The organism is Clostridium sp. CM038 (assembly GCF_055081105.1).
In genome coordinates, this window is sequence record NZ_CM143651.1 from 2655974 (window position 1) to 2771316 (window position 115343).

Below are 115343 nucleotides of genomic sequence, written 5' to 3' on the forward strand. Positions count from 1 at the left end.
GCACTATAATGACTCTATACATAATTAAGTTTTACATATTAGTTTCCGTGACTACTCAACCTTAGTTATATTATAGTATTCAACATAATTTTTTTTTCTCCTGCTACATATATTTATTGCTCAAAATTTTTATAATTCTTGCACTTCCTATCATTGCTTCTGATTCATACTAATTTACCGTACATCCTAAGGTAGCGATTGCAACTTTCATTACACCTTCCCTCCCAAGTCTCCCAGTTCATACATTATAAGGCTTAAACATGTAAAGCCTGCAGTCTCAGTTCTAAGTATTCTCGGTCCCAAAGTAACGATCCTTGCTCCTATTTCTTTAAGTTTTAATATTTCACTTTCTTCAAATCCACCCTCTGGCCCTATTACAATAGCAACTTTATTAATATGTATTTTCTCTATATTTTCTACTAATTTTTTTATACCATAACCTTCTTCATTTTCATAGGGAACCACTACTAAATCCATGTACTTTAGTTCTTGTAATAAGTTGTCAAACTTTATAGGAACATTTATTTGAGGCACCAGACTTCTCTTGCACTGCTTGCAGGCTTCTAGTGCTATCCTATTCCATCTATCCACCTTTTTAAACTCCTTAAGATCAGTTTTAACTACTACTCTCTCTGTAATTATAGGTGTTATTGCTTTAACCCCAAGTTCCGTATTTTTTTGAACTATTAAATCCATTTTTGTTGATTTAGGCATACCTTGAAATAAGTGTACTTCAATAGGACTTTCATTATTTATAGAATTTTCTTCTAATAAATTTACATTTACTGCCTTTTTATCTATAAAGGTTATTTCACCTACATATTCTTTACCTTCACAGTTATTAACACTTACCTTATCCCCGATTTGAAGCCTTAATACCTTATATATATGTTTTACATCCTCACCATCAATAACAGCATTGTTTCCATCTATACTATCTTTTGATACAAAAAATTTATGCATTATTTATTCTCCTTAAGCCTTGGTACATTCAAATAAATATACTGGTCTATTTTCATGCACCTTATTTTGCTATAACTTTGCAACTATGCAAGCCCATTCACCCTCTATATTTATCTCTTCAATTTTAAAGCCACACTCAGTTAACTTATTTATTACATCATCTTTTTTACTTAAAATTATCCCCGAAGATATAAAATATCCACCTTCTACTATAAACGCCTTAACTTGCTGCGTCAAAAATATAATTATATCAGCCATTATATTAGCTATAACTATATTCGCTTTTCCTTTAACAACTTCCATTAAGTCTCCGTATAATATTTCAATGTTACCTATATCATTGTAGCTAACATTTTGTTTTGCAGAGTCTACTGCTACTGGATCCAAATCAACTCCTATGACTTTCTTAGCCCCAAGCTTAGCTGCAGCAATAGCTAATATCCCAGAACCTGTTCCTATATCAAAAACTGTTGAATTAGCGTCCACGTGCCTCTCAAGTGCCTTTATACACATTCTAGTAGTCTCATGAGATCCAGTTCCAAAAGCCATACCTGGATCTAGTTCCACAATTATTTCATCAGTATTTTTATTGTATTCTTCCCATATAGGCTTTATAACTATCTTTTCCCCTACCTTTATTGGTTTATAATACTTTTTCCAGTTATTTTCCCAGTCTTCTTCATTTACTTTATCTGCCGTTACAGATCCAGCACCTTTGTCTAACCCACACTTTGGCAAATTATTTACCCCTGCTTTAATATCTTCTAAGTGCTTTTCAAATTTTTCATCCTTTTTATAGTATCCCTTAATTACAACCCCACTCTTTGTATCTATAATAGTTTCATCAAAATAGTCCCAATCTGTAGTATGATCCCGTCTAAAAATCAAATCTAAAGGATCTAAAATAGAGACCCCTTCGACTCCCGTATTGTATAGCATTGCAGATACAGCTTCAACAGCCTCACTACTTGTTATTATAGTTACTTCAATCCAATCTTTATTCATTATTAATCTCCTTATTTATAATAAAAAACTCCGTTTTACAAAACGGAGTTTTTATTATTATTTGCCAAATATTTTATCTACAATAGACTTTTTATTTTCTTCAAAAAAATCTACATTCTCGCCACTAGCCTCCATAAATAGTTTTAAAGCTTCCTTTTGCTTATCATTCATCGCTTTTGGAATATCAACAATAACCTTTACGTATTGATCTCCTCTTCCATGTCCGTTTACTCTAGGTATTCCCTTACCCTTAAGTCTAAATACAGTCCCAGATTGTGTTCCTCCTGGAACCTTGTATTTAACGTCTCCATCAACGGTTGGCACTTTAATCTCAGTTCCCATAGCTGCATACCCAAAGCTTATATGAGATTCTATATGAATATCAGTTCCATTCCTCTTAAAACTTTTATGAGGAGCTACTCTAATATTTATATACAAATCTCCTGATGGGCCACCTTTTTCACCCTGTTCCCCTTGACCTCTTAGAGGCATAACATTTCCAGTATCAACTCCACCTGGAACATCAATTTTAATTTTTTTGTTTTTTCTCTGTTTCCCAGAACCATGACAAGTTTTACATGGCTCAGAAATCATTTGACCCTTGCCACCACACTTATCACAAGTGCTCATGCTAGCAAAACTTCCAAAGGCAGTGTTTCTCTGTACTTTTATCTGCCCAGCTCCCCCACATTTATCACATGTTTTAGGCGAAGTACCGGCTTTAGCACCACTACCACTGCAATCCCCACATTTTTCATTTCTTGTAATGGATATCTCTTTTTCTACCCCAAAAACGGCCTCTTCAAAATGCAGGTTTAGATTATATTCTAAATCTGCACCTTTTTTAGGTCCATTCTGATTTCTTGAAGAGAATCCTCCACCTCCAAATATGTCGCCAAATATATCTCCAAAACCACCAAATCCTGAAAAATCAGAGCTACCTTCAAAGCCTGCTCCATTTGCATCAGCTGTACCATATTGATCATATCTTGATCTTTTCTCTGAATCAGATAAAACTTGGTACGCTTCATTCATTTCTTTGAATTTGTCTTCCGCCGCTTTATTATCTGGATTTCTATCTGGATGATACTTTAATGCACCCTTTTTAAAAGCTTTCTTAACTTCTTCCTCACTGGCACCTCTTTCTATGCCAAGAGTTTCATAATAATCTTTTTTTGACATCTAGCTTTTCACCACCTAAAATATATATACTTCTATATTATAAACTAATCTCTAATATAAAGTAATCCTTAAAATAATTTAACCATCACTATTATATAGTTTTTCTATGCATATTGCTAATATTTCTTTACATAACTCATCTCCTGCGGAGCTGTGTACATTAAATCATATCCTGCGGAGCTGCATATCAATGACTTCATAGGGATATTTTTACTCCCACTTAAGTTTTATTCTTGTTAAGGTATTTAACTCCCACTTATATAAGTGGGAGTCTTTCCTCCTGAAATGTCATTAAAATAAGGGAAGGGTAGTTACCCATCCCTTATTTTAAATTGATTTTACTAATTATTTATCTTCTTTTTTTTCATCTTCTTCTACTTTAAAGTCAGCATCCACTACATTGTCATCTTTATGAGCATTTCCATCTGCGTTAGTTTCGCCTGGGTTTGCTCCTTGCTCTTTTTCTGCTTCTGCTTGATATATTTTTGTAGTTACTGCATAGAAAGCCTCAGTTAATTCTTCAGTAGATTTCTTTATAGCTTCTATATCTTCTCCGTCTTTAACTTTTTTAAGAGCTTCTAATTTAGCATCAATATCTTTTTTATCATCTTCTGTTACTTTTTCTCCAAGCTCAGTCAAGCTTTTTTCAGTTTGGTATACTAACTGTTCTGCATTGTTCTTAACTTCAATTTCTTCTTTTCTAGTTTTGTCTTCTTCTGCAAATTTTTCTGCTTCTTTTACTGCTTTATCAATTTCATCATCACTTAAATTAGTTGATGCTGTAATTGTTATCTTAGCTTCTTTTCCTGTTCCTTTATCTTTAGCTGATACATTGACTATACCGTTAGCATCTATATCAAAAGTAACCTCTATTTGTGGAATTCCTCTTGGTGCTGCAGCAATTCCCGAAAGAGTAACTCTTCCTAAAGTCTTGTTACCTGCAGCCATTTGTCTCTCACCTTGAACAATGTTAATTTCAACTGATGTTTGACCATCTGCAGCTGTTGAGAATACTTGACTCTTTTTAGCTGGGATTGTAGTATTTCTTTCAATTAAAGGAGTAGCTATTCCACCTAGAGTTTCAATTCCTAGTGTTAATGGAGTTACGTCAAGAAGTAAAACATCTTTAACTTCCCCACTTAATACTCCTGCTTGAACTGCTGCACCGAGTGCTACACATTCATCTGGATTTACTCCCTTTGAAGGATCTTTTCCAGTAAAGTTTTTAACTGCTTCTTGAACTGCTGGTGTTCTTGTTGAACCACCTACAAGTACAATTTTATCTATTTCATTAAGTGATAACCCTGCATCTGCAAGTGCTTTTTTCATTGGTTCTATTGTAGCATTTACTAAATCGTGAGTTAACTCATTAAACTTAGCTCTTGTTAAATTTATATCTATATGCTTTGGACCTGTTGCATCTGCAGTAATAAATGGTAGATTAACATTTGTTTGCATTGATGATGATAATTCAATTTTAGCTTTTTCAGCAGCTTCTTTTAATCTTTGAAGTGCCATTTTATCATTTCTTAAATCTATTCCATTATCCGCTTTAAAAGTGTCGGCTATGTGATTCATAACCTTTTCGTCAAAGTCATCTCCACCAAGTTTAGTGTTACCATTAGTTGATTTTACTTCGAATAAACCATCACCAAGTTCTAATATAGATACATCAAATGTACCGCCACCTAAATCATATACTAATATTTTTTGGTTAACATCCATTTTATCTAAACCATAAGCTAGAGCTGCCGCTGTTGGCTCATTTATTATTCTTTTAACTTCAAGTCCAGCTATTTTTCCTGCGTCTTTTGTTGCTTGTCTTTGGCTATCATTGAAATAAGCAGGTACAGTTATTACAGCTTCTGTAACTGTTTCTCCTAAATAAGCCTCAGCATCAGCTTTTATTTTTTGTAAAATATACGCCGAAATTTCTTGTGGTGTATGGTATTTTCCATCAATATCTACTTTATGATTGGAACCCATTTCTCTTTTAATTGACATTATTGTTTTGTCTGGGTTTGTAATTGCTTGCCTCTTTGCTACTTGACCTACTAATCTTTCTCCATTAGCTTGGAATGAAACTACAGATGGTGTAGTTCTTGCACCCTCTGAATTAGAAATTACTACGGGTTCTCCACCCTCCATAACTGCTACACATGAGTTTGTTGTACCTAAATCTATTCCTATAATTTTTCCCATTATTATTTCCTCCTCATATTCCTTTTAGACCATAACAATTATAATTGTTATAATTCTTATATTTTATTATAATATTTTTTTATAATATTTTTTTTATAATACAAATCTTTAATTTGCAACTTTAACCATACTATGCCTTAATACCTTGTTATCTTTTTTATAACCTTTTTGGAATACTTCTACTATTTCATTAGTTCCATATTGTTCATCTTCAACATGCATTACTGCATTATGAAGATTTGGGTCAAATTCACCTTCTGAGACTAATTCTTCTACCCCTAATTTAGTAAAGGCATCATTAAATTGTCTTACCGTCATCTCCACACCGACTCTTAGATCTTCCCCAGTTCCTTCAACAGAAAGTGCTCTTTCTAAGTTATCAAGTACTGGCAAAACCTCTTTTAAAACATCGGCGCAAGCATCTGTGTATATACCATGTTTCTCTTTTACTGTTCTTTTTCTAAAGTTCTCATATTCAGCAGATGTCCTTAAATATTTGTCTTTAAAATCATCTAGCTCACTCTGTAATTTAATGTTTTCTTCTTCTAATTTTTTCTTATTTTTTTTCATATCTTTTTCACTTTCTAAAAGTTCTTCAACTTCTTCTACTATTTCAGCTTCTTCTGCAGTTTCCTCTATAGAACCCTCTGTCTCTTCCATAGTGCTTTGACTTTCGCCAGCTTCATCAACTGAGCTTGAAGCCCCATTATTAGGTATTGATGTGTTTTCTTCTTTTAAATCTTCTTTTAAAATTTCCTGATTATTTGTATTCACTAAATCATCCCTCCATTTCTGGCTCAAAGTAAATCTTTTAATTTTAAAATTTATCTATGATCATCATAAATTTGAGCTATATTATCATTTAATTCTTTAACTATCCCAGTTAGTACAGATATAACTTTTCCATAAGGTATTCTTGTTGGTCCTATAACGCCAATAGATCCGAGCGGTATTCCGGACGCGCTATAAACAGCTGTTATAATGCTGCATTCGCGAGCACATTCAACAAAATTTTCTCCACCAATTTTAATTGTAATATTACCTGTAATGTCCCCTACTCCTAGTAAACTATTTATACTCTCTTTATTGTCTACTAAAACTAAGAACTCACGAGCTTTAGTAATATTGTTATATTCTGGGTAGTTAAATATATTTGCAGCACCCTGAATATATACTTCTGAAGTCTCAACACCAGACAAACTATCATATAGAGCTGGAATAATTCCATCAAAAATTTCTTGATAAAATGCTAAATCTCTTTTTAAATTATTAATAACTTCTAAATTTATTTGCTCAATTGTAAGCTTTCTCAATCTAAAATTAAGCATATTGTTAAGTTTTGCAATGCTATCACTACCAATAGGTTTTCTAATCTTAATAACATTATTTTTGATGATACCACTGTCTGTAATAATTACAAACAAAATACTCTCAGCATCTAGATTCATTAGCTGAATATATTTTATACAGCTCTTTTGAACAGATGGTGCCTTAACTATAGATGTAAGATTTGTAAGAAGAGAAAGCATTTGTGTTGCTTGCTTAACGATTTTATCAACCTCATATAAAGCAGCATTAATAAGGTGATTTTTGATCATATATTCTTCCTCATTGGATAATTTTGTAAGTTCCATAAGTCTATCAACATATAATCTATAACCCTTATCTGATGGTTTTCTACCAGATGATGTATGCAACTGTTCTATATATCCCAGCTCTTCGAGGTCTGACATTTCATTTCTTATAGTAGCTGGACTAATACCTAAATCGTACTTTTTAGCTATGGTTCTGGATCCAACAGGCTCACCATTATTTATATAATCTGTAATTATAGCCTGAAGTATTTTAATTTTTCTTTCATCCATTTCCATAATATCACCTCTTTTATTAGCACTCACTACAGTTGAGTGCTAACGAGTATGTATTAAAAATATCATTTGCTAATGTATTTGTCAATAACCTTAATTTTTTAATTTAGCCACTATATGTTGATTATATCGATTTAAATTAAGTATACTACGCTTTCCTTTGATTTTCGTGGTGCTATAATATTAATATCTTTAGACAAAAATTTATGGCAATGCATTTATAGAAGAAATTCTGCCATAATCACATTCGATATTTCAATACCTTCATAAGTTAAAAAAATATTGTTATCATTTTCCTCCATGAATCCATTACTTACATATTTATTTATTACTTCCCTATAAACACTATCTATATCTTTGTCAAATCTTTTCCTAAATTCACTTTTGCTTATGCCTACATTCTTTCTAAGACCCATAAACATAAACTCTTCCATATCATCTTTAAATGAATTCTTTATTTTTTCCACTATTGCACAACAATCAACATTTATTTTCTTAATATATTTTTCTATATTTTCTTCATTTCTATACCTAAACCCATCCCTATATGAATGAGAGGAAGCGCCGCATCCTATATATTCGCCCATTTCCCAATATACTAAATTGTGTCTACATGACTTATTGATTTTTGCAAAATTTGAAATTTCATATTGTATATACCCTTTTCCTCTTAAATATTCTATTGTCTGTGCGTACATAGTTCGTTCTATTTCCTCATCCGGAAGCTTTAATGTGCCTTCTTCAAGCCCTTTATAAAAAGCCGTTCCCTCTTCCACTATTAGACTATAGCAAGATAAGTGTTCTGGATTAAGGTTAGTTACATTCTCTAAAGTCTCTATCCACTGCTTAAGCGTTTGAGACGGAAGTCCAAACATTAAATCTACATTGATATTATCAAAACCTAGATTTCTAGCCATTTGAAAGCTTTGTTTAAAATCTTCAATAGTATGGATTCTACCCAGCTTTTTAAGCAAAGAATCTTGAAAGGCTTGAAGTCCAATGCTGATCCTATTTACTCCTATTTTTTTTAAAAAGTTTAATATTTCCCCTGTAAATGTTCCGGGGTTTCCTTCCACTGTAAACTCTAAATCGTCACACATATCCAATCTATCAATACTTTTCCCTATCATTTCCCAGCCCGCTAAAGATAAATAGGTGGGAGTTCCCCCACCTATAAATATAGTTTTTATTTTTTTATCTCTTATACTATTTATTTCTTTTGCTAGAGCTGCGGCATAATCAAGCATACACTCCTCTTTACCAGCAAATGACGGAAAATCACAATATAAACACTTCTGCTTGCAAAAAGGAATATGTATATACAACGCAACATTCTTCATAGTTTAAGCCTCACTTTATTCCTAATCTACTTTAAGTATAGCCATAAATGCTTCTTGTGGAACTTCTACACTTCCCACTTGTCTCATTCTCTTTTTACCTTCTTTTTGTTTCGATAATAATTTTTTCTTTCTTGAGATATCTCCACCATAACATTTAGCTAAAACATCTTTTCTAAGTGCCTTTACAGTTTCTCTTGCTATTATCTTTGAGTTTATAGATGCTTGTATTGGTATCTCAAACATTTGTCTTGGTATAAGCTCTTTTAGTTTTTCAGCCATAATTCTTCCTCTATGGTAAGCTCTTTCCTCCGGAACAATCATAGACAGCGCATCTACTTTATCTCCTTTAAGTAAAATATCTAGTTTTACGAGCTGAGTCGTGGTATAACCCTTAAATTCATAATCAAAAGATGCATATCCTTTTGTTCTTGATTTTAAGGCATCGAAAAAGTCGTATACTATTTCATTAAGAGGCATGTCATAATTGAGCACTACTCTAGTGGTTTCTATATATTTCATATCAATATATACGCCTCTTTTTTCTTGACACAACTCCATAACTGATCCTAAATATTCTGATGGTGTTATGATAGACGCTTTAACTACTGGCTCTTCCATATAACTAATTTCCGTTGGTTCTGGAAGATTTGTAGGATTTGTTATTTCTATTAATTCTCCATTAGTTTTCATTACTTTATATATAACTGATGGGGCTGTCGTAATGATTTCTATATTAAATTCTCTTTCTATTCTTTCTTGTATTATCTCCATATGAAGAAGGCCTAAGAATCCACATCTAAATCCAAATCCTAAAGCGATAGATGTCTCGGGTTCAAATCCTAGCGCTGCATCATTTAACTGGAGCCTTTCTAGTGCCTCTTTTAATTCTCCATATCTAGCACCATCTACCGGATAAATACCACTAAACACCATAGGCACTGCTGGTTTATATCCCTTAAGCGGCTTAGACGCTGGTCTAGACGCTTCTGTTATTGTATCCCCAACTCGTGCATCCCTAACATTTTTTATAGATGCTGTTATATATCCAACATCCCCAGCACTTAGCTGCGGTACGGTCAGATAATTTGGAACAAATACTCCAACTTCTACTACATCGTATATTTTATTAGTATTCATCAGTTTAATCTTTGTTCCTGCTTTAACAATTCCATCTTTGATTCTTACATAACATACAACACCTTTATAACTATCATATGAAGAATCAAAAATTAAAGCTTTGAGTGGTGCTTCTTCATCTCCACTAGGAGGTGAAATCTTTTTTACTACAGCTTCTAGAACATCCTCTACATTAAGCCCAGTTTTCGCAGAGATTAGAGGAGCATCCTGAGCTTCAATACCTATTACGTCCTCAATTTCCTGAATTATCTCGCTTGGCCTTGCACTAGGAAGATCTATTTTGTTAATAACTGGTGCAATATCTAGGTTGTTGTCCAGAGCAAGATAGCAATTTGCTAAAGTCTGAGCTTGAATCCCTTGTGATGCATCTACTACAAGCACTGCACCTTCACAAGCAGCTAAGCTCCTTGAAACCTCATAGTTAAAATCTACATGTCCCGGAGTATCTATAAGATTGAATATGTATTCTTCTCCATTCTCCCTTTTGTAAACGAGCCTTGCTGGTTGAGATTTAATAGTAATACCTCTTTCTCTTTCGAGGTCCATATTATCAAGTACTTGTTCTTCCATTTCCCTTTTAGTTAAAGTGCCTGTCTTTTCTAATAATCTATCTGCAAGAGTAGACTTGCCGTGATCAATATGTGCAACTATCGAAAAGTTTCTTATGTATTTTTGTCTATTACTCGGCATTAATTTGTACCCCCGTTATTCTATATGAATCAAATCATTTGCTTTAGCTTAACATAAACATACTTATCCTAAAGCATATTAGTTTTATAAATTAAATTATATCATAAATATCTCTAGTTTTGTAAGCGTATTATGATTCTACATTATACTTTATTTCGCTTAATATATGTATTTTTATATTATTTTGAAAAAATACCATTGTATGTACTAATGCATTTTTTTTTCATGTTATCAAATATTTTATTATTCACATAAAAACCATAGTCCTTAGTCTCTATTCTAAAATCGACAGGTTTTAATTTAAAGCCTATTGTAAATTTCGACTTATTTCTCACAAGTTCTGTCTTATTAATATTAACTTTGATGAATCCATAAGTTAAAACAGAAAAAGAAATAAAAATCACAAGAAAATATTTAATTCTACCCTTTTTAAGCATAAAAAGTGCCTCCTTACAATTGCCCTAAATAGATAATAATTATTAATTATTATCTTCTCCTTAGTAAGGATGCACTTTTTAAAATAAATTATTCATTTTTTCCCATTTAATTGTTCTGCCATTATTCTTGATAAATACTTACCAGTATTTTTCACCTCTTGGACAGTATTACTCTCGGCACCTACTTCAATTAGCATAGCATTATCACTTCTATCTTGATTATAAAACCTAATTCCACGATGATAAGCATGAATTTCATTGCCTCTTATAAGATTTGGGTATAATTTATTTGATATTCCTATCATGGAATTTATTAATTTCTTTTGCTTTGCGTATCTAGGGTTTCCATCTGTCACTACAAACATATATTTAGCTACATTTTGCCCATTTATTTTAGTAGTTACTGCACCCTTATTCGGTACACTATCTCTATGTAAATCTATAATTAAATCGAATTTTTCATATTCCTTTAAATACCTGTCTAAAGTAACTCCAGATTTTTTGTAGGCACTATTATAATCTCCTTTATCATGCACAGTTTTATCATGTATAACTGCAATTCCATATTTTTTTTCTAGTTCATCTTTAATTACATCTCCTACAGTGCAAACATTTCTTGTTTGATCTAAACTACAATCAATTTTAGATCTATCATTATCTGATGTGCGATAAGCTTCACAGGTATGAGAATGGTATATAAGCACTCTAGGCTTTGCATTATTTAAAGCTTTTTTCAAATCAGGATTATCAAGGGGAGCTACCAGATTAGAATCTTTATCTTTAGCTTCTGCTTCTGCTTCTGCTTCCGCTTCCGCCTTACTTACCTGTTTATCTTCTAATTTAAAGGGATTAGGACTAAATTTTGAATTGCTTACATCAGCGCTAGCGTCATCGTTATCCAAAAATGCAACTTCTTTCACTATTATAGATATAGGATTTAAGATATCTACTCCTAACAATGATAATGCTGAAAGTTTCACGCTATTTTCACTGTTAGTATACTGCCGCTCTGTGTTTGAGGACTTAATTACTGCTAATGTATTATTAATAACATTAACATAAAAGTAATTTCTATATTTCCCTTCATTATCCGCCTTGGCACTTTTAGGTAAAATCAGGCTTAATAAAAAAATAATGAGTAATATGAAAACACAAAAAAATATTCTAACATTACTATTTTTTTTAATAGCATATTTTGAAAAATTCATTTTTTTACTTAGCATATTCTTATATTTACCTTTAATTTCTATACCTTTGTAACTCATCTTTATCCCCCCCGCTTATACAATATATATGAGGGAATATATGAAGTTATTACTAGTTCAAATACTTATTTATGTCCTCTAAGTCTAATGCTGGTTGTAGCGCTATATTAATACCATTTGCAATAATTTTAGAAACTGAATTTATAACCATATCAATTTCTTTTGGTGTAACTACAAGGTTACCAACATATGGATTTAATATTTCAGCAATCATCTTTTGTTTTTCTACCTTATCAATTGACTTAAGCATATTGTAAAATTCTTTGCCTTCATTTGCGGATTTAATCATTTCATCAAGTACTAAATCAATGGTATCATTCGCTAGTGTTGCCGCATCAACTACTGTTGGAATCCCAATAGCAATAACTGGCACGCCTAAGGTTTTTTCACTTATTTCCATCCTCCGATTCCCAATTCCAGCTCCTGGAGAAATTCCAGTAGTCCCTATTTGTATAGTTCTGTTGACCCTATCCATTTTTCTAGAAGCCAATGCATCAATGCAAATAACTAAATTAGGTTTGATTTTCTCCACTATGCCGCGGATTATTTCACCAGTTTCCATACCAGTTATTCCTAGTACTCCAGGGGATATGGCACATACTGGCCTTATACCTTCATCTATAGAGTCGGGTACTAATTGTTTTAAATGCCTAGTCACCATTATTTTTGAAATAACTTTTGGTCCTACAGCATCAGGAGTAACGTTCCAATTACCGAGTCCAACCACGAGCGCTGTCATACTATCCTCTAATTTTATTAGCGGAGCGAGCACCTCTCCCATTACAACGCTTACTCTGTCTATAGCATCACCATCATAGTGAACAAATTCAGGAATATCAATAGTTATATATGTACCTTTTGGTTTTCCCATCATTTCTTCGCCAATATCACTTACTATTTTTACATTAGTAATTTTAATATCACCCTTGTTATACTCTTCTACATCAACACCTGGCATCTCACCATTGTTTTCTGCCTTGTATATTTCTTTAGCTTCAACAGCTAAATCTGTTCTTACACTTATCATAATTTCACCTCAACTATATTTTTAATATTAGCTTTTCCTAATAGCCCTTTCCTATCCCTTCAAAAATATTTTTTTAGCCTTTTCACTTATTTAAAATGCGCCTTATATTAAAAATTATATATATAGATTAAATTTCACTTGAAGTGATTAAATTTTAATGCTATAATATCAGTTGAATAATTAAAAAGATTCGTACGCAGTTTTACCCAAGACTGCTGACATGTTATTAAATACGAGGGTGGTGAAATTAAATGGCAAATATTCAATCAGCAAAAAAAAGAATTAGAGTTACTGCAGTTAAAACACAAAGAAACACAATGATTAAATCTGCTTTAAAAACTAAGGTAAAGAAATTTGAGACAGCTGTCGTTACTGGCAATGTTGAAGAAGCTAAAGTTACATATGCAAGCGTGGTTAAAGCTTTAGATATGGCTGTAACAAAAGGAATACTTCACATAAACAAAGCGGCAAGAAGAAAATCTAGACTAGCAGCTAAGTTAAATGCTTTAAGTTTAACAGCATAATAAAAAACCGGTGATTTACACCGGTTTTTTGTTTTTTTTGTATAAGATATTTAAAAGAATAATAATTCAAAGGTAGACAGTCTTAGAAATGATATTAAATCGTCATATATGAAGCTGTAATGTTACATAACAGTTTTTATCATAAAAATTTCAATATTTAGCTTATCGTCAGTAGACGCACTTTTTAAGATTTTTTCTGTATCGACACATAGTTCAATATTTCTCTTTAGTGCCTTTATTGTAAACTTCATACACTGCGAGATCATTTTCTCACAAATATACGGATGAAGCTTTAATTCACTCGCCAAAATTTCTTTTGTTTTCCCGCTATCAATGCCTAATTTAAGATTAAATAAAAGATTGAATTGTCGTCCTAGCATAAATAAGATAAGTGGTATCTTCTCTCCTTTGTATATAAGTTCATTTAAAACGTCTAGAGCTTTCTTAATATTTTTCTGAGACAAATAATCAACTAAATTAAAAATATCACTTTCACTCTTTTGAGGCATCATCTCCAAAATATCTTCTTTAGTAATTTCTCTTCCCTGCGTAAATGAAACTAATTTCTCTATTTCATTTAATATTATATCCATGTTATTGTCTACCTGGCTACAGAATAAAGTAAGTTCTGATCTCCCAATTTTCGTTCCAGCGTTTTCAAATAAATTCTTGCACTTTTTTTGAAGCGATTCCCCCCTTAATTTATCAACTTTTATGACACATGATTTTTTATCTAGTTTTTTTATTTTATTGCTTGGTTTTTCTCTGTCACTTAAAAACACATAATATATGACTAAAATGCAATGTGGTGAAGGATTTTTCAAATATTCGCCTAGCATAGCGAAATTTTTGCTTTTTATATCTCCCGAATTTTTACTTCCACCACTATCATCTAAAAATGAAGCCCTGTATACAACCACAACCTTTTTATCACTCATAAACGGCATGGTTTCACAAGCATCTATAATTGTCTCAAAATCAATTTTGCTACCATCAAATTTCGAGTAATTCAAATCCATGAAATCCTTACTTAATACATTATCGGTTATAAAATCAACATGATTTTTTATTAGTTTTTCATCCGATCCGCAAAATATATAACAATTATCTAGTTCATGTTTCTTGATTTTTTTCTCAAGCTCTGTAAAGTTAATCAAAATATTTCCTCCAACCCCTGTGAAAATTTTAATGTTCTGTTTCCTATAATTACATATTTATTTATTATTGTACCTGGCAATGTGTATGTTTCATCCTTTTTTAGCTTTACAATACATTTAAATGGTATAATTTCTTCACCGATATTATTAGATAATGCACTATCATTAAATACCGCCCTATCGGGTTCTACATTTGTGTTTTTCACAAAACACACTTGTGCTTCTAATTTATTACCATTACTAATTAGCCTAATTGCATATCTCTGTGAAAGTCTGATAGTTGAATCTCCCGTGTAACCCTTAAAAACTTTATCTACCTTCACAGGCACTTTTAAATCCTTCACATTAATATTGCCTGTGGTCACCGCAATTGTAGTTTTTTTATATTGTAATAAAACTATATCATTCTTATTTATATTTATATAGCTAATCTCGGGAAAAACCTTATAATTTTGAAAAGCAAAAATAAAAACAATGCAAATTGGAACATACTTAAATTGCCCATAACCTTTTTTAATTCCAACATAGCACAGATACAGTCCAAATACAACTAAACTCTCTAAATAAGAGAAGTATATTATTTCTGGTAATAATATACCTAGCATTTTTTGAATAAATTCTATAATCATTAAAACAGTATATAGTCCGTAGTTTACTAAATTGAACAATTGATAAATTGGGCTAAGTACTAAACCCATATTCCCCAGCACCACAACTATCGTATAGAATGGCAATAACAATAAGTTACTAAAAAGGAATCCTAAACTAAAAGTTTTAAGGGCTCCAATTGCATAAGGCATAGAAAATATTTGGGAACTTAGACTTAAACTAAAAGATTCGTTTAAAGCAGATGGTAATTTGTATAGCACCTTTTTCATTTTCTTATTATATACTATAATTCCCAGAACACAAAGGAATGAGAGCATAAAGCCTATATCAAGAATATAAAAAGGTCTAATTATTAATAGTATAATTGCCGCTAGGCTAAGAGAAGATAAGCTATCATATTTTTTATAAACCATACTTGATATTTTCAATATAAAAATCATTATAAATGCTCTTATTGTAGAGGCTTGACCTCCCGTAAATATCATATATCCAAAAGAAAATAATAAAGCTATTTTATAACCCATAATAATTTCTAAAGCTTTATATACTATTGACATGTGTAGTCCTGATACACTTATAACATGACTGATACCTAATTTTTTAAAATCTTCTTTTTGCGTTTTTTCTATGTATCCACTGTCTCCAAAACATACTGCCATAACTAAAGCAGATTTTTCTTTTCCTAATACTTCTAAAAATTTTTCATATAAGCCTCTTCTAAAACTTTCAATTTTCGATATTAAATCTTCATTACAAATCTTATAATTTTTAACTGTATATGTTCCAACGATGCCTCTTTCATACACTGCCAATTTTCGAAAATTACCATTTATCCAAAAACTTCTTCCCTGCGTTAATTCAAAGATATCGCCTTCCAAAACAATTTTCTTATTATCATATTTCGCAGTGCAATAATATGTACTTTTTTCTGAAATCCTCACTTTTAACTTTTGCTTACTTGGCAGATTAGTATTAAAATAAGAATAATAATTTATAGTTCCAATAATAAAAAAGCAAACTACTATATAAAAAAACTTTTTATCTATAGTAAAAAACATTATAGCTAAAAAGGTTGCAGCTATAACTGCACCTAAAATAGGATTATTTATTAAAATCAAACAAGTAAGGCATCCCATCAATATTGTTATTGCATAATACACTAAAGGTCTAACCATAATAAACTATTCTACTTGAAAATTTATCTATTAAAAAGAACATATAAATTTGTTCCATATTTTTTTGTTTCCTTATAATTTAAGCATTATTAAAAATATACTTTCAAGCATTTTCACACCTCCACAACCTTTATTTTGTCCAATAAATATTCATACTAATCAGCTTGTTCTTATTTATTTGAATAGATTACTATAGTATAAATATACTTTTTAATAGTAAATAGAAGACTTTAGAATAAATATCTAAAGTCTCCTTAATTTTAAATGCTTAATTTAGTTTTTTTATACTAACATTCAAAACCCTTATAACAATTTTAGAAATCGCATCTATTACGGTTTCTTCTATGATGTCTCTTATTGCAATTTATTACAACAGTATTGCAACAACAATCATCTCTGTCACAATCATTCCTGCCACAATCATCAGCTAGTAATAATAATATTATCCACCAACAACACATATATATTCCCCCCCTCTCCGAAGGCAAATATTTTTGTTTAAAATCATTTTTCCTAAGTTTCTGCCATTAATGCTTCTTTTGTTGTTATATAATATTATGCTTACTACAAAAAGGTTCCACTTAAATCATCTTCGAAGCTGAAATGTCATTAACGATAAAAAAATAACAGAATTTTTCATCTGTTATTTCAACAATTACTTCACCTTATTAATTTGTTATTTTTAGACTCTCCAATTTGAATTTCTCCATCTGAATAAATATACATTCCTTGCCCTTCTCTTTCATCATTTTGCCACTGCCCTATATATTTTTCTCCCTGGGCCCAAGTATGAATTCCTTCTCCATGCCTAAGTCCATTCTTTAAGTCACCTACATATGTGTCTCCATCTGGCCATGTACAAATACCTTGACCACATTTTTCACCATTTTCCCAAAATCCTATGTATTTTTCACCATCAGGCCATGTATATATTCCATATCCATGTTTTTCATCATTACTCCACTCTCCTATATATTTTTCTCCACCTGAAAAAGCCAGTGTACCTTGGCCATGCATTTGATCATTTTTCCAAAGGCCTACATATTTACTTCCATCGCTATAACTAAAAGTGCCCTCGCCATGTTTCTTACCATCAACTCTTCCTCCTTCATAGGTTCCCCCATGAATATGTTGTGTTTTTGCAATTATAACATTATTTATTCTAATTTTATTTAAATTAGCTTTACTTAATTTTATGTTTTTCATATTCAAATCGCTCCTTTACTTATGTACTTATAATAATGCATATGCATTATCTTCTATATACTATACCATATTCTTTTTAAAATTATGCAATAATTTTCTACAAAACAAAACCTATAGGAATTAATTCCTATAGGTAATTTTTCTTAGATAATATTATCTTTGAAATCCTCTATTGTTTTGTTGTTTTTTAGCTCTTCTACAATCAGGACATCTTTGTGGTTCATTTTCGAATCCTTTTTCTTTATAAAATTCCTGTTCACCCTCAGTGAATACGAATTCTTGTGAACAATCTTTACATACTATAGTCTTATCAGCCATTTAAACATTTCTCCTTTTTAATTATATTAAGATTTAAGATCTGATTTACTTTATATGCCTAAAAAGGTAATGTTTTAATCATATCAAATATCTTGTTGTTGTTGATTTTGCAATCCCAACTCATTAAGAATAACATATATTTTGTTAATATGCAATGTTTTTTTAACACTTTTTAAAATACTAAATATTTATTGACTAGCATTTCGAGCTATTGTTAAATTAATTGTTCCCTTAACAAAATCGATAGCTTGCAGTTTACTATGACCCTTATGTTTTATTTCCTGCTCTTCTTTTATTGCTATTGCTTTATATGGATATTCTTTCTCATTGTTTTCTACAACTTCTATTACGTAACCCCTATATTCTTCCATACTCCACCTCTTATTATTTATTTAAAATTTTGTTCATAATTATATATTTCACATATATTATTTGAAACTAAACAGTAATTTTTTTAAAACTTCCTTAACATTAACATTTGTTCGTAAAATTTAAATCTAGTTATAATTTTTCTTTTTTATCCTCCTATTCTAATGTCATTATAACACATTTTGAATAATTTGAATATTCTTTTATTAATATTATTATTCAACTTCTAACGACATTCACCTTCGCAGAAGATTATCTAATCCTCCTTTCTATGTTTCTTTTTTACTACTTTAAGTCTAAAAAAGTCTTCTCTTTCTTTTTCTTCTAAAACTTCTGTAACAAATTTGACCATTTCCTTAAATTTAGGGATTTGTATATTTTGAAGTGCATTTGCTCTCTTTTGAGTTTTTTTTATTTCCATGGCTAATCTGTAGACAGCATTTTCTACTTCTGCCAGCTCATAGGTTAAATATTTCACGTTATTAAACTCTTTCATAGACTCATCAATAGCCGCACTGCTTCTATAAAATCCATACTTTGGTTCTATTTCTTTTCTTTCAAAAATAATTTTAGGAACTTCTACACCCATAACACTTTTAAATAAAATTTTATAGTCTTTAGCTTCGCCTATGGTCATAGCTACGTCTTCTATTTCTATTATTCCTGAATTTATATTTGCAGATTCTAGCGCTTTATATGCCTTTGAAAAAGTTATATTTACCTCATCTTGAAGTTCGCGCGCCTTAGATACATAAGACATCATTTCTCTTATAAGTACATTTCTCTTTTTATCTAATAGTTCAAAGCCTTTTTCAGAAAAGTCCAAGGAATTTTTAGCAGCCATTAATGTAGATTTAGTTGGTGCAAATGTTTCCATATTACTCCACCACTATTTTATAATATTTTTCTAAAATCTTAGGTGAAACCCTATCCAACTCATTACTCGGCAATATGCTAAGAACTTCCCAAGCTAAATCTAAAGTTTCTGTCATATCTCTATTTTCATCATACTCCTGTTTTAAAAACTTTTCTTCAAATGCTCTACCAAAATCCATATATATCTTATCTATTTCTGAAAGCTCATCTTCTCCTATAACTTGAGCTAGTGCTATTACATCCTGAACCCTAGAGTAGGCTGCAAATATTTGATTTGATACATCTCCATGATCTTCCCTTGTAAAGCCTTCGCCAATGCCATCTTTCATAAGTCTCGACAGGGAAGGAAGGATGTTTACTGGCGGATAAAAGCCTCTTTGCTCTATTCCGCGACTTAAAACAATTTGCCCTTCGGTTATGAACCCTGTAAGATCTGGTACTGGATGCGTTATGTCATCATTAGGCATAGTTAATATAGGTATTTGTGTTATACTACCCTTTCTCCCTTTCATCATTCCAGCCCTCTCATACAGTGACGCTAGATCCGAATATAAATATCCTGGATAACCTTTTCTACTTGGAACTTCTTCTTTTAAGGAAGAAAGTTCTCTTAACGCTTCACAATAATTAGTCATATCTGTAAGTATTACAAGTACATGCATGTCCTCTTCAAATGCTAAGTATTCTGCAGCAGTCAATGCACATCTTGGAGTTATTATTCTCTCAACAATAGGATCGTCTGCTAGATTTGTAAACATAACCACCTTTTCAAGCACACCAGCTTCTTCAAAACTTTTCTTAAAGAAGTTAGAATCATCATACTTAATGCCCATAGCTCCAAATACTATACAAAATTTTTCATCAACCTCATCAGAAATTTTTGCTTGCCTTACAATTTGTGCTGCCAGTTCATTATGCGCCATACCATTTCCAGAAAATATAGGAAGCTTTTGCCCTCTTATTAATGTAGCAAGACAGTCTATAGATGATATTCCTGTTTGTATATAGTTTCTAGGGTATTTTCTAGCTACAGGATTCATAGGCCTTCCATTTATATCGTATTTTTTTGAAGAATAAACTTCGCCACCATTATCTCTTGGATCGCCTATCCCGTTAAATTCTCTTCCCAATATATCCTTTGTAAGAGCTATTTTAAAAGATTCCCCTCTGAAATGAACTGATGTATTGTTGACAGACATACCAGTTGTGGTTTCAAAAACTTGTATTATAGCCTTGTCTTTATAAATTTGAACAACCTTCCCTTTTTTGTTATACTTTCCATCCACCACTATATCAACAATTTCATCATATGCTACATCTTCAACACTGGAAAGTATAATTAAAGGCCCTTGAATTTTATTTAACAATAAATATTCTTTTTTCATATTGGACCTCCCTGCTAGTCTCTATAATGTAGATAATAATCATTATCTATATTTTTCTATAATTCCATCAAAATAATTCACTAATTCACTTTCTAAATCATCTATTATCGAAAGCTCATCATTGGGTACATTGTATTTCATTTTATAAAGCTTTTCCATTAATTCTTTGTTTATTATAACAGAAATTGGTATTCCAAATTTCACAGCCCTGCTTGCATTATCATAAAACGATTCTATAACTTTAAGCATTTTATATTGTTTGTTTAAAGGTGCATAAGTATCTACAGCATTATAGGCATTTTGTTGCAAAAATGATATTTTAAGGCATTTCGAAACCTCTATAATCAACCTTTGCGCGTCCGGCAGCACATCTTCACCTACCAATTTAACTATCTCCAGAAGCTTATTTTCTTCATATAAAAGTTTAAGCATCTTTGCTCTTAAGTCCATTACGTCTCCCGCCACGTTTTCCTCATACCACTCCTTTAAAAGTGATAAATAGCCACTATAACTAGCTAACCAGTTTATTGCTGGATAGTGCCTTGCATAAGCTAATTTTTTATCAAGTCCTAAAAAAACAGAAACGAATCTTTTAGTATTTTGAGTAACAGGTTCTGAGAAATCTCCTCCCGCAGGCGACACTGCCCCAATTACAGTAACAGAACCCTCTGTATTATTTAAGTTTTCTACATAACCCGCTCTTTCATAAAACTCTGCAATTCTTGATGGGAGATAGGCTGGATAACCTTCCTCAGCAGGCATCTCTTCAAGTCTTCCAGAGATTTCACGTAAGGCTTCTGCCCATCTCGAAGTAGAATCCGCCATTATAGCAACGTGATATCCCATATCCCTAAAATATTCCGCTATAGTTATTCCTGTATAAATACTTGCTTCTCTTGCAGCTACGGGCATGTTTGATGTATTAGCTATAAGCACAGTCCTATTCATAAGTGGTAAATCCGTTCTAGGATCTATAAGTTTCGGGAACTCTTCTAGAACTTCTGTCATTTCATTTCCTCTTTCTCCGCAACCAATGTACACTATAATATCTGCATCAGACCACTTTGCAAGCTGATGTTGGGTTATAGTCTTTCCAGTACCGAACCCCCCAGGGATAGCGCAAGTTCCTCCTTTAGCCAAAGGGAAGAATATATCTATTATTCTTTGGCCCGTGATAAGTGGTTTAAAAATAGTTTTTTTATCTTTTACCGGTCTTGGCGTTCTGCAAGGCCAATATTGATAAAGTTTAAGTTCATAATTTTCCGCGCCTTGCTTTAATTTAGCTACTGTGGTTTCTATATTGTATTTTCCATTTTCGCATGCCCAGGTTACAGTTCCAAAAACCCCTGGAGGAACCATTATCTTATGCATAATGGATGCAGTTTCTTGAACGTTTGCGTATATTTGTCCTTCTTTTAATTCATCTCCAAGCTTTACGATAATGTCTACATCCCAAAGTTTTTCTTCATCAAGAGAAATGAGCCCTATACCCTCTGGTAAAAATCCATAAGACATTTCATTTATCTTTTCTAGTGGCCTCTCAATTCCATCAAATATATTTCCTAGTATTCCTGGCCCTAATTTAAGAGAAAGAGGACTCCCAGTAGAAATTACAGGTTCACCTATCTTAAGACCGCTAGTTTCTTCATAAACCTGAATAGTTGCAAAGTCTTCTTCTATTATTATTATTTCACCTATAAGCTTCCTCGCGCCTACCATAACCATTTCTCTCATTTTGAAGCCCTTCATGTGTTCAGCTTTTATAACTGGACCATTTACTCCGATTATGTTTCCTACCATGTTATTCCTCCCCTTTTTAGGCCAGCATTTCCATAACTCTAACACCAATTGTTTCTTTACTATCTTGTAATGCAGCATATATACTATTATTTATAATAAATGTTCCTTCAAAATCTTTTAGTATATGTCCACCTATAAAGTCTTCTTCTGAAATTTTCACTTCAAAATTATGATCACAATACTCCTTTAGTATAAGTCCAATTTCACTTTGAAATTTTTCGTAATCCCTTTTTAGTACTATAATATAGTAGTTTCCTTTATCCATCGCATTTAAAGTCTTTTTAAGGTTACTTATGAAATACGTTTTATATTCCTCACAACTAACAAATTGTACAAGCTTTACCCGAACATTTTCTAGAGCATCACTAATCAACTTATCCTTAAGGAACAACACTTCTCTTTGTTTATTAAGCCTTTCTTTTGCTACTATTCCATTTGCTTTAATATTAGTTTTTTTTGTAACTTCCCTTTGGATGCTCCGTCTAAGCTCTTCTATCTTTTCTTTTTCTATATTGATTTTTTTTTCAGCCTCAAAACTGAATGTTTCTAATTTTTCTTCTTTTTCTTTATTTACCTTGTCATATATTATCTTAGAAAATAAATTTATCTTATCTTCAATTGTGGTCATAACTAACCCTCCTGCGAATTCTTATGCTCCTATTATACTTGTATAATTATTATATCTTAATCCCTATAGCCTCTTTAACGTATCTTAATATAGAGTCACTACCACGATTCCAGCCGTGCCTATCTGGAATTTCCACCAAAAGGGGTCTTTCTCTTGATAATTTTATGACGCTTACCTCGTCTGGTATTAAAAGAGCAATTTTCTCTGTTATTATTATTATTCCTATTCCCTGATTTTTTTTTAATTCTTTTATTTTTTCTAATATTTTTTCTTTTTCATGAAGAACAATGCCTTCTATTCCTGCCATTTTCATCCCTACAAAAGTATCCACATTATCACTTATTAAATAACTTGTCATAATCCTCTCTCCTAAAAAATTATAATTTCGAAAGTATCATTATTGATATAATAAGTCCGTATATAGCAATACCTTCTCCAAGGCCAACAAAGATAAGCGTTTTTCCTAGTATCTTAGGATCTTCTGATACCGCACCTAATGCTGAAGAACCAACTGCCCCTACAGCATAGCCTGCGCCAATAGTTGCAAGTCCTGTGGAAAGCCCAGCTGCTAAATACCCAAGCCCAGCAGCCGGGTTCACTGCAACTGTTCCCGCTGCGCGTGCTACGCTTGGAATATTCACGATCAAAGCTCCCATCATAACTGGTATAAATACACCTAAATTTATTTTTAGTGCTTTTTTAACCTTTTTCCTCCCCAAAACATCTATTTTACTTTGAGAAACGACTCCATAAGTAATAGTAACTATAACAACACAAAATGTTAACATTAATAAAATAGTCATAATTGTTATTCCTCCTTCTAATATCTAGTGCACTAACTTTCACATTTATATCTTCCATTTTTTTACACAAAATGCATGTTTATATATATGTTACTTGATTTCAATCTGCACAGGTTCAAAAGCAATCCCTGCCCCTTCATAATACTTACTGAATAATTCATAATACTCAAGTCTTAACCCTTGTATAAATACAATCAACCCTTCAAGGCATATAATTATTACATTTCCAATTATTAGTATTAGCACTGAAGCAAATCCACTCTTAGTCATAGAAGCCATAGCAGAAAATGCAACAAACAAGCCCACATGATTTAATGCGAATGCACCTACTCTTATGAATGAAAGTGTATTAGAAAACATAGATAACAATGTTTCTATCACCTCAAAACCTGATTCTATAAAATAATCCTTAGTTCCAGATTCAAATAATATTTTTTTACCTTTAATAATATTCGCTAGCGGCTCCTTTAGTAATATCAGTAATAAAAAGAAAAGAAAATATATCATCCAAATAGCTTTCGGTAATAATGGCTTTTTATAGATTATAGATACTATTAGTATTAAAGCTCCAATATAGAACATAAAACCTGCTAGTCCTTCTTTTCCAAAAAGTCCACGTTCTATATCTTTCCTTCTTAAACTATTAGTAATCCCTAATATAAAGCCTAAAATTAAGAAACCACATCCAAATATTATAGCTCCAATTAACATATCGTTAATATCTTCCATCGGTCTAATTAGCAATGCATTAATTACTCTTTCAGAACCAAATACACTCCCATATAGAAATCCAAATATTATAGAACTTACCCCCAGGGTTTCAAAAATCCCGCCTATATTACTTCTACCTGACTTACTTTTCAGCATAACTCCTGCTAAAAGCAATACTAATCCTTGTCCTGCATCACCAAACATAGCACCAAACATTAGAGTATAAGTTATTGCCAAAAACCTAGTAGGATCGATTTCATCATAGCTAGGAACACCATACATGAAAAGCAAACTCTCAAATGGTTTAAACAATTTGTTGTTTATAAGCATTGTTGGTGGAGTTATAGCTTTATTAGTTCTCTCATTAGGCTCTTTTTTAATAATCAATATTCTATCATCAAAACTCAAAAGTAACTTATCAATGCTCTCCATAAAACTTTTAGGTATCCAACCAGAAAGATAAAAAAATTCATTTGTGCACGCCGCACTCTTTTTAATTTCTCCAGACTTTTGCTCCAATTCATAACTATTTTCTATATTTTTTATAGTTTTGTAATTTTCCTTTAGAAAATCACTAAGTTCCATTTTAATTTTCGTTGTAGATTCTTGCACTTGATATATTTCCGCACGAACAACCACCGCCACGTCCCTTGGAATGCCTATGTAATGATTAGGCACTAGAATTCTTTCGCAATTTGCCGATTTAAAAATTCTTTCCGTTTCTGTTAGCAAAAGCATTGGAGTAAATGCTATAAATGTAACAAAATCTTTTTCCTTATAGACAGTTTCTATTACTGATGGAATATTTTCATAATTGGCTTTTAGTTTAACCATGTTTTGCTCTGGCACTTTATATAAATCCATTTGGAAATTTTTCATAGCAGTAATCTCTTCCATAGGAATAGATACATCATTTAAAAATCCTAAGGCCTCATATGTGTTTTTAAGGTATTGCTCCTTTTGTTTTAAATCCTCAAATTCTTTGTTTAAAACCATATATTTATCATATACTTCCGCTAGCTTATTCTCTATGGTATCAAAATCAAAAATCATCTCTTTAATGTATTCGCAACTTATATCAACAGTATTTTGAGCCTTTGCAAGCTTTTCAACATGTTTTAAACTTATATTATATTCTTTATCATATAAGTAAGGTCTTATATAGTTTACATCCATTAAAGCCTCTATATTGCCTTCTGAAGTTTTTAATACAAAATCTGACGAGTTTATTTCTTGCAAAGCACTTACTGGCTGCATGCAGCCTTCTAGTGCTAATAATTTAGTTAATTTATCAAAATCGGACATTTCACCTACTAAATTAACCATATGCATTTTTTCTATAGACACAAAATCACCTCCTGCTTTTTTCTGGGGTAGATAAGCATTTATAATGTGACAGAAACATAATTTATACCTTCATTCATATCCATATCGTATCTTTTTTGTTCTACTATAGATATAATATCTTTTATTTCAATCCTATAAAACGCAAGATAACTCATAGCCATGCTAATATTTGTTTTATTTTCTCTAAGATTTTTTTTGAAATATTTTTTTTTAAATTCACGTTGTCGTTTTTCAATGGAATTAAAATCATCCTTTTCATATATCTTTGCATATGGTGTTTTTTCTATTATATTATAAAATTCTTCCATATTATTTATATAACAAAGCTTTCTAATATTTTCCTTTGAAAGCTTATACCCATTATATATGGTGTAGTTAAACAGCTCCTCAGAAGGTATATTGTAAAAAGTCTTTCCTCTATATATCCACCCTAAATTTAAAAGATCTGCTTCCAATCCTAATATACTGTGTACCACTTCTTTATTCTCATTGTCCAAATGCTTGAGTTCGCGTCGTACAGACATAAAATAAACAAAATCAAGTTCTGTTTCAATCCTAAACAAACCTTTTTCACTGATGCCCCTAGCTAAATTTTTTAGACTTTTATAATATATGCTCCCTTTTAGCCCATCTATTACCTCTTCTGTATTTTTTAAGGCTAATAAATAATCATAATTTATTGTATTTAAAGAACTTCTTGCAATTAGCTTGTTTTCTATTTCGTCGCAACGTAGGCCTAAATATTTGCCTCTAATAATTATTTTTAAATCTTCTATTTCCCATCTTACAAAAAAAACTTTTATAAGCTTCCTGTATTCACCATCAAAATAATTTATAAATTTGCTATAAATACTTGTATAGTATCTATTTAAAATAATCTCTAAATTACCCCTATGTATTTTCTCTAAGTTGTATTCTCCTAAAAGCTCCCCATAGCTCGTATCCTCTTTTAATACTTTAACAGTACTTTTAAAATCTTTACACTTTAGTAATTTCAAATATTGATCTCCGCTTATCATCTTTCCCATCATTGCCTTTACTTTAGAATTAATAGCACTAAACTTAACAACACTTCCCATATATCCCCACTCCTATGATAGCGTTAAATACTTCATCTACTATTTTTAATTTATTGTTTTGATATTTTTTATTAATATTTTTTAATACTTTTTCTTTTTCTTTTCTTATGATTTCAGCTTTAAACTCCGCCTCCATCATCTTTTCATTACTTATAGTATTCTTAATGTTTTTAGATTCTTCTTGAAAGCTAACCTTCATATCCTTTATTATATTTTCAAATTCATCTTGTTTTTCTTTTAACATTTCATCAATGCCCTTCCTATAGCTTTCAGCATCTTTGTCTATACTCATTATTTTATTAGTTATAAATTCCAAAACATCACCCCCAATATTTATAAATAATACTTATTTTTATATTTTCTCATAATTTGGAATGTTGACTATATTCTCATTATATTACCTTTAATGCATAATGTCGAAAGCGATTTTGGGCATAATATAAGCCTTCGATAAGGGATCTGAGCTTTATTACAATATATACCATACAAAGCTAACGCTACCTATGTTTATCTCTTGCCCCCTACATAAAAACCATGACAGTTTCTTAGATAATTTTTCTTTATATTACCTAATGTATGTAGTATACTTATATATTATGGCTAAATACGCTAATGAAGGAGGATATTTATGAAAGATAACATAAAAGAAATTGAAGATAGCATATTAAACTATCTGTATGAAAATAGAACCGCATCCCCACAAAGCATCGCAAAAATAAAACTTGCGCTTAATCTAGGTAATGGTAAAGGTGATATTAGGGTTTTGAAATCTTCTCTTGAATCTTTAATGAAAAAAAGGCTTATAACTAAACAAGCGGTTAGAGGAAATTATAAAATTGAACTTACCGGAATAGAATTTATTGAAGAGAATTTAAAAAAAGAGTTATAAACTCTTTTTTTTATGGAATACAATATAAAAAGCGGCTCAGATAGCATAAAACTATGTATCTAAGCCGCAATATGTCTATTTAATTGTGAAACATGTGTAAATTGAATTCATTCGTCGTATTAGCACTACAACATAGTTTTAACTCGGCAGGCACACTATCACCTACCCCCATGTATGTTATTAATTTTAGCATATTTCACCGATATATTCAATATCAATGTGCATAATCTTGTCGAATTGTTTAATCCTACACTCCATGCTTTAAATCTCCCTCGTTCATCTGTATATTGTATCCTTAGTTCATATAAATATACAAATATCCCATATAAACTTTATTAGTTTAACGACATTTCAGCGACCCAGGAGATGATTTAATTACTTTATGTCTATCTTATCTATAAATTTGCTTAAGGTCTTTTCTCCAATACCGCCCACTTTTGTTATCTCTTCTACAGACTTAAATCCTCCATTTTGCTGCCTATATTCGATTATAACATCAGCTTTAGCATCCCCTATTCCTGTAAGAGTCTTTAGTTCTTCTTTGCTAGCAGTGTTTATGTTAATAATAGCGCCCTTTTCAGTGCTACCCGAGTTTGAAGTCGCAGAATCGTTAGAATTGCTCTTTAGAGTAGTATTCAGGGGCGTTTGTGTTTTGTTTACCTCACCCTTTTTACAAATCACAATACAATCTTCATCATTTAGTTTTGCAGAAAGATTTGTCGCATCAAGGTCTGCATCACTAGTTCCCCCACCTGCTAGTTTTATAAGATCGGTAACTCTACTTCCTTTTTTTATATCATAAACACCAGGATCTTTTACAGCACCTTTTATATCCACTTTTATATTACTATCTTCTACTTTTGCATTACTACCTTCTACTTTTGCATTACTACCTTCTACTTTATTTGATCCAGCTGCAATAACGCCCTCTGCATCTTTTTTTTCTGAAGTTTTATCAGTTTCTACAAATATATCCTTATAATCCGAAGCATTAACATTTTCTTTTGGACTTGACAATTTGTAGCCAGCAATTATAAATGCAATACTTATGCATAAAATAACTATAGAACCAATTATTTTCTCTTTATTTTTCATAATATCTCCTCGTTAACCTCCTAGAGCACAGGACACTTGCTAATTATTTTGCCATCCTATATAAAATTATTGACAAGTTTACGTAAATACTATCGCTAAGAAAGATTTTTTTTGATATACTATAAATGTTGAAAAACTTGGAGGTAACCTATGAAAAAATTAATCACAATAGCACTTGCATCATTTTTTTTATTTTTTAATACGGCCCCAACAGTTAAAGCACTATTAAAACCGCCAGTGGTGTCTGCTGATAGTGTGGTTTTAATGGATGCCACTACTGGTAAACTACTTTATGAGAAAAATAAAGATTCTGCTTACCCACCAGCTTCTACCACAAAGATAATGACTATACTTCTCGTCTTAGAAAACTCTAATTTAAACGATGTGGTAACTGTAAGTAAAGACGCAGAGATGACTGATGGTTCAAAAATATATCTCCTTAAAGACGAAAAAGTTTCTGTAAAAGAATTGTTATACGGATTAATATTAGCCTCTGCTAATGACTGTGCCGTAGCTTTAGCAGAACATATAAGTGGTTCCACAGGAAAATTTGCAAAGCTTATGAATGAAAAGGCAGAATCTCTAGGTTGTAAAAACACTAATTTTGTCAATCCAAATGGGCTATATGACGTAAATCATAAAACTTCAGCCTATGATTTATCCCTAATTATGCAAGAGCTAACTAAGCATCCCGAGTACAATATGATTTCAACAACGCCTTCATATAAAATGGCAACAACAAATAAATCCAAGGAAAACCGTCCTCTTTGGAATGAGAATAGACTAATACAAAAGAATGACCCACACTACTATAAAGGCTGTGAAGGCGGAAAAACAGGATATACTATCCAATCACAGCATTCCTTTATTGCCGTAGCTAGTAGAAATGGTCAAAAGCTTATAGTATCTCTTGTACATGACTCTGAAAAGACATTTTTTCCAGACAGTAAAAAATTATTGGATTATGGCTTTGATAATTTTGAACTCTATAAACAATTTAATAAGAATGATAAAGTATCAAATTTAACTTTAGATGACGGTACGAATGTTCCGCTACTTGCTTCAACTGATCTTTATATTGTTAAATCTAAAAATCCAACTTTAACTCCAACTATTAAAACTGAGGAAAAAAAAATAGGCCTTTCGCCAATTAAGAAAGGTGTTCTAATAAGTAATGCTACAATTACTTATGGTAAAGATTCTTATTCTTTAGATTTGACTAGTGGAATAGATTATGCTAAAAAGCACGTTCAAACCCCTTCACTCTCAACAAACACAATAAATGCACTAAAATATCTTGCACTTGCTTTAGCACTATTGTTATTTGTTATAATATCAAAAAAAAGGAAAATAGGAAAAAGGAGAAACATAATAGAGTATATTCCCAGACACTTTAAATAGTAAAACATAACATATAAAAAAGCACCAAGTATAAACTAGATTAATAGTTTATACTTGGTGCTTTTTTATATGTCACTTTCAGTTTTAAGTTTACTTACCAAATTCGCTATATCATCTGGAAGTTTTGATTTAAGTATAAGCTTCTCACCAGTTCTTGGATGCGGAATAATTAATTTATAAGCGTGAAGTGCCTGCCTATCAATATAGTGGCTTTCGCACTCTCCATAAAGGCTATCTCCATAAAGTGGATGACCGATATGACTTAAATGAACACGAATTTGATGTGTTCTACCAGTTTCCAAAGTTACTTTTAACAAATCACCATTTTCAAAAGAATCAATAACTTCATAATGAGTTATACTTCTTTGTCCATCTGCCCAAACTTCTCTCCTTGCACTTTCTTCATCGGGGTTTCCAATAGGCAAATCAATAGTACCTGTCTTATTTTCCATATTGCCATGTACAACAGCCATATAACTCTTCTCGAAAGTTTTGCTATGCATGTCGCTTTCCTGCATATCTCTTACCTGCAAATCACTGCTATGCATATCTCTAGCTAATGCCATATGTGAAAATTGATTTTTTGCAATTATTATAAGACCTGAAGTATCCCTGTCTAATCTACTTACGAGTCTAACAATGCATTTTTCATCTCTTTCCTTAAAATAATACAAAACTCCATTGGCAAGAGTACCACTGGGATAACCCCGAGTTGGGTGAACTACTATTCCCGGGCTCTTATTTACAACAATAAGGTCTATATCATCATATACCACGTCTATATCCATCTTCTCAGGCTCAATATTTTGATGTTCGTCTTTTTTCATATCAATTTCTATTTTATCCTCTGAATTTATTCTAAGATTCAACTTAGCTACTTGATTGTTTACCCTTATTTTCCCACTAAGCCCTGAGCTTTTTATAAATCTGCCAGATAAATTTTCTGTGTACTTTAAATAATCTCTTATCTTTACGTCAACGATGTTTGCTCCAACTACATATGTTAATTTATCATTACTCAATGTCAATTACTTCCATTTCAACTATTGCATCCTTAAGAAACTTTCCTACCTGAACGCAATCTCTAGCCATTAACTTTGTGCTAATAATATATTTTCCCATTTTTTCTTCCCCTCATAATTAAATAGAGCTTTCACGGAAACTCCTTAGCTCCTGTGATTACTCATTTTTAGTATCATTAATTTTTGTTGATTCCCCCACTTTTTTTGCATAAAACACTTGACAAGCCTGTAAAATTTTGCGGTCCTCCTCTTAAAGACATGTTTTAATAGGAGGATTATTTTATGCTTAAAAATTGGAGCTCTCATGCTGATTATCAGCAATTTATTATTTTAAATCTCTCATGTTTCTACAAAGCTTTTCCTAAAAAAATTATAGAACTTGAACCTTCTATCTCTAAGTTGTATTGCTTAGACTTAGATATTCTTAGAGAGATATTAAAACCTTATTATTCTAATATTGGTAGACCTGCAACTCTTCAACCTGAGATATTTCGTTCATTTTCTTTAATGCTTTTTCAAAAGGAAACAAGCATTACCAACTGGGTTAAAAAGATTCATGCCTGTGAGTTACTTGCAACCTGTATAGGCTGCACTAAAAATAATGTCCCATCACTTGGTGCTCATTATGATTTTATCTCTAGATTATGGCTTTCAAATCTGTCTACCGACAGGGTAAACCTAAAAAAAATATATTCGTATAAGAAGAAACCCTCTAAAATTAAGGCACCCGGGAAAAATAAAAAGCTTCCTAATAAAAAAACTGGTGTTGTTAAGAGAATTTCAGATTTTTTTGAAGCTGGTCGCTCATTTTCCCTAAGAGCCGAAAGGCTGCTTCAAAAAATATTCTCATTAGTTGCTGTAGAACCCTCTTTTAATCTTAACTTAATAGAAAAAGATAACCTTACAGTTGGCGGCGATGGTACTTGTGTTCACTGTAAGTCTTCTTACTATGGTTCTAAAGTTTGTGACTGCCGTGAAAATGGAATTTACGATTGCAAATGCCCTCGTAGACTTTCTGACATAAATGCTAATTGGGGTTGGGACAGCCATGAAAATCGTTGGTTTTATGGCTACACTCTCTATGCTTTATCTGTCTATAATAAAAAATATAAGATAGATCTACCTATTTATCTACGATTTGTAGAGGCAAGCAGACACGACAGTGTCACTGGAATAGTAGCATTAGCTGAATTTAGAGAACTGTTACCGCAGTTCACTATATCAAATTATGTTCTTGACTCAGCTAATGATAACTACCCTACATATGAATTATGTTCTAAATGGAACATTAATCCCTTTATTGATCTGAACTCCAAAAACAAAGGAAATTCAAAATATCCAGTTACTCTAGATATTAATGAAAAAGGATTTCCTATCTGTATTGGTGGCCATGAAATGGTCTATAACGGTTATGAAAAAAGTCGTTCACGCCTTAAATGGCGTTGCCCTTTAGTTTTAAAAAAGGTTGCTAGTTGCTCTTGCTGTGAACAGTGCTCACCTTCACCTTATGGGCGAGTAATCTACACTAAACCATCATGGGATTTGCGGTTGTTTACTCCTGTGCCTCGCGGCTCAAAACAATGGAAAACTATTTATAAAACTAGAACCTGCTCAGAACGTATAAACAATCGTATTCTAAATGATTATAAAATTCATACTTTACGAATACATGGTAAAAAACGTTATTCATTTATGACTATGATTGCTGGAATTAATATTCATCTAGATGCAAGACTTAAAGTTTCAGGTTTTAGTATTTTAAATTTATTAGAGTAGCTGTTTGACAATTAAGTACTTTTTTCTGAAAATTCCTGCATCGTGTAGGCTTGTTTGCTATACCTATTTTTATTCCTAACTGCTCTCTGAACATAAAATTTATAGCACTATAATGACTCTATACATAATTAAGTTTTACATATTAGTTTCCGTGACTACTCTAAATAGTATTGGTAAGTTAAATCATCTCCTTGGTGGCTGAAATCTTCTTTGAAAATTATTAATGCATTAATTTATGATCTTTACCTAAGAAAACTATTATATCGAATTTTTCATCACTGGAGGATAAAAATTCAATATTGTCTATTTTAAAATCTTTTTCTAAATCATTTTTCATGTCTTTATTACCATTATATACTAAAATTTTAGTTTTACTAGTAGCTTTACCATTTCCTGTTACCGCTTTATTATAGCCGTTTTCTACAAGATATGTTGAAAAGTCACTAGCGAGTCCTGGTGTTTTAGTCCCATTAATCACCTTTATTTTAAGTTTTGACTTATCAATATTCTGTACCTGGCTGCCCTCTAATTTTGAAATAATCTCTTTATTTTGAGCTTTATTATATACTACATATGATACACCATGTACGCTCTTTAAATCGCCCTTAATGGTATCCATGGAGAGCTTATCACTACCAATGGTTGCAAATATGTATCCATATTTAAGTATATCATTAGCATCCATATTAGTTTCTACAGAACTTTTTATTGCTGATAAAATGCTTGGAATCTTAATTACTGTAATAGGACTTTTTACTTTCTTCATAACTTTAGAAATAAACATATGCTGATTTTCTATTCTTCCTAAGTCACCATTTTCAAAACCACTACCATCGGAATTTTTTCTCCACCTAAAAAATTCCTCAGCTTTTTTACCATCCAAATGAACATTCGTCCCCTTTTCAAAATGAATGCTTAAATCTTGATCAGGATCTTTATAATCCATTTTCCTTGTTATGTCAATATTTACTCCACCAATAGCATCAATTAGTTTATTAAATCCTTTATAGTCAATTTTGCCATAGTAGTCAATTTGAACACCTAATAACTTTTGTACAGCAGCAACTGCATAATCCACGCCACCAATAGCATGGGCAGCATTAATTTTTTGATTTTTACCATTTATCGTAACTAAAGTATCTCTGGGGATAGAAACCAAATTAACTTTTTTATCATTTGCATTATAATGTGCTAATATCATTGTGTCTGTCCTCTTTGGATCGTCAGCATTTGTAGCACCTGGAGTACCCACATCTACGCCCATAACCAGTATATTGCAAGATTTCCCATCTTTCTTAATCTTTTCTATATCATCCTTATTTAATTCCGATGCTAATCCTTTTTGGGTTAAATCTAATGCACTATTATTAAAGCTATTTAAGTAGAAATAAAGATAACCAAAAATTAACACAAGCACTGTCACCACTAAAGTACTGATAACAATTGCAAATCTTTTATAATTTACTATTTTTCTCTTTTTTTTATTATCACTCATACTCTCACCTACTATATTTACTTAATAAATAATTTCTTGCTTCTATTGTATCCGTATGCAATAATCCCTTTTGACCTATAACATATTTTATAGTATTGTCAAAAGATTTTATGACTGCTGCATCTAAATCAATATTACTTAAGCTTCTTAGTTCTTCTACCCCATCAAATTTTCTTAATGGCTCAATATAATCTGCAATATAAATTATTTTCTCTAAAAGGCTCATGCTTTTTCTACCAGTAGTGTGATAACGAATAGCATTTAAAATATCCTCGTCGTAAATCCCCATTACTTCTCTAGCTAGTATACTTCCAACTAATCCGTGCAAAATTGGTGGGTTCTTTAGGTATATTTCATCTAATTGTATTTCATGTTCTATAGCCAGTTTTATAAGCTCCTCATCAGTCTTATTCTTAACACAATCATGTATTAAGCCTGCAATTCGTGCTTTTTCTACATTTTCTCCATAAATAACTGCTAGCGTTACTGCAGTTTCACTAACGTTTAAACTATGTCTTAATCTACTTTCTTTTAAACTTAATTTCAAATAATGGAGCATTTCTTTCTCATTCCACATTTAGATCCCCCTATTTATATAACTGAAGATTATCAATTATTACCTCTACACCCTTAGGAAGAAGATAATCAACATTTCTACCTTTTTTTATACCACCTCTAATGTTCGTTGAAGATATGTCTATAATTGGCATATTAAGAAAAATCACTTTACCATTGAACTTTTGTTCTACATGATTTTTCTGCTTTAACAATTCTTCCACTGTAAATCCTGCTCTACCATAAACCACCAACTTACAACTTTTGAGTATTCTATCTACATTTTTCCAATTATTTAAATCCATTAGGCTGTCTCCACCAATTAAAAAATACCACTCTATATTAGTTTGCGATTCACTAAAAAGTTCAAGTGTTTCATAAGTATAGCTATTCTCTTTTTTATTAATTTCATAATCGCTTATTTCAAAGTGGCTTTCGTGCTCTATTGCCTTTTTAACTAAATCATATCTAATTTGAGCATCTGTTATTTTTTTATTAATTTTATTCGGTGGATTCCCTGCTGGCATAAATAAAATCTTGTCTAAATGTAAATTGTATAATGCTTCATAGGCAATATGAACATGCCCTATGTGAATTGGATCAAAGGTTCCTCCAAAAATAGCCTTTTTCACTGTAACACCTTCTTTATAGTATAATAAGGTACCTTCTGTAAAATAATAACACATTTTCTAATTTATATAAAGGAAAAAGCATGTAAAATTACATGCTTTTATGGTAATTCAATTTTAGGCTTTTTTAATGACCTTTTGTACAATACGCATTTACTACCAATACTTTGTATTCCTTCAGCATTTATAGCCGTGCAAATTATATCTGATGCTTCTCTAGCAGTTATTCCACTATTGTTTAAAATTTTAATTTTAACAAGCTCTCTAGATTCTAATATGTCTTCTATCTGTTTTAAAAAATTTTCTTCTATTCCAGCTTTTCCAACCTGAAATACAGGTTGTAATGGATTTGCAAGAGTTCTCAAATAACTTCTTTGTTTACTTGTAATCATAATATCCTCCTAGTTACATTCTTATAAGATAAGAATTATCGCTCATTATCTTTTATAATAAGAATTCAAATTCAAACTTTTGTAGTCTTACTAAATCACCGTCTTGAATTCCTTTTGCAACTAATGCGTCAAATACTCCCTTATTCTTTAACACTTTGTGGAAATATTTAAGAGAATCCGGTTCATTTATATTAACAGCACTTAACAATCTTTCAACAAAACTTCCTTCAACAACAAAAGTTCCTTCTTCATCAACCTCAACAGTGTAGGTGAATCTCTTTTCTTCTATTATGAATTTATCTTCATCATTTATTATTAGTTCCGTAACTGGGATAGTAGTTAACATTCTAGCCGCTTCTTTCATAAGTGCATCCACACCTTGATTTGTAGCTGCAGATATTTTAAATATCTTACTATCATCATATCCCAGTTCATTTAATTTCTTCTTAAAGTTTTCAAATACTTCATCATCAAACAGCAAATCACTCTTATTAGCGGCTATTATCTGAGGTCTATCCCATAACTTAACGCTGTATTTTCTAAGTTCTTCATTTATTTTTACAAAGTCTTCTACAGCATCTCTACCTTCAATTCCTGAAATGTCAACCACATGAATAAGCATTCTAGTTCTTTCAATATGTCTTAAAAAACCTATTCCAAGACCTACTCCTTCAGCTGCACCTTCAATTATTCCTGGTATATCAGCAATAACAAAATTCTGTGCACCCTTAACACTTACTACTCCTAAATTCGGTTTTAAAGTTGTAAAGTGATAATTAGCAATTTTAGGTCTTGCTTTTGATACTACTGAAAGCAATGTTGACTTGCCTACATTTGGAAAACCTAATAATCCAACATCAGCTAAGCTCTTAAGTTCAAGCTTAATCCATCTTTCTTCTCCTGGCATTCCTGGTTCAGCAAAGTTTGGCGCTTGCCTTGTAGGTGTACAAAATTTAACATTACCTTTTCCGCCTTGTCCAGCTTTGCAAACTCTATAACTATCACCATCATGAGCTAAATCATACATTATTTTTTCTGTTTCCATGTCACGCACAATAGTCCCCATTGGAACTTTAACATACAGATCCTCTCCAGCTTTTCCATAACACTTAGAACCAGAACCGTTTACTCCATTTTTCGCTACGAATTTTCTTGCATATGAAAAATCTAATAGGGTAGTCATACTAGGATCAACTACTAATATTACGTCTCCACCGTCTCCACCGTCTCCACCATCTGGTCCACCCAGTGGTATATATTTCTCTGTTCTAAACGAAACGGCTCCACTGCCACCATTTCCTGATTTAACAAAAATCCTGGCTGTATCAATAAACATATATTTCACCTTACCTTAGCTCATTTTCTATTTTGTTTAATTTTAATTTATTAGCCCAGCGCCGCAGGTGATAACATCACTTATGGTACTGAATATTAATCTATAAGCTATATTATTATCAAAAACACATTTATAAATTCTTAAATCATCTATTTCTGTTTCTATTTGTTGCCATTCATCCATCCAACTCATTTCGTCAGACATAGCTTCATTATTAGTAATCAGTAAACTTTCACCTAATTCATCTTCGAATATATAAATATATACAAATTTCTGATTAGTAACTTCTAGTTCCATAAATATAGTGTTAAGTAAATCGCCTTTTTTATTATATCCAATTTCAAAAATTTTACTTTTAAAATTGCTAATTTCGATGTTTATTTCTACTTTTACTTCATTTTGCCATAGTTTTTTAATATTATTCTCAAGGCATAGTGAAAATCCATTATCTTGTAATCTATAAATTTCACTGATAATTTCATTTTCCTTGGATAACCTATCTATGTATTTCAAAGCATCTTTCGGTCGCCTCGTTTGCAAATATCCAGATATAACTTGCAGATCATTCATAAAATCATGTCTTTGTTTTCTAATTAAGTTTATAAAACTTTCTAAATCACTCATTACTATCCTCCAAAAGAGAATTTTAAAAAAGCACCCTTTAAGGGTGCCTTAAATTATTCAGCAATACACGTTTCTACATCAACAGGATAAACACTTGCTTTTTTCTTCATTTTGCCCATTCTTTCGAATTTTACAACTCCATCAATTTTAGCAAAAAGAGTGTCATCTCCACCTATTCCAACATTGTTTCCTGGATGGATTTTTGTTCCTCTTTGTCTTACTAAAATATTGCCTGAAAGAACAAATTGTCCATCTGCACGTTTAGTCCCAAGTCTCTTAGATTCACTATCTCTACCGTTTCTTGAGCTACCTACTCCTTTTTTATGAGCAAATAACTGAAGGTTCATAACTAACATTGTACTACACCTCCTCTGTTTCTACTTTTATATATTCACCATAAGTAATTTCTATACTTTTAAGTCCAAGTATCATTGTTTCAAGTAAAACTTGACATCTTTCGATATCTTTTAGGGTTTGATCTTTTAAATCTAAATTCAAAAATCCATCCTCTATATCATACTTCACCTTAATTTTTAGAACTTTCTCAATCCCAATAATTGTAGTTTGAGAAATTGCTGAAATAGCAGCACAAATTAAATCTACATCTAATTCTGCTTCTTTAGGCTGAGCATGACCTTTTATTTTAAAAGAAACTATTTTACCTATTCTTCGAACAAATTCAACTTTAACCATAACTAAGCTTCTATCTTCTCGATTTGAATTTTAGTATATGCTTGTCTGTGTCCTTGTTTCTTTCTGTAATCTAACTTTCTCTTAAATTTGAAAACTATAATTTTCTTAGCTTTTCCTTGTGCTAATACTTTAGCAACAACTTTAGCTCCTTCTACTACAGGTTTTCCAACTATTAAGCCTTCTTCCTTGCCTACTGCAAGAATTTCATTTAATTCAATGGTTGTTTCAACTTCAGCATCCAATTTTTCAACGAATAAAACGTCTCCTTCTTGAACTCTATATTGCTTTCCACCAGTAACTAAAACTGCGTACATAAAATACACCTCCTTGATCCAGTCTCGCCATCCCAGGTACATACCTTTATGTAAAATAAGCAAGTATGTTTATAACCTTACGTGTGCGGTCTACAAATGACATTCTAACATATATCCAAATGTTTGTAAAGTGTATTTACCCATATATCTTCTGTGTTTGCAAATTTCTTATTTGATTTGCGAAAATTAGCGATTCTACTTTGAATTTTTCTAAATGTGGAATAAAATTCACATAAATTTTATTATCTAACGCTCCTATTTGACGTGCAAATTCTAAAACATCCTCCATAATATCCTTTTTGTAAATTTCGTCAATTTCAATATATATATCTTTAATGCCCTGTTCCTTATGTATCTTAAAAATTTCATTTTTAATTAAAAATTGAATATAGGCTAGCTTAACCCTGCTACTCTTCCCACCGCAATGCTTGCAAGGTTCCTCAATAAACTCGTATATAGACTTTCCGCGCCTCCGTCTTGCAATTTGAACCAAATTTAGCTCAGTAAATGGATAAATTACAGTCTTGTTTTTATCATCCGCAAATCCTGCTTCTAAAACGTCTAATATAATTTTTCTCACTTCTAAATCCTCAATATCAATAAAATCTATTATAATGATTCCGCTTAGATTTCGAAGTCTAATTTGTCTTGCAATTTCTGTCGCCGCCTCAATATTGGTGCTTTGTGCAGTTTTTCGAAGTGATCGACTCTTTGTATTCTTCCCAGAATTAATATCAATTACATACATTGCCTCAGTTTTATCAATTACAATATTTCCTCCACATTTTAGTGGAATCCTATGATTGCGAAGACTGAGTATTTCTTTTTCTATTCCGTAATAATCCAGTAACATTCTGCTTTCACTATGAAATTCAACTTTTACATTGATGTCCGATCGTTTTTCTGTAAATTTCTTCGTATACTGAAAATCACTTTCATTATTCAATACTATTTTAAAAGTGTTTTTATCTAAAATATCACGTAGAGTTCTGTTTAAAGCTCCAGCATCACTAAATAGCAAAATAGGATTTCTTGAATACTTCGCTCTGTTTATAACGGCCTTATATATTTCATATAATTCACGAACTTCATCATTTAGGGTATCAATGTCTACATCAAAGGCATTAGTCCTAATCATTACCCCTATATCCTCTGGCTTGTTAAGTTGATTTGCCACCATAGTTTCAAAAGTTCTATTATTTATTTTTTTAGAAAAGCTTATGTCTTTATTCATATTTACAAGCACGCAGTAAATACCTGCAATGCCGAAAGCACTAGTAACTTTAGCTCCCTTTTTATCGATCTCTTCTTTTAAGACTTCAACTATAATCTCATCGCCTTTTTTTATCTTGGTATTCTTAAACTTTTCATCAAGATACATATAGCAGTCTTTGCCCTTCCCAATATCTATAAAAGCACATTTAATTGCTGGAACAATATTTTTTACGACTCCCTGATATATTTCTCCTGGAATAGGGCCACTATCCTCTTCTTCTATGAAGCATTCCTTTAATTTGTTATTTTCCTTTATAGCTATTCTTAAAAATTCTTCTTGCCTTTCAATATATATTTCTTTCACTTTAATCCACTCCTATTTTACTAATTTTTGAAAAGCTCGCTAAGAGTGACTAATTTATCATCTTTATATGCATACATTTCTTCCCGCTCTATATCAACAAAAGCTTCTTTATTAATAGACTCTATATTTTCCTTCAAATAGTCTGCTAATAACCGAGCTGATAAATTAGCACGACTTCCACAAGCAATAAGTGCTGAAATACAAATTACTGAGCTATCTACTTCATATTCAAATTTATGCACTAATGGTTTTATATTAATCATTTTTTCTCCGCTTTTACTCATCTTAACGATGTTCCATTCGCCTGCACTACAAATACTCTGCAATGTTTTTAGTGCATCCTCTCCACCCGTGCATTTTAGTTTAATTGTATATTTAGCAGCATCAATAATCGCCATAGCTTGAGCTTTCTTTTTTCCCTCAACTGGAATAACTTTTACCACATCTAAAATTTCAATTCCACGTGGCGTATTTTCATTCATTTTATCCATAATATATTTTTCTTCTAACTCACTGTTTAACACTACATCCATGTATTCCCCCTCAGAATGTACCCCTACAGACAATGGTTGTGCAATAGATACCGCCATGTGAGGATTAAAGCCTTTTGAATATCCTATTGGAAGAACTGACCTTTTAATAATTTTTTGGAGGGTTCTCATTAAATCTAAATGAGCAACAAATTTAATTTCACTGCCTTTAGTATACTTAATTAAATAACGCACCGTTGAAACACGTCCCTTCTTTAAAATTAACATTAACGCCGCATTCCGTGCAGCCTAACATGCAATTTTGAGTTAATTCTACTTTTTTTGCTTTTTCATTTTCGAGTATTAGATACTCTTTATTAACACCAATATCTATAAAATCCCAAGGAAGTATTTCATCATAACTTCTTTCGCGATAAGCATAAAATTCTCCTAAAACGCCACATTCATCCATTGCTTCTTTCCATATTTCAAAATTAAAATACTCAGACCAACCATCAAATTTCGCACCCTTTTCAAATGCCTTAATTATAACATCACAAATTCTTCTGTCTCCTCTAGCAATTACCGCTTCTAGAAACGAAACTACAGATTCATGATAATTATAAATAACCGCCTTACTTGTTATAGCATACTTAACTGCTTTTATTTTTTCAACTACCGCATCCATTGTTGCTTGCGGCGCCCATTGGAATGGAGTAAATGGTTTTGGTACAAATATAGCGGAACTTGAAGTAACCCTTAATCCTCTTTTTCGTGTTTCCTTAGGGATTTTAAAGTATTCTGCTACAACTTTATCCGAAAGCTCTGCAATGCCTCGTACATCATCCATAGTTTCATAAGGAAGCCCAACCATGAAATAAAGCTTTATAGTTGACCACCCTGAAGCAAAAACGCTGCTGGCAGCTTCTAATATTTGTTCCTCTGTAACTCCCTTATTTATAATGTCGCGCATTCTTTGGGTTCCAGCTTCCGGTGCAAAAGTTATACCAGTTTTTTTAACCTTTTGTATTTCCTTAATTAAATCTACAGAGAAAGAATTTATCCTAATTGAAGGCAGAGATACACTCACGTGGTCTTCCTTATGTTTTTCAATTAGCGTCGTTATAAGGTTTCGTATATCTGAATAATCACATATGCTTAAAGAACTTAAAGATATTTCTCTATACCCTGTGCTCTTTAATAATTTATCTGCAGCATCGATAATGTTAGCTGTACTCTTTTCTCTAACTGGTCTATATATCATGCCCGCTTGGCAAAATCTACATCCATTAGTGCATCCCCTAAATGTCTCGAGTATTACCCTATCATGTACTATTTCAGTATACGGAACTACGATTTTATCTGGAAAAGCAACTTCATTAAGATCTGTTACGAATCTTTTCTTAACGATTTTAGGAACATCATCATATTTAGGCTTAAATTCCTTGATAGTGTTATCTTCATTATAGGACACCTCATATAAGGAAGGCACATATATTCCTCTTATCTTAGATATTTCTCTTAGGAATTCTTTTTTACGACCTTTGTACTTTTTGTAAATATCTAACACATCATTCATTATTTCTTCGCCTTCGCCAATCTCAAAGAAATCCACTATATCGTGAAGAGGTTCAGGATTATAAGCACATGGTCCCCCAGCCATAACTATGGGTTCATCTTCACCTCTCTCTGAAGCTCTTATAGTAATACCCGACATATCTAACATGTTGAGTATATTAGTGTAGCTCATCTCATATTGCAGAGTAAACCCTAAAATATCAAATTCCTTTAAAGAATCTTTGCTCTCAAGAGCATACAAAGAAATATTATTTTCTCTCATTTGTTTTTCCATATCTGGCCAAGGAGCAAACGCTCTTTCGCAATAAGTGTCGCTTCTTTCGTTTAATACATGATAAAGTATTCTACTACCTAAATGTGACATTCCCACTTCATACACATCAGGAAAGCAAAAAGCAAATCTTATATCAATTTTTTCTAAATCTTTATAACAACAATTAAGTTCTCCACCTATGTATCTAGCAGGCTTTTCGACCTTAAATAAGATATCATCTGAAATTTTATTCATAGAAATCACTCCTCGTTTTTTCTCTAGGCTAGATAATAGTTATCCTTTGTATCTGCCATAGACACATTACATTATTTTATTCTAACACATGAGCGTTAAATCTCAAAATGAAAAATATCTTAAAGTAAAACACCCAACCTTTAATAGGCTTTGTTTTACTTTAAGATATCTTATTATACATTATTTTTTAATTTTTTAATGTCAATGTACTCACTTAGGCTTATATTACCATAGGCTTTTATTGCCTCAATTATTTCTTCTTCATACAACGTATCTAGCAATGTCATATTTTCATCTAGTATTGTAAACAAATTGTACTTATTCTTATCAATTATTCCTAGTACCGATAATAAATTTTTTTCACAAAAAACAGATATACTTTTATTCTCTACATATCCTCTCTTTATAAATCTATGTTTCTTCCTAATAATATAACCCATAATCAAATATACTATCCTTTCCTTTTCTTTAATCGAAGATATTAAAATAAATATAGAAATTAAGCCTAAATTAAAGTTGCTTTTATTTGCTGCTACACTTACAAAATATATAAACATGAAAATACTTCCAAGAATCATACTAACCCTAATAGAAATTTCATTTGCCCTTCTATATATAGTCTTAATATTAAGTATATCCCTAAGCACCCTTCCTCCATCCAGTGGAAAGGCTGGTATAAGATTAAAAATGCCTAAAGCTAAATTGCTTTTATAAATTAAATGCAAATAAGGTCTATTAAATAATATAAATAAAATATAAAAAATAACTGCTAATAATAAGTTTAATAAGGGACCCGATAAAGAAATTATTAAATCCTCTTTAGCACTTGCTTCATCTAAATCTTTCACCTTAAGTACGGCTCCTACAGGAAGAATTTCGATATCAAAGCCTGAAAATCCTAAAATTCTAGCAGTTAAATAATGCATCATCTCATGGATGAATACAAAAGCAAAAGCTATTACTAATTCTCCTTTAAATCCTAATATTATTAACAAAATAATATACGGTATAAATAACTTACTTATTCTTATCAATTAATCCCCCAAAGCAATTGCTGAACTGTCATTAAATCATCTCCTGCGGAGCTGCAATATTAACGACTTCAGAAGGAGATCTATATTCCCACTAAAGTTTCTTTTTTGCTATAGTATGGACCTCCTACTTATAGAAGCGGCCGGCTTCCCTTCTGAACTGTCATTAAACCATCAAAAATTAATATCTTTACTATTTATTCCATCCCCACTTGAAATTTTGCTTTTAACCTTCTCTATGAAATTCACTGTAACAGATTCTACATCTTTAAATTTAACGCCCTTCGCTTTATCTATTAATGTACCATAATCATACTCTTTGTTTATTGCTTGCTTAGAATAATTATAAACATATTGAGTTTTAGGTGTAACTACTACTTTTAAGCATAATACAAAAATAAACAATACTAGTACACCAATCAATTCCCTGGTTAATCTTTTTATATAAAAATTAGGCATTCCACTTTGTTTGTTATTTTCACTATGAAAACTATTTGCGCTTCTATGCCTTTTTGCCAAATTATTATAATAGCTTTGATACTGCGTATTATAATTACCCATTTTATCCCCCTCTAACAATCTTTTACTATTTATATATATTTAATTTCTACCATTTATATTACATATTATAAGAAAAAAGTATATATTATATCATCTTAAACAAAATAAGCACTGCAAACTATGCAGCGCTTACTCGATTATGTTGTTCTATTTACGATTTTTTAAACTTCTCATTAAAACTTCAGCTGTACCTAAATTTGTGGCAAGTGGAACACAATGTACATCTCATAATCTAAGAAGTGCTGAAATATCTGGTTCATGAGGTTGAGGGGTTAGTGGATCCCTTAAAAAAATTATCATATCCAATTCTTCTTGTGCAAGCTTTGCACCTATTTGCTGGTCACCGCCAAGTGGTCCTGATAAAAACCTAGTAACATCAAGTCCCACTTGTTCACTTATTAATTTTCCTGTTGTCCCTGTTCCGTATAAATCATGTTTTTCTAAAACATCCTTGTACCTTGTTGCAAAGTCAATCATATCAGCCTTTTTTTTATCATGGGCTACTAGTGCTATTCTCATATCTATTCCCCCTCATGATTTATTGAATATTATCAAAAATTTATTTTTTTCCTTCTCATACCTACATTAAGCACTAATCCTAATGATATAAAAGTTGTTAAAAGTGAGCTCCCACCATAACTCATAAATGGTAGAGTTATTCCTGTAATAGGCATAAGTCCCATTGTCATTCCCATATTTTGCATTATTGAAAATAATAAATTCGAAATAAATCCCACACACAACACAGTGCCAAAAATATCTTTCGATTCTTTTGCAATTTTTACTAACCTGCATATAAGTAGTCCATATAATAATAATAATACTAATGCACCAATAAGTCCCCATTCTTCTGCTAAGACGGCAAAAATAAAATCCGTCTGATTTTCTGGAACAGAGCTAAACTGCACTCCTTTTCCAAACCCTCTTCCTAGTATTCCTCCCGAGCCTATAGCGAGTCTTGCTTGAATAAGCTGATGACCATACCCTTGTGCAAATTGCTCAGGATGCAAGAATGAAGTGAGTCTTCCTTTCCAATAAGTTTTCATAATTGGAGAATTCCATACACCTACAACTATAAGCAATATTGAAGTCATTCCTCCAATTATCACTTTGTAATTTAGTCCAATACAATAAAATATCCCTAGTACTATAAAAAAGCTTACCATAGTCATTCCCATATCCGGTTGAATAATAATTAATAACATTGGCACTGCCACATAAAATGCTAACTCCAACAAATTTTTAGGATCATTAATTCGCCCTTCCATTTCATCTAATTTCTTAGCCAGCATTATTATCATGCCAATCTTAGCAAATTCTGAAGGTTGCAGGGTGCCTATGCCTATATTTATCCAAGATCTTGCACCATTTACAACAGTTCCAAAAACATCACCATATATTAACAATGCAACGCCTGCCCAATATATTATAACGGCATAATTTTCTATTAACATATAATCAAAGACCAAAAGAACATACATCACAGCAATACTTACTATCAACCATATAATTTGCATTTTAACTAACTTAGTTCCATAATTCTTCACTGTAGCACTATAAATATTTATGCATCCAAAAATCACAATAGAAATTGCTACTATAATCACACTATAATCCAATTCTCTTAACAGTTTTTTATTAAGTCTTAGGTTTTGTAAAATTTTCATGGTTTAACCTACCTCCATCTCAAATATGATTATATCATATTAATAAAAAAAAGCTATGCATAAGTTGTTAATTATACAAAGCCTTTGCTAACTTATCTCTTTATTTTTTTAATAGGTATATTTGCAATTAGTGCTGGTGAATTTCCTTCATATTCTTCCGTTGTTGTTAATCTAACCTCAATTTCCCCCGTTTCTATTTCGGCGTATTTTGAAATTACCTTTAGTATGTCGGCCTTAATCATTTCTAGAAAATTAGGTGAAAAGTCCGCTCTATCATGTATTAAAATCAGCTTTAATCTATCACTTGCAATATCCTTTGAAAAAATTTTATTAGAAAACATTTTAAATAAATTCATTAATGCCCTACCCCCTATATCCCTTTAAATATTCTTTTTAGAGAAGCAAAGAATCCTGTCCCACTACATGATGATCCATCTAGTGAAGCATATGATACTTCCTCTCCCATTATTCGCCTTGCTATGTTTTTAAAAGCTAGACCCGCCAAAGACTTTTCATCAAGAACGATTGGTTCCCCTTTGTTTGTTGAAATAGTAACCTTCCTATCATCTGGAACGACGCCTATTAATTTAATGGCCAAACATTCTATAATATCATCTACAGATAACATATCCCCATTTTTTGTCATTTCATAGTTCATTCTGTTTATTATAACCTCATGTCTATCTATACCCTTAGAATCTAATTTTCCTATTACCCTATCTGCATCTCTAACTGAAGTAAGTTCAGGATTAACCACTATAATAGCTCTATCAGCTCCTACTATAGCATTTTCAAAGCCTTGCTCAATACCTGCAGGACAGTCTATAATAACGTAATCAAAGTTTTCTTTTAATTCCTTTACTACTAAAAGCATATCCTTTATATCAATGTCATTCTTGTCTCTTGTTTGAGCTGTTGGTAACAAATATAAATTGTTAAACCTTTTATCTTTTATTAGGGCTTGCTTTAACCTGCATTTTTTTTCAATAACATCTACTAATGTAAATACTACTCTATTCTCAAGTCCCATTAAAACATCTAGGTTTCGAAGTCCTGTATCTCCATCAATAACTACTACTTTTTTGTCCATAGATGCGATAGCTGTTCCAATATTTGCTGTGGTAGTTGTCTTACCTACCCCACCCTTACCCGAAGTTATAACTATAGATTCTCCCATGTGCATTACCTCCATTATATATATTTATTTGCTAAATACGGTTCCACAATGATATTGCCATTTTTAATTTTTGCCACCTCCGGATATAGAGGCTTTACTTCATCCTCAGGGGACCTCGTTACTATGCTTCCTATCTGAAGTATTTGAGGTTGCAACTTAACTGCCGCAATTATAGCTTTTTCATTACCATTAGTACCCGCATGTACAACCCCTCTTAAAGTACCAATAACAATTATATTTCCTGCTGCATATATTTCAGCTCCTGGGTTAACATCACCAACTATAACTACATTACCAGGATAATTTATACTTTGTCCGCTTCTTATAGTTTTCCTCAAAAACTTAGTTTTCCCCTCATAAATTCCAGTAAACACTTTTCCTACGGAATCTTCTTGCTCCTGAAAAATACAATCACTAATTAAAAATTCATCAAATAATATTTCCTTTAATTTTATACTTTCCCTTTCATTTATGTATTTAAGTTCAGTAGTAATTTTCAAAGTGCTACCTTTGTAAAATTTCCTCCCTTGTGATAGCTTATCAATTAAAGACTCTAGCATGTCATCAAAATCACTGAAATGATTCATATTTATAACTACATTTAATCCCTCTTTATTTCCCTTAATGATTATTTTATCTGTAACCATAATTTTAACCTCCTAGTTCTCATCTGGTGTACGTAACTTTTAAATAAATAATCGTTTTGCTCCATAATTGAACTTAAGCTATTATTTCAACATATTAACAGTAAATTCCTGCTTAATTTCAATATAAATATATTTTTTTATTTTTTCACCATGCTTTTACAATTAAATAAACTCTAACAAACAAATTTGTCAGAGTTTATTTAAAGTTCTAATTTATTTATAATTTAGATTTTTTTACTAATCGTGACCATTTCCATTAGTAGTATTATTTAAATCTATATTACTAGTTCCCTTATCTGGATCAACCATAAATTTATATTTAGGATCTTTTTTAAGTAATTCTGCTTTAAAATATTGCTCATAAACTGCTTTTGCAACTGGAGTAACATAACCACCATGACCTCCATCAAAAACCACTGCGCAAACAGCTATTTCAGGTTTGTCATAGGGAGCAAACCCAATATAATATCCGAAGGAAGTCCTTCCGAGAGCTGTTTGAGTAACCTCATTAAAAGTAGCGGAACCTGTCTTCCCTCCATTTTGTATAGGAAAATCTTTAAATACCCCATATGCTGTACCTTGAGGATCACTAGTAACTTCTAACATACCCTCTTTAATTATATTAGTTGTATTCTCACTTATACCAGTTTTTTCTAAAACTACAGGCTTAGTTTGCTTAATTACATTTCCATCCGCATCTAAAGTTTTATCAACCAAATGCAGTTCATATCTATTTCCTCCATTTACCAGGGTAGATACATAATTTGCTAACTGCAGTGGGGTAAAAGAATCAAACCCCTGACCTATAGCTGCATAGTATGCATTAGCTGCAGTATTAATTTCAGTATTACAATCACTTATTTCTGAATTTATAGTTTCAGACATTGCTTTGATATCTTTATCTGTATAATTATTACCTTTTAATGCTGAGGAACCTTCAATGAGCTCCTTTATCATATTTGAATTAATAGAATCTACCTTGTCTTTTTTCATTTTTTCCTTAATTATAGCAAGATACTTACGTTTGTTTTCATTTTCTTTTTTTATTTCATCTATTTCTTTAGTAGTGCCACTTTCAGCTTTTGGTTCAATATCAAGAGGTTTAAATTTTACTCCTCCATTATTTATTCCGCTTTGTAAAAGTTTCACTAGATTACTTATATGAATATTAGCTAATATTTCTTTACTAGATTCATAATTATATACCTGTCCAAAGTTTTCTGGAATCTCTATACCTGTAGCAGGTTTTTTATTACTGTTCGGATCTATTCCAAGACCAAATTTCCATGCATATTTTGCTAGTAAGTCTAATCCAGCTTTGTTTTCACCAGCCTTTTCAAAAAGTTTATCAGCCACATCATAAAAGTAAAAATTACAAGATTCTCTCATTGCCTTTTGAATATTTACCATTCCATGCCCATAACCATGCTCGTTATATATCCAACATGCAGCTGTAACGCTTTCATAACGGTGATTGTATGGTCCATTATCATTTACTTGACTATCCTTGGTTATAACGCCTTCATCTAGCCCAGCAATAGCTGTCACTGGTTTAAATGTGGAACCAGGTGGTATTAGAGATTTAGTTGCATAATTGAAAGTTGCTTTGGGGAAAATATCATTATTATCCTTCCTAATTGTAGTATTCCCTTTTACACTTTTATCTATCGGGAACATATAATCAAGTACTATTTTCTCTCTTTCTTCTTTGGATTTTGACATATCACTATCGGTTAGTACCCCTTTAATATCTGCAAGCCCTCTTTTTTTAATATAATCTAGTCCAATTTTCTCTGTGACTGGACCTAACAACTCATCATATTGAGCACTAGTTAACCCTTGCCTAAACATATTAGGATCATACCCAGGTCTACTTGCAAGTGCTAATATCTTGCCCGTCTTAACTTCAATTACCACCGCCGCGCCTCTGGTTGCATTTGTTGTATCAACAGCTTGAGATATGTCCTTCCCTTTTTTTTGTAGATGGAGCATCACAGCATCTAAAGATTTCTCTGCAGCATATTGCATATTTTTATCTATATTAAGCTGCACTGTTTGTCCAGGATAAGTTGCAATCTCACCTAAAGTATTAACTTTACGCCCTTGTTTATTAACTGTTATACTTTCTTGTCCTTTAGTTCCCTTTAAAACATCTTCAAAAGCTGATTCAATTCCTGACGTACCTATAGAATCCGTACTTATATCATAACCTTTTTCTTCATACTTAGATGAATCCCAAGGATTTATCTTAGAAATATAACCTAGGAAAGCTGAACCTAGATCCTTATTAGGATAGACTCTAACAGGCTGAGTCATAACACTAATACCAGGAATTTCAGGTTGCATTTGTTCAAAAATAAATGCAACGTCCTTAGATAAATCGTTAGCGATAACTACTGGCTTATATCCAGAAAGGCTCTGAATTTTTATATTGTCCTTAACTACCATATACCGTCTGAGCTCTTCTTTGCTTTTAGAATCCTTGATTTCGTCCAGCTTATAATCCACTATTAGTTGATTATACACTTCTTCTGGCGTAATCTTTAAAAGTTCTTCATCAACTTTTTTAAGTTGATCAGCGGTTAAATCATCTTTCTTTTTACCCTTATAGAGTTTTTTAATAACTGTCTCATCAAACCCTCTATCTTTTTTAAATCTAAGTTCCATCCAATCTTGTGATGTTTTATCTGAGGTTTTAAATTCAAAACTATACTCTACATCTTTTATATCCTCACTAGTCTTTACTTTAAGTGCAAACTCATCTACCTGAGTTTGCTTGTTATCATCAAGAATTTTAAATACCTTATCAATAGTTGGCAAGAATTTTTCTTCACTCTCTTTTGTTTTAGTAAATGTCACTATATAACTTTGCTTGCTTGTAGCGAGTTTCGCACCATTTCTATCTATTATCTCACCTCTTGGTGCTACTTTAGATATTATCTTATGATTTTGTTGATTTGCAGTTTCCATATACACCCGGCCATTGATTACCTGTATATTCACTAATTTGAAAATAATAACTGAGAAAATCGAAATCATAATTACAATTAAAGCATTAAATCTAGAAAATTTATTGTTATTTTTATTTTTCTTTCTCACTTTTGCACCAACCTTTTAAAAATCATATAAATGTACTGCATCAAAATTTCCACTCTTTCTTCATATATTCTTTTTGTGAAAGTTTATATACAAATTTATACATAAAAATAGAAACTATTAGATTATATATTCCATGATATAATACTACCCCCATATGTGTATATTGCTTTATCAAAAACAATATAGAAAATACTATTAACCCTTTTACTAAACTTAACACAAAAGTTGAAACTATTGGCAAAAACGGTTTTTCAACAAATATATTTTTACCTATGTTTGCAGCTATAGCACACATAAGCATATTACTTAGCATATTGATTCCAAATCCATTTAAGAAATAGATGTCCTGCAGTGCGCCGGTAAAAACTCCAATTATTACTGCGTCTTTTGGCGAACTAACAATCGAATAACACAGTGCAAAAGTAAATATTAAACTTGGATATGTACCGTTTATTTTGAGTAAAGGCATCAACGTATTATCTAATATTAGGAATAGAATACATAACCATACTACTGTTAATATTCTCTTCATACTACAACTCCTAATATATTATTTCACCATCTTTTATATGTTTTGGTACCACAATAAAAACTTCTTCAATTTTTGAAAAGTCAACATATGGCTCGATTATAGCACTTTTCATTACTTCACCTTTATCCTCATGAACACTTAGCACTTTTCCAATTCTAATTTTAGCTGGATATTTGCCAGCGAGACCAGATGTTACTATTATATCGTCTTTTTTTATACTTGAATCTACAGATAGATGCTGTATTTCGGCTAGTAATTTATTGTTTTCATCTTTATATCCTTTAACCATACCATTATTATCTCTTGTCCTTTGAACAAGACCTGCCACTGCAATATTTTCATTAGATAAACATTGAACGGTGGCCCAATCATCAGCAACAGATGTAACCTGACCTACGAGCCCGTCTCCAGTCATGGCTATCATATTTTTTTTTATGCCTTTATTTGTGCCTTTATTTATTATAAAGCCATCTGAAAAACTATTTCCACTTAATCCTCTTATTTCAGCACCTACATAGTTGTATTCATCTCTTTGCGTTGAAAAATTAAGCATTTTTCTTAACCTCTCATTCTCTTTTATTGCAGTATCATATTCTAATGCTTTAACTTGTAACTCGCTATTAGTTTTTAGAAGTTTTTCATTTTGCGCTTTAATATTTGACAAGTTTGTTATAAATTTAAAAGAACCCTTTATTTTATGAAACCCACCATAAAATATACCCTGCACTGAATTTATCGTTACACCCACACCATTCTCCACGAAAGATATTTTTTCTCGATTTGCACTATATCCTATTAAAGATAAAAATGTAACTGACAGTATTATAATAACTACTGCCAGTTTATTTTTTAAAAATCCCATATTTATCTTCTTTTACTCATGACGTCTATATTAACGAGAGCTTTTCCTGCTCCTATGGCAACACAATCAAGTGGATTTTCAGCTATGTGTACAGGCATATGCGTTTCGTGATTTATAAGTGTATCTATTCCTTTTAATAACGCTCCGCCTCCAGTTAACATAATTCCTTTTTCCATAATATCTGACGCAAGCTCTGGTGGGGTTTTTTCAAGGGTTGTTATTATTGCCTCAATTATTGCTTGAACTGGCTCACTAAGTGCTTCTCTTACTTCCTTTTGCGTTACTTCGATCACTTTGGGTAATCCAGTTATCAAATCTCTTCCTGTTATTTCCATACTCATATCATCATCTTCTAGCTCGTATACTGATCCAAGCTCTGTTTTAATATTTTCCGCAGTTCTCTCACCTATCATAAGGCTGTACTGTTTTTTAACAAAGGCTATTATTGATTGATCTAACTTGTCCCCTGCCACTCTTAGAGACTTGCTTGTTACAATTCCACCTAATGAAATTATTGCCACTTCCGTAGTTCCGCCCCCAATATCCACTATCATACTTCCGGTTGGTTCATTTACAGGAAGTCCAGCTCCAATTGCTGCAGCCATCGGTTCTTCCATTAAATATGCTTCTCTTGCACCTGCTCTTTTAGTTGCTTCCTCAATTGCTCTCTTTTCAACCTCAGTTACACCAGACGGAAATCCGACTACAATTCTTGGACTTGTAAGACCTTTTGAACTAATTTTATTTATAAAGTGTCTAAGCATTTTTTCAGTAATCTCAAAATCTGCAATTACTCCATCCTGCATAGGTCTAATGGCAACAATGTTACCGGGTGTTCTACCTATCATCTGTTTAGCTTCTTCACCAACGGCTAATACCTTATTAGTATTTACATTTATAGCTACAACAGAAGGTTCTCTTAGTACAATTCCTTTCCCCTTCAAGTAAATTAATGTATTTGCTGTTCCTAAATCTATTCCCATATCTCGAGTTGTTCCAAATATTCCCATTATAATTTCTCCCTTCGTATCTAAAGTATTCCTTTTTCTTTTAAACTCGTATAAGTTCCATTCCCAATAATTATATGATCAAGCACTTCTATCCCTAGTAATTTACCACATTCTTGAAGTCTTATAGTAATGTTTACATCTTCCTTGCTAGGAGTTGGATCTCCAGACGGATGATTGTGACAAATAACCACGGAAGCACTACATCTTTTAATAGCTTCGTAAAACACTTCTCTTGGATGAACTATCGAAGTGTTTAAATTACCAATTGAGATATCCTTTATACTTATAATGACATTCTTTGTGTTTAGCATAACTAATTTAAGATATTCTTTTTTTAAATATCTCATTTCCTCCATAAGATATTCTGCAACATCTTTTGGGGAAGTAATTTTGTACTCTTCTCCTGATTTAAAACTTCTAAATCTTTTTGAAATTTCTGTAAGTGCTAAAAGTTGTGTTGCTTTAGCATTTCCAACACCCTTTAAATTCATAAATTCTTCTGCACTTGAACTTAGAAGTCCATTTAGTCCGCCACACTCAGAAATTATTCTATCACAAAGACTTATAATATTTTCATTTTTTGATCCTATTCTAAGTATTATAGCTAATAGCTCATTGTTGGATAAAGTTTCAGCACCGTATCTTAACAATTTTTCCCTTGGCCTTTCATTTTGAGGCAAATCCATGATTTTGCACGTCATACCCATAAACAACTCCTTTATAGATTGACCCCCATCTCCCTTAACATAAAATATAATTTATTTACCGGTAGCCCCACCACACTATAGTAACAGCCCTTTATTTCTTCAACAAATAGAGATGCTGCTCCTTGTATTCCATAAGCTCCAGCCTTATCAAGTGACTCGCCCTTTTCTATGTAATTGTTTATTTCTATTAAAGACAATTTTGAAAATTTTACTTCCGTACAAACATACTCAGTACTAATCTCTTGAGTTTCGGTGTTTATTACTGCAATTCCTGTATATACCTCATGTGTATTATCACTTAAATCACTAATCATTTGAAAAGCTTGCTTGTTATTTTTAGGTTTTCCAAGCACTTTGCCTTTGAAATAAACAATAGTATCACACCCTATTATAACAGCTGGTTTTTTAACGCTACTACAAACAGCTACAGCCTTTCCTTTTGCTAAGGCCATAACGTAGTCTCCACAATTCGCAGAAAATAATACGTCACTCTCTTCAAAGTCACTTACTATTACCTTGAAATTGCTAGTTATTTTTTTTAAAAGTTCCACCCTACGCAAAGATGCAGAAGCTAGAATAATATCCACTACATCACTCCTAATATTTTCTATATAATATTATTGCCAAAACAATGCCTATAATAGACATTATATTAATATTAAAATTTATACCGAAAGTTACTGCTAATACTTTAAAATCTATAAGCATAGGAGTATTCATTCCTATGGTGTATGTACTCTTTAAAAATTTGAGTGCGCTTACGTTATCTCCTAATAGTTCACCTATAAAACTTCCAGAAATAGCTCCAATCAGTATGAAAAAAATAAAATACGGATTTCTTCCTTCTGCACTTTTCAAATCGTACCCCCCACTTTACTTATATCCTATACATTTTAACATTTAATAAATTCATACACAAGTGTATAAATTTAATATTCAAAAAAAGTTTATAATTGTAATTTATTAAGTTGCAAAAATATCCACTAGCATTTAGATAAAAAAATACAAATAGATTCAAATAATCTATTTGTATTTTTAATGATTTAATTCCACATCATTCTACTTCTTTAATATTTTCTTTATATATTTATAGATGTAGATATACCCCTCCTCTGTTTTTTCCTTTTTTAATTCCGCTGGCATTGCAGTTAAATATGATTTCATTTCTGTCATGGTACTATAATTTTTACTTTTTTCTTCCGCACCCTTTAAAGAACCTATCCATTTTTTTAATTCTACAGTTTTAATTGATTTAGTATCTTTTTCTGAAAGTTTATTTAATATTTTAAGATCAGCACTTATCATTTCATTGGTTTGTGCACTTGTTGAATCCTTTCCACTCAATTGAAAATTAATTTTAGTATACATTATTTTTTTTGCATCAAGTTGTTTAATAATATTACCAATCCCATCTTTAGGATAAACACCAACCAAGACTTTATATAATTTATCTTCTTCAAGAATAAATGGTGTACTAAACTCCATTAAACTTTTTTTCAAAATTAAAGCATTTTCCTTCGCGCTAAAAACGCCACATTGTATTGCTACATAATCTTTAATATTAGTTTGAGGAATCTCTTTAGAAACATCTACGCTCTCTTTGTTCACTTTACTATCTTGATTTACTTTACTGTCTTTTACTATATCCGTTTTAGTAGTTTTATCACCTGTACCCGTTTTTACGTTATTATTAGGTATTAGCTTGGACAACATTGTGCCCAAGGCAATGGCTGCTATCAAAGTTAATGTAATTACAATCATAAAATTATTATTTTTCCTAGGCGTCTTATAATTATATCTAGTATATCTCACTTTATCATCCCCTAATTTAATAAATCTTTAAACATCTTTTAAAAAACAACTAGTAACTTGTAGTCTATTTTTTTAGATGCCTTATTTAAAATACTATTATTTTAAAATTGATTTTAGAATAAAAAAATATATATATATATTAAATTGTTTTTTTTAGAATTATTATATCCTTGTCTTCGCTATTTATCTTAAAAAAATTGCTTGTTACCCTACTTTCTTCAAAGTTATTGTGTTTCCAAAATTCCACCATTGCATTATTATTAGATGAAACAAAAGTATAGAAATCACACATTCCATAATTTTCATGTAAATGCTTTGAAAACTCATTAATAATTATGTTTGATATATCAGCATCATATAGTCTATTTTCTATTAAATAACACATAATCCATACTTCATTTGGATTTTTAAATTCTATTCTACCTTTTATAATACCTATAAGTTCACTACCATGTAACACTTTAAGAAAGTATTCCCCTTCACTCACATAACACTCTAAATATCTTTCATAAAATTCCTTAATATCATAATTTAACCTTGCCTCTATATTAAAAGCTTGCTGTTTATTAGTCCAATTTTTAATTTTTAAAATATCCTCTTTTTCTACATTCATAATGCTAACATCATCAAATTTAATATCTATATTAAACATAATTACACCTCTTAAATTTACTCCTCTTTAACATTTTATGCCTCTTTAATAATTAAATTCTACGTTACTTTTAAATCCCCTTCAAAAAAAATTATATTAGCCCTTCTATATTTTTATTTTTTTGTCAAATCATTACAAATCAAATAACCCTATAAGTTTTTATAGGGTTCTAGATGAATTTTGTTTTTCTTTATGTTAAATGATTACTATTTTTTATTCATCTCTGTACATAAGTGTTACTCTAACGATTCTTCTAACTATTTCTTTTGCTTCTAAATATGGTATCCCACACCTATTTAACCTCCTAAATATGGCAGGGTTATACCTCTCAATTCTTCTTACAATGGACTCAACATCATTGTATTGGGGATTAGGTCTATCAAATGGGGATCTATCTTGATAATTATCCAATTGTCTTAAATCTTCATCCCCCTGCTCAAAACCTTTCATAGATACATCTCCATACGTCATACCCATTGGATTGGACCCATTCATGAACATGTCTTCATTAAATTGGTTCATTCCCATAATCGAATTAATCCCCATATTTGGATTTACATCCTGCATATCTCCCATTTGCATTCCCATGTTTGGGTTCATACCCACATTTGGGTTCATGCCCATATTCGGCATCATATTCATTTGCCCATATCCATACATCATAGGTTCTAGTGGAACCATTTCATATTCTTCCTTCATGTCTATATCTTCAATATTTCTGTCCTCTAGTTTCATAACCGCCCTCCCTATTTATAACTTAATACATTAACAATTTATGCTAGAGGCCGTGTTTTGATACTAATTTTATGACAATATGCAAAAAAAAAATAAAGAGGATGTAATTACACCCTCTTTATAGCGCTCACTTTTTATAGCGCCTCTACTTTAATCCTCTTACAGGCTTTCTCATGTTACTATCACCATTTATAGTAACTGGATTATTTTCTTTATTTTTGAGTGGTTTCTCCTGTTTTTCATTAGAATTATTGTTTTTGTTTTTCATAAATAACACCTCTTTCAGATGTTAGTTTTTCCATATTTCTTAAAAAAATTCACTTTTCATAGGTTTTTATCTTACCAATTAAATCATCACCCGCGGTACTGCAATATTAACAACTTCTGAAGGAAAGTCGTTAAAAGAAAGAGGTATTTCTACCTCTTTTTTAAAGTAATATAATTTTTTGGTGCGACAGACGGGACTTGAACCCGTATGGTCTCCCACACGTCCCTTAAACGTGCGCGTCTGCCATTCCGCCACTATCGCAAATTTTGTTTATTTAATATAAAGGATCAAATCTTATAGTCATATGTATTTCAAAACTTGTAACTACAAGATTGATTATATATTATTCTAGTATAAATTGTCAATAGTTTTTTCTGTTTTTATTTGATTTCATCACCATATAATTTCAAATAAATATTATAATTTGTTTTTACCTTTTTAACATATTTATCTGTTTCCCCGAAAGGTATTACATTTAATGTTTTTCCATCGCTAGAGTATTCTTTATCATTAAGCCATTTTTGTACATTTCCACGTCCACCATTGTAAGCTGCCAACACCAAGTCTATATTTCCATTAAATTCAGTGTTTAAATTATTAATATACCAACATCCCATAGCAATATTAATTTCACTTTCATATAATTTTTCCACATCAAAATCTTTTAATTTCATATTTTCTGCAATCCACAATGCAGTATCAGGCATTATCTGCATAAGCCCATAGGCACCTTTTGGAGAAACAGCGTTTCCATCAAAATTACTTTCTGCCCTAATTACAGCTGCAACCAAACAAGGATCCACATTATACCTTTGCGAATACTTAACTATTTGATTTCCATATTTTATAGGGTAAAAGCTTTTAAAAATGCTTTTAATGTTAATCACTATAATAACCAAAAAAATTAAGATTAAGATTTTTATAATTTTTTTAAATTTCATCACTTCACTCCTAACCTTTCTAACTTCCTAATAATCAAATCTAGTTGTAACTTTGTATTTTCAATACTTCCGCCATTATCAATAACAAAATCTGCAAATTTTTTCTTTTCATCTATTGGCATTTGAGCTCTTATTCTATCCCATGTTTCGTCTATTTTTAAAGCATCTCGATTCATAACCCTTTGTACTTGAATGTCACTACTCACCCACACTAAAATAGTTACATCCATACTAGTATGAAAATTGTTTTCTATTAAAGTAGGTGCATCTAAAAAGCAAAATTGCCAATTGCCTTCTTCGTACATTTTTATTCTGTCTTGTATTTCTTTTTTTATAAACGGCATCATTATACTTTCAAGCTTTTTTCTGCGATTATCACCCTTAAATATATAGTTTCCAAACTCTTTCCTATTAAGATTACCTTCACTGTCAAAAAACTCATACCCGAATTCCCCTTTAATTCTATTTATCATCTCAGGATATATTATAAAAACCTCTCTAGCTACAATGTCTGCATCAACAACCGGAAGACCCTTCTCTATTAGCATATTAGTTATTGTGCTCTTTCCACTACCGATTCCACCTGTTATCCCAACCCTTAGCGTTTTCAACTATTTTGCCTCATACCAAGTTTCTCCAATGCTTATTTCTACCTCTAGTGGAACTGAAAGTTTAACTACATTTTCCATCTGTTCCTTAACCAAATACTCAACTTGCTTAAGCTCATCCTTATATACATTTAGTATTAATTCATCGTGTACTTGGAGAATTAAAGTGCTCTTTAATCCCTCCTGCTTTAATTTATCAAATACATTTATCATAGCAAGTTTAATAATATCTGCTGCACTTCCTTGTATCGGTGTATTCATAGCAAGCCTTTTACCAAAGGACTTCACAATTTTGTTTGTTGAATTTATTTCATAGATAAATCTTCTTCTATTCATTATTGTAGTAACACTATTATTTTTCTCAGCTTCAACCACTATATCCTCCATGTATTTTTTAACATTTGGATATCTTTCAAAATATGTTTCTATGTATGCTTTAGCTTCTTTTCTAGATATATTTAAGTCTTTTGCTAAGCTAAATTCTCCAATGCCATATACTATTCCAAAGTTTACAGCTTTTGCATTACTTCTCATAAGCGCCGTAACTTCTCCTATCGGTACATTAAATACCTCTGAAGCAGTTTTAGTATGAATATCACAATGTTTAATGAAAGCCTCAATTAAATTTTCATCCCCTGCTATATGAGCTAATACTCTAAGCTCTATCTGTGAATAATCCGCAGATAAAATAACACACTGATCATTGTGTGGTATGAATACTTTTCTTATAGCTCTACCCATTTCATGTCTTATAGGGATATTTTGCAAATTAGGTTCAGTACTTGATAGTCTTCCTGTTGTTGTAACTGTTTGTGTAAAGTTTGAATGTATTCTACAATCTGTATCAATTACTGCTTGTAGCCCCTCTATATAAGTAGAAAAAATCTTTGTTAACTGTCTATACCTTGTAATTTCTGTGATAATGGGATGCTTATCTGCTAGTGCCTCTAAAACCTCAGCATTAGTTGAATATCCTGTTTTTGTTTTCTTTATAACAGGTAAATCTAACTTTTCAAATAATATCTTGCCTAGTTGCTTTGGAGATTTAATATTAAATTCTTCTCCAGATAAAACAAAAATAGTGCTTTCCATTTCTTTTATATCTTGAGCGAATTTTATGCCAAGTTCCTCTAATCTATCCTTGTCTATTGTAAATCCTTCTGCCTCCATATATGATATAGCTTCTGTTAATGGTTGCTCCACATCATATAGCAGTTCTTCCATTTTGTACTCTTCAATCTTCTTTTCTAAGATTTCATAAAGCTCTTTTAGTAATGCTACTTTATTAATCTCTCTTTCATGACCCTCGCCTATAATACAGATTCTAAGAATTTTATCTATAAGAGTTTCCAGGCTATACTCCTTTTTAGCTGAATCGAGCAAATAAGCCCCAAGTTCTGTATCAAATTTTACCCCTTGTAACTTAATGCCTTTTTTATTAAGTGCAGTGTAAGCATTCTTTACGCCGTGACTTACCTTTTTAATATCATTACTCTCAAGTATAGTTTTCAAATAACTTATAGTTTTTTCTTCATCTTCATTAAATAAATCAGTAACCATAATCAAATAGTTTTTTCCCTTATAATTAAAATATATGTTATTTACGCTAATTTTAGAAAACACACTAGAATCTGCAATATCAAAAGTTATATAAATAGTCTCTTTAATTTCACTAATAACTTCCAGAAGCTTCGACAATTTATCTATTACCGTAAAATCCGCAGAAAATGTTTCTTCGATTGAATCCTCATCATCTGGTATTTTCCCTATTAAAGATTTAAATTGTAATTTGTAGAATAAATCTTTTACAGCCCGTACATCATATTTTTCTTTTGATTTAATTGAACTTAATTCCATTTCCATAGGCACACATGTAATAATAGTAGCTAATTTTTTACTGAAAATAGCCTGTTCACTATAAGCAGTTAAATTTTCCACAAGTTTTTTACCACTAATCTTATCAATATTCATAAGAAGGTTTTCTATACTCTTATACTCTTTAATTAGCTTATAAGCAGTTTTTTCACCAATTCCTGGCACACCTGGAATATTATCAGAAGCGTCCCCCATTAGCCCTTTTACATCTATAAATTCTGTAGGAGTTACTCCAAACTCTTCTATTATTCGATTTCTATCATATATTTCCTTTTGTGACATTCCCTTTTTGTTTATTACAACTTTAACATTATCTGTGGCAAGCTGGAGTGCATCTCTGTCTCCTGTTATTATAAAAACTTCAAGTCCTTGTTTTTCTGCAAATACAGATAATGTTCCTATTAAATCATCTGCTTCAAAGCCATCTAATTCAAAAATATCTATAGCCATTTTCTCTAAAAGTTCCCTAACTAGAGAAAACTGATCGCGGAGCTCATCAGGCATTTTTTTTCTACCTGCCTTATAATCTTTATATTCTTCATGACGAAAAGTAGGCGCCTTCCTATCAAATGTTGTAACAATATAATCTGGCTCAAACTCTTCCTTCATCTTTAAAAGCATATTTGTAAAACCATAAACTGCATTAGTGTATATGCCATCCGAATTTGTTAGGGCTGGTAATGCATAAAAAGCTCTATACATAAGACTATGGCCATCTAAAATTAATAGTCTTTCCTTAGACATTGTAAATCCCTTCTTTCTAGTATGTTTATATATTGTGCTATATTCTACATTATAATATACTTCGTCAATAAAAACATCAACGATTTAAATAAAATGAAGGCAGATACAAATGTACCTGCCGCCAAAATTATTTTTTCTTATCGATAACAGTTACGTCGCAGGTCGCCTTATACCCTCCATCTAGTGAAGTAACCGTCACTTTAGCCTTTCCGGTAGATATTCCAATTACTGAAATACTCTTTCCATTTTTCTCAATAATTTTTATTATCGAACTGTCACATTTCCAAATTACATCCTTAATATCTGAATTTCCCGGTCCAACTAAAGCTGTTAATTTTTCATTTTTGCCTACTTTTATAATTATATCCTTTTTATTTATTCTAACTTTATTAACCGGCTTACTTACAACAGCAACAGTACATTCGTCCTTGTAATTCCCGTCATCGGTTGTAGCACTTATTTTAGCTAACCCAATTTTATGTCCTGTAACCTTTCCATTATCATCAACTGACGCCACTAAAGTATCACTTGATTTCCACGATACTTTTTTATTTGTTGCATTGCCAGGTAGTAATGTTGCCTCTAAGGTTTCACTCATCTTAGGGCCAATGCTAAAATAAGCTTTTTCAAGTGATATTCCAGTCACCGGAACCTCTTGCTTTATTGATGATGATAATATATTCCAATTTCTTGCTGAAGATGGTGTTATAGTCTTATTATCTTTAACATATTTCATCATTAAACTTCTAACCTGACCATCATCACCTAGAGCCTTAGCTGAATTATAAGTAACTAAAGATGTATCAACGCTACTTATTCCAGCAGCAGCCATGAATCCTCCGCCGCCGTTGTATCTATAGTTGTTTATTGCAACTGTAAATACATCTGAATCCTTAATCACTCTTCCATTAAACTTTAAGTTCTTAATTCTGTTTCCAGATATCATTTTTTTAGTAACTGAATCAATTGCTCCTGCTGGCTCTGTTAAGTCGATGTCATAACTTGCTCCGTACAATTGATCCAAGTTATAATCTGCAATATTAAGATCTGCGTCCTTAACTATTGGATCTGTTGAACCTGATGTTCGTTTGTAGTATCTTACTGTATATTCCATCCAATCTTTTATTTGTTTTCCATTCATCTTCACTCCATAAAGATAATTCTCGTATACATATACGCCCATAATATCTTTAATAGTAATATCACCCTTTGGAATATATGATGATAAACTTAGTGGAGCTGCTATTGAGAGTTGTGTTCCAGCTGCACCAGCTTGAACTTTGTTTATTAACTCCATTATTTCAGTTGGTTCAGTAATTTGCTTATTGCCTTTATATTCTCCCTTAGATTGTCCAAGTATTGTTGAAGTATATTCTAAAGTTTTAGCTTGATATGGTGCAATTAAAGCTGTTATATCATGATCTTCAGCGATAGTGTCCATAGCTACATTTTTAGTAGTTAATCCTGTAACAATTCCTGCAGCATTAACCGCTATATCAATTTGTGAAACGTTTTGTGCCCATTTACCTGGTTCTAATATTGGAACCACTTTGCCTTCTGGATTTTTTAAATTGATGTCATTTAAAGTACTATGCGCATGTCCTGCAACTATAGCATCTATCCCACTTACTTGAGTAGCCAATGCCTTAGCTTGATTTTCCGGAATAATATCTGCTACTCCTTCTTCTCCAGTATGTGCAGCTACTATTATTACATCTGCTCCATCTGCCTTTACTACTGGAACCCATTTTTTAGCTTCGTCTACTAAATCATTAAAATGTAATCCATCATAATGAGCTGGATCCTCCCAACTAGATATAGTTTTTGTTGTAAGTCCAAGTACCGCTACGCTAATTGTTTTTCCATTAACTACAAAAGACTTCATAGTATATGGTTTAACAAAATTTTTATTATCAGCTTTGTAAGTATTAGCAGATAACACGTCGATACCTTGATCCTTCGCATCATCCTTAATTCTATTTAATACTTCAAGTCCATAGTTAAATTCGTGATTCCCTAGAGTCCAGCTGTCATATCCCATTGCTCCCATAACTGCTGACATTGGATAAGTTGTGGTTTTATCTATCATATTATAGTAATAAGCAAGTGGAGTTCCTTGAATAGTGTCTCCATTATCTATTAACATAACATTTGGATTAGTTGCTCTTAAGCCCTTAACATAAGTTGAAACCTTTGCGAGTCCCTGTCCTTTTGAAGGCGCTGCATTAGTTCCATAATCAAAGTTTAGAACATTTCCGTGTACATCTGAAGTTGCTACTACTGAAATAGTTGCTCCAGGATCTACATCTTTCATTTGATTGTCTATTCTATTTTTCATTACAACTGTCATCTTGCCCTTATCTCTAACATCAGCATTTAAAGCGTCTCTTACATTTTCATGCGAATCTACTAAACTAGCTACTATCTCAGGTGCTAAGAATCCTGTAAAGGTGTCCCCTCCAGTAGCAACAAAATCTGGTGCATTTACTTTTAGTGTGTCTGTATCCTTAACAACTGTGCCATTGCTTTCTCTTATCATGCTAAGAACCCTTTGACCTGGTATTTCTGGTGTTGTGACTGTCCCATTTGCATCTACTACAGCTGGTTTATACGACGGTTTTGAAGAATCATATACAAATTTAACTCCAGAAATTTGTATTCCATTACCATCATTTTGAACAGCTTGTTCAAAAATAAATTTTAGCTGTGCCCCCGTCATGGTTGTAGTACAAATCGTATTATCAAATGGCATTATATTAAATATTGTTCCAACAGTTATATCGCCTGATGGAATTGGACTTAATCTAATCCCTCCGTTATTCACCATTCCCACCTCTGCTGGTGATTTTGAATAGTTCTTTACAACATCTGCCATCCAATTTCCAAGTTGAGATTCTCCATAAGGTGAGTCAACTTGGCTCTTAGTTAAAGCATTGTCATTAGTTCCAATTACTTCATTAAATATTGGAAGTAATGACGTACTTGCATCATCAACAATTTTCTTACAATCTGGGTCTGTTGCTGATGTAGTTGTCACTGTAAGTCCTTTCCAGTTTGAACCTTTAGGTGAGAAACCTACTATTTTGTTTGTAGAGTCTACAGTAATCTTTAAATTTATAAAACCTTTACCAGTAGCCGCTGCTATTAATGTAGGTACGTCCAACCCATCTGCATCTTTGTTTACAACATCACCAATACTATGTGTATGTCCACCAAATACCGCATCTACGCCACGTAATTTATTAACCATAGTATTAAGCGATGAACCACCATCATGTACATCTGCTAGTACTATATCAGCTAGATTTCCTTCTCTGATTTCCTTTGCAACTATATTAATTTCTGTAGCTGGGTCCCTAAAATCAAAAGGATCTACTAGAGCTGGCATAATTATACTTGGAGCTTCCTTAAGTATTGCTCCTATTACTGCTATTTTAACACCATCCTTAGTAATTATCTTATAAGGCTGATATGGTCTATTGCTTGTCCCTTTTTTATACATATTAGCACAAACAATGTTGTAATTTGCACCAATCATAGTTTCAGTATTAATTATATCAAGTCCCCAATCAAACTCATGATTGCCTAAAGCTGTAACTTCCATTCCCATATTTGATAACACCTTTTGAACTGGAACTCCTCTTAGTACATTAGAGGTGGGTGTTCCTTGATATAGATCTCCTCCACCAATGATAAGTGTTCTTCCAGGATTTGCAGTTTTCACGTCTTTAACTACTTTTGCTAATGCAGCTCCTACAGGTTTTGTATTAGTTGAATCCAAAAGTTGTCCATGAAAATCTGTAATTTCTACTATATCAAATGTTTTATTTGTAGCATTAACTGGAGCTACTGATGGAGACGTTACTTGTCCAATTCCTAGAGTAAATGCATTTGGTTCCAAGCTCTTTCTGGCAACGGTTACATTTGTCGATGTATCAATTCCAGCCGCCTCTACAATTTTAGTTCCAATAACACCGTTAAAATTAAATAATATTAATGCTAACGATAGTATCCAGCTAAGTATTCTTTTCTGTTTCTTTCTAAGCAATGAAATCCCTCCTTATTTTGTTATTCCTCCTTTTAGACTTTTAAATAAAATCTAAAAATTAATGTTTAATATATACAACTTACTTTTGATTTTAGCATTATGTGGCTATTAATTCAATATATTACTTCTATTATAAATAGCTTTATTTATGTAATTTTATTTCAACACATTAATACTTAACATAAAACCTTTATCTATTAAGATATAAAATTTATTAATAAAAATATACTATAACTATTGCATTAATTATAAATATATGTTAGAATTCATATTGTCAGACATGCCGAAGTGGTGGAACTGGCAGACGCGCTGGACTCAAAATCCAGAGGTAGCAATACCGTGCGGGTTCGATTCCCGCCTTCGGCACCAAAGGACTTTCAAGTATTTCTTGAAAGTCTTTTTTTATGCCTAAAATGGCAAAAAGGTGACACAAAACTTTTATTGTTTTTTAATATAAACGTTGCCTATTAACATATCTTTTAATTTTTAATAGTCTTTTATATTTAAAATAAATTTCTTTCAAAGAAATAAAAACTGTATTGGAATTTCCCAATACAGTTTTTATTTTTTATTTCTGATATTTTATTCTTTCTGTTTCATAAAGATTATTGCCTTTGGTGTCTATTATAACCACAGCCGGAAAATCCACTACCGTCAGTTTACGAACGGCTTCTGGACCCAAATCTTCAAAAGCAATAATTTCGCATTCTTTTATTGTATTAGCAATAAGAGCTCCAGCTCCTCCTATTGCAGCAAAATAAATTGCGCCATTTTTCTGCATTGACTCTACTACAGTTTGACTTCTAAGCCCTTTCCCAATCATTCCAGTAAGACCTAGTTCAAGCAATGGAACAGTCAAATCATCCATTCTATAACTAGTAGTTGGACCAGCAGAACCTATTACATTTCCAGGTTTAGTTGGAGCAGGTCCCACATAGTATATAATGGCATCTTTAGGATCAAAAGGTAACTCATCCCCATTATTAATTGCGTCTACTAGTCTCTGATGAGCTGCATCTCTACCTGTATACATGGTTCCTGATATTAAAACACTATCTCCCGATTTTAAATCCTTCAACTTCTCCTGTGTTAAAGGAGTAGATATATGTTTGATTTCCATCTTTTCCCCTCCCTATATAATTGTTACTGCATGTCTTGCCACATGACAGTTAATATTTACTGCCACAGGTAATCCAGCAATATGTGTTGCAAAAGCTTCCACATTTACAGCAAGGGCTGTGGTATTTCCCCCTAGTCCTTGAGGTCCTATGCCTAGTGCATTAATTTGTTCTAGTAAAGTTAATTCAATTTCTTTTAAATGCTCTGTTTCATTATGGCTACCAATATCTCTTGTTAAGGCCTTCTTGGCAAGATACATTGCCTTATCAGATGTGCCACCAATTCCAACACCTACAACAATAGGTGGACATGGATTTGGACCTGCAAGTGAAACGGCTTCTACAACAAAATCAAGTACACCTGCTAAACCATCTGATGGTTTAAGCATTTTTAATCTACTCATATTCTCACTGCCAAAACCTTTTGGGGCTATAGTTACTTTGACTTTATCCCCTGGTACAATATCATAATATATCACAGCCGGAGTATTATCCCCTGTATTTTTTCGTTTTAAAGGATCTTCTACAACAGATTTTCTTAAAAATCCCTCTTTATATCCACGTCGTACACCTTCGTTAATGGCATCTGTAATATTTCCGCCGATTAACTGAACTTCTTGACCTACTTCTACAAATACTACAGCCATACCTGTATCCTGACAAATTGGTACTTGATCAGTTTTTGCAATTTCAGCATTTTTCAACAAATTGGCTATAATATCTCTTCCTACCGGAGATGTTTCTTCCTTTTGGAATTTATGAAAGGCATCTAATACGTCTTCTCCCGCATAAAAATTAGTCTTTATACTCATATCTTTTAAAGCATTTTCAATTTCTTTTACATCTACTTTACGCATGAATCCACAACTCCTTCCAAATATTTTTCTTGTAAAAGCTGTTCAAAAATTTTGAACAGCTTTTATTATTATTATTATTATATTCTAGCTACTCCAGATTTTCTAGCAGCTTCCATAACAGCTTCAGCTACGGCTTTTGCAACTCTTGGATCAAATGGTAGTGGAATAACATAGTCTTCATTTAAATCTTCATCACTCACAAGCTCCGCTAAAGCATTTGCTGCGGCAATCTTCATCTCATTATTGATATCACTTGCTCTAACATCTAATGTACCTCTAAATATTCCTGGGAATGCTAATAGGTTGTTTATTTGATTTGGAAAATCTGATCTTCCAGTACCAACAACTCTTGCACCGGCTTCTTTTGCTAAAGATGGTAAAATTTCAGGTACTGGATTAGCCATAGCAAATAGTATAGAATCTTTCGCCATAGTCTTTACCATATCTTGGCTTACTTGGTTAGCATCCGATACTCCTATGAACACGTCTGCTCCAACAATAACTTCCTTTAATGTACCACGTACTTTTTCTTTATTTGTAATAGTTGCCATCAAAGTTTTTTCTCCACCTAAATTTTCTCTTCCTTCATAGATAGCACCTTTTCTATCACAAAGAATAACATTTTTTGCTCCCATACTCATTAATAATTTTGCACAAGCAATACCTGCAGCTCCTGAACCGTTTACTACAACTTTAACATCCTGCATATTCTTCTTTACTAATTTTAGAGCATTAATTACACCAGAAGCAACAACAATAGCTGTTCCATGTTGATCATCGTGGAAAATTGGGATATCACATACTTCTTTTAGTTTCCTTTCGATTTCAAAACATCTAGGTCCACTTATATCCTCTAAATTAATACCACCAAAACTACCTTGAAGTAAACTAACCGTTCTTACAATTTCATCAACATCTTTAGTTTTTAGACATAAAGGAAAAGCATCAACATCTCCAAATGCTTTGAATAGTACACATTTACCTTCCATTACTGGCATTGCAGCCTCTGGTCCTATATCACCTAAACCTAAAACGGCAGTACCATCTGTTATAACTCCTACAAGGTTCCATCTTCTTGTAAGCTCATATGATAAATCTATATTTTTTGAAATTTCAAGACAAGGTTCTGCAACCCCCGGTGTATAAGCTATTGAAAGATCTTCCTTAGTTTTTACTGGTACTGCAGAAATCACCTCAATTTTACCTCTCCATTGTCTATGTAATTTCATTGCTTCTTCTTTAATATTCATATTTTTCATTCTCCTTTTTTGTTTTATTCTTTATTATGACAATAACTATTTTAATATTTCCTACCGACATAACCCAATATAATTTTATGAAGAATTCAACATGCTAATTATGTATTTTACTGTTCATATCACCACCTTTAAATCTACTACGTCAATTGATTTTATAAATATTAACTCTATTTTTGTTACGAAAAATAAATACTCTTATTCATAGTAAAAATCAAACTAAATAATATTATTTATCATTTTCTCTTCCATGGGTATACTGGGGCAGTAGTACAGGAGAAATCTTGTCTGTATTCACACCGTTTTCCTCAAGGCTTTTGTGGTATTCTTTAACATGGTCAAGGCTCAGTTCTTTTACTTTAACCACTTTGCACTTTTCACCTGCATGGAACCCTGTCCTACGTCCGAAAACAATAATATCTAATAGTGAATTACCCATCAATCTGTTTCTACCGTGTATCCCTCCTGAAGCTTCTCCTGCCACATAAAGGTTTTCTACCTTGGTTTGACCGTTTTCATCAATTAAAAGTCCTCCGTTTTGGTAATGAAGGGTAGGATATACGAGAATTGGCTCTTTTCTCATATCAATACCAAATTTTTGATACATCCTCAGCATGGCAGGAAGTCTTTTCTCAATCGTTCCTTCCCCATTGATGATTTCGATTAAAGGAGTATCCAACCATACACCCTTTACCCCTAAAGGTGTCTCAATACCATTATTTCTTACATGACATTCTCTAATGATTGCAGATGTTTCCACATCTCTTGTTTCAAGATGATAAGTAAATTGCTCACCATGGATATTTAGAGGTGTTGCCCCTAAACTACGGACCTTCTCCGTAACAAGTGCCCCAAAAATTTGAGAAGGGTATGCTACCCCAGTAGGGTGATACTGCACAGCATCTGCGAAGACAAGTTCTGCTCCGGCTCTGTATCCCAAAACAAGTCCATCCGCTGTTGCACCATAATGATTTGATGTTGGAAAACCCTGATAGTGAAGTCTTCCAGCACCTCCCGTGGTTATAATAACTGTTTTAGCCCTTGCGATTAAATATTCCTCTGTTTCAAGATTGAATAATACGGCTCCAGCAGCTTTACCATCCTTGTCTAATAGGATCTCCACAGCAGGTGAAAATTCCACCACTTCAATCCCTTTGTTAATCACTTCATCCCTAAGCACACGCATGATCTCAGCTCCCGAATAGTCGGCAGCGGCGTGCATCCTCTTTCTCGAGGTTCCACCTCCGTGGGTAGTAACCATTGTGCCATCCTCTTCTTTATCAAACATTACCCCAAGGTCATTTAACCATTTGATTGCTTCCGGAGCATCCTTTACAAGGGCATTAACAAGTTCCTTTTTGTTAGTAAAGTGTCCGCCACCCATTACATCCATGTAGTGTTTCGCAGGAGAATCTTCTGGCTTATCAGCAGCCTGGATCCCCCCTTCGGCCATCATCGTATTAGCGTCGCCAAAACGTAATTTTGTGGTAATCAATACATTGGCGCCTTTTTTATGGGCCTCTAGGGCTGCCGATGCTCCAGCTCCTCCCCCACCTATTATCAACACATCTACGTCATAGTTTACTTTAGTTAAATCCATGTCCAGATCTTGAAGTCTACTTTTAGCTTCAATAATATCCGCTAACTCTAGGGGAACCTTTGATCCTTTGTTAGGCCCTAAACTTAGATTTTTGAATTCATTATCTCTATAATCAGGATAATTTTCCTTTAATATATCTTCCTTTTCTTGGGGACTCATTCTTGGAAACTGAACTCCTAATCTTTGGGAACGGGTGGCCTCCACCTTCTTTATTAGCCCCCTCATTTCTGCTGTATACATTTAAATACCTCCCTGGTAATACTATATTTTTATGTAACTCTAAGCTAATTTTTATGTTTCAATATCCCTTGTATTGTATAATACCTTTAATTCATCAACATTTTTAGCCATTAGTTCTCTCAATGAATCATCATGCATGCCTTCTTTAATATGTTGTACCCTCTCTGTCAAATGTTCTGTTTCATGGGCAATGTATTTACCTGTAAGCCGGCGTGCAATCACCCCTACTTGGTAATGAGTTATATTGGCAGGACACCTAGAAGCACAGATTCCGCACATAACACAGTCAAAAGATTCATGGGCACATTTCTCAATGTCTCCTCTTTGGGCATAGGCAATATACTGCATAACATTAAGGTCCTGGGGGCATCCCTTCGTACAAGAGTTACATCCAATGCAGCTGTATATTTCAGGATAAAGCTTCATCATTGTATCAGCCGTCGGCTCTAATTCATTCATATCATATAATTTTTTGTCTCCAGGAAAGAATGGCAATTGAGTAAGATACATACCATCTTCAACCTTGGTTTGACATGCTAAACATACCTTTAATTCTTTCTTACCTTTAATTCTATATATCGTGGCACAGGCACCGCAAAAGCCCGACCTACATCCACATCCTCTAACTAATTGATACCCTGCATATTCCATTGAATCCATGATTGTAAGGCTTGAAGGTACAGAGTACTTTTTATTTAATATATATATTTCCACCATTTCTTTATTGGACATTTTATATGCCTCCTTTGTTTATACCTAATATCTAATGGGTTAAACTGTTTTAGTGTTTACATTAATATTCATCGGGAAGTTGATCTATTTCATCGCATCTAAATACAGGACCATCTTTACACACATATTTATCTCCGATGTTACAACGTCCGCATTTCCCTACGCCACATTTCATCTTTAATTCCAATGTGGTGTATACCTGATCCTTCTTAAATCCCATTTCTTCAAGCGTTTGAAGAACAAATTTAATCATAATAGGCGGTCCACATACCAAAGCCACTTTATTTGTGCTAAATCCAATCTCTTTAATATAACTGGGAACAAATCCTACATGTCCTTCCCATCCCTCGACTTCTCGATCAACCGTCAAATAAACGTCTGTATTAGACCTTGATGGCCAATTTTCAAAGATGTCTTTTGTCTGGACAAGATCTCCAGGCGTTCTTGCTCCATATAAAATATCTACCTTTCCATAATCGTCTCGATTATCCATTACATAGTTTATAACGGAACGAATGGGTGCTAGTCCTATACCCCCACCGATGAAAAGAAGATCTTTTCCTTTTAGCTCATCCTCTACCGGGAAATTATTTCCATATGGTCCTCTAATACCTATTTCACTCCCAACTTCCAAACCATGTAGATATTCTGTAACTACTCCACATCTTTTTACACTAAACTCCATATAATCCTTTTCTGTTGGAGAAGAAGTGATTGAGAAAATCGCTTCTCCAAGTGGAGGAACCGAAATCATCGCACATTGACCTGGCATATGTTCAAATGATTTTCCACCACCAGGTTTTGTAACCCTAAATGTAGTTACATCGTGTGTTTCTTCCCTAATGTCCACTATTTCAGCTAGTTCTGGCATTAAAGGATTTACATGTTTATGTTCATGTACATTACAATTGCAGCTCATTTTGTCCACCACCTAACTTTTTAATTACTTTAACAATATCCAAATGAACTGGACATTTTTCTATGCACCTTCCACATCCAACGCAAGCGTATACACCATTTTGTTTATTTGGATAATAAACAAGCTTATGCATAAACCGCTGTCTGAACCTTTCCTTTTGCGTTTTTCTGATATTTCCATGAGCCATCAGGGTAAAGTCCGAAAACATACATGAATCCCAGCAACGGAATCTTTCTCCAGATGTATCACCCTTAAAGTCACCAATATCGTAACAATGACAAGTAGGACATACATAAGTACATGAACCACAACCTAAACAACGTTCACTAAGTTCTCCCCAAATTTTAGATTCAAATAACTCCTTAAGCTCTCCCGTTATTTTTTTAGGGTCTATATTTGCTAAAGGAAGATTTTTAACTTTCACTTTTGTAGCCTCTTTCAATGCCTTTAATTCACTTATATCCTGCTCAGTTGCATCTTCTAAAATGTCCTTTAATTTCTCCGTTAAGTTTTCACCTTTTGATGTTTGTGGATTCCAAAGTATGCTATCTCCCATATCCCATGTGTTAACATCTACTTCTTTAGAAGCTGTCTGTGGTTCTATTCCAAATGAACTACAAAAGCAAGTTTCCTCTGGATCAAAACAGGCCATAGAAACGATGGTTCCTTTTTCTCGTCTTTCCTCGTATAAAGCATCTACAGGATCAACGAGGAATACATTGTCAAGTAGCTTAAAGCTCGCTGCATCACAATGTCTCACACCAAATAGTACATAGTCCTCTTTCTTTCCTCCTACATTTTCTAGTTCAAGTTTCTTTCCATCTCTTTTAAACTTTAAGTAGGTTTCACTTTGGGGGAAAATAAAACTTTTTGGTGAAATATTAGTTTTCAGTTTTTCTACATTCACCGTATCTCCTTGTTTCCACAGGTTGAAGTTTACATCTCCATCCACTTCAATAGGCAAAAACAATTCATAGGATTTATCAATCATACTAAAAAGCTGCGAAAACTGATTCTTTAATATTTTCTTCATCATTTTTTCCCACCTCCATGCGATGTAAAGGAATCACTATCATCCAGTTTATACATTCCGATTGGGGCTTGTTTAGATGGATCTACCCCTGCATCATATTCACCGTAAAGTTCATTTATATCTTTCATAATTTTACTATTTAATAGGTGAAGTGGGATATTTGCTGGACATACTCTGCTACATTCTCCACAGTCCACACAACGACCACCAACGTGATAAGCCCTAATAATATGATAAAACTGCTCTTCACTATCTAATTTTGCTTTACCTGATACGTCTGCCTTATCATTGTCAAAAATACATTTTACACAATTACATGCAGGACATATATTACGACAAGCATTACATCTTATGCATTTTGAAAATTGAGCAGCCCAAAAATCAGATCGCTGCTTATCTGTTAGGGATTCAAGTTTTTCCACATCTTTAAATCGTTCTAGTGGATCCACTTCTCTCCCTACAAAGTCCGACATCAACTGGTCATATACTACAGGATTCGGCTGTCTACATTTAATGCATTTGTCATATTCAAATTCACTTGCTGAAACCTTCTTTTCACCATCATTTTTCACAAATATAATTTCATCCCCAGATCTTTTCACGCTTAGAATGCCTTTATTTAACCCTCCTTTTTTTACTTTTTCTGGATCAATCATACCAGAGCAACTTACTCCATAGACCACAACCTTCGCGCGGTCTATTCTGTTATCATTTATCAGTTGGTTAAATCCAAGAGAATCGCATCCTTTTAAAAATATACCTACTTTTTTATTGTCCTTTAATTCCTTAAGTAAATATTTACTTAGGTTATTAACACAGAAGCAGTCCCATATTAAAGAATCTACTTTACCCACTTCTGTAATAAATACGGGATAGGAATCATCAAAGGTATCTCCCTTTTCCCATCCTATAATTTTTTCTACTTCCCCATTTTCTAGGGCAAGTTTTGCGGTCGCTCTTATTTTTTCAGTTATCTTATCCATCTTTCATCCCTCAACTTTCTATTAGGACCAAGTTTATGAACTTTCTCTAATACATCATTCATAACGCTTGAAAATTTTTGTCCCTCTGCTGCTGAAATCCAATCCACTCTAAAACGTTCTTTTTCTATTCCCATAAATACAAGTAAATTTGTCAAAACTGAAAAACGTCGTCTTGTATGATAGTTTCCACTTGTATAATGACAATCCCCTGGATGACAACCGGCAATTACTACGCCGTCAGCTCCATGTTGGAATGCTCTGAGTATGAAGTTTTCACTTACTCTGCATGAGCATGGAACCCGAATAATTTTAACATTGGCAGGATATGCTAATCTGCTTGTTCCTGCTAAATCTGCTCCTGCATAACTACACCAGTTACAACAAAAGGCTACAATTAAGGGTTCAAATTTATTTTCATCTATTCCCTCGATTTTTTCGGCTTCTATCGACATATGGCATCCACCTCCGCTAAAATCTGTTTATTTGTAAATCCTTTAAGATCAATGGCACCAGGGCGACAAGCTACTGTGCATCCACCACAACCTTGGCAAAGTGCTTCATTTACCTTTGCAACTATTTTTGTAATTGTTTTCCCGTTCTCTTTAACTTCAATTGTACTTGATGAAATTGCATCATATGGACATATTTTAGTACACGCAAGGCATCCACTACAAATTGATTCATCTACTTCTGAAACACAAGGATTGTTAACCAATTTATCCTTACTTAATACCCCAATTACCTTTGCTGCTGCAGCACTAGCTTGTGCCACCGTTTCTGGGATATCTTTTGGTCCTTGGCATGCTCCCGCTAAATATATTCCTGCAGAATGAGTTTCCACTGGACGAAGTTTTGGATGAGCCTCTGTAAAGAAATTATTTGTATCTGTACTTATACCTAATATCCTTTTAATTGTAGTTGCATCGTCTTTGGCCTTAGTCGCCGCTGCGAGCACTACTAAATCTGCATCAATTTGAACTGTTTCTCCAGTCGAAGCATCAATAGCATTAACTTGAAGATTCTCTCCATTTGGAAAAACTTTACCAACCATACCTTTAATATAATGAACACCATATTCTTCAACAGCTCTTCGCTGGAACTCTTCAAAGTTTTTCCCTGGTGTACGAACATCAATATAAAAAACATAGGCTTCCATATCGGGATAATGATCCTTGAGTAACATTGCATGTTTTGCTGTATACATACAACAAATTTTAGAACAATAAGGTTTACCCCTAGAAGATTTGTCCCTTGATCCCACACATTGTATAAACACTACTTTTTTAGGCACTCTATGATTCGATGGACACACAAGATGGCCTGCTGTTGGCCCTGCAGCATTTGTTAATCTCTCAAATTCAAGAGATGTAATTACATCAGGGTGCTCACCATACTGATATTCTCCAAATTTATCTAAACCTATAAGATCATAACCTGTGCATACCACTATAGCCCCATATTGTTTTGTCATTTTAGTATCTTCCTGAGAAAAATCAATGGCACCCGCTGTACATACTTTTTCGCAAAGTCCACATTTCCCTGTTTTAAACTTGATACACTGTTCTCTATCTATAACAGGTACGTTTGGCACAGCCTGAGCAAAAGGCATATAAATAGCTCCTCTGTTATTTAAGCCTTCATTAAATTCATTTTTAGCTTTTTTTGAAGGACATTTTTCAGCACAAACGCCACAACCAGTACACTTGTCCATATCTACACTTCGTGTTTTTTGGTTAATGGTAGCTTCAAAGTTTCCCACATATCCCTTAACTGACTCTAGCTCACTGTAGGTGTATATGTTTATATTTGGATGAGACGCCGCATCTACCATTTTCGGTGTTAAAATACAGGCAGAACAATCCAATGTAGGGAATGTTTTATCTAGCTGAGACATTTTCCCACCAATGCTTGGTGACTTCTCAATGATATCCACTTGATAACCAGCCTCAGCAATATCAAGAGCCGTTTGGATTCCTGCAATTCCTCCACCAATAATAAGTGCCCTTTTCGTTACATCTATTTCACCTGGTACAAGTTCGCTATTTAATGTTGCTTTAGCCACTGCAGCCCTAACAAGCGCTATGGCCTTCGGGGTTGCTCTCTCTTTATCTTTATGAATCCAAGAACAATGTTCGCGAATATTTGCAACTTCTAATAAATAAGGATTTAATCCCGCTGCCTTTGCCGCTTTTCGAAATGTTGCCTCATGCATTCTAGGAGAACATGATGCTACCACAACTCGATCTAATTTTTGCTCTTTTATCGCATTCTTAATCAAATTCTGGCCTACTTCGGAACACATATATTGATAGTCTTTAGCATATACAACTCCAGGCATTTTTTCAGCTTCTTTTATAACTTTATCAATGTCCACGGTAGCTGCTATATTGCTTCCACACCAACAAACAAAAACTCCAATTTTCTGCAATTTGATTCCTCCTTTAAAATAACAGTATCATTATTTTTTTGTAAAAATTATTTATTATACTTTCTAAATGCACTTACAATTGCCTGCTGGGGCATTTTATCATCTATTTTTCCAAAGACCTCTTCAGCTTTTATTCTGTTTTCTCCTGTACGTCTAAGGATTATAAGCCTAACTGCCTCTAAAACGTTTGCAATATCTATATTCCTAGGACAACGCTGGGAACATGTAAAACATGAAGCACAAGACCAAATGGTTTTACTCTCTGTAACCTTGTCTAATTCTCCTGTCTGAAGTAATCTTATGACCTGATGAGGCAGGATATCCATACCTTCACTTGCAGGGCAACTTGCTGAACATTTCCCACATTGGATGCAATCTTGTATCCTCTGCCCACTAATTTGAGAAATTTGATCTAACTCTTTTAATTTTTTGTCAGAATATATTTTCACTCTTTTCATTGCACTATCCCCTCCTATCTTATTTGACACCTAACGCTTCTGCTAAAAGCTCCGTGAAATAGCTGATAGATAGTTTATTTTTGGCCCCATCATTACTAATTTCTAGATTATATTTACAAAGTGGGCATGCAGTAACAATTTCTTCTACATCATTTTTTACAGCTGATTGAATTATAGTATTTGTCATCTTATTTACAAGATCCTTTTGATCTAAACAAAGATACCCTCCACAACACTCCGTTCTATAAGGATATATTACAGGAGTTGCACCAATGGCTTTTATAAAATCTTCTATAATAGAAGGGTTTTCTGGATCATCAAAATTCATTGTTCCACTGGGACGAAGTAGCAAGCATCCATAATATGCACCAATTTTACGGTTAGTAAGAGGATTTGTTACTTTTTTAGCGAGTTCATCAAATCCTATTTCATCCCTGAGCACCTCAAAATAGTGAAGGACTTCCGTCTCTCCCGCGTATGCTTCTGTTAGCTCCAAGTAATTGTTAACCTTTGTTCTTATGTCATCTTTGGTCCTCATATCTTCATTGACCCTTTTAATCACGTGATGGCATGCTGCACATAAAGTAACTAGTTTTTCACCTTTGTCCCGTGCTCCTGCTAGGCTTCTTACTGAGGATAATTTAGTAGCTATTTCATCAGTGGCCATGGGATATACAGCACCACAACACTGCCACTCCTTTTGCTCTTCTAACTCAAACCCCAAAACGTTTGCAGCATCCAGTGCAAACTTTTCTAATTCCTGAGCTTTCGTCTTTAACGTACAACCTGGATAATAACTATACTTCATATTTATTCATCTAGACTTTTAAACAAACGAACAAGTCTAGATTTACACCTCCCTTCGACTTTGTTAATATTTCAACACTTATTAATAGAATAATATGGCATTTATCTTTTTAACATTTATGATTTTTAAAAAACAGTGGTGTTTATTTGATTTATTGATAAAGCTATAACAAATGTTATTCTAAATTAAAAAAACCATTAAACTATGATATAATGGTCTAAGCTTATAAAAGAGTGGAATATACGTTGTGAATTTAAAACGATTACAGTATTTTATCCCTTTAATCATGTTAATATTTTTACATTTATTAAAAAGAAGTACTGCTTTTCTCTTTTTAACATTTATGTTATTTTATTTAAATCCTTGTTAAAACTATAACACACGTTGTTATAAATTAAAACTATCATTTAACTATGATATAATAGTTAAAACTTATAATTAGGGGGATATGTTATGGAATTAAGACAGTTAGAGTATTTTCAAATGGTATGTCAATTAAATAATATTACACAAGCTGCCAAAAAACTTTATGTAACTCAGCCTTCTATTACCAATTCTATCAAAAATCTAGAAAAGGAACTGTCCATTGTGCTCTTTGACCGCTCTAAAAAACAGCTTTCCCTCACAGACGAAGGCAAAATCTTCTTAAAAAGAGTAGATGATATTTTAAGACAAGTAACCAATGCCGTTGCAGAAATGAAGGATTGCCAGGATCTTAAAAATGTGATCCTGACAATAGGTATCCCTCCACTGATCAGTACTTTTATATTTCCAAAAGTATTTATTGACTTCCAAAAATCACATCCAAATATTAAACTCAATATTTCGGAATATGGGTCCCTTACAACAAAACAAATGGTAGAAAATGGAGACCTTGATTTAGGTCTGATTATCATCGATTCCTCCGATAAGTCCCTAGCTTCCCTTCCCATTTTAAATAGTGAGCTCTTCGTTTGCTTAAAAAAGGAACACCCTTTAAGCAAACAACCAACCATTACATTTAAAGATATTAAGAACGAACCTATTATCCTACTAAAAGAAGGCTTCTACATCAGACAAAAGATATTAGAATCTTTTAATGAATGCAATATTCAGCCTAATGTTATTTTATCATCCACCCAATTAGAAACCATCAAGGGCCTTATTACCAATGGGGTTGGCATTTCTTTTTTACTAAAGGAAATTGTTGAAGATAATGAAAATATAACAAAAGTTCCATTTAGTACTGCTATTCCCATAAAAATTGCTCTCGTTTGGAAAAAAGATCGTTATCTATCCAACGCTTCAAAGGCATTTATTGATTTCTTAATTACAAACCCCATAACCCCTCTTAAGAGTTAATATTAGCTACGAATAATTTTATAATATAATTAATTACATAATTTAAGATGATAGTGAACTACACCCCCTTTAGATGCACTAAAAATGAATATGCTCTGATCAATGTAAATGAAGAGTATATTATTGAGTATAAGTGGAATCGCCTTAAACCAACTGTCGGAAAATTGGACAGTATAATAAAACCTCGATCCTATAAGAAATAATAAGATGTTATATGGAACAAAAATGAAAAAACCACCTGGCTTCAGGTGGTTCTTTCATTTTTGTTTTGATTTCTTAAAGCCTTTAGATAATTATATATATATATGAGTTCTTTTGAAATCAATATATTTAACGAACCCTTTTTAATCTTTTTCGTCACCATATAAATATTAAAATATCCAAACATTACTATTTTGTGTACTAAAAGATAATTAATCAACATATTTTATTTAAAGGAGGTTAACTTATCTCCTAGGGAGCTGAACTGTCGTTAAATCATCTCCTGCGGAGCTGCATTTACGACTTCAGAAGGCGATTTATACTCCCACTGAAGTTTTATTTTTACTATAGTATGGAACTCTCACTTATAGAAATGGGAGACTTCCCTTCTGAACTGTCGTTAAAGGATGTGGTTATTTGAGTATTAATAAAAGCAAATGTATTTTACTCGTAATTTGTGTGTTTTTTTCTTTAAGTCTCTTCGGCTGTAGATACAATTTTGATAAAAGCATTTTTATAAAAAGTAAACCAAACAATTTTTACTATACCAAGTTATTAATGAAAGATTTATCTCTAGAAAAGCCTACTGAGCATTATGCTCTATATATGAATTTTTATAAGAAGAAAGATTTTTCCAATGAGGATTTATCTTCATTCGCCAAGTTTTTTAATTCATTAAATAATGATAGTTTCATAGATAAACCAGCGAACTTACCCGATAAACCAATATATAAGATATTTTTAACCTTCAGCAAAGATAAATATATGATAAATGTCTATAACGAAAAATTCATTTCCATATATCCCTGGGATGGCTCCTACAAAATGGATTACATTGATACAAGTAAAATGTACAAAGCCTATAATCTTTATGGATTATGCAAATACCTTATACCTAAATAAGGTATTTGTTTTTTTATCCGGTTATTCCTTTAAGCATGCCTTGATTTCAATTATAGATTTATTTAAAATTGGATGCATAACATAAGGTGCTATATCACACAGTGGCTCTAAAACAAACATTCTTTCCTGCATTCTTGGATGAGGCAATATTATTTCATCTAAAGAACTAATAATATCATCATACAGTAGTACATCCAAATCTACTGTTCTAGGACCCCATCTTATAACTCTCTCCCTTTTTAATTCTTTTTCTATAGATAGCAGGAATCTTACAAGCTCTAATGGATTTAAAAGTGTTTTTATTTCAATAGCACAATTTAAGAAATCATCTTGCTCTAGATATCCTACTGGCTTAGTTTCATAAAATTTTGATGTTTTTGTTATTTGGGTATGATAAGAATTGTTTATAAGCTCTAATGATTCTTTCACATTTTTCTCTTTGTCCCCCATATTTCCACCTATACCAATATACGCTGTATGCCATTTTCTATCTATTTCTACCGCTGCATATTGAAGTGGTTTTCCAATAGGCGCCCAAGGTTTTTTTATTTTAACCTTTACTCTTTGAACTAAATCATATTTTAAGAGTATAAATTCAGCTAATTTTTCTGTAGCTTTCTCTATTAAATCATAACTTTCCTTATTAAATTCTTCCTCAACCAATTGACAAAGCTCACCATAATGAACCGTCCTAGTTAAATCATCAGTGATGCCTGCCTCTCTTAAACTAAGGAAAAGCTCCAATGAAATTAAAAAACGTTGTCCTAAGGTTTTTTCTTCCTTAAAGACACCATGGTGTCCGTAAACCTCTAAATCTTTTATATACATTTTGTCCATAGTATTGTCTCCTTTATAAATAAGGGTGTTTTCTTAGCTTCTACATATAGCATCTGTCATAACGCAAACCCTTTTATTCTCTAATACATCGTGTACCCTTATAAATTCGCAGCCCTTCATTATTCCAATAGTTGTAGTTGCAAGTGTTCCCTCAAGCCTATCACTTGCAGGTAAGTCTAGTGCAAACCCTATCATGGATTTTCTTGAGGTTCCTAGAAGTACAGGATACCCTAAACTATTTAGCTTTTCCAGGTTATTCATAGTTTTTAAATTATCTTCATAACTTTTTGCAAAACCAATGCCTGGATCCAAAATAATATTTTCTTTTTTAACTCCTGCTTTTAGTGCAATTTGGATACTTTCTTCCAAATCATTAATTATATCACAAACTAAGTTAGTATAATTTTTATTATCTCTATTGTGCATTAAACAACAAGGCACATTATACTTAGCAGCAACGCTTGCAATATATGCGTCCTTCTTAAACCCCCATACATCATTAATCATTGCTGCCCCTGCCTTTACTGCAAGCTCTGCAACTCTGCCTTTATATGTGTCCACAGAAATTGGGACGCTTATTTCCTTCTTTAAAGCCTCTATAATAGGTACTACCCTTTTAATTTCTTCTTCTTCACTTACGGGGTCATGTCCAGGTCTTGTGGATTCGCCACCAATATCAATAATATCTGCCCCGTCAGCAACCATTTTTTTCGCATGATTTATTGCTGAGCTAATATCCCTAAATTTTCCGCCATCAGAAAAGGAATCAGGAGTTACATTTAAAATCCCCATTATGTAAGTTCTTTTTCCTATTTCAAAATTTCGGTTTCCTATTTCCATAAACTTCCTCCTCATAATCTCATTCACTCTCAACTGTATTCCTAGTATGTTACCTTCAAATTCCTCTTCTCTACTGGCCATTTACAGCCATCAATAGCTTCGCAATTAAAACAATTTCTTGAAAGCTTGTCACACTTATATAATACATCACTTAAACTATTTAAATTTTCAGTATTGCTTCTATGTTTTCCTATAGCCTCTAGAATCTCATCTATTTCCTTAGCACTATATTTGCACTGCTTTAATATGTTTTTAGCAATTTCCTGGCTAGCAATATCATGAGGTGTTCCATTTTCATATTCTTCTCCCCGACCTATATCATGCAAAAGTGCAGTTGTATAAATTATGTGTTTTGGTATATTCAAATGCTTTTCTAAACTCGTTATGTACATAAGTCGTGCCACGTCTAAAAAATGCTGCATATCATGCAGGCAAAAGTCTCTATGTTCTTCGAAGTTTTCTATCTTCCTTAAATTATACACAAAGCTATAGTTTTCTATAATAAGATTTATTTTATCATTCATTAAATTATTATCTATAATTTCCACCGTTGCCAAAAATCTATATAAATCTATAAATATTGTTTAATTCCCTGTTCAACGTGTCCGATTTTGCAATCTTTTCAGATATGCTACTTTGGTTTATATAACACTCCAAGGGCTTAAATTCCCATACAACGCATGGTACATATTAGTAGTATCGTTTAAGTGATTAATTATCATCTGCGATGCTATTAAACTACTAATTCATATCTACTTAGATTGATACTTGCATTATAATCTCTATCTATAACACAGCCACATTCCTCGCAGATATATGTTCTAACTGATAATGAAAGTTTTGGCTTTATATGACCACACTCACTACAGGCTTTTGATAAATGTCTATTTTTCATCATTCCTTTTATATTAAGTGTTTCCATAACAACTCTTGAAGGCTTGGTTTTCACTATCGTATTCGTTGCTTGGTGATTATGATTACTTCTTATATTAGTTATTTTTCTATGAAGTAATTTAATCTGCTTTTCGATTTTTATAACATTACTTGTTTTGACAACTTACTCCATTCTTTATTTTTTAGGTATTTGCAAGATACCCTACGTTGTAATCTACGTAGCCTTTTTTCATGTTTTTTACACTTTTTATTTTGTTAATATTTTTAAATGTCATTCCATTGGAGCATATAGCAAGGTCTTTTATTCCGACATCTATCCCAATGCTCTCACTTGTTAATGCTACTATTGGTTGTTCTTTATCAATTCCAACTGATATAGAGTAGTGCCTTATTCCTTATGATTTTCTACATATCTATCATAATACCTTTTTATTTCAGATACAACTGTGCTTTCATTCAAAACTTTATCTTCGATCTTATTCACCTTCATTATACCCATAATACTATTAGTTATAAAAACACCCTCAGCTTTCATTAATTCTTCTAATGTAAACTCGCCTTCTTGTACAATAAATCCTATAGGCAACAAATTTCGAATAATAAAATCTCGTACTATGCCCGGTAATAACCCACATTTAATCTTTGGTGTAAATATAATTCCATTCTTGATGAAAAATATATTGCTTACAGCTCCCTCACTTATAAATCCCTCTGTGTTTAGAAATAGTGCTTCATTGTACCCTTTATCTATAATTTTATCTCGTTCAATTATGTTTTCAATGTAGTTGAAGGATTTCACATATGTTAAATTTGAATGCGCATTTCGCCTAACCTCACTTAATCCTAATGCAAACCCTTCATCATAATCACTTTGTTTATAGGCCATTTCTCTTTTAGTAATTATAGTGTTTTTCTCAGATACCATAATTTTGAGCACGCAGTTTTTACAATTGAGTTTTTGAGTAGCAGCATAAATTTCTGTTTCAGTAATTTTTTTATTTACGTTTAGTGTGTTAAGCCCTCTATTTAACCTTTCTATATGCTCAGCTAGAAATAATGGTTTTTCTTTAACTAATATAGTCTCAAATGCTCCCCTTCCAAATGAAAACCCACTATCTAAGGATATCTTATCCACACTTAATTCACCATTTACAAATATCATAATACCCCCTTAGGTTCCACCCATGTGACACGTGGCAAATTCTATAATTTAGTTTACAACTTTATTCACCAGCCTATAAGACTCGCATTAACGCTTTTGCTTTATCTAAGGTCTCATCATATTCACATTCTTCATTGGAATCCCACGTTATTCCACCACCTACACCAAAATAGGCTTTATTGTCTTTTATTAAGATCGTTCTAATAATTATATTCAAATCTACATTTCCGTCAAACCCTAAATATCCAAGCGCGCCCGTATATATGTTTCTACGCACAGGCTCTAATTCCTCAATAATTTCCATGGAGCGTATTTTAGGTGCTCCTGTTATGGACCCTCCTGGAAAACAAGCTTTAATGCATTCTAGTGAGCTTACCGGCTCTTTTAATTCACCTACTACTGTAGATACTAAATGAAATACTGTACTGTACTCCTCTAATTTAAAAAGTTCCGTTACTTTAACTGAACTCGGCTTACAGACTTTACTTAAATCATTTCGCTCTAAATCCACCACCATTAGAAGTTCAGACTTATCTTTTTCGCTATTTATAAGTATGGTTTTATTTTTAAGATCTTCCCCTGCATCCATCCCTCTTGGCATAGTTCCTTTTATAGGTCTAGTTTCTACCATTCTATTTCTAATCCGCAAAAATCTTTCTGGAGAAGAACATATTATATTAAAATTTTCAAAATTCATAAATGCAGCAAAAGGAGCTGGATTTATATTTCTTAGATCTTTATATATTTCATATGCGCTTTTACGAGTGTTACAACTAAATCTTTGAGTTAAATTCGTGATATATATATCTCCACTTTTTATATAAGCTCTTACCTTTGATACAGTATTTATATAATTGTTCTTTTCAAAGTCCGACGTAAATTTATTCTTTATAACTCCTACTTTTTCATATACAATTTTATTGCCCTTTTGTATACGCTGCCTAATACCTTCAATACTGTCTTTCTGAGATTTAAGTATTCCTAGTGCAGATATATAAACACTTTTCTTAAAATTATCTAAAATAATAATGTTATCATAAAAATTATAATAGCAGTGAGGTATATCTACATCATCCTTTGCTATATTGGGTAGCTCTTCAACTTCCCTAGCCAGGTCGTAGGAAAAGTATCCTATACCGCCAGATACAAAAGGCAGCCCAGTATTATTTTCTATAGCGTATTCTTCAATAATTTTATTTAACTCTTCAAATGTATCCCCTTCATATACTTCTTTTCCCTTATAGCAGGTACCATTTTTACTTTTAAATGTTAAAAAACAGTTAGTTCCTATAAAAGAATATCTTCCTAACGTTTCTTCGTCTCTAGCACTATCTAATAATATAGTGTTTAAATCTTCTTTAAATAATGAATATATACCAAACCCATCAAGGTTAGTATTAACTTGTTCAATTATCAGTTTCATTTCTTCTCCTTAGTTTTCAACAAATTTATCTTGAATTCTAACTTCATTAATAAAATTTTTAAGAATTTCATGTCCATATTCCGTAAGCTCTGCTTCAGGGTGAAATTGTACCCCTTCAATGTGATATTGCTTATGTCTTATACCCATTATAACACCATCCTCTGTTTCACTAGTTATTTCTAATACCTCCGGCAAGGATTCTCTCTCTATTATTAAGGAATGGTATCTCGTAACCTTCATTGGACTCACAATATTTTTAAACACATATTTTCCACTATGCTTTATTTCAAATACTTTCCCATGCACTGGTTCATTTCCCTTAATAATTTTAGCACCAAACACCTTACCAATAATCTGATGCCCTAAACATATTCCCAAAATAGGTATGCTGCCTTTAAAGTTTTCTACTATTTCCATGCAAATCCCCGCATATTCAGGAGATTTTGGACCAGGTGAAATGATTATTCCTTCGGGTTTAATTTTCTCAATATCCGCAAAGGAAATTTTATCGTTTCTATATACTAATATTTCCTCACCTAGCTCTTCAAAGTATCTAACTAGGTTGTATACAAATGAATCATAATTGTCTATCATCAAAAACATAAACTATCTCCTATTCTCTTATAATTACTTATATTATATCAAATAGTTTGCGTAAAATCATTAGGATTAAAATCAACTTTCATTTTCTGTTATTATATTTTAGCTCGCAGTTAAAACTGAAAGCTTTCACTTGCTATTATTTTATAAATAATTTAAATACTACCTCTTCCTTTTCTTTAAAGCCTTTTATAATTCCTCCATGAAGTTTTACAATATCCTTTACAATGGACAAACCTAAACCACTACCCCCTTCATGCCTGGACTGGTCCTTTTTATATAATCTTTCAAAAAAACTATCCACTTCTGCTTCTGAAACTGTCTCTGTAGGAACATTACTCACGCAAAAAACTCCATAGCTTATGCTATTTAGTTTTTCTTTGAAAATTTTAATTTTCACTACAGTATTTATTTTAGAGTATTTTAAAGAATTACTTATGATATTATTAACTGCCCTACCAATCAAATCAGGATCACCATTAATGTAAACGGGCTCCTTTGACACCTCCACTTCTAGTTTTAATGAGTTCTCATCAAATCCACTTGCTTCATCCTCGAATATCTGTCTTCCCAATTCATTTAGCTCTAAGTTTTCAAAATTTAATATTATATCCTTTGATGTTAGTTTTGAATATTGAAAAAAGTCCTCCAGCATAGTTCTAAGATATACGCCCTTACGTTCTATGATGCTTATATACTTATTCAGTTCTTCCTTAGAAGAGTATTTGTCCTTCTTAAGAATATCAATATACCCAAGTATGGTTGTGAGAGGAGTTCGTAAATCATGTGAAATATTGGTGAGAAATTCGCTTCTTTTCCTGTCTTCTTTTTCAAGTTCAGATGCCATAAAGTTAATACCTTCTGCAAGCTCTCTTAATTCGTTGTTATAGTGAATGGGTACTCTGTGAGATAAGTTCCCTTCGGCTATAATTTGCACTGAGAATTTCATTTTTGAAATATAGGATACCCTCCCCCAAACTAATATAAAAAAGATTATTATGAAACCTATTAATGCCCAGAGCATCATCATGCTGTCACCATTTCCATATCCAAGATAAACGTAATATAAGAAATATCCATCCTTTAAATATTCACAGCCAGATACTCTGAAATCCTTTTTATATTTGCTTGGAACAGAATATTCTATTTTGCCATCTTTTATCTCATTCTTGTCTATGACTTGTACTCCTTTGCTATTATGAACTATAACATTACCCCTCTGATCTACTATATAGAAACTGTACCCTTGATTATATGAATATTTATCATTTATAAGTTGCTTTAGCGCTATATTATTACTAAGATTACTGTTTTTCAATTCCTTCTCTAAGTTAGGTATACACTTATCATAAATATTATTTATTCTAAGTGTAGGATTTTTATTATAAATTCCCACTCCTTTATCTTTTATCATTGCGGAACTCAAAAATGAAATCACAAAAGCAATTAATGCTATAATAACTAGCTCACCCTTAAGCTTAACAATCCTTTTCAACTTTATACCCCATTCCCCAAATAGTTTTTATATACTTACCCACCTTAACCTTATCACCTAATTTATCCCTAAGGTTTCTCATGTGTACAATAACGCTGTTATCATTTTCTAAAAATGTATCCTTCCATATTCGCTCATACAGCACTTTGGTTGAATATACTCGTCCCTTGTTTGAAGCTAAGGTGCTTAAAATCTCAAATCCCTTAGGGGTTAACATGATTTCTTCCCCAAATCTTTGTACTGTATGTTCTAAAAGATTTATTTCTAAGTCCTTTATTTTTAAAATGCTATCTATAGGCACATTACTATCTGATGTTCTTTTTAATATTGAAAGAACTCTTAATGATAATTCTGTAAAGTCAAAAGGCTTAACTACATAGTCATCGCATCCCTTAGTAAATCCCTTTATTTTGTCCATTTGTTCACCTTTAGCAGTTAACAGAATTACAGGGGCATCACAAAACTCCCTCATTTTGGCTAACATTTTATAACCATCCATTTTAGGCATCATAATATCTAATAATATCAGGGAAAAGGCCTTATTTTTACTAATTATTAAACCTTCCTCTCCATCACAAGCGCAATCAATTTCATAACCTTCTCTAGAGAAATAATTACCTAACATTTCTCTTATGTCTAAATCATCATCCACAATTAATATATTTTTCTGCATTTTACCACCTATCTTTAAGTTTTTTCTTAATTATACCATTTTAGTTCTCTCTTAAAAACTCATAAGAATTATATTTTATCATAGTGATAAACGGATAGATGAATGTAGCAACAGTGAGAGTTAGGCTACAAAGTAATAACACAATCAAGTCCCATACAGAATATACTGCATTAATTCCTAGTAGCTTAAATAACAACTTTGAAACCGAAACATAGAAGCCATAAGACAGAACACATGACACTATGATAAGTATGCTTCCTTTAAAGATGTAAACTTTTGATATAAACCCTTTTCCTAGGCCTAAAGCTCTTATTACCGTTTCTTCTTTTCTTTCTTCTAGAAACGTAATGTTCAAAAGATTAATATTAAAAATTAATGATGCAAACACTACCATAAAAGAAAGTGCTTTGAATATATTAAGAAATTTCCCTATATATGTTGACATAGCGCTACCTAGAATATCAATTGATATAACAGGACTGTCCCCTAGTTTATCCATCCATTTAGTGCCGTCAGCTTTAATGTAAAATTTAGAATCATTGCTATATCCACGATAAGGCAGTAGAATGCACATACTATCTATAATTGAATTATCATAAACGCCCTTTATTTTTATATTTACTGTTTTATCTTTATAAGATATGTGAAGTATATCTCCAACCTTTAACTTATTTTTCTTTTGGTACTCAGAAGTAATCAAGCACCCGTCTTCTCCGTCAAAAAGTTTTTTACCTTCCACCATTTTAAACTCCAGCTTGTAATCTTCCTTTTTTATTTCTATAAAGGCAATTAATTTTAGTTTAATATTATTGTTTAGGACTTTACCTGTTGAATTATAATTTTTAATATACCCTTCAACCCCATTTTCTTTTGTAAGAACATTTTCCAGATTTAGGTTTTCTTTAGAAGGCAAAATATAGTTATATGGCAGCGCTGTAGCTAAAGATTTATTCATGCTATTTTTAACATTGTTGTTTAGATTTAATGTGATCATAATAAATACTAGAGTAATAGAAAAACTTACAGTAAGCAAAATAAATGTTAAAAAGTTTTTCTTCATATTTTTAAAGGAATACATTAATAATTGACTTCTGTAATGAATGGAAGAAAAAATCTTCATCAATACTGCGCTTGCAATCAAAAATATTAAAATGATACATATTATACCTAATGAGGTTGCAAAATTTACAGAACTTCCTATATAAACCGAGTATACGAATAGCATTACAGGTATTAATAATATGAGGTAGATAAATATACGCTTTTTTACTATCCCATTCTTTTCTTCATTTTCTCTTAGAAGCCATAAACCTTTAAAATCATCTATTATTAATAAAGGTATATTTGAAAACATCTCGAAGAATAGTGTATTTATAATAATTCCTTTTGAAAATATCCGCAATTCTTCTATAAAACTTATACTTTGAGGAATATAATTCATTTTTAATATGAAATTGGATATTAAAATAGTGGTTAAAACAGATAAGATTACGGGCAATAAAACTATAATAGATAATTCCATTCTTAGAGCATTTTTTATATCCTTATTTTTAAGGGATAAAAGCTTCATAATAGATATATCTCTTTTTCGTCTTATTATGAGCATTATTGAGGTCGTTATTATTACTATTGAAGATAGTATATACCCCATAGTGGTCAATATTCCAAAAGAAGCAAATTGTACATCTGTCTCACTTTTAAGCGTTCGCTCTTTATCCTTTATTGAACTATACATATATCCATCTTCCTTAGACTTTATACGCTGTTTCAACTCTTCTCCATCAGTATTTCCACTGATATAAATTAAATTACCCTCACTTCCACTGACACTTTCACTTATTTTTCCGTAACCAATTATTGTTTCATCATTAGTTACCCCTTTAGGAATTGTTTCTATTTCTTTAACCGTATAGGCTTTTGTTCCCCCATCAGTTTTTATATTAATTTCATCTCCGATTTTAACAGCAAGATTCTTTGCCATAGATGAATCCAAAATTATTTCATCCTTTTTAATGTTCTGCTCACCTAATATCAAATTAGCGTAAAATTTACTGCTTTTACTGTTTTGAAAAAAGGCAGGAGTAGTTTTTTTATAAGTAACCTTATAACTCTCTTTTTTTAATATACTTATTTCTTCATTAAAATCTTTAGATTCATAAAATGACTTTATAAATAAATCCCCACCGTTAGCCTCCTTTATACTTTTCTTATTGTATTCATTTATATTTGCGGAAATAATAGGAGCAGTAATGGATAACGTTGTAGTAAGCAATATAGAGATCATGGTGAATAATAAAATCAGCTTTTCCTTTCTCAAATTTTGCAAATTGTATATTTTAAAAATCTTAAGCCAGTTCATTCAAAACACCATCCTCAAGGAAAAATTTTCTATCTCCCAAAGAGCCTATTCTTTCATCATGAGTTACTATAGCAAGGCAGCAACCACTTTCCGCTTTAACCCTCATTAAAAGTTCAATAACCCTTTTACCATTTTCAGAATCTAGAGCACCTGTAGGTTCATCACATAGTATGAATCTAGGACTGTTAACAAGTGCTCTCACTACAGCTACTCTTTGGGCTTCTCCACCAGAAAGTGAGGTTGCTTTAGCATTTTTCTTATCTAACAAGCCTACCTTTTTTAATAAAGCTTCACATTTTTCTATTTTCTCTTTTTTACCTTCTTTGCTATCCATAGCTAACAATAAATTTTCTAAAGGTGTCAAACCCGTTATTAAATTAGAATTTTGAAAAATAAGTCCGATATTTTTACGTCTTAATACCTCTATTTCTTTTTCTTTCTTACCACTGATAATCTTATTGTCAAAAAAGACTTCACCAGTACTTGAAGCTTCAAGCATTGACAAAATATATAGAAGTGTAGACTTTCCACCTCCTGAAGGACCCATTATAGTAATAAAATCCCCTTCCTCGATTGCCATGTCTATGTTTTTCAGAACCTCCTGCTCCATATTTTCGCGTTTATATTTTTTATTCACAGCTTTTAATTGAATCATATAAGTACCCTCCAAATTTTTATAATTGTAATCAAGTCACATTTACAATTATAAAATATGAAATGTATGAAATATATGTCTTAAAAATAAGTAAATTATAAAGATTAGTTATACGAGTAACTATCTCGCAGGCTACCACCTATACAATTGCAAATAAAAAGAGCCTAACATTTAATAAATATTCAATAATAATTATTATTTATTATAATTCCCTTTTAATATTCACCAATATTGGTTAAAATGGTATTAGGCACATAAAAATAAATAGGCTACAATAGACTCGTATATTGTCTTGTTATTTATTTTTATATCCCTTATGCTAAACTTTAAATTTGAGGTGATTATATGTACAATCGAGGTGATTTCCATCTTCATACAAATGCGTCTGATGGAAAACTAAGTCCTAAAGAACTAATTCATGAAGCGTCTTTAAATGGTTTGGATATTATTGCAATAACAGATCATGACACAACTTTAAATGTTGAGGAAGGAATCAGAGAAGGTCTAATTGAAAATATAAGGGTAATACCTGGAATAGAACTATCTACTATTTATAATAACGAAAGCATTCACATATTGGGTTATTTTAAAGATGATAAATATAAAGATGTTGCTTTTCAAAATTTCTTAAAAGACATAGATGATTTCAGAATATTAAGAGCTAAAAAAATAGTGGAAAATTTAGATACGTTTTTCAAAATAAAATTAGACTATCAAAAAGTTTTAGATGAAGCTAAAGGAGTAATAGCTAGACCCCATATAGCTAAAGCCATAATTGATGCTGGTTATAAATATGATTGGAAATATATATTTGATAATTTCCTTTCAAACAGTAGCCCTGCATATGTACACATTAAGAGAATTTCAACAGCCGATGGCATAACCATATTAAAAAAAGTTAATGCATTAGTTGTACTTGCACACCCTGTTCTAATTAAAAAATCAACCATAGATGAAATGCTAAGCTTAGATTTTGATGGTATTGAAGCAGTTTACCCAATAAATACAAAAAAGCAAAAATCACTATTAAAGTCAAAAGCTAAAGAATATGGCAAGTTAATTACTGCTGGTTCAGATTTTCATGGAATTACAACCTCAGATACCAGTCATGGCGTCGTTGGTTCAGTTTCCTTAAGCCATAATGAACTAGCTACCTTTGTAAATGCCTTAGAATCATAAAAGAAAAAAAGTATATATTACTATTAATGCAATGCATTAATAGTAATATATACTTTTTTTTACACATAAAAATATTTGTTATTTATTTTGATACCCTATTATGCAGTTATGCTAATATGTATATAAGAAGGATGGCAGGTAAAGTAATAATAAATCTCAATATTACCTACCAAAAAGTCTTTTAGCCAGTAGGCTGCAGATGTGGTAGATATGCTTTGAATTTAATATTCGCAAAACAAATATCTATCGTCTAAAGAAGAGCTCTTGCGCAACTGTGGAACAAAATCGTAAACTAAAGAAAAAAAGCATATATTACGTAAGCTGCATTTGAACAAGCATTAGCAATTTTTTGCTAATGTTATGAAATATACGTTAAGAAAAGTACATGTTTGAGCGATAGTGAGTTTGTACTTTTTAGTGTCTTTCATAATATTAGCTTAGAATTACTCAGCGAAGTGAAAAGCAGTTGTAATAATATACACTTTCTTTTCTATATTTCTATTAAGAAAGCTTCATAAGCTCTAAAAGCTTCATATATGTCTGCTTTGCTTGCAATTTCCCATGGCGCATGCATATTATGAAGAGCAACCCCTGAATCTATAACCTGCATACCAAACCCGGCTAGTATATAAGCTATTGTACCGCCGCCGCCTTGGTCCACTTTTCCAAGCTCTGATGTTTGCCATGAAATATTATGTTTTTCCATTATGGTTCTAAGCTGCGCAATAAATTCTGGATTTGCATCGTTGCATCCTCCTTTTCCGCGAGCCCCAGTATACTTATTTAAAACTATACCTTTTCCAAAATATGCAGAATTACGTTTTTCCATAACCGAAGGAAAGTTTGGATCATATGCTGCACTTACGTCTGATGATAACATTTTTGAATTTGCTAATGCCCTTCTTACTTTTAAATCACTATATTCTCCCATTAAATTAACAACCTCAGCTACTGTGTTTTCAAAGAATTTTGATTGCATTCCTGTTGCACCAATACTTCCAACTTCCTCTTTATCCACAAGTAAAACAATACAAGTTTTGTCTGTTTCCTTAATGTTCATTAATGCTTCATAAGAAGTGTACGCACACACTCTATCATCTTGTCCATAAGCCATAATCATACTGCTATCTAGTCCATAGTTTCTAGCGCGTCCTGCAGGTACTACTTCTAATTCTGATGATACGAAATCTTCTTCATCTATATCATATTTATCATTTAAAAGTTTTAATATATTTAACTTAACTCTATTTTTTGCATCCTTATCTTCTACTGGTATACTTCCCATAAATACGTTTAAATCTTCACCTTCGATACCTTTGTCTAAAGTCTTTTTCAATTGATCTGCTGATAAGTGAATTAGAAGATCTGAAATTCCAACTACTGGTTCTTTTTCATCTTCTCCTATTACTACATTTATTACTGTACCATCCTTTTTAACAATAACACCATGAATAGCTAAAGGTAACGTAACCCATTGGTACTTCTTAATTCCACCATAGTAATGTGTTTTAGCTAATGCTAGATCTGAATCCTCATATAATGGATTTTGTTTTAAATCGAGTCTTGGTGAGTCCACGTGAGCACCTAAAATTTTAAAACCCTTTTCAATAGGCTCAGACCCAATTAAAAACAATGCTAAGGTTTTTCCCATACTGCTAGCGTAAACCTTATCACCAGCTTTTAATTTAGTGCCTTCACTTATATAAGTATCAATATTTTTGTAACCGTTTTTTTTAGCTAGTGTAACAAACTCTGTAACGCATTCTCTTTCAGTTTTGCATTTTGACATGAAGTCTATATAATTGTCAGATAATGCAAACACCTTTTTAAAATCACTTTTTGTGTATTTATCCCAAGCTACTTCATATTCTTTTTCTAAACTTTTAATTTCAGACATGTTTATTCCCTCCCTATTATAAATGCTTCCTGCACTTACTATTCTACTAAATATTTCCTAAAATTACAAACATTTAAAATTACAAAAAAAAACATTATACTCTATGTTAATTCCATTTTTTTATTTCTTAAGAGTTGCAGTTACTTCCTCTATTCTCATATTTATGGTTTCAACAGGAGTTATCTTAGAATTTAAACTGTATCTATAATTAGCTGCAGCTGCTTCAATAATTACTGCTATATTTCTACCTGGCCTAATTGGCAATGTTATTTTTCTTACAGGCACATTTAGAATATCCATAAATTCATTATCTATACCAAGCCTATCATATTCTTCACTCTCATTCCACTGAGTAAGTGATATCAACAAACTAATAGTCTTAGTGTTTAGAACCGAACTCATACCATATATTGCTGGAATATCTATTATCCCCATACCTCTGACCTCCAGCATTCCTGAGGTTATGTATGGGCAACTTCCAAGTAATACACCATCAATTTCTTTAATGTCAACTGCATCGTCTGCGATCAGCCTGTGACCCCTTTTTATAAGTTCTAACGCACATTCACTCTTGCCTATCCCACTTTCTCCACTTAATAACATGCCTATACCATAAACATCTACTAGAACACCGTGAAGTCTAGTTTCTGGAGCTAACTTAGTATCTACGTAATTTGTAAATTTACTAATAAATCTTGTAGAAATTAATTTTGTTCGTAAAACCCATCGTCCATTTCCCCTTGCTGCCTCCATAAGTTCCTTATGAGGTTGCATCTGCCTAGTGACTATAACGCAAGGTATATCTAATTTAAAGTATTTATTCAATCGTTTCTTCCTAAGGTCTTCTTCCATACAATCTAGAAAACTCCATTCTGCCATACCTATTAATTGAACTCGATTATTATCGAAATACTGGTAAAAGCCTGCAATTTGAAGCCCCGGTCTATTAATATCACTAACATTAATTAAGTTACCCTTTTCTCCTTCTACTAAAACCTCTAACTTAAAATGCTCTATTAATTCCTCTATAGTAACATCCATTAAAACTCCCCCATTTTTACTGATTTTAAAATTTATTGTTTTTAATAAAGATATTATACTTTTTTAATTGTATCTAATTGTGCTCTAAAATTTCTTTTAACATTGTCAATGTACTTTTGCCTTAACTCTTGTTGTTCTAATTTCTCTTCCTCTGTAAGTTGACTTTCTTTGCTTTTATTATAAAGGTAATTTATTCTGTTAGTTAATTCATCAATATTCATAATATCACTCCTAGACTATTTTTAACTTTTCTATTATACCAAAATATTTTATTCATAAATAGTATAAATGAAACATATTCTGATTTTATAATTATAACACAAGAAAATTAAGACTTTTTTCGTCATTTACATATTATTCCATGTAAGTTTTTTCAACATCTGCATGGATTTTTTTGTTATATTTTACCATTATATAGATGTTTTATTTAACAAATTATAGTATATTTTGTATTTTTTTATATTTTAATGGCTAACTAAAAATTTAACATAGATTGCATAATATGTTATTATATATTTATTCCACAAAAACAAAATAAAGCGAAGAGGTGTTGATGTATGGATATTAAATTAAAAATTATAAAGGAAGAATTAGAATCATTAAGAACAATATTACATTTTTTACTAAATTGTAAAGAGCCTACAGATAAAATAGTTGTATCATGCAGTCAGCAATTAGATGAAGTTATAATTAAATATCAGAAATTTCAAGCCATTTCGGAAAAAGTGGCTTGATAAATCCACACATGATCTTAGATATCCAACTCAATTAAAATATCATCAATTTCAATATTTACATCTGCACCATAAAAAACTACCGCGAATTCATTAAATTCATATGCATCTTCTGATATATCACAACCAATGAATTCATATTCAATTTCCATTTCCTCAGCGCATTCTTCCATTATATCTTCCACATTATCTGCTGAAATATCACTTAAATAAGGCAAGAAAAACTCTTCATACCAATCTTCTTCATTTTGTTTAAAATCTCCTTCTTCATTTGCATAAGATGTAGCAGCTTCAATTTCTACTTCATCATAATAATATTTAAATTTCAGTGCTATAGTGTCCTTTTTATATTGAATTTCAACTATGTCACTTAGGCCATTCTTATTTAGAAAATTTATTATATTTTGCTTATTCAAATATACCCCTCCATAAATCATTTGTGAATTATTTACTGTGATTTAATTCTTGTCTGGATATTATTGCGAAACTTTTTTTTACAATAATATTTAGTATCCTGGTCATTATATTCTTTGCATTTGAAATATTTTTAATTCTTTATAAAAAAAAAGAAAAATTTCACTAACCAAGTGAGATTTTCTTTTATTTACTATAATAAACGTTGTAGCCTAAGTATCCCTAGTAACTTATTAATTCAAGAGTTGTAAATACTCCTCCACAAATTTATCAGCTTGCTCAAATTCCTTGCTGTCTGGGACGAATTTAAATTTAAGTCCTTCCTCGACTACTTTAAATTTTAAAGATTTTAGTCTTTGTGTAAGCATCGGAACTCCTTCACCACTCCATCCATATGATCCGAAAGCTGCTGCGACTTTACCTCTATTTGTTATTGGACACACAAGAGACAGAACATCCCAAGCAGGCTTTACAGCATCTTGATTGATAGTTGGAGAACCAATCATAATACCTGAGGCTTCTTCAATTAATGATACAATCTCACTTAAATTCATAGATGTTATTTCATGAACTTCAGCCTTTATTCCCTTTTCATTAATTTTATTAGCTATATATTTTGCCATAGCCTCAGTATTATGATAAGCGGATATGTATAATATTTGAATGTTTTTTTCTTTTATCTCGTAAGTTTTAGCCCACTTTCTATAAAGGTCTACATACATTTTAATATCCTCTACATGTATAGGACCATGGCTTGGCGCTACCATATCTAATTCTAAATCTTTGATTTTATCTAATCCCATATTAACAAATTTTTTAAATGGTCCCATTATAACGTCAAAATAATATTTCATTTCGTCGAAATAATCACCTGAGCAAGCATCCGTTATACAATTAACTGGTGAATAATGACAACCCATTACGTCACAAGTAAACAATACTTTTTCTTCCTTAGCATATGTAAACATTGTATCAGGCCAATGTAAATTTGGTGCTGAAATAAATTGTAATGTGTTTTTACCTAAGCAAATCTCTCCTACTGCTGGCCTACTATTAAATTCCTTGTTAGTAATTTCTTTTAGATACGTTATAGCAGGTTTTGAAGCTAGAACAACAGCCTCTGGATAAACTTCTAAGAGCTTACCTAAAGAACCACTATGGTCGAGTTCTGTATGTTGAACAATTATGTAATCAACTTTTCTTTCTCCAATAACACCTTTTATTTTATCTAAAAACCCTTCAAAGAAACCATTTTTAACACAATCTATTATAGCAACTTTTTCATCATCTATTAAATATGAATTATATGTAGTTCCTTTCTTTGTTTCCATTATAATATCAAATACCTCGAGCTTAGGATCGTTTACCCCAACCCAATAAATATTGTCTTTTAACTTTGTTGTTTCCATTCTCAAAGTCCTCCTTTAGTTCTCTTAGTGTCTAACAATTATTAATTGTTAGACATCCTATAAACCTATATGATTTTAATCATCTTACATATAATATATTTTACCACATTTATCAAATCCATTCAACTAATAATGATTATTAGTTAACCTATCTTTTATATAAATGAAAATGCATATACTTTATAGTTTGTCACTTAAATATTAAAATATTCTATTATTCACCCTGAAAAATAAAATATTTTTTAATAATAAGGATACTGAGCCATATACTTTAATAGCACGAACTTTAAGGAGGGCTCTATGAATATTTTAATAACTGGCGCAAAAGGTAATATTGGAACTTATCTTTGTAATATCTTGTCTAAATCACATACTATATATGGATTAGATAAAACTGAACTTAACATAACTGATAAAATAACTACCGAGAAAACTCTGTATGAATTAAAGCCTGACGCTGTAATTCATACTGCGGGCATGACAAATAAATATATTTGTGAATACCATGAATCTTTAGCCTATGATGTAAACACTGTAGGAACTTTAAACATTGCTAATTGTTGTAATTCGCTTAGTATCCCCCTAGTATACCTATCTAGCACAGATGTATACGGAGATACTAATACAACACCCTACAGTGAAGTTGATGAATGTACCCCAATAAACGCCTATAGCAAAAGTAAATTAGGTGGAGAAGAATTAATACAAACCATTTGTGAAAAATATTTTATTGTCCGCACCTCAAATATATTTGGTGGCAATGATTGTTTTGTGAGAAAGCTCATAAATGGCAAACATACAGCAATTTATCTATTTTCGGACCCCACCCTTTCCATAACTTATATTGAAGATTTAACTATAGTCCTTCAGAGACTATTAGAAACTGATAAATATGGGATATATAACTATACCAATGAAGGTTGTTTATCAAAGTCAATGCTAATAAATAGTATTATAGAATTTAGTAATCTCGATGTTCCGTTAGTTGTGAATTCAGATAAGCTTTTATCCAATCTCATTAAAGAACCTAAATATACCTGTGTAAATAATTCGCATATAAAACATTCTCTTGGCATTGAAATTGCTCCTTGGGATGATAGACTTAAAGATTACATTAATAAACACCTTAAATTGTAAAAAAGAGCATGCCTTATGATTTTAATAATCTCAGGCATGCTCTTGTACAAAATTATTCTGTTGTTACTTCGTACATTTCCTCAGCTCTAGACATATATAATACTCCATCTAGATGATCAATTTCATGACATAAGGCCCTTGCCAGTAATCCTGAAGCTTCATAAGTTACTGGTTTCCCCTTAATATTAATTCCTACAACTGTAACGTTTGTAGGTCTAAATACTTCACCTTCATATCCTAAGTAGCTTAAACAGCCCTCATAATCCTTTTCATTTCCTGACTGAGCTGTTATTTTAGGATTTATAATTATTATTGGATTTTCTTCTTCTTCTCCTAAATCAATTAAGATAACCCTTTTTAAAATTCCTATTTGAGGAGCCGCAAGTCCTATTCCATTACCCTCATAAAGCGTATCCATCATATCGTCAATTGTGTTTAATATCTTCCTATCTATTTTTCCTACCTTCTCACAAATCATATTAAGACGCTCGTCTCCATATTGTAAAATTTTCCTAACTGCCATATGCATTCTCCTTTTCTTTATACTAATTGCGTTTCACAGCAATAACTTTTAAATGTATACATATATTCTATTCTAAATATATGTATACATCAACTAAAATCTCAGCAAAAAAATTAAGGCATCACTAAAGACACCTTAATTCCACCTTATTTATGTGCTAATTCTTTTTGCATCTGCTAGCTCTTGAGCTTTCTCCATCATACTTTTAACCTTCATAAGTCTAGTTAAAGCTCCACGCTCATTTTCCTCAAGCTTCATTCTTATATATTTTATAGTTTCATTGAGTTGAGGTATAGTCATGTATTCAAGTGCATTAACCGTTCTTCTAGTTTTTTCAATCTCATCTGCCATGAGCTGACAAGATTTTTCTACTTCTGCAAGTTCTAAAAGCTCCGGCAAGGCTAAATATAACTTTTCTATAGCTCCATCAAGATCTGCCGAAGTGCTGGCAAATCCATATGGATATATACTGCCAGGATCATCTTCTAATTCTCTTTTAAACTTCATTATCGGAACATTAACACTCATAAGATTTTTTGTCTCAACTTCTACAGAAATTTTTTCTTTTGGTTGCGCTATTGCTTCCTCTAGAAATTCTGATGACATTAATGCACTTGCCATAACAAAATCCTTAAAAGAGTTCTGTAATTCTTCTTCAACTTTCGCTCGTAGTTTATTGTTATGTTTTATAAGATCAATGAATCTTCTCATAAGCTCATCTTGCTTATCCTTTAATAATTTATGACCACGAGTAGCTGTACCTAATCTTTTTTTTAGTTTAGTAAGCTCCATTCTAGTTGGATTGACATTGAGCCTCGCCACGTTTACTCACCCTCTTTTTTTGGTAAGTATTTTTCTACATATTCATCTCTAATTCTCTTAAGTTCATTTCTTGGGAGAATAGATAGAAGCTCCCATCCTAAATTTATTGTTTCATCAATAGTCCTATTAGTTTCAAATCCTTGGGAAACATATCGTTTTTCAAAAGCATCTGCAAATATTGCATATTTTTTGTCTGCATCAGATAATGCTGACTCTCCTAATATAACTGCAAGCTCTTTTGCTTGCTTACCTTGAGCATATGCAGCAAATAGTTGATTCATCGTATCAGCATGATCTTCGCGCGTTTTGCCTTTGCCTATACCTTTATCTTTAAGTCTTGATAACGACGGTAGAACATCTACTGGTGGCATAATGCCTTTTTTATAAAGTTCTCGGCTTAAAATAATCTGACCTTCAGTTATATATCCCGTTAAGTCAGGAATTGGATGAGTTATATCATCTTCCGGCATTGTAAGTATAGGAATTTGAGTTATTGAACCTTCAAGTCCTTTAATCCTACCTGCTCTTTCATATAGCGTCGAAAGATCAGTATAAAGATATCCTGGATATCCACGTCTACCTGGAACTTCTTTTCTTGCAGCTGAAACTTCACGCAGAGCCTCACAGTAATTTGTAAGATCAGTCATAATTACAAGTACGTGAAATCCTTTTTCGTAAGCAAGATATTCAGCTGTAGTTAGTGCCATTCTAGGCGTAGCTATTCTCTCAATAGCTGGGTCATTTGCAAGATTCATAAATAATACAGTTCTGTCTATTGCACCAGTTTTTGTAAAATCATCTACGAAAAACTGTGCTTCTTGAAAAGTTATTCCTATAGCTGCAAATACAACAACAAATTTCGTATCTGAATTTAATACCTTTGCTTGCCTTGCTATTTGAGCCGCAAGTTGCGCATGTGGGAGACCCGAACCAGAAAACACTGGTAATTTTTGTCCACGAACTAAAGTATTAAGTCCATCAATAGCTGAAATACCTGTTTGAATAAACTCTGACGGATAGTCTCTTGCCACAGGGTTCAATGCCTCTCCATTTATATCGAGTCTCTTGTCAGGAATAATTTTAGGTCCACCGTCTTTAGGCCTACCAAGTCCATCAAAGACCCTTCCAAGCATATCTTCTGAAACTCCAAGTTCTAGTGGTCTTCCTAAAAATTTAGCCTTACTACCTTTTAAGTTAATTCCAGCAGAACTTTCAAATAACTGAACCATTGCTTTATCTTCATTTATTTCAAGTACTTTTCCGCTACGAATTTCACCGTTCTGTAGTTCTATTTCCACTAGTTCATCGTACCGAACGCCTTGAACTTTTTCTACAACCATAAGTGGCCCTACAACTTCTGTTATAGTTTTGTATTCTTTAATCATTTACAGCTCCTCCTTCCGTTATTAATTCTTCAATATCATTAGATAGGGCCGTAAATATATCATCAATTTTTGACATATCAGTTTCTGCAATATATTTTGCTCTTGCTATTTTATCACGCGCAGGAATTTCTAATATCTTTTTCAAATAAATCCCTGAACTCAATGCTTTTTCACCCTCAACATGGAAATCTAAAACTAATTTCAACATTTTATATTGTTTGTTAAGTGACGTAAAAGTATCAACCTCATGGAATGCATTCTGTTGTAAATAATCTTCTCTAATTGATTTTGCAACTTCTAGTTTTAACCTGTCCTTTTCAGAAAGAGCATCTACACCTACAAGTCTTACTATTTCATCAAGTTTTGCTTCTTCTTGCAAAATGGTCATAGCTTTAACCCTAAGCTCAGTCCAATCGGCAGCAACGTTCTCATCCATCCAATTAGCTAGCTGATCCAAATATAGTGAATAAGAATCCAACCAATTTATTGATGGAAAATGTCTTCTATAAGCAAGTTGCGCGTCTAGTCCCCAAAACACTTTGACTATTCTAAGCGTTGCTTGAGTAACTGGCTCTGATAAATCTCCACCAGGAGGTGATACTGCGCCTATAACTGTAATTGCGCCTATTCTTTTGTCGTCTCCAATGCAAACTACCTTTCCAGATCTTTCATAAAAATCTGCTACACGTGAGCCTAGATATGCTGGATACCCCTCATCACCTGGCATTTCCTCAAGTCTTCCTGACATTTCGCGTAGAGCCTCTGCCCATCTTGACGTAGAATCTGCCATTAATGCTACAGCAAATCCCATGTCCCTAAAATACTCTGCAATAGTTATACCTGTATATACAGAAGCTTCCCTAGCTGCAACTGGCATATTAGAAGTATTTGCAATGAGCACCGTTCTTTTCATTAGTGATTCACCTGTTTTGGGATCTTTAAGTTCTGGAAACTCATTCAAAACATCTGTCATTTCATTGCCACGTTCACCGCAACCTATGTAAACAACTATTTCTGCATCTGCCCATTTTGCAAATTGATGTTGAACTACAGTTTTTCCACTACCAAAAGGACCCGGAACACATGCCGTACCACCTTTAGTTACTGGAAAGAAAGTATCTATTACTCTTTGACCTGTAACTAGTGGTTCTATTGGATTTAATTTATCAGCATAAGGTCTTCCACGTCTTACTGGCCACTTTTGCATTAACGTAATTTGCTTAATTCCGCCATCTGTTTGCACCTCTGCTACTACATCTTCTACAGTATATTCTCCTGCAGTTATAGACGTTATAGTACCCTCTATTCCTTTAGGCACCATTATTGTTTGAGTTATAACAGTAGTTTCCGCAACTGTTCCTATAGCTACGCCATATGAAACAATATCTCCAACGGACGCCGTAGGAACAAAGTCCCATTTTCTTTCTCTATCTAGTGGCGAAACATTTACACCTTTTGTTAAGTAATTACCAGCTATAGCTCTTATTTTATCAAGCGGTCTTTGAATACCATCAAACATTGATTCTATAAGTCCTGGTCCAAGTTCAACACTTAGTGGTTCACCGGTAGTAACTACTGGATCTCCTGGTCCGAGGCCTGATGTTTCTTCATATACTTGAATAGAGGCTCTATCTCCTCTCATTTCAATAATTTCGCCAATAAGACCCTTATCTCCAACCTTAACTACGTCATATATATTAGCTTCGTCCATATCTTTTGCAACAACTAATGGACCTGAAACTTTTACAATTTTACCGATTTTCAAGTTATCTCCCTACCTTTCTATAAAATATTTACGCCCACTGCTTTTTCTACATTATCGCGAATTCTTTGCATTCCTATATTTAGTGAGCCTTGATTACTTGGTATTAATATAATGGCAGGAATCATCTGTCTGTTATATCTTGCTATAGTTTCATCTAAGTGCTGAGCTATCTGCTCAGTTACAAATATAACTGCATAATTACTTGACGCCATTTTATCTATAGCTTTTTTAGCTTCTTCTACTTCAATAACCGGATATACGTCAATTCCAAGAGCTTTGAAAGCAAGTATTGAATCTTTATCTCCAACTACTCCTACTTTATGCATAAACTTCACGCATCCTTTCTCTTATGATCGTCGTATCAACATTATTTAATTTCCCAACCGTAATTATTCTTATTATCTTTATTTCTGTTTCCTTTGCTGCGATATACGCAAATATTGGCTCAGGTCCAAAAGTAACATACTTAGCGGCCCTTAGCTTCTCCATAATATAGTTTTCTGATAATTTTTCTAAACTAGAAAGTTTACCAGTTTTAATATATTCTTCTAGTCCAATTCTTACAACTTCTCCATATTTTGATGAAGAAAATTTAGTTGCCATATTTTCAATTGGATCACTAAAAGCTGTTAATAGAACATCACTAGATATATCTCCACCAATTAATATAACTTCTTTAAAAAAGTTAACATCCTTTTGTTGTTTTTTTAATCTAATTATTGACTTAATATTAGAAAAATCTATACTTTTCTTAACATATTCAATTATAAAATCAATTTTTGTTTCTTCTGCCCTAGCTAACATATCTACATACATATACCTATCCAATATAATATCTATCTTTTGAGGATCATTAAGTTCTTTGTATACTTTTTCCACCTCAATTATAGCTTCCCTCATATTAGGGTCTAATTTCTTATATTCCATAGTTGTCATGTAAAATTTTAATTCCTCTATATTTACTGTACCTGCTGGAATTAGCATATGAGAAAAGTCCTTATCTAAAGTTCTTCCTTTTAACAACACTTTTATATTATGATAATCATATTTCAAACTCATAATATCTACTATAGAAGGATATGGAGAAACTTCATACATAAGGGAGTATACTCTATTTAGCTCATCCTTAAGTAATATATTGTAGTCCTCTGCTCTTTTTACATTTCCCATCAAACTTGCATATTCGGTTTCCTTCAAAATTTTAAGTACTTCATCCGCCGAGGAGCTGTCAATCATTCTCTCAATCTTTACTTTACTCAGGAGTCTTTTTTCTAATACTCTTAGCCTAGCCACAGCTTGTGTAAAATCCATATTATTCATATATGGCTATCCTCCTTGTTTTGATCCGGAGTGGATACCAATTATAAATTGGTATCCACTCCTTAAATTTTATTTACATTTATTTAAATAATGCGTTAACAATTTCAGGTTCTAGTTCATCCCTTAAGGAGTTAACTAGACTTTCAAAAGTATTATTAATCTCTATACCATTTTTAAGTACTACAAATCCACTTTTTATATCTCGATTATCGGAACTTAATTTTAATTCACCTATTTTTCCATTAGTTTTTAGTGAAATATTAATTCCAGATAAATATTCATCGCTTACAATACTTTTATATTTCCCAGGAAGTATTATTTCTTCATCCCCTGCTATTGGCATTGATAAAAGATATTTTTTTATAAGTTCCAAATAATCATTATCATTTATCGCCATAAGTTTTTCTAGCGCACTCTCAAATACCTTATCAATCATTTTTTGCATAGCCCCTAGCTTTTCATTTCGTGCTTTTAGCTGAGAATTTGATACAATTCTCTTACTCACCATAATAGCTTCAACCTTAGTTTTTTCTATCATTTGTTTTTTTACTAGTTCTGCTTCTTTTGTTTTCTTTTCTATTAATAAAATTTCATTGTTTTTAGCTTCTTTCAAAATAGTTTCTGCTTTAATTTTAGCATCTTCTATTATCTTGGCAGCTAATTTATCTAAATTTGACATATTCTCACTTCCTCTAGCTCATCACTTTTTAAATTAGAGTGTCTTACTTACGAGTATTATTGAAACAACGAATGCTAAAATGGCATATGTTTCAACCATTGCTGCAAGTATGATAGCTTTTGTGCTATGATCTGGTTGTTTAGCTACTATTGCAATACCGGCAGCAGCTGCCCTAGCTTGATATAATGCTGAAAAATACCCTACGAAAGCTATTGGTAAACAAGCCATCAAATAATAAAATCCAACATCTAAAGTCATACCCGAAGTTAATTTAAGCAATACCATAAGTCCTATAACGAAACCATAAAGTCCTTGAGTACCTGGTAATAATTGAAGAATAAGGGCTTTACCAAATTTTTCAGGTTCTTCTGTTGTAAGTCCTGCAGCTGCCTCACCAACCATACCTACTCCTTTTGCTGATCCTATACCTGGTAAAATTACCGCTAAAGCCATTCCTAATGCAGCGAAGATAAATCCACCGTTTTTACTCATAAATTCCATGAACGTCATAATTAATTCCTCCTTAAATTTGCTTTCCTTTTATTACGTTAATATATTGATTCTTTGATTTAAACACCTTAAATGCTTTTCCTCCGCCTTCATAAAACTTGCTAAAGTACTCTACATACTGAAGCCTAGCACTGTGAACAAAAGCTGATAATGAACTTAATAATAGATTAAATGTTTGTGCAAACACGAATATAAATATACCTATAATAATATTAAATGGTGTTGGCATCATTTTAATAAGCATATTAAAAGCAGATGCTATAAATCCTCCTGCAAGTCCAAGAGCCATGATTCTTGAGTAGGAAACTAAGTCACCTATATAACTAGATATACCATATAAACCATAAAGACCTCCACCAAGTTTTGCACCAATGCCTTTGTTTTGTCTTCCTTGAGTTAATACTAGTGCAACCATTCCAACTATCATAACCCATTTACCTATATTAACTACAGCAGGACTTAATCCTATTTGTGCTCCACCTAATAATAAAAATGCTCCAGTTAATGCAGCGTACCATGTCACTACATCATAAATAGCATCCATTGGCTTTCCATCGCGAATTAACATATAACCTTTAACTCCAAGGCCAAAATAGATTTGGATTGCACCTATTACTATTGATATAATCAGTAATAACATTATATCTTCTCCAGGATTTATTAAACTGTGAGTTGATATAAATGGAATTATATCCCCGAAGAAACCTCCGTAAACAACGCCTGCTAGTGCAGTTGGTATACTTAGTAGTAAGAAGAATTTAGCAAATTTTTTCTGTCCTTCTTCTAAATTAAATTTTTTCAATGCAATTGCACAAGCTATGAACATTACTAACCCGTACCCAAGATCAGCGAGCATCATCCCAAAGAATACCATGTAAAAGGGTGCCATTACGGGTGTTGGATCTATCTCTGAATATTTAGGTAAACTATACATTGATACTATTAGTTCAAATGGTTCTACAACTGCACTATTCTTTAAAAGTATAGGCACCCTATCATCTTCCTTGACAGCTTTTTCAATTTCTAAATAGAACTCTTCCTTAGTTGTAGACTTTATCAAATTTTCTAAATCTTTTGCTGATTCTGTTGGTACCCATCCCTCTATGGCAACGGTGTTCTCTGTTCTTAAGAAATTTTTACAAGCTGAAGCTTTTATATGTTTATTTGATAAATATTCATATACTATTTTAAAATCCTCTAAATACTGGCAATCATTTTTTATTTCAGCATTTATTTTTTCTTCTTCTTTAGATATCTCATCTAATCTTTTGTTAAACTCGCGTACAATTTCTGCTGAAATTCCATCATATTTTAAATTAGTAGTATTAAAGCTATAATGTTTAAGTATTTCACTAGCTTTATCTTCATACTCTTTATACACTAGTGCTATTACATTAATTGCATTTTTTCCGTCACTAATAACTTCTAAGTAAGAACACGGAATTTTACTTTCAAACTCTTCTCTAAAAGCATCTTTAAAAGCTTTTGGCAAAGACCCCATTAAGAATATTGAAGAATTTAATGATTTTAAATCCTTAAAAGAGGCATCTAAGGATATCCATGGAGTTAATGACCCTATTTCAGAATTAATTTTGGCTTTTTCACTCTTCATTTGAATCAAATTATTATCTCGATCCTTTAACTTTTGATAGTTTTCTTTATAGTTTGATTTTTTCGCTAAAGTTTCTAACTCCTCATAATCCAAAGAACTTTTACCTTTGATTAAAGATTTTAGAGCACCCTCTTTTTCTGAGTGCTTCATTAATAGATCTAGGGCAAACTTTACTTTTGCTTGCTCTCCTTCTAAATGAGAAACTTTTTCATTTTCCGAGTCTTTTACAAGAGATTGCAAATCTTCTTCTGCACTTTCTTGTAGGTTTACAAATTGAATATTTTCAAATTTGTGAAAGTTATCAAGCAACGCTTCTTTTTGTGATTCAAAGGCAAACAATGTAAATTTGCTCATTTTAACTATTGCCATTATTTTTCACTATCCTCTCAACCACCATGTTAACCGACCTATCAAACCTTTGTTTATCTAAATTTAGTATATTCGTGACCTCTATCTTACCTGTATCAAAAATTGGTTCAGACTTACTTTTACCTTCTTCTTTAGCATTTTTAATGATTTTTTTAGTTTCTTCTCTTGCATCATCCAAAACCTTTTTGTACTGATCTTCGGCGTAAATTTCAGATTTTTTTAATATATCCTTACTATCCGAAATTGCCTTACTTACAATATCTGCTGCTTTTTTTTCCGCTTCTTTTATACTTTTCATTGCTTCTAATGCCAAAATATCACCACCTTTTACTAATAACTAGCCATAATGAGTATATATAAATTATTAATAATTTATATAATAGTAAATACTTAGTATAGTATTTACCTTTATTCTATTTTATATAATATTGAATACATCTTAATTATACTAATTTTTATTGAAAGTTTCAACTTTTTTTTAACATTAACAATATTCGTAATATTAACTTATTCCGATGTGACAAATGTCATTTTTAATAATTTATCATTTTTTCCGTTTTATAACTTTTATCATATTCTAATCTAGGATTGAAGTTATATCCTTTATGTTATCCTCATCATTAATATCATAAACTAAATAATGATCTTCTTTGCGTACAGTATTATTATCTATATAATCTAAAATATCAATCATAAATTTTTCAATATGAATATTAGATGTATTGTTTATATCATTGTTATGTAGCAACTTATCCTTAATTGCTCTTTCTACTTTCTTACCTAAATCTCTGATTAGAAAATCTGGAAGCCACTTCTTTTTATTATATTTAAGGTAGTCATATTTAACAATTTCTTTTAAAACGAAATCTTCTTCCTCAAGTTTCTCCTCATTAAATTCAATAAATATCTTGTAATAATCTACTGAGGAAATGTTTCTACTTAAATATCCCTTTTCATAGAAAAACACTCCCAGTTCGTAATAAAATTCAAATGGTGTATTAAATTTTTTCACAAAATATTTTAGAATAGTACTAAACTTTTGTGAATTGTAATATTTGTCCACAATTTTTTCTACCCTTTTTAAGCTTACTAATTCCTCATAACTTATATCCCTTGTCTTTAGAATTTCATATGGTGGGTAAGGTGCATAGACCATTCCCCAAAGAGTTGCTTCACTCCTCATATCCGAACCTTTAAGTAATTTTAAAAATCCTAATTGTATTACTTCTGGATGAATGCTATAAACATCATTAAAAGATCTTTTAAATGATTCATAATTTTCTCCTGGGAGTCCCGCTATTAAATCTAAATGTTGTTTAATATTTTTTATTTTTTCTAATTCCTCCACCATTTCCTTTATATCATTAAAGTTTACAAATCTATTTATATTGTTAAGAACTAAGGGATTTGTTGTTTGTACACCCACTTCAAATTGAAATCTACCCTTTGGTGCCTTAGCTAAAATGTCTAATTCCTGTTTGTTTAGAAGATCTGCTGAGATTTCAAAGTGGAAAGTTATTTCAGTATCCATCTTTATTAGAAATTCCCAAATTTCTACCGCAAATCTCGAATTGCAATTAAATGTTCTATCAACAAACTTTATTAATTTTACCTTCTTGTCCACGAGAAATTTCAATTCTCTCTTTACTCTTTCAGTATTTAAAAATCTAACTCCATGAGTAGTCGAGGAGAGACAATATTTACAATTAAAAGGGCATCCTCTTGATGCTTCATAATAAACTATTTTATTGGTAAGTTCTTCTTCATTATATGGGAAAATAACTTGCTCCATATCCATTAAGGTTCTCTTACCACCATAGTTAATTTTACTATCACATCCTATATTTTCATAATATTTATAATATAGCCCTAGAATATTTTGAATGTTACCACTATTCTCATCATTGATTTCAGAATCATCCTTTGAATTAATTCTCCATTTAATAAATTCTTTATACGTTACCTCTCCTTCCCCTTCTATTACATAATCCCCTACGTTTTCCTCAAGAAACTCTTTACAATTAAAGCTAACCTCTGGTCCTCCATAAAGGATTTCAATCTCACTATTTACAAGCTTTATAAGAGATGATACAGCCTTAACGTACTCAATGTTCCATATGTAGCAAGAGAATGCTACAAGGTCTGGCTTGCTACTCAAAATTTCCTCTACAATTCTTTCGATTTGATCATTAATAGAAAACTCCATAATTTTGCATTCGTAATTTAAATCCTCTGTATATGTTTTTAAATATCTTACTGCCAAGTTACTGTGAATATATTTTGCATTAATTCCTACTAGTGTTACTTTCATCTTTTGATTTCCCTTTCTTTTTGCATATCATATAATAAACATTATCTGAATTTTTCAAAGTTAATATTTCAAAATAAGGTTGTAAAATTTTGATTGTATTCTCTTTAGAACTATCTTTAAATATATTTAAGTCTATTAAATGTATTTGTTTTGTATTTTTATCAGGTGACACAATCTTTATTTTAGAATTAAAGATTTTAGCAAATCCCTTATCTACATCCCATATATATAGTAATCCATCTTCTTTCAGAAATTTATATATATCTTGTATTAATTTACTTTTGCTTTTTGTAAATTTTATATCACTCAAAGTAAAAAACAGTGCACAGAGATCATACTCACCTTCTTCTATTCCTGTCTTCTCACCTTTCCCCTCTATATAATCTAAGCTACTACTATCATCAACATATTGTTTGTATATATTATATATAATTCCATGATTAGAAAAACCTATATCTAATATATTTCCTTTGAAAATTTCTTTTTCTAAATTTATAAAAACCTCCTTTTTCAATTGTTACTCCCCCTTTGTTAAATATATTTCATATATTTTTACCTATTTTTACCTATTTTTATCTTATTCTTCAAAAATAAAATAATTCCTCTAAAATAAAGGAATTATTTATTAATTTCATTATAAAAATTAATCATTAAACCTGCAGTAGTCTTTTGTGCCCGTTGCACTATAAGTGTAGATATTTTCTTGTACCTATCTTCCTTGTTTTTTATGTTTGCATTAGCAATATAAGTTTCATTCGCAAATAATGCATTTTTTTTTATATAGTCTTCTATATTCTCCTGTTTTATTACTTCATTAAAAATAGGAAATGAATAATCACTCATTAATCTACTTATAATCCAAAGTTCAAAATTTCTGTGGCTTTTAAGTAGCTTATTGTTCACATGTTGAGGCACCGTAGCATCTTGAATTAAATGACAGGCTGCTCCAAAATAAAACAGGGCTTGCCTTGTGTCCCCTTCTTTAATAAATCTTAATGCACATTTATAATATTTTTCGAATTCGGTTAATGCATTTGAAAATCCATAAAGGCCAGTACCCTTAATGTGATGATAAAAATGGTTTGAGCTTTTAAAATCTTGATCTGCCCAAGTAACCCCCTTATTTAGTTCTTTTATGTGTCCCTTGTAAAAACTAGAAATTTCACTATATTCCTTATTTTTTAAAATTTCTATAGCTTGAATATTTATAAATTTATGAACAATGCAATGAGTTTTCATGACCCTTTTTTTAATTGGATTTATTGTTATCATTAAGCCTTTTAAAGTTTTTCCATAAGTAACTTCCATTCTTTTCTTCAACCTGTTCACCTCTCACTTTAGTATACAATAAATATGATCTGAAAACATACCTGAATATTTTTTAATAATTAACAACAATGTATATTGACTATATTCTAATTCTTTTTGCTTAAACTAACAAGTAGGCTAATTATTAAAGTTAGCACAATTGTTAATAAATAATAACTTAATCTCCTCCCTTCTATCCCTATATCATTCTTTATATTTTTTTTGATTTTAATTAAATATCCACTTTTAGAGTCTAACACTATTAAATCATCAAAAAACTTCATACTAGATATATAAGTTTCATCCCCAAATCTTACTTTTTCTTTAAGCGCACTACTTTTATTTAAACTATATATACTATTATCATTCTTTTCATAGAAATATATACAGTCTATGCTACCTATTATACCTTTTTTATCAATTGCTAACCCGGCTAAACTATTTACTTCTTTATGTTGATAAATTGGTGCGGGAGGATTTGTTGTAGGGTGCTGGTCTAAAATAAATGGTATGTCCCAGTTAAGTAAGCCTTTAAATTTAGGTGAACTTATTGGATCTCCTCCAGTATAATCTGGGAAACCATACCATGATTTTTTTTTAATTTTGTATATATAATCACTATCTCCCTTTACAGGCCTTAATCCCCTGTCCTCCATTCCACCAACAGCAACTAATATTTTGCCCTCACTATTAAAATCTATAGCCTTCATATTTCTTATACCCCAAGCAAAGTTTCCCTGTGCTCCAGTTTTTAAATTATAAACTATTATAGATGAATTTCCAATCATATGTTCTGTTATTATTTGCCCCTTTACGTTCCTAGTTTTATATGGAACAAATGCTCCGGTCTTTTTCTTATCAAAATTAATCCCTTTTATAGTTATACTTTTAGGCGAAACATCATGATTTTGAGGGTAATCATCTAACCATTGATTATCCGGTCCAACTACCCCAGAATTTGTTGCAGCTCCTATTGTAACAAATAGATATTCTCCATTAATTCTAACTAAACTGTCATTATAGTCTCCATAATTAGGCATATTCTTGATAATTTCTTTATTTGCCTTTGTTACTAAATCATATGAGTAGACTTTTGTTCCGGATGCATAATACAATACTTTATTATTATAATCTAAACTAGTTATGCTCAGCTTCTTATTTGTAAATATATTGTATGACCTGCCTACTTTATCTATGTACTGTACTTTGTCTTTGAAAGCTACATAGTAGTTTCCTTCACTATCTTTCGTAAAATCTACTGCCTTACTTAATCCTTTAAATAGTATCTGTGATTTTATAACTTCATCTTTAACCGTAACCCTATATTCTTTAAACGAACCTTTCATTGAAAATAGTGCAAAAGCCATTGCGGCTAAAATAACTATAAATCCAATGGTCTTCTTCATACTTACCCCCTAAATTATAAATACTCTAATTTATATATATTTATATAAATTAGAGTATATGTGTTAATAATTTCTAGCAATTTGTATATGGCTTCTTTCAACCTCCGCCAAGGCAACAAATACCTCTTTAACAATCAAATTATTTATTTCCTTTGCATGTTTTTCATAAAACTTTGTAGCATGAACTTCTCTATTTTCTGCGAGTTTCATTAAGCTTGTATCGTTTTTATATTTACTGTAATCTATATCCACGAGTTTTGGAAGTTCTTTGAACCCACCTAGTTTTTGATGCACAATAGCATGTATTTTTTCAATTTTTGAAAGTGCTTTAAAAATTTCTTTAACATGGTTGTTACTCGCAAGCTTTGCCGCCGACATATAAAACTCTGAATTAAATATTTCAAGTTTCATGGCATGATCTAATACTACTAAAGTATTGGGATCCAAACTTTGCGCACAAACCTTGTAGGCTTCACCAACAGATTTTAAATACTTATAAGTTACGCCACAAAACGGGCAATATTTAATATGCTCTCTTTCATTCACTTCTAATAAACCATCATTATTTATATTGAAATTATTTATATTTATCTCCATACCACATATCAAACATTTCATATCGCTCTATTTCCTCCGCATTTTTATTTGGAGTAAATAATAATATTATTTATTATTCTCCTTAAGACACTACTAAAATTATTCTAACATAAAAAGCTCCTCCCTAGAAGGTTTTTACAATTTTTTTATAAAATCATAAACTACCCTGGTATCATAATTAATAAACTTTTTATTTTAATTACATTTCAGATGGAAAGACTCCCACTTCTATAAATGGGAGTCCCATACTATAACAAATAGAAAACTTCAGTAGGAGTATAAGTCTCCTTCTGAAGTCATTAATATTGCAGCTCCCCAGGAGATTATTTAATTACATTTCAACATCTCAGATGATGATTTACAGAATATAATTATTAAATTTCACATACTAATTATAAATAACTGTTATCTCCCCAGGTAGAAGAACAAGGAGGATCCTTTTATGATTAAAGATAATTTCTATAGAGACTCAATAATACTCACCGTATCAAATTTAACTGCTGGTATATTAAGGTTTATGTTTTCGATTTTACTTTCAAAAAAATTAGGTGCAGAAGGTATGGGATTATATAGCCTTGTAATGCCTATTTATGATTTATTCACTTGCCTTATTTGCGGTGGAATGGTAACAGCTATTTCAAAAGAAGCTTCATCCTATTACGAATTAAAGGATTA

General features: G+C 31.9%; 113 protein-coding genes, 2 tRNA genes and 2 pseudogenes (1 of these 117 cut by a window edge). 11 read left to right on the forward strand and 106 right to left on the reverse strand.

Features of this window, described 5'->3' with window-relative positions:
- Nucleotides 1-210 precede the first annotated feature (210 nt).
- The 11 genes from ACWJKS_RS12295 to gpr all read right to left on the reverse strand — a co-directional run bounded on the left by ACWJKS_RS12295 (nt 211) and on the right by gpr (nt 13116).
- Entirely contained in the window at nt 211-963 is a 753-nt protein-coding gene (locus ACWJKS_RS12295; protein WP_462959675.1) for a 16S rRNA (uracil(1498)-N(3))-methyltransferase, read from the reverse strand.
- A gap of 69 nt (nt 964-1032) precedes the next feature.
- A complete protein-coding gene (prmA, locus tag ACWJKS_RS12300; protein WP_462959676.1) occupies nt 1033-1968 on the reverse strand; it encodes a 50S ribosomal protein L11 methyltransferase in 936 nt (311 codons plus the stop codon).
- A 57-nt stretch (nt 1969-2025) separates the two neighbouring features.
- The gene (gene dnaJ, locus ACWJKS_RS12305) at nt 2026-3150 is read right to left on the reverse strand and encodes a molecular chaperone DnaJ (protein ID WP_165413733.1); all 1125 of its coding nucleotides are present in this window, start codon (nt 3148-3150) and stop codon (nt 2026-2028) included.
- Between the two features lie 345 nt (nt 3151-3495).
- A complete protein-coding gene (gene dnaK / locus ACWJKS_RS12310; protein ID WP_462959677.1) occupies nt 3496-5352 on the reverse strand; it encodes a molecular chaperone DnaK in 1857 nt (618 codons plus the stop codon).
- Between the two features lie 108 nt (nt 5353-5460).
- A complete protein-coding gene (gene grpE / locus ACWJKS_RS12315) occupies nt 5461-6126 on the reverse strand; it encodes a nucleotide exchange factor GrpE (protein WP_258280651.1) in 666 nt (221 codons plus the stop codon).
- 50 nt (nt 6127-6176) lie between these two features.
- Nucleotides 6177-7223 (reverse strand): heat-inducible transcriptional repressor HrcA, encoded by a 1047-nt coding sequence (gene hrcA / locus ACWJKS_RS12320; protein ID WP_165413731.1) that lies wholly within the window; start codon nt 7221-7223, stop codon nt 6177-6179.
- A 215-nt stretch (nt 7224-7438) separates the two neighbouring features.
- The gene (gene hemW, locus ACWJKS_RS12325) at nt 7439-8560 is read right to left on the reverse strand and encodes a radical SAM family heme chaperone HemW (RefSeq protein WP_216301795.1); all 1122 of its coding nucleotides are present in this window, start codon (nt 8558-8560) and stop codon (nt 7439-7441) included.
- A 21-nt stretch (nt 8561-8581) separates the two neighbouring features.
- Nucleotides 8582-10387: a translation elongation factor 4 gene (gene lepA / locus ACWJKS_RS12330; protein WP_216301794.1), complete on the reverse strand. Its 1806-nt coding sequence runs from the start codon at nt 10385-10387 to the stop codon at nt 8582-8584.
- A 179-nt stretch (nt 10388-10566) separates the two neighbouring features.
- Nucleotides 10567-10824, reverse strand: a complete 258-nt coding sequence (locus ACWJKS_RS12335; RefSeq protein ID WP_216301793.1) for a hypothetical protein — start codon at nt 10822-10824, stop codon at nt 10567-10569.
- 92 nt (nt 10825-10916) lie between these two features.
- Entirely contained in the window at nt 10917-12089 is a 1173-nt protein-coding gene (locus ACWJKS_RS12340) for a stage II sporulation protein P (RefSeq protein WP_462959678.1), read from the reverse strand.
- Nucleotides 12090-12141: 52 nt separating this feature from the next.
- A complete protein-coding gene (gene gpr / locus ACWJKS_RS12345; protein ID WP_462959679.1) occupies nt 12142-13116 on the reverse strand; it encodes a GPR endopeptidase in 975 nt (324 codons plus the stop codon).
- A gap of 251 nt (nt 13117-13367) precedes the next feature.
- On the opposite strand from gpr, the gene rpsT reads away from it, so the two are divergent.
- Nucleotides 13368-13640 (forward strand): 30S ribosomal protein S20, encoded by a 273-nt coding sequence (gene rpsT / locus ACWJKS_RS12350; protein WP_165413726.1) that lies wholly within the window; start codon nt 13368-13370, stop codon nt 13638-13640.
- 122 nt (nt 13641-13762) lie between these two features.
- Here rpsT and holA read toward each other — a convergent pair whose 3' ends face one another.
- The 15 genes from holA to ACWJKS_RS12425 all read right to left on the reverse strand — a co-directional run bounded on the left by holA (nt 13763) and on the right by ACWJKS_RS12425 (nt 27419).
- A complete protein-coding gene (gene holA, locus ACWJKS_RS12355) occupies nt 13763-14797 on the reverse strand; it encodes a DNA polymerase III subunit delta (protein WP_462959680.1) in 1035 nt (344 codons plus the stop codon).
- Nucleotides 14794-16581 (reverse strand): ComEC/Rec2 family competence protein, encoded by a 1788-nt coding sequence (locus ACWJKS_RS12360; protein WP_462959681.1) that lies wholly within the window; start codon nt 16579-16581, stop codon nt 14794-14796. Before ACWJKS_RS12360 ends, holA begins: the two co-directional genes overlap by 4 nt.
- A 314-nt stretch (nt 16582-16895) precedes the next feature.
- Nucleotides 16896-17042 carry a hypothetical protein gene (locus ACWJKS_RS12365; RefSeq protein WP_165413723.1) on the reverse strand — a complete coding sequence of 49 codons (147 nt, stop codon included), beginning with the start codon at nt 17040-17042 and terminating at the stop codon, nt 16896-16898.
- A gap of 199 nt (nt 17043-17241) precedes the next feature.
- On the reverse strand, nt 17242-17787 hold the full coding sequence (locus tag ACWJKS_RS12370; RefSeq protein ID WP_165413722.1) for an MORN repeat-containing protein: 546 nt from the start codon (nt 17785-17787) through the stop codon (nt 17242-17244).
- Between the two features lie 153 nt (nt 17788-17940).
- Complete coding sequence (locus ACWJKS_RS12375; RefSeq protein WP_165413721.1) at nt 17941-18105, reverse strand: zinc-ribbon domain-containing protein; 165 nt, start codon at nt 18103-18105, stop codon at nt 17941-17943.
- 188 nt (nt 18106-18293) lie between these two features.
- A complete protein-coding gene (locus ACWJKS_RS12380) occupies nt 18294-18476 on the reverse strand; it encodes a hypothetical protein (protein WP_165413720.1) in 183 nt (60 codons plus the stop codon).
- A 254-nt stretch (nt 18477-18730) separates the two neighbouring features.
- Complete coding sequence (locus ACWJKS_RS12385; protein ID WP_165413719.1) at nt 18731-19351, reverse strand: V-type ATP synthase subunit D; 621 nt, start codon at nt 19349-19351, stop codon at nt 18731-18733.
- A 1-nt stretch (nt 19352) separates the two neighbouring features.
- Complete coding sequence (locus ACWJKS_RS12390; protein ID WP_462959682.1) at nt 19353-20735, reverse strand: V-type ATP synthase subunit B; 1383 nt, start codon at nt 20733-20735, stop codon at nt 19353-19355.
- A gap of 42 nt (nt 20736-20777) precedes the next feature.
- Entirely contained in the window at nt 20778-22535 is a 1758-nt protein-coding gene (locus tag ACWJKS_RS12395) for a V-type ATP synthase subunit A (RefSeq protein ID WP_462959683.1), read from the reverse strand.
- Between the two features lie 16 nt (nt 22536-22551).
- Nucleotides 22552-23163 (reverse strand): V-type ATP synthase subunit E, encoded by a 612-nt coding sequence (locus tag ACWJKS_RS12400; protein WP_462959684.1) that lies wholly within the window; start codon nt 23161-23163, stop codon nt 22552-22554.
- Between the two features lie 49 nt (nt 23164-23212).
- The gene (locus tag ACWJKS_RS12405; protein WP_216301786.1) at nt 23213-23521 is read right to left on the reverse strand and encodes a V-type ATP synthase subunit F; all 309 of its coding nucleotides are present in this window, start codon (nt 23519-23521) and stop codon (nt 23213-23215) included.
- A gap of 19 nt (nt 23522-23540) precedes the next feature.
- Complete coding sequence (locus ACWJKS_RS12410; protein WP_216301785.1) at nt 23541-23966, reverse strand: ATP synthase subunit C; 426 nt, start codon at nt 23964-23966, stop codon at nt 23541-23543.
- A gap of 90 nt (nt 23967-24056) precedes the next feature.
- A complete protein-coding gene (locus tag ACWJKS_RS12415; protein ID WP_462959685.1) occupies nt 24057-26024 on the reverse strand; it encodes a V-type ATP synthase subunit I in 1968 nt (655 codons plus the stop codon).
- A gap of 38 nt (nt 26025-26062) precedes the next feature.
- Nucleotides 26063-27103 (reverse strand): V-type ATPase subunit, encoded by a 1041-nt coding sequence (locus tag ACWJKS_RS12420; RefSeq protein ID WP_462959686.1) that lies wholly within the window; start codon nt 27101-27103, stop codon nt 26063-26065.
- Nucleotides 27087-27419 (reverse strand): hypothetical protein, encoded by a 333-nt coding sequence (locus ACWJKS_RS12425; RefSeq protein ID WP_165413711.1) that lies wholly within the window; start codon nt 27417-27419, stop codon nt 27087-27089. Before ACWJKS_RS12425 ends, ACWJKS_RS12420 begins: the two co-directional genes overlap by 17 nt.
- Before the next feature lie 312 nt (nt 27420-27731).
- Here ACWJKS_RS12425 and ACWJKS_RS12430 point away from each other — a divergent pair, with 312 nt between their 5' ends.
- The gene (locus tag ACWJKS_RS12430; RefSeq protein WP_216301781.1) at nt 27732-27992 is read left to right on the forward strand and encodes a hypothetical protein; all 261 of its coding nucleotides are present in this window, start codon (nt 27732-27734) and stop codon (nt 27990-27992) included.
- 375 nt (nt 27993-28367) lie between these two features.
- Here the strand turns inward: ACWJKS_RS12430 and ACWJKS_RS12435 are convergent, their stop codons facing one another.
- Complete coding sequence (locus ACWJKS_RS12435; RefSeq protein WP_462959687.1) at nt 28368-29087, reverse strand: helix-hairpin-helix domain-containing protein; 720 nt, start codon at nt 29085-29087, stop codon at nt 28368-28370.
- Between the two features lie 150 nt (nt 29088-29237).
- On the opposite strand from ACWJKS_RS12435, the gene ACWJKS_RS12440 reads away from it, so the two are divergent.
- Nucleotides 29238-30488 carry a serine hydrolase gene (locus ACWJKS_RS12440; protein ID WP_462959688.1) on the forward strand — a complete coding sequence of 417 codons (1251 nt, stop codon included), beginning with the start codon at nt 29238-29240 and terminating at the stop codon, nt 30486-30488.
- A 65-nt stretch (nt 30489-30553) separates the two neighbouring features.
- On the opposite strand, the gene ACWJKS_RS12445 is transcribed toward ACWJKS_RS12440, so the two are convergent.
- Nucleotides 30554-31510 carry an RluA family pseudouridine synthase gene (locus ACWJKS_RS12445; RefSeq protein WP_165413707.1) on the reverse strand — a complete coding sequence of 319 codons (957 nt, stop codon included), beginning with the start codon at nt 31508-31510 and terminating at the stop codon, nt 30554-30556.
- Between the two features lie 282 nt (nt 31511-31792).
- Here ACWJKS_RS12445 and ACWJKS_RS12450 point away from each other — a divergent pair, with 282 nt between their 5' ends.
- Complete coding sequence (locus ACWJKS_RS12450) at nt 31793-33286, forward strand: hypothetical protein (RefSeq protein ID WP_462959674.1); 1494 nt, start codon at nt 31793-31795, stop codon at nt 33284-33286.
- A gap of 220 nt (nt 33287-33506) precedes the next feature.
- Here ACWJKS_RS12450 and ACWJKS_RS12455 read toward each other — a convergent pair whose 3' ends face one another.
- From ACWJKS_RS12455 to ACWJKS_RS12625, 35 genes and pseudogenes are all read right to left on the reverse strand, one after another.
- Nucleotides 33507-34781, reverse strand: a complete 1275-nt coding sequence (locus ACWJKS_RS12455; RefSeq protein ID WP_462953731.1) for an LCP family protein — start codon at nt 34779-34781, stop codon at nt 33507-33509.
- Nucleotides 34782-34785: 4 nt separating this feature from the next.
- A complete protein-coding gene (yqeK, locus tag ACWJKS_RS12460) occupies nt 34786-35358 on the reverse strand; it encodes a bis(5'-nucleosyl)-tetraphosphatase (symmetrical) YqeK (RefSeq protein ID WP_165412896.1) in 573 nt (190 codons plus the stop codon).
- A 10-nt stretch (nt 35359-35368) separates the two neighbouring features.
- The gene (nadD, locus tag ACWJKS_RS12465; RefSeq protein WP_462959689.1) at nt 35369-35968 is read right to left on the reverse strand and encodes a nicotinate-nucleotide adenylyltransferase; all 600 of its coding nucleotides are present in this window, start codon (nt 35966-35968) and stop codon (nt 35369-35371) included.
- A 98-nt stretch (nt 35969-36066) separates the two neighbouring features.
- On the reverse strand, nt 36067-36357 hold the full coding sequence (locus ACWJKS_RS12470; protein ID WP_165412894.1) for a YhbY family RNA-binding protein: 291 nt from the start codon (nt 36355-36357) through the stop codon (nt 36067-36069).
- A gap of 52 nt (nt 36358-36409) precedes the next feature.
- Nucleotides 36410-37693, reverse strand: a complete 1284-nt coding sequence (obgE, locus tag ACWJKS_RS12475) for a GTPase ObgE (protein ID WP_165412893.1) — start codon at nt 37691-37693, stop codon at nt 36410-36412.
- A 42-nt stretch (nt 37694-37735) separates the two neighbouring features.
- Nucleotides 37736-38317, reverse strand: a complete 582-nt coding sequence (locus ACWJKS_RS12480; protein WP_216301777.1) for a Spo0B domain-containing protein — start codon at nt 38315-38317, stop codon at nt 37736-37738.
- Nucleotides 38318-38370: 53 nt separating this feature from the next.
- Nucleotides 38371-38673 (reverse strand): 50S ribosomal protein L27, encoded by a 303-nt coding sequence (gene rpmA, locus ACWJKS_RS12485; RefSeq protein ID WP_165412891.1) that lies wholly within the window; start codon nt 38671-38673, stop codon nt 38371-38373.
- A 4-nt stretch (nt 38674-38677) separates the two neighbouring features.
- Complete coding sequence (locus ACWJKS_RS12490) at nt 38678-39010, reverse strand: ribosomal-processing cysteine protease Prp (RefSeq protein ID WP_462959690.1); 333 nt, start codon at nt 39008-39010, stop codon at nt 38678-38680.
- Between the two features lie 2 nt (nt 39011-39012).
- Nucleotides 39013-39324 (reverse strand): 50S ribosomal protein L21, encoded by a 312-nt coding sequence (gene rplU / locus ACWJKS_RS12495; protein ID WP_165412889.1) that lies wholly within the window; start codon nt 39322-39324, stop codon nt 39013-39015.
- A 136-nt stretch (nt 39325-39460) separates the two neighbouring features.
- Nucleotides 39461-40903 carry an Rne/Rng family ribonuclease gene (locus ACWJKS_RS12500; protein WP_216301775.1) on the reverse strand — a complete coding sequence of 481 codons (1443 nt, stop codon included), beginning with the start codon at nt 40901-40903 and terminating at the stop codon, nt 39461-39463.
- Nucleotides 40904-40923: 20 nt separating this feature from the next.
- Entirely contained in the window at nt 40924-41661 is a 738-nt protein-coding gene (locus ACWJKS_RS12505) for a TIGR03936 family radical SAM-associated protein (RefSeq protein WP_216301774.1), read from the reverse strand.
- Nucleotides 41612-43459 (reverse strand): TIGR03960 family B12-binding radical SAM protein, encoded by a 1848-nt coding sequence (locus ACWJKS_RS12510; protein ID WP_165412886.1) that lies wholly within the window; start codon nt 43457-43459, stop codon nt 41612-41614. The genes ACWJKS_RS12505 and ACWJKS_RS12510 overlap by 50 nt, the downstream gene beginning before the upstream one ends.
- A gap of 173 nt (nt 43460-43632) precedes the next feature.
- Nucleotides 43633-44493, reverse strand: coding sequence for a M50 family metallopeptidase (locus tag ACWJKS_RS12515; protein WP_220285967.1), 861 nt, complete (start codon nt 44491-44493; stop codon nt 43633-43635).
- A 171-nt stretch (nt 44494-44664) separates the two neighbouring features.
- Nucleotides 44665-45051: a hypothetical protein gene (locus ACWJKS_RS12520; protein WP_220285968.1), complete on the reverse strand. Its 387-nt coding sequence runs from the start codon at nt 45049-45051 to the stop codon at nt 44665-44667.
- 228 nt (nt 45052-45279) lie between these two features.
- Nucleotides 45280-45570: pseudogene (locus tag ACWJKS_RS12525) on the reverse strand (methylglyoxal synthase); the annotation flags it as partial.
- A 32-nt stretch (nt 45571-45602) separates the two neighbouring features.
- Nucleotides 45603-46712 carry a rod shape-determining protein RodA gene (gene rodA / locus ACWJKS_RS12530; RefSeq protein ID WP_369811907.1) on the reverse strand — a complete coding sequence of 370 codons (1110 nt, stop codon included), beginning with the start codon at nt 46710-46712 and terminating at the stop codon, nt 45603-45605.
- Between the two features lie 98 nt (nt 46713-46810).
- The gene (gene minE / locus ACWJKS_RS12535; RefSeq protein WP_165412881.1) at nt 46811-47074 is read right to left on the reverse strand and encodes a cell division topological specificity factor MinE; all 264 of its coding nucleotides are present in this window, start codon (nt 47072-47074) and stop codon (nt 46811-46813) included.
- Nucleotides 47075-47088: 14 nt separating this feature from the next.
- Nucleotides 47089-47895, reverse strand: coding sequence for a septum site-determining protein MinD (minD, locus tag ACWJKS_RS12540; protein ID WP_165412880.1), 807 nt, complete (start codon nt 47893-47895; stop codon nt 47089-47091).
- Nucleotides 47896-47909: 14 nt separating this feature from the next.
- Nucleotides 47910-48542 carry a septum site-determining protein MinC gene (minC, locus tag ACWJKS_RS12545; protein ID WP_216301769.1) on the reverse strand — a complete coding sequence of 211 codons (633 nt, stop codon included), beginning with the start codon at nt 48540-48542 and terminating at the stop codon, nt 47910-47912.
- Nucleotides 48543-48779: 237 nt separating this feature from the next.
- Nucleotides 48780-51641: a penicillin-binding transpeptidase domain-containing protein gene (locus ACWJKS_RS12550; RefSeq protein ID WP_462959691.1), complete on the reverse strand. Its 2862-nt coding sequence runs from the start codon at nt 51639-51641 to the stop codon at nt 48780-48782.
- 40 nt (nt 51642-51681) lie between these two features.
- Nucleotides 51682-52173 (reverse strand): rod shape-determining protein MreD, encoded by a 492-nt coding sequence (mreD, locus tag ACWJKS_RS12555; protein ID WP_165412877.1) that lies wholly within the window; start codon nt 52171-52173, stop codon nt 51682-51684.
- Between the two features lie 10 nt (nt 52174-52183).
- Nucleotides 52184-53035: a rod shape-determining protein MreC gene (gene mreC / locus ACWJKS_RS12560; RefSeq protein ID WP_216301768.1), complete on the reverse strand. Its 852-nt coding sequence runs from the start codon at nt 53033-53035 to the stop codon at nt 52184-52186.
- A 2-nt stretch (nt 53036-53037) separates the two neighbouring features.
- Nucleotides 53038-54045 (reverse strand): rod shape-determining protein, encoded by a 1008-nt coding sequence (locus ACWJKS_RS12565; protein ID WP_216301767.1) that lies wholly within the window; start codon nt 54043-54045, stop codon nt 53038-53040.
- 20 nt (nt 54046-54065) lie between these two features.
- The gene (gene radC, locus ACWJKS_RS12570; RefSeq protein WP_165412874.1) at nt 54066-54752 is read right to left on the reverse strand and encodes a RadC family protein; all 687 of its coding nucleotides are present in this window, start codon (nt 54750-54752) and stop codon (nt 54066-54068) included.
- Between the two features lie 11 nt (nt 54753-54763).
- On the reverse strand, nt 54764-55339 hold the full coding sequence (locus ACWJKS_RS12575; protein WP_216301766.1) for a Maf-like protein: 576 nt from the start codon (nt 55337-55339) through the stop codon (nt 54764-54766).
- 10 nt (nt 55340-55349) lie between these two features.
- Nucleotides 55350-55610 carry a DUF4321 domain-containing protein gene (locus ACWJKS_RS12580; RefSeq protein ID WP_165412872.1) on the reverse strand — a complete coding sequence of 87 codons (261 nt, stop codon included), beginning with the start codon at nt 55608-55610 and terminating at the stop codon, nt 55350-55352.
- 201 nt (nt 55611-55811) lie between these two features.
- Nucleotides 55812-56564, reverse strand: a complete 753-nt coding sequence (locus ACWJKS_RS12585) for an SPOR domain-containing protein (RefSeq protein WP_462959692.1) — start codon at nt 56562-56564, stop codon at nt 55812-55814.
- A 139-nt stretch (nt 56565-56703) separates the two neighbouring features.
- Nucleotides 56704-57216, reverse strand: a complete 513-nt coding sequence (locus ACWJKS_RS12590) for a GNAT family N-acetyltransferase (protein ID WP_462959693.1) — start codon at nt 57214-57216, stop codon at nt 56704-56706.
- Between the two features lie 213 nt (nt 57217-57429).
- Entirely contained in the window at nt 57430-57951 is a 522-nt protein-coding gene (locus ACWJKS_RS12595; protein WP_165412869.1) for a hypothetical protein, read from the reverse strand.
- Nucleotides 57952-58096: 145 nt separating this feature from the next.
- Complete coding sequence (locus ACWJKS_RS12600; protein ID WP_258280648.1) at nt 58097-58219, reverse strand: hypothetical protein; 123 nt, start codon at nt 58217-58219, stop codon at nt 58097-58099.
- A 179-nt stretch (nt 58220-58398) separates the two neighbouring features.
- Nucleotides 58399-58480 (reverse strand) — tRNA-Leu (locus tag ACWJKS_RS12605).
- 119 nt (nt 58481-58599) lie between these two features.
- Nucleotides 58600-59160, reverse strand: coding sequence for a lytic transglycosylase domain-containing protein (locus ACWJKS_RS12610; protein ID WP_216301763.1), 561 nt, complete (start codon nt 59158-59160; stop codon nt 58600-58602).
- The gene (coaE, locus tag ACWJKS_RS12615) at nt 59160-59771 is read right to left on the reverse strand and encodes a dephospho-CoA kinase (protein ID WP_462959694.1); all 612 of its coding nucleotides are present in this window, start codon (nt 59769-59771) and stop codon (nt 59160-59162) included. The genes ACWJKS_RS12610 and coaE overlap by 1 nt, the downstream gene beginning before the upstream one ends.
- Complete coding sequence (gene polA, locus ACWJKS_RS12620; RefSeq protein ID WP_220320165.1) at nt 59772-62387, reverse strand: DNA polymerase I; 2616 nt, start codon at nt 62385-62387, stop codon at nt 59772-59774.
- Between the two features lie 127 nt (nt 62388-62514).
- Entirely contained in the window at nt 62515-66435 is a 3921-nt protein-coding gene (locus ACWJKS_RS12625) for a 5'-nucleotidase C-terminal domain-containing protein (protein ID WP_462959695.1), read from the reverse strand.
- A 282-nt stretch (nt 66436-66717) separates the two neighbouring features.
- Here ACWJKS_RS12625 and ACWJKS_RS12630 point away from each other — a divergent pair.
- Nucleotides 66718-66804: transfer RNA gene (locus ACWJKS_RS12630), tRNA-Leu, on the forward strand.
- Between the two features lie 199 nt (nt 66805-67003).
- Here ACWJKS_RS12630 and ACWJKS_RS12635 read toward each other — a convergent pair.
- The 12 genes from ACWJKS_RS12635 to ACWJKS_RS12690 form a co-directional block, all read right to left on the reverse strand.
- Entirely contained in the window at nt 67004-67555 is a 552-nt protein-coding gene (locus ACWJKS_RS12635; RefSeq protein ID WP_462959696.1) for a Fe-S-containing hydro-lyase, read from the reverse strand.
- A 12-nt stretch (nt 67556-67567) separates the two neighbouring features.
- Complete coding sequence (locus ACWJKS_RS12640) at nt 67568-68410, reverse strand: fumarate hydratase (protein ID WP_462959697.1); 843 nt, start codon at nt 68408-68410, stop codon at nt 67568-67570.
- 77 nt (nt 68411-68487) lie between these two features.
- Nucleotides 68488-69660: an NAD(P)-dependent malic enzyme gene (locus ACWJKS_RS12645; protein ID WP_220285978.1), complete on the reverse strand. Its 1173-nt coding sequence runs from the start codon at nt 69658-69660 to the stop codon at nt 68488-68490.
- Between the two features lie 235 nt (nt 69661-69895).
- On the reverse strand, nt 69896-71506 hold the full coding sequence (locus ACWJKS_RS12650; protein ID WP_462959698.1) for an FAD-dependent oxidoreductase: 1611 nt from the start codon (nt 71504-71506) through the stop codon (nt 69896-69898).
- A gap of 51 nt (nt 71507-71557) precedes the next feature.
- A complete protein-coding gene (locus ACWJKS_RS12655) occupies nt 71558-72238 on the reverse strand; it encodes a 4Fe-4S dicluster domain-containing protein (protein WP_462959699.1) in 681 nt (226 codons plus the stop codon).
- A 61-nt stretch (nt 72239-72299) separates the two neighbouring features.
- Nucleotides 72300-73157 carry an FAD/NAD(P)-binding protein gene (locus ACWJKS_RS12660; RefSeq protein ID WP_462959700.1) on the reverse strand — a complete coding sequence of 286 codons (858 nt, stop codon included), beginning with the start codon at nt 73155-73157 and terminating at the stop codon, nt 72300-72302.
- Complete coding sequence (locus ACWJKS_RS12665) at nt 73141-74193, reverse strand: 4Fe-4S dicluster domain-containing protein (protein WP_253198054.1); 1053 nt, start codon at nt 74191-74193, stop codon at nt 73141-73143. The genes ACWJKS_RS12660 and ACWJKS_RS12665 overlap by 17 nt, the downstream gene beginning before the upstream one ends.
- Complete coding sequence (locus tag ACWJKS_RS12670; RefSeq protein ID WP_462959701.1) at nt 74190-75173, reverse strand: 4Fe-4S dicluster domain-containing protein; 984 nt, start codon at nt 75171-75173, stop codon at nt 74190-74192. Before ACWJKS_RS12670 ends, ACWJKS_RS12665 begins: the two co-directional genes overlap by 4 nt.
- On the reverse strand, nt 75161-75625 hold the full coding sequence (locus ACWJKS_RS12675) for a hydrogenase iron-sulfur subunit (protein WP_165412857.1): 465 nt from the start codon (nt 75623-75625) through the stop codon (nt 75161-75163). Before ACWJKS_RS12675 ends, ACWJKS_RS12670 begins: the two co-directional genes overlap by 13 nt.
- Nucleotides 75616-77601, reverse strand: coding sequence for an FAD-dependent oxidoreductase (locus ACWJKS_RS12680; protein WP_462959702.1), 1986 nt, complete (start codon nt 77599-77601; stop codon nt 75616-75618). The genes ACWJKS_RS12675 and ACWJKS_RS12680 overlap by 10 nt, the downstream gene beginning before the upstream one ends.
- 47 nt (nt 77602-77648) lie before the next feature.
- Nucleotides 77649-78059, reverse strand: a complete 411-nt coding sequence (locus ACWJKS_RS12685) for a 4Fe-4S dicluster domain-containing protein (RefSeq protein ID WP_216301752.1) — start codon at nt 78057-78059, stop codon at nt 77649-77651.
- Nucleotides 78060-78078: 19 nt separating this feature from the next.
- Entirely contained in the window at nt 78079-78867 is a 789-nt protein-coding gene (locus ACWJKS_RS12690) for a CoB--CoM heterodisulfide reductase iron-sulfur subunit B family protein (RefSeq protein ID WP_462959703.1), read from the reverse strand.
- A 453-nt stretch (nt 78868-79320) separates the two neighbouring features.
- On the opposite strand from ACWJKS_RS12690, the gene ACWJKS_RS12695 reads away from it, so the two are divergent.
- Together ACWJKS_RS12695 and ACWJKS_RS12700 are read left to right on the forward strand one after the other, a co-directional pair.
- A complete protein-coding gene (locus ACWJKS_RS12695; RefSeq protein ID WP_165412853.1) occupies nt 79321-80208 on the forward strand; it encodes a LysR family transcriptional regulator in 888 nt (295 codons plus the stop codon).
- A gap of 618 nt (nt 80209-80826) precedes the next feature.
- Entirely contained in the window at nt 80827-81312 is a 486-nt protein-coding gene (locus ACWJKS_RS12700; RefSeq protein ID WP_253198053.1) for a DUF4883 family protein, read from the forward strand.
- Between the two features lie 21 nt (nt 81313-81333).
- Here ACWJKS_RS12700 and folK read toward each other — a convergent pair whose 3' ends face one another.
- The 11 genes and pseudogenes from folK to ACWJKS_RS12755 form a co-directional block, all read right to left on the reverse strand.
- On the reverse strand, nt 81334-82149 hold the full coding sequence (folK, locus tag ACWJKS_RS12705; RefSeq protein WP_462959704.1) for a 2-amino-4-hydroxy-6-hydroxymethyldihydropteridine diphosphokinase: 816 nt from the start codon (nt 82147-82149) through the stop codon (nt 81334-81336).
- A 33-nt stretch (nt 82150-82182) separates the two neighbouring features.
- Entirely contained in the window at nt 82183-82989 is an 807-nt protein-coding gene (gene folP, locus ACWJKS_RS12710; RefSeq protein WP_216301749.1) for a dihydropteroate synthase, read from the reverse strand.
- A gap of 41 nt (nt 82990-83030) precedes the next feature.
- Nucleotides 83031-83513: an HD domain-containing protein gene (locus ACWJKS_RS12715; protein ID WP_462959705.1), complete on the reverse strand. Its 483-nt coding sequence runs from the start codon at nt 83511-83513 to the stop codon at nt 83031-83033.
- 209 nt (nt 83514-83722) lie between these two features.
- Nucleotides 83723-84272, reverse strand: a pseudogene (locus ACWJKS_RS12720) (RNA-guided endonuclease InsQ/TnpB family protein); the annotation flags it as partial.
- The gene (locus ACWJKS_RS12725; protein ID WP_462959706.1) at nt 84272-85045 is read right to left on the reverse strand and encodes an aminotransferase class IV; all 774 of its coding nucleotides are present in this window, start codon (nt 85043-85045) and stop codon (nt 84272-84274) included. The pseudogene ACWJKS_RS12720 and the gene ACWJKS_RS12725, both read right to left, overlap by 1 nt.
- Before the next feature lie 73 nt (nt 85046-85118).
- Complete coding sequence (gene pabB, locus ACWJKS_RS12730; RefSeq protein WP_462959707.1) at nt 85119-86468, reverse strand: aminodeoxychorismate synthase component I; 1350 nt, start codon at nt 86466-86468, stop codon at nt 85119-85121.
- A 9-nt stretch (nt 86469-86477) separates the two neighbouring features.
- Nucleotides 86478-87071, reverse strand: coding sequence for an anthranilate synthase component II (locus tag ACWJKS_RS12735; protein WP_220285987.1), 594 nt, complete (start codon nt 87069-87071; stop codon nt 86478-86480).
- A gap of 136 nt (nt 87072-87207) precedes the next feature.
- Nucleotides 87208-88563, reverse strand: a complete 1356-nt coding sequence (locus ACWJKS_RS12740; RefSeq protein WP_462959708.1) for a HAMP domain-containing sensor histidine kinase — start codon at nt 88561-88563, stop codon at nt 87208-87210.
- Entirely contained in the window at nt 88547-89236 is a 690-nt protein-coding gene (locus ACWJKS_RS12745) for a response regulator transcription factor (protein WP_462959709.1), read from the reverse strand. The genes ACWJKS_RS12740 and ACWJKS_RS12745 overlap by 17 nt, the downstream gene beginning before the upstream one ends.
- A 40-nt stretch (nt 89237-89276) precedes the next feature.
- Entirely contained in the window at nt 89277-91595 is a 2319-nt protein-coding gene (locus ACWJKS_RS12750; protein WP_462959710.1) for an ABC transporter permease, read from the reverse strand.
- On the reverse strand, nt 91582-92250 hold the full coding sequence (locus tag ACWJKS_RS12755; protein WP_220285991.1) for an ABC transporter ATP-binding protein: 669 nt from the start codon (nt 92248-92250) through the stop codon (nt 91582-91584). Before ACWJKS_RS12755 ends, ACWJKS_RS12750 begins: the two co-directional genes overlap by 14 nt.
- Before the next feature lie 345 nt (nt 92251-92595).
- Here ACWJKS_RS12755 and ACWJKS_RS12760 point away from each other — a divergent pair, with 345 nt between their 5' ends.
- Nucleotides 92596-93429, forward strand: coding sequence for a PHP domain-containing protein (locus ACWJKS_RS12760; protein WP_216301737.1), 834 nt, complete (start codon nt 92596-92598; stop codon nt 93427-93429).
- A gap of 490 nt (nt 93430-93919) precedes the next feature.
- Here the strand turns inward: ACWJKS_RS12760 and ACWJKS_RS12765 are convergent, their stop codons facing one another.
- The 3 genes from ACWJKS_RS12765 to ACWJKS_RS12775 all read right to left on the reverse strand — a co-directional run bounded on the left by ACWJKS_RS12765 (nt 93920) and on the right by ACWJKS_RS12775 (nt 96588).
- On the reverse strand, nt 93920-95326 hold the full coding sequence (locus ACWJKS_RS12765; protein ID WP_216301736.1) for an aminopeptidase: 1407 nt from the start codon (nt 95324-95326) through the stop codon (nt 93920-93922).
- Between the two features lie 120 nt (nt 95327-95446).
- Nucleotides 95447-96367, reverse strand: a complete 921-nt coding sequence (hprK, locus tag ACWJKS_RS12770) for an HPr(Ser) kinase/phosphatase (protein WP_165411867.1) — start codon at nt 96365-96367, stop codon at nt 95447-95449.
- Nucleotides 96368-96420: 53 nt separating this feature from the next.
- Nucleotides 96421-96588: a DUF896 domain-containing protein gene (locus ACWJKS_RS12775; protein WP_216301735.1), complete on the reverse strand. Its 168-nt coding sequence runs from the start codon at nt 96586-96588 to the stop codon at nt 96421-96423.
- Between the two features lie 336 nt (nt 96589-96924).
- On the opposite strand from ACWJKS_RS12775, the gene ACWJKS_RS12780 reads away from it, so the two are divergent.
- Nucleotides 96925-97101 (forward strand): aspartyl-phosphate phosphatase Spo0E family protein, encoded by a 177-nt coding sequence (locus ACWJKS_RS12780; RefSeq protein WP_216301734.1) that lies wholly within the window; start codon nt 96925-96927, stop codon nt 97099-97101.
- Nucleotides 97102-97118: 17 nt separating this feature from the next.
- Here the strand turns inward: ACWJKS_RS12780 and ACWJKS_RS12785 are convergent, their stop codons facing one another.
- Nucleotides 97119-97517, reverse strand: a complete 399-nt coding sequence (locus tag ACWJKS_RS12785; protein WP_216301733.1) for a hypothetical protein — start codon at nt 97515-97517, stop codon at nt 97119-97121.
- A gap of 231 nt (nt 97518-97748) precedes the next feature.
- The gene (locus ACWJKS_RS12790) at nt 97749-98924 is read right to left on the reverse strand and encodes an FprA family A-type flavoprotein (RefSeq protein WP_216301732.1); all 1176 of its coding nucleotides are present in this window, start codon (nt 98922-98924) and stop codon (nt 97749-97751) included.
- Nucleotides 98925-99224: 300 nt separating this feature from the next.
- On the opposite strand from ACWJKS_RS12790, the gene ACWJKS_RS12795 reads away from it, so the two are divergent.
- On the forward strand, nt 99225-100061 hold the full coding sequence (locus ACWJKS_RS12795; RefSeq protein WP_462959711.1) for an SDR family oxidoreductase: 837 nt from the start codon (nt 99225-99227) through the stop codon (nt 100059-100061).
- Between the two features lie 52 nt (nt 100062-100113).
- On the opposite strand, the gene def is transcribed toward ACWJKS_RS12795, so the two are convergent.
- The 15 genes from def to ACWJKS_RS12870 all read right to left on the reverse strand — a co-directional run bounded on the left by def (nt 100114) and on the right by ACWJKS_RS12870 (nt 114689).
- The gene (def, locus tag ACWJKS_RS12800; RefSeq protein ID WP_216301730.1) at nt 100114-100584 is read right to left on the reverse strand and encodes a peptide deformylase; all 471 of its coding nucleotides are present in this window, start codon (nt 100582-100584) and stop codon (nt 100114-100116) included.
- A gap of 150 nt (nt 100585-100734) precedes the next feature.
- Nucleotides 100735-101406, reverse strand: coding sequence for a V-type ATP synthase subunit D (locus tag ACWJKS_RS12805; RefSeq protein WP_165411874.1), 672 nt, complete (start codon nt 101404-101406; stop codon nt 100735-100737).
- Between the two features lie 2 nt (nt 101407-101408).
- The gene (locus ACWJKS_RS12810) at nt 101409-102791 is read right to left on the reverse strand and encodes a V-type ATP synthase subunit B (protein ID WP_165411875.1); all 1383 of its coding nucleotides are present in this window, start codon (nt 102789-102791) and stop codon (nt 101409-101411) included.
- Nucleotides 102784-104556: a V-type ATP synthase subunit A gene (locus tag ACWJKS_RS12815; RefSeq protein WP_165411876.1), complete on the reverse strand. Its 1773-nt coding sequence runs from the start codon at nt 104554-104556 to the stop codon at nt 102784-102786. Before ACWJKS_RS12815 ends, ACWJKS_RS12810 begins: the two co-directional genes overlap by 8 nt.
- 17 nt (nt 104557-104573) lie before the next feature.
- Nucleotides 104574-104882, reverse strand: coding sequence for a V-type ATP synthase subunit F (locus tag ACWJKS_RS12820; RefSeq protein ID WP_165411877.1), 309 nt, complete (start codon nt 104880-104882; stop codon nt 104574-104576).
- Nucleotides 104875-105876, reverse strand: a complete 1002-nt coding sequence (locus ACWJKS_RS12825; protein ID WP_216301727.1) for a V-type ATP synthase subunit C — start codon at nt 105874-105876, stop codon at nt 104875-104877. The genes ACWJKS_RS12820 and ACWJKS_RS12825 overlap by 8 nt, the downstream gene beginning before the upstream one ends.
- A 79-nt stretch (nt 105877-105955) precedes the next feature.
- A complete protein-coding gene (locus ACWJKS_RS12830) occupies nt 105956-106555 on the reverse strand; it encodes a V-type ATP synthase subunit E (RefSeq protein ID WP_216301726.1) in 600 nt (199 codons plus the stop codon).
- Nucleotides 106556-106588: 33 nt separating this feature from the next.
- Nucleotides 106589-107065 (reverse strand): V-type ATP synthase subunit K, encoded by a 477-nt coding sequence (locus ACWJKS_RS12835; protein ID WP_216301725.1) that lies wholly within the window; start codon nt 107063-107065, stop codon nt 106589-106591.
- Between the two features lie 13 nt (nt 107066-107078).
- Nucleotides 107079-109046, reverse strand: coding sequence for a V-type ATP synthase subunit I (locus ACWJKS_RS12840; RefSeq protein WP_462959712.1), 1968 nt, complete (start codon nt 109044-109046; stop codon nt 107079-107081).
- Nucleotides 109033-109359, reverse strand: coding sequence for an ATPase (locus tag ACWJKS_RS12845; RefSeq protein WP_462959713.1), 327 nt, complete (start codon nt 109357-109359; stop codon nt 109033-109035). The genes ACWJKS_RS12840 and ACWJKS_RS12845 overlap by 14 nt, the downstream gene beginning before the upstream one ends.
- A gap of 264 nt (nt 109360-109623) precedes the next feature.
- Nucleotides 109624-111357: a B12-binding domain-containing radical SAM protein gene (locus tag ACWJKS_RS12850; protein WP_462959714.1), complete on the reverse strand. Its 1734-nt coding sequence runs from the start codon at nt 111355-111357 to the stop codon at nt 109624-109626.
- On the reverse strand, nt 111332-111871 hold the full coding sequence (locus ACWJKS_RS12855; protein ID WP_165411954.1) for a class I SAM-dependent methyltransferase: 540 nt from the start codon (nt 111869-111871) through the stop codon (nt 111332-111334). Before ACWJKS_RS12855 ends, ACWJKS_RS12850 begins: the two co-directional genes overlap by 26 nt.
- 104 nt (nt 111872-111975) lie before the next feature.
- Nucleotides 111976-112677, reverse strand: coding sequence for a zinc dependent phospholipase C family protein (locus tag ACWJKS_RS12860; RefSeq protein WP_216301722.1), 702 nt, complete (start codon nt 112675-112677; stop codon nt 111976-111978).
- Between the two features lie 95 nt (nt 112678-112772).
- Nucleotides 112773-114071 carry a hypothetical protein gene (locus ACWJKS_RS12865; RefSeq protein ID WP_462959715.1) on the reverse strand — a complete coding sequence of 433 codons (1299 nt, stop codon included), beginning with the start codon at nt 114069-114071 and terminating at the stop codon, nt 112773-112775.
- A 63-nt stretch (nt 114072-114134) separates the two neighbouring features.
- On the reverse strand, nt 114135-114689 hold the full coding sequence (locus tag ACWJKS_RS12870) for a ferritin-like domain-containing protein (RefSeq protein WP_216301720.1): 555 nt from the start codon (nt 114687-114689) through the stop codon (nt 114135-114137).
- Between the two features lie 421 nt (nt 114690-115110).
- Between ACWJKS_RS12870 and spoVB the strand changes: the two genes are divergently transcribed.
- Nucleotides 115111-115343, forward strand: the start of a protein-coding gene (gene spoVB / locus ACWJKS_RS12875) for a stage V sporulation protein B (protein ID WP_462959716.1). The gene runs 1267 nt beyond the window's last position; 233 of the gene's 1500 nt are visible here — the first part of the coding sequence; the start codon lies at nt 115111-115113; the stop codon falls past the right edge of the window.

Excerpts from the sequence above, each read along its gene's own strand:
- ACWJKS_RS12295 (WP_462959675.1), bottom strand. The coding sequence starts at position 963 with ATGCATAAATTTTTTGTATCAAAAGATAGTATAGATGGAAACAATGCT.
- ACWJKS_RS12390 (WP_462959682.1), bottom strand. The coding sequence starts at position 20,735 with ATGAAAAAAGAATATTTATTGTTAAATAAAATTCAAGGGCCTTTAATT.
- ACWJKS_RS12430 (WP_216301781.1), top strand. The coding sequence starts at position 27,732 with ATGAAAGATAACATAAAAGAAATTGAAGATAGCATATTAAACTATCTG.
- ACWJKS_RS12715 (WP_462959705.1), bottom strand. The coding sequence starts at position 83,513 with ATGAATGATAAAATAAATCTTATTATAGAAAACTATAGCTTTGTGTAT.
- ACWJKS_RS12840 (WP_462959712.1), bottom strand. The coding sequence starts at position 109,046 with ATGGCAATAGTTAAAATGAGCAAATTTACATTGTTTGCCTTTGAATCA.
- ACWJKS_RS12610 (WP_216301763.1), bottom strand. The coding sequence starts at position 59,160 with ATGAAATTTAAAAAAATTATAAAAATCTTAATCTTAATTTTTTTGGTT.
- prmA (WP_462959676.1), bottom strand. The coding sequence starts at position 1,968 with ATGAATAAAGATTGGATTGAAGTAACTATAATAACAAGTAGTGAGGCT.
- ACWJKS_RS12780 (WP_216301734.1), top strand. The coding sequence starts at position 96,925 with ATGGATATTAAATTAAAAATTATAAAGGAAGAATTAGAATCATTAAGA.
- ACWJKS_RS12340 (WP_462959678.1), bottom strand. The coding sequence starts at position 12,089 with ATGAGTTACAAAGGTATAGAAATTAAAGGTAAATATAAGAATATGCTA.
- ACWJKS_RS12380 (WP_165413720.1), bottom strand. The coding sequence starts at position 18,476 with ATGGAAGAATATAGGGGTTACGTAATAGAAGTTGTAGAAAACAATGAG.
- ACWJKS_RS12795 (WP_462959711.1), top strand. The coding sequence starts at position 99,225 with ATGAATATTTTAATAACTGGCGCAAAAGGTAATATTGGAACTTATCTT.
- minE (WP_165412881.1), bottom strand. The coding sequence starts at position 47,074 with ATGAATTTATTTAAAATGTTTTCTAATAAAATTTTTTCAAAGGATATT.
- ACWJKS_RS12865 (WP_462959715.1), bottom strand. The coding sequence starts at position 114,071 with ATGAAGAAGACCATTGGATTTATAGTTATTTTAGCCGCAATGGCTTTT.
- ACWJKS_RS12420 (WP_462959686.1), bottom strand. The coding sequence starts at position 27,103 with ATGGGAAGTGTTGTTAAGTTTAGTGCTATTAATTCTAAAGTAAAGGCA.
- hprK (WP_165411867.1), bottom strand. The coding sequence starts at position 96,367 with ATGGATGTTACTATAGAGGAATTAATAGAGCATTTTAAGTTAGAGGTT.
- ACWJKS_RS12825 (WP_216301727.1), bottom strand. The coding sequence starts at position 105,876 with ATGAATAATATGGATTTTACACAAGCTGTGGCTAGGCTAAGAGTATTA.
- def (WP_216301730.1), bottom strand. The coding sequence starts at position 100,584 with ATGGCAGTTAGGAAAATTTTACAATATGGAGACGAGCGTCTTAATATG.
- minC (WP_216301769.1), bottom strand. The coding sequence starts at position 48,542 with ATGGTTACAGATAAAATAATCATTAAGGGAAATAAAGAGGGATTAAAT.
- ACWJKS_RS12690 (WP_462959703.1), bottom strand. The coding sequence starts at position 78,867 with ATGAAGTATAGTTATTATCCAGGTTGTACGTTAAAGACGAAAGCTCAG.
- rplU (WP_165412889.1), bottom strand. The coding sequence starts at position 39,324 with ATGTACGCAGTTTTAGTTACTGGTGGAAAGCAATATAGAGTTCAAGAA.
- ACWJKS_RS12850 (WP_462959714.1), bottom strand. The coding sequence starts at position 111,357 with ATGAAAGTAACACTAGTAGGAATTAATGCAAAATATATTCACAGTAAC.
- ACWJKS_RS12790 (WP_216301732.1), bottom strand. The coding sequence starts at position 98,924 with ATGGAAACAACAAAGTTAAAAGACAATATTTATTGGGTTGGGGTAAAC.
- ACWJKS_RS12685 (WP_216301752.1), bottom strand. The coding sequence starts at position 78,059 with ATGAAAAGAGTGAAAATATATTCTGACAAAAAATTAAAAGAGTTAGAT.
- ACWJKS_RS12440 (WP_462959688.1), top strand. The coding sequence starts at position 29,238 with ATGAAAAAATTAATCACAATAGCACTTGCATCATTTTTTTTATTTTTT.
- ACWJKS_RS12470 (WP_165412894.1), bottom strand. The coding sequence starts at position 36,357 with ATGATTACAAGTAAACAAAGAAGTTATTTGAGAACTCTTGCAAATCCA.
- ACWJKS_RS12410 (WP_216301785.1), bottom strand. The coding sequence starts at position 23,966 with ATGACTATTTTATTAATGTTAACATTTTGTGTTGTTATAGTTACTATT.
- ACWJKS_RS12640 (WP_462959697.1), bottom strand. The coding sequence starts at position 68,410 with ATGCGTAAAGTAGATGTAAAAGAAATTGAAAATGCTTTAAAAGATATG.
- rpmA (WP_165412891.1), bottom strand. The coding sequence starts at position 38,673 with ATGTTAGTTATGAACCTTCAGTTATTTGCTCATAAAAAAGGAGTAGGT.
- ACWJKS_RS12490 (WP_462959690.1), bottom strand. The coding sequence starts at position 39,010 with ATGGTTAAAGTTGAATTTGTTCGAAGAATAGGTAAAATAGTTTCTTTT.
- ACWJKS_RS12660 (WP_462959700.1), bottom strand. The coding sequence starts at position 73,157 with ATGAGCTGCAATTGTAATGTACATGAACATAAACATGTAAATCCTTTA.
- ACWJKS_RS12765 (WP_216301736.1), bottom strand. The coding sequence starts at position 95,326 with ATGTCTGAAATTAAAAGTTTAGAAAAAGAATATGAAGTAGCTTGGGAT.
- ACWJKS_RS12635 (WP_462959696.1), bottom strand. The coding sequence starts at position 67,555 with ATGGAAATCAAACATATATCTACTCCTTTAACACAGGAGAAGTTGAAG.
- ACWJKS_RS12775 (WP_216301735.1), bottom strand. The coding sequence starts at position 96,588 with ATGAATATTGATGAATTAACTAACAGAATAAATTACCTTTATAATAAA.
- ACWJKS_RS12385 (WP_165413719.1), bottom strand. The coding sequence starts at position 19,351 with ATGGAAACATTTGCACCAACTAAATCTACATTAATGGCTGCTAAAAAT.
- dnaJ (WP_165413733.1), bottom strand. The coding sequence starts at position 3,150 with ATGTCAAAAAAAGATTATTATGAAACTCTTGGCATAGAAAGAGGTGCC.
- rpsT (WP_165413726.1), top strand. The coding sequence starts at position 13,368 with ATGGCAAATATTCAATCAGCAAAAAAAAGAATTAGAGTTACTGCAGTT.
- ACWJKS_RS12755 (WP_220285991.1), bottom strand. The coding sequence starts at position 92,250 with ATGATTCAATTAAAAGCTGTGAATAAAAAATATAAACGCGAAAATATG.
- hrcA (WP_165413731.1), bottom strand. The coding sequence starts at position 7,223 with ATGGAAATGGATGAAAGAAAAATTAAAATACTTCAGGCTATAATTACA.
- ACWJKS_RS12455 (WP_462953731.1), bottom strand. The coding sequence starts at position 34,781 with ATGAGTGATAATAAAAAAAAGAGAAAAATAGTAAATTATAAAAGATTT.
- ACWJKS_RS12695 (WP_165412853.1), top strand. The coding sequence starts at position 79,321 with ATGGAATTAAGACAGTTAGAGTATTTTCAAATGGTATGTCAATTAAAT.
- obgE (WP_165412893.1), bottom strand. The coding sequence starts at position 37,693 with ATGTTTATTGATACAGCCAGGATTTTTGTTAAATCAGGAAATGGTGGC.
- ACWJKS_RS12665 (WP_253198054.1), bottom strand. The coding sequence starts at position 74,193 with ATGATGAAGAAAATATTAAAGAATCAGTTTTCGCAGCTTTTTAGTATG.
- ACWJKS_RS12505 (WP_216301774.1), bottom strand. The coding sequence starts at position 41,661 with ATGTTAATTTTAAAGAAGGGACGTGTTTCAACGGTGCGTTATTTAATT.
- ACWJKS_RS12510 (WP_165412886.1), bottom strand. The coding sequence starts at position 43,459 with ATGAATAAAATTTCAGATGATATCTTATTTAAGGTCGAAAAGCCTGCT.
- ACWJKS_RS12335 (WP_216301793.1), bottom strand. The coding sequence starts at position 10,824 with ATGCTTAAAAAGGGTAGAATTAAATATTTTCTTGTGATTTTTATTTCT.
- yqeK (WP_165412896.1), bottom strand. The coding sequence starts at position 35,358 with ATGTGGAATGAGAAAGAAATGCTCCATTATTTGAAATTAAGTTTAAAA.
- dnaK (WP_462959677.1), bottom strand. The coding sequence starts at position 5,352 with ATGGGAAAAATTATAGGAATAGATTTAGGTACAACAAACTCATGTGTA.
- folK (WP_462959704.1), bottom strand. The coding sequence starts at position 82,149 with ATGGACAAAATGTATATAAAAGATTTAGAGGTTTACGGACACCATGGT.
- ACWJKS_RS12870 (WP_216301720.1), bottom strand. The coding sequence starts at position 114,689 with ATGAAATGTTTGATATGTGGTATGGAGATAAATATAAATAATTTCAAT.
- ACWJKS_RS12435 (WP_462959687.1), bottom strand. The coding sequence starts at position 29,087 with ATGAAAAATAAAGAGAAAATAATTGGTTCTATAGTTATTTTATGCATA.
- ACWJKS_RS12810 (WP_165411875.1), bottom strand. The coding sequence starts at position 102,791 with ATGATTAAAGAATACAAAACTATAACAGAAGTTGTAGGGCCACTTATG.
- ACWJKS_RS12645 (WP_220285978.1), bottom strand. The coding sequence starts at position 69,660 with ATGAATATTAAAGAAGAAGCAATGAAATTACATAGACAATGGAGAGGT.
- pabB (WP_462959707.1), bottom strand. The coding sequence starts at position 86,468 with ATGAAACTGATAATTGAACAAGTTAATACTAACCTTGATGGGTTTGGT.
- ACWJKS_RS12395 (WP_462959683.1), bottom strand. The coding sequence starts at position 22,535 with ATGGTAGGAAACATAATCGGAGTAAATGGTCCAGTTATAAAAGCTGAA.
- ACWJKS_RS12400 (WP_462959684.1), bottom strand. The coding sequence starts at position 23,163 with ATGACCACAATTGAAGATAAGATAAATTTATTTTCTAAGATAATATAT.
- ACWJKS_RS12670 (WP_462959701.1), bottom strand. The coding sequence starts at position 75,173 with ATGGATAAGATAACTGAAAAAATAAGAGCGACCGCAAAACTTGCCCTA.
- minD (WP_165412880.1), bottom strand. The coding sequence starts at position 47,895 with ATGGGAGAATCTATAGTTATAACTTCGGGTAAGGGTGGGGTAGGTAAG.
- ACWJKS_RS12745 (WP_462959709.1), bottom strand. The coding sequence starts at position 89,236 with ATGCAGAAAAATATATTAATTGTGGATGATGATTTAGACATAAGAGAA.
- polA (WP_220320165.1), bottom strand. The coding sequence starts at position 62,387 with ATGTCTAAGGAAAGACTATTAATTTTAGATGGCCATAGTCTTATGTAT.
- folP (WP_216301749.1), bottom strand. The coding sequence starts at position 82,989 with ATGGAAATAGGAAACCGAAATTTTGAAATAGGAAAAAGAACTTACATA.
- ACWJKS_RS12365 (WP_165413723.1), bottom strand. The coding sequence starts at position 17,042 with ATGTGTTGTTGGTGGATAATATTATTATTACTAGCTGATGATTGTGGC.
- ACWJKS_RS12375 (WP_165413721.1), bottom strand. The coding sequence starts at position 18,105 with ATGGCTGATAAGACTATAGTATGTAAAGATTGTTCACAAGAATTCGTA.
- ACWJKS_RS12655 (WP_462959699.1), bottom strand. The coding sequence starts at position 72,238 with ATGTCCAATAAAGAAATGGTGGAAATATATATATTAAATAAAAAGTAC.
- lepA (WP_216301794.1), bottom strand. The coding sequence starts at position 10,387 with ATGCCGAGTAATAGACAAAAATACATAAGAAACTTTTCGATAGTTGCA.
- ACWJKS_RS12735 (WP_220285987.1), bottom strand. The coding sequence starts at position 87,071 with ATGTTTTTGATGATAGACAATTATGATTCATTTGTATACAACCTAGTT.
- ACWJKS_RS12595 (WP_165412869.1), bottom strand. The coding sequence starts at position 57,951 with ATGAAACTAGAGGACAGAAATATTGAAGATATAGACATGAAGGAAGAA.
- ACWJKS_RS12830 (WP_216301726.1), bottom strand. The coding sequence starts at position 106,555 with ATGTCAAATTTAGATAAATTAGCTGCCAAGATAATAGAAGATGCTAAA.
- ACWJKS_RS12370 (WP_165413722.1), bottom strand. The coding sequence starts at position 17,787 with ATGAAAAACATAAAATTAAGTAAAGCTAATTTAAATAAAATTAGAATA.
- ACWJKS_RS12820 (WP_165411877.1), bottom strand. The coding sequence starts at position 104,882 with ATGCATAAAGTAGGAGTAGTTGGAGATAAAGATTCAATACTTGCTTTC.
- ACWJKS_RS12675 (WP_165412857.1), bottom strand. The coding sequence starts at position 75,625 with ATGTCGATAGAAGCCGAAAAAATCGAGGGAATAGATGAAAATAAATTT.
- mreD (WP_165412877.1), bottom strand. The coding sequence starts at position 52,173 with ATGAAGAGAATATTAACAGTAGTATGGTTATGTATTCTATTCCTAATA.
- ACWJKS_RS12480 (WP_216301777.1), bottom strand. The coding sequence starts at position 38,317 with ATGAGTGATTTAGAAAGTTTTATAAACTTAATTAGAAAACAAAGACAT.
- ACWJKS_RS12600 (WP_258280648.1), bottom strand. The coding sequence starts at position 58,219 with ATGAAAAACAAAAACAATAATTCTAATGAAAAACAGGAGAAACCACTC.
- ACWJKS_RS12590 (WP_462959693.1), bottom strand. The coding sequence starts at position 57,216 with ATGTTTAATATAGATATTAAATTTGATGATGTTAGCATTATGAATGTA.
- ACWJKS_RS12405 (WP_216301786.1), bottom strand. The coding sequence starts at position 23,521 with ATGACAAGTTATTTAATAAGTGATAATGTGGATACTTTTGTAGGGATG.
- ACWJKS_RS12360 (WP_462959681.1), bottom strand. The coding sequence starts at position 16,581 with ATGGTTAGACCTTTAGTGTATTATGCAATAACAATATTGATGGGATGC.
- ACWJKS_RS12450 (WP_462959674.1), top strand. The coding sequence starts at position 31,793 with ATGCTTAAAAATTGGAGCTCTCATGCTGATTATCAGCAATTTATTATT.
- radC (WP_165412874.1), bottom strand. The coding sequence starts at position 54,752 with ATGGGTATGACGTGCAAAATCATGGATTTGCCTCAAAATGAAAGGCCA.
- hemW (WP_216301795.1), bottom strand. The coding sequence starts at position 8,560 with ATGAAGAATGTTGCGTTGTATATACATATTCCTTTTTGCAAGCAGAAG.
- ACWJKS_RS12565 (WP_216301767.1), bottom strand. The coding sequence starts at position 54,045 with ATGGGAATATTTGGAACAACTCGAGATATGGGAATAGATTTAGGAACA.
- mreC (WP_216301768.1), bottom strand. The coding sequence starts at position 53,035 with ATGGGATTTTTAAAAAATAAACTGGCAGTAGTTATTATAATACTGTCA.
- ACWJKS_RS12650 (WP_462959698.1), bottom strand. The coding sequence starts at position 71,506 with ATGTATACAGCAGAAATGAGGGGGCTAATAAAGAAGGTGGAGGCCACC.
- ACWJKS_RS12725 (WP_462959706.1), bottom strand. The coding sequence starts at position 85,045 with ATGATATTTGTAAATGGTGAATTAAGTGTGGATAAGATATCCTTAGAT.
- ACWJKS_RS12750 (WP_462959710.1), bottom strand. The coding sequence starts at position 91,595 with ATGAACTGGCTTAAGATTTTTAAAATATACAATTTGCAAAATTTGAGA.
- ACWJKS_RS12520 (WP_220285968.1), bottom strand. The coding sequence starts at position 45,051 with ATGGGTAATTATAATACGCAGTATCAAAGCTATTATAATAATTTGGCA.
- ACWJKS_RS12760 (WP_216301737.1), top strand. The coding sequence starts at position 92,596 with ATGTACAATCGAGGTGATTTCCATCTTCATACAAATGCGTCTGATGGA.
- ACWJKS_RS12835 (WP_216301725.1), bottom strand. The coding sequence starts at position 107,065 with ATGACGTTCATGGAATTTATGAGTAAAAACGGTGGATTTATCTTCGCT.
- gpr (WP_462959679.1), bottom strand. The coding sequence starts at position 13,116 with ATGATAAGTGTAAGAACAGATTTAGCTGTTGAAGCTAAAGAAATATAC.